General features: G+C 53.2%; 77 protein-coding genes, 5 tRNA genes and 1 pseudogene. 20 read left to right on the forward strand and 63 right to left on the reverse strand.

Going from position 1 to position 84,379, the window contains the following annotated elements:
* Positions 1-219, forward strand: a 219-nt coding sequence (locus FDX24_RS23545) for a hypothetical protein (protein ID WP_212732654.1), incomplete at its 5' end; no start/stop codon positions are given.
* On the opposite strand, the gene hemG is transcribed toward FDX24_RS23545, so the two are convergent.
* Genes hemG through pepQ form a run of 4 tightly spaced genes read right to left on the reverse strand, consistent with a single transcriptional unit; the run spans position 211 to position 4,203 of the window.
* Positions 211-756, reverse strand: coding sequence for a menaquinone-dependent protoporphyrinogen IX dehydrogenase (gene hemG, locus FDX24_RS19560; RefSeq protein WP_137364789.1), 546 nt, complete (start codon positions 754-756; stop codon positions 211-213). The genes FDX24_RS23545 and hemG overlap by 9 nt on opposite strands.
* An 11-nt stretch (positions 757-767) precedes the next feature.
* Entirely contained in the window at positions 768-2,219 is a 1,452-nt protein-coding gene (gene trkH, locus FDX24_RS19565) for a Trk system potassium transporter TrkH (RefSeq protein WP_003017848.1), read from the reverse strand.
* A 38-nt stretch (positions 2,220-2,257) separates the two neighbouring features.
* Positions 2,258-2,872, reverse strand: a complete 615-nt coding sequence (locus FDX24_RS19570) for an IMPACT family protein (protein ID WP_048214101.1) — start codon at positions 2,870-2,872, stop codon at positions 2,258-2,260.
* Positions 2,872-4,203, reverse strand: a complete 1,332-nt coding sequence (gene pepQ / locus FDX24_RS19575; protein WP_115601225.1) for a Xaa-Pro dipeptidase — start codon at positions 4,201-4,203, stop codon at positions 2,872-2,874. The genes FDX24_RS19570 and pepQ overlap by 1 nt, the downstream gene beginning before the upstream one ends.
* A gap of 189 nt (positions 4,204-4,392) precedes the next feature.
* Here pepQ and fadB point away from each other — a divergent pair, with 189 nt between their 5' ends.
* Both fadB and fadA read left to right on the forward strand, forming a co-directional pair.
* Positions 4,393-6,582 (forward strand): fatty acid oxidation complex subunit alpha FadB, encoded by a 2,190-nt coding sequence (gene fadB / locus FDX24_RS19580; protein WP_137364790.1) that lies wholly within the window; start codon positions 4,393-4,395, stop codon positions 6,580-6,582.
* A 9-nt stretch (positions 6,583-6,591) separates the two neighbouring features.
* Positions 6,592-7,755 carry an acetyl-CoA C-acyltransferase FadA gene (gene fadA, locus FDX24_RS19585; RefSeq protein ID WP_061066935.1) on the forward strand — a complete coding sequence of 388 codons (1,164 nt, stop codon included), beginning with the start codon at positions 6,592-6,594 and terminating at the stop codon, positions 7,753-7,755.
* Positions 7,756-7,933: 178 nt separating this feature from the next.
* On the opposite strand, the gene FDX24_RS19590 is transcribed toward fadA, so the two are convergent.
* The 4 genes from FDX24_RS19590 to ubiD all read right to left on the reverse strand — a co-directional run bounded on the left by FDX24_RS19590 (position 7,934) and on the right by ubiD (position 12,301).
* Positions 7,934-8,914, reverse strand: coding sequence for a LacI family DNA-binding transcriptional regulator (locus FDX24_RS19590; RefSeq protein ID WP_115644192.1), 981 nt, complete (start codon positions 8,912-8,914; stop codon positions 7,934-7,936).
* A 7-nt stretch (positions 8,915-8,921) separates the two neighbouring features.
* Positions 8,922-9,836: an ROK family protein gene (locus FDX24_RS19595; protein ID WP_137364791.1), complete on the reverse strand. Its 915-nt coding sequence runs from the start codon at positions 9,834-9,836 to the stop codon at positions 8,922-8,924.
* 229 nt (positions 9,837-10,065) lie between these two features.
* Entirely contained in the window at positions 10,066-10,767 is a 702-nt protein-coding gene (gene fre / locus FDX24_RS19600; protein ID WP_048214095.1) for an NAD(P)H-flavin reductase, read from the reverse strand.
* 40 nt (positions 10,768-10,807) lie between these two features.
* Positions 10,808-12,301, reverse strand: a complete 1,494-nt coding sequence (gene ubiD, locus FDX24_RS19605) for a 4-hydroxy-3-polyprenylbenzoate decarboxylase (RefSeq protein ID WP_040230095.1) — start codon at positions 12,299-12,301, stop codon at positions 10,808-10,810.
* Positions 12,302-12,467: 166 nt separating this feature from the next.
* Here ubiD and rfaH point away from each other — a divergent pair, with 166 nt between their 5' ends.
* Complete coding sequence (gene rfaH, locus FDX24_RS19610) at positions 12,468-12,956, forward strand: transcription/translation regulatory transformer protein RfaH (protein WP_005133248.1); 489 nt, start codon at positions 12,468-12,470, stop codon at positions 12,954-12,956.
* A 10-nt stretch (positions 12,957-12,966) separates the two neighbouring features.
* Here rfaH and tatD read toward each other — a convergent pair whose 3' ends face one another.
* The 9 genes from tatD to udp form a co-directional block, all read right to left on the reverse strand.
* Positions 12,967-13,749, reverse strand: a complete 783-nt coding sequence (gene tatD / locus FDX24_RS19615; RefSeq protein WP_048214093.1) for a 3'-5' ssDNA/RNA exonuclease TatD — start codon at positions 13,747-13,749, stop codon at positions 12,967-12,969.
* 41 nt (positions 13,750-13,790) lie between these two features.
* A complete protein-coding gene (gene tatC, locus FDX24_RS19620; protein WP_048214092.1) occupies positions 13,791-14,582 on the reverse strand; it encodes a Sec-independent protein translocase subunit TatC in 792 nt (263 codons plus the stop codon).
* Between the two features lie 2 nt (positions 14,583-14,584).
* Positions 14,585-15,133 (reverse strand): Sec-independent protein translocase protein TatB, encoded by a 549-nt coding sequence (tatB, locus tag FDX24_RS19625; RefSeq protein WP_137364792.1) that lies wholly within the window; start codon positions 15,131-15,133, stop codon positions 14,585-14,587.
* 3 nt (positions 15,134-15,136) lie between these two features.
* Complete coding sequence (gene tatA / locus FDX24_RS19630) at positions 15,137-15,391, reverse strand: Sec-independent protein translocase subunit TatA (RefSeq protein WP_003017888.1); 255 nt, start codon at positions 15,389-15,391, stop codon at positions 15,137-15,139.
* A gap of 78 nt (positions 15,392-15,469) precedes the next feature.
* On the reverse strand, positions 15,470-17,110 hold the full coding sequence (gene ubiB / locus FDX24_RS19635; protein WP_116361205.1) for a ubiquinone biosynthesis regulatory protein kinase UbiB: 1,641 nt from the start codon (positions 17,108-17,110) through the stop codon (positions 15,470-15,472).
* Positions 17,107-17,712: a ubiquinone biosynthesis protein UbiJ gene (gene ubiJ, locus FDX24_RS19640; protein WP_061066929.1), complete on the reverse strand. Its 606-nt coding sequence runs from the start codon at positions 17,710-17,712 to the stop codon at positions 17,107-17,109. The genes ubiB and ubiJ overlap by 4 nt, the downstream gene beginning before the upstream one ends.
* Positions 17,713-17,725: 13 nt before the next feature.
* Complete coding sequence (ubiE, locus tag FDX24_RS19645; RefSeq protein WP_003017897.1) at positions 17,726-18,481, reverse strand: bifunctional demethylmenaquinone methyltransferase/2-methoxy-6-polyprenyl-1,4-benzoquinol methylase UbiE; 756 nt, start codon at positions 18,479-18,481, stop codon at positions 17,726-17,728.
* 94 nt (positions 18,482-18,575) lie between these two features.
* On the reverse strand, positions 18,576-19,988 hold the full coding sequence (rmuC, locus tag FDX24_RS19650; RefSeq protein ID WP_371414775.1) for a DNA recombination protein RmuC: 1,413 nt from the start codon (positions 19,986-19,988) through the stop codon (positions 18,576-18,578).
* Positions 19,989-20,146: 158 nt separating this feature from the next.
* The gene (udp, locus tag FDX24_RS19655; RefSeq protein ID WP_003017903.1) at positions 20,147-20,908 is read right to left on the reverse strand and encodes a uridine phosphorylase; all 762 of its coding nucleotides are present in this window, start codon (positions 20,906-20,908) and stop codon (positions 20,147-20,149) included.
* 265 nt (positions 20,909-21,173) lie between these two features.
* On the opposite strand from udp, the gene FDX24_RS19660 reads away from it, so the two are divergent.
* Entirely contained in the window at positions 21,174-21,980 is an 807-nt protein-coding gene (locus FDX24_RS19660; protein WP_137364794.1) for a dienelactone hydrolase family protein, read from the forward strand.
* Positions 21,981-22,034: 54 nt separating this feature from the next.
* On the opposite strand, the gene metE is transcribed toward FDX24_RS19660, so the two are convergent.
* Positions 22,035-24,296 (reverse strand): 5-methyltetrahydropteroyltriglutamate--homocysteine S-methyltransferase, encoded by a 2,262-nt coding sequence (gene metE / locus FDX24_RS19665; RefSeq protein ID WP_137364795.1) that lies wholly within the window; start codon positions 24,294-24,296, stop codon positions 22,035-22,037.
* Positions 24,297-24,413: 117 nt separating this feature from the next.
* On the opposite strand from metE, the gene metR reads away from it, so the two are divergent.
* Complete coding sequence (gene metR / locus FDX24_RS19670) at positions 24,414-25,367, forward strand: HTH-type transcriptional regulator MetR (protein ID WP_003841224.1); 954 nt, start codon at positions 24,414-24,416, stop codon at positions 25,365-25,367.
* On the opposite strand, the gene FDX24_RS19675 is transcribed toward metR, so the two are convergent.
* The 3 genes from FDX24_RS19675 to pldB all read right to left on the reverse strand — a co-directional run bounded on the left by FDX24_RS19675 (position 25,255) and on the right by pldB (position 28,062).
* Complete coding sequence (locus FDX24_RS19675) at positions 25,255-26,154, reverse strand: carboxylate/amino acid/amine transporter (RefSeq protein ID WP_003017909.1); 900 nt, start codon at positions 26,152-26,154, stop codon at positions 25,255-25,257. The two genes, metR and FDX24_RS19675, sit on opposite strands and share 113 nt — an antisense overlap.
* A 75-nt stretch (positions 26,155-26,229) precedes the next feature.
* Positions 26,230-27,030 carry a sugar/pyridoxal phosphate phosphatase YigL gene (gene yigL, locus FDX24_RS19680; RefSeq protein WP_048214085.1) on the reverse strand — a complete coding sequence of 267 codons (801 nt, stop codon included), beginning with the start codon at positions 27,028-27,030 and terminating at the stop codon, positions 26,230-26,232.
* 15 nt (positions 27,031-27,045) lie between these two features.
* On the reverse strand, positions 27,046-28,062 hold the full coding sequence (gene pldB, locus FDX24_RS19685) for a lysophospholipase L2 (RefSeq protein WP_137345896.1): 1,017 nt from the start codon (positions 28,060-28,062) through the stop codon (positions 27,046-27,048).
* Positions 28,063-28,172: 110 nt separating this feature from the next.
* On the opposite strand from pldB, the gene rhtB reads away from it, so the two are divergent.
* Positions 28,173-28,793, forward strand: a complete 621-nt coding sequence (gene rhtB / locus FDX24_RS19690; RefSeq protein WP_048214083.1) for a homoserine/homoserine lactone efflux protein — start codon at positions 28,173-28,175, stop codon at positions 28,791-28,793.
* Positions 28,794-28,838: 45 nt separating this feature from the next.
* Here the strand turns inward: rhtB and rhtC are convergent, their stop codons facing one another.
* The 3 genes from rhtC to pldA all read right to left on the reverse strand — a co-directional run bounded on the left by rhtC (position 28,839) and on the right by pldA (position 32,310).
* A complete protein-coding gene (gene rhtC, locus FDX24_RS19695) occupies positions 28,839-29,459 on the reverse strand; it encodes a threonine export protein RhtC (protein WP_003828942.1) in 621 nt (206 codons plus the stop codon).
* Between the two features lie 63 nt (positions 29,460-29,522).
* The gene (recQ, locus tag FDX24_RS19700) at positions 29,523-31,352 is read right to left on the reverse strand and encodes an ATP-dependent DNA helicase RecQ (RefSeq protein WP_137364796.1); all 1,830 of its coding nucleotides are present in this window, start codon (positions 31,350-31,352) and stop codon (positions 29,523-29,525) included.
* An 88-nt stretch (positions 31,353-31,440) separates the two neighbouring features.
* On the reverse strand, positions 31,441-32,310 hold the full coding sequence (gene pldA, locus FDX24_RS19705; protein WP_079939623.1) for a phospholipase A: 870 nt from the start codon (positions 32,308-32,310) through the stop codon (positions 31,441-31,443).
* 289 nt (positions 32,311-32,599) lie between these two features.
* On the opposite strand from pldA, the gene yigI reads away from it, so the two are divergent.
* Both yigI and rarD read left to right on the forward strand, forming a co-directional pair.
* Entirely contained in the window at positions 32,600-33,067 is a 468-nt protein-coding gene (yigI, locus tag FDX24_RS19710) for an acyl-CoA thioesterase YigI (RefSeq protein WP_003017917.1), read from the forward strand.
* Positions 33,068-33,118: 51 nt separating this feature from the next.
* Positions 33,119-34,012, forward strand: a complete 894-nt coding sequence (gene rarD / locus FDX24_RS19715; RefSeq protein WP_101743044.1) for an EamA family transporter RarD — start codon at positions 33,119-33,121, stop codon at positions 34,010-34,012.
* Positions 34,013-34,085: 73 nt separating this feature from the next.
* Here the strand turns inward: rarD and corA are convergent, their stop codons facing one another.
* The 8 genes from corA to FDX24_RS19750 form a co-directional block, all read right to left on the reverse strand.
* Positions 34,086-35,036: a magnesium/cobalt transporter CorA gene (gene corA / locus FDX24_RS19720; RefSeq protein WP_003017920.1), complete on the reverse strand. Its 951-nt coding sequence runs from the start codon at positions 35,034-35,036 to the stop codon at positions 34,086-34,088.
* Between the two features lie 154 nt (positions 35,037-35,190).
* Complete coding sequence (gene ysgD, locus FDX24_RS23550) at positions 35,191-35,247, reverse strand: YsgD/CorL family protein (RefSeq protein WP_212723238.1); 57 nt, start codon at positions 35,245-35,247, stop codon at positions 35,191-35,193.
* 148 nt (positions 35,248-35,395) lie between these two features.
* Positions 35,396-37,558: a DNA helicase II gene (gene uvrD / locus FDX24_RS19725; protein WP_003017922.1), complete on the reverse strand. Its 2,163-nt coding sequence runs from the start codon at positions 37,556-37,558 to the stop codon at positions 35,396-35,398.
* A gap of 188 nt (positions 37,559-37,746) precedes the next feature.
* The gene (yigB, locus tag FDX24_RS19730; RefSeq protein WP_137364797.1) at positions 37,747-38,463 is read right to left on the reverse strand and encodes a 5-amino-6-(5-phospho-D-ribitylamino)uracil phosphatase YigB; all 717 of its coding nucleotides are present in this window, start codon (positions 38,461-38,463) and stop codon (positions 37,747-37,749) included.
* Entirely contained in the window at positions 38,463-39,365 is a 903-nt protein-coding gene (gene xerC / locus FDX24_RS19735; protein WP_137364798.1) for a tyrosine recombinase XerC, read from the reverse strand. The genes yigB and xerC overlap by 1 nt, the downstream gene beginning before the upstream one ends.
* The gene (locus tag FDX24_RS19740; protein WP_048214077.1) at positions 39,362-40,069 is read right to left on the reverse strand and encodes a DUF484 domain-containing protein; all 708 of its coding nucleotides are present in this window, start codon (positions 40,067-40,069) and stop codon (positions 39,362-39,364) included. The genes xerC and FDX24_RS19740 overlap by 4 nt, the downstream gene beginning before the upstream one ends.
* Positions 40,066-40,890 carry a diaminopimelate epimerase gene (dapF, locus tag FDX24_RS19745; RefSeq protein WP_005133314.1) on the reverse strand — a complete coding sequence of 275 codons (825 nt, stop codon included), beginning with the start codon at positions 40,888-40,890 and terminating at the stop codon, positions 40,066-40,068. Before dapF ends, FDX24_RS19740 begins: the two co-directional genes overlap by 4 nt.
* A 36-nt stretch (positions 40,891-40,926) precedes the next feature.
* The gene (locus FDX24_RS19750) at positions 40,927-41,130 is read right to left on the reverse strand and encodes a lipoprotein (RefSeq protein WP_005133315.1); all 204 of its coding nucleotides are present in this window, start codon (positions 41,128-41,130) and stop codon (positions 40,927-40,929) included.
* A 137-nt stretch (positions 41,131-41,267) separates the two neighbouring features.
* Here FDX24_RS19750 and cyaY point away from each other — a divergent pair, with 137 nt between their 5' ends.
* Complete coding sequence (gene cyaY, locus FDX24_RS19755; RefSeq protein ID WP_003828967.1) at positions 41,268-41,588, forward strand: iron donor protein CyaY; 321 nt, start codon at positions 41,268-41,270, stop codon at positions 41,586-41,588.
* Positions 41,589-41,634: 46 nt separating this feature from the next.
* Here cyaY and cyaA read toward each other — a convergent pair whose 3' ends face one another.
* Complete coding sequence (cyaA, locus tag FDX24_RS19760; RefSeq protein WP_048214075.1) at positions 41,635-44,181, reverse strand: class I adenylate cyclase; 2,547 nt, start codon at positions 44,179-44,181, stop codon at positions 41,635-41,637.
* A 389-nt stretch (positions 44,182-44,570) separates the two neighbouring features.
* On the opposite strand from cyaA, the gene hemC reads away from it, so the two are divergent.
* The 4 genes and pseudogenes from hemC to hemY all read left to right on the forward strand — a co-directional run bounded on the left by hemC (position 44,571) and on the right by hemY (position 48,622).
* On the forward strand, positions 44,571-45,512 hold the full coding sequence (hemC, locus tag FDX24_RS19765) for a hydroxymethylbilane synthase (protein WP_137345892.1): 942 nt from the start codon (positions 44,571-44,573) through the stop codon (positions 45,510-45,512).
* The gene (hemD, locus tag FDX24_RS19770; protein WP_048214074.1) at positions 45,509-46,249 is read left to right on the forward strand and encodes a uroporphyrinogen-III synthase; all 741 of its coding nucleotides are present in this window, start codon (positions 45,509-45,511) and stop codon (positions 46,247-46,249) included. Before hemC ends, hemD begins: the two co-directional genes overlap by 4 nt.
* 21 nt (positions 46,250-46,270) lie before the next feature.
* Positions 46,271-47,420: pseudogene (gene hemX / locus FDX24_RS19775) on the forward strand (uroporphyrinogen-III C-methyltransferase).
* 2 nt (positions 47,421-47,422) lie between these two features.
* Positions 47,423-48,622 carry a protoheme IX biogenesis protein HemY gene (hemY, locus tag FDX24_RS19780; protein WP_048214072.1) on the forward strand — a complete coding sequence of 400 codons (1,200 nt, stop codon included), beginning with the start codon at positions 47,423-47,425 and terminating at the stop codon, positions 48,620-48,622.
* Positions 48,623-49,077: 455 nt separating this feature from the next.
* Here the strand turns inward: hemY and FDX24_RS19785 are convergent.
* The 20 genes from FDX24_RS19785 to trxA all read right to left on the reverse strand — a co-directional run bounded on the left by FDX24_RS19785 (position 49,078) and on the right by trxA (position 66,243).
* Positions 49,078-49,154: transfer RNA gene (locus tag FDX24_RS19785), tRNA-Pro, on the reverse strand.
* Positions 49,155-49,195: 41 nt separating this feature from the next.
* Positions 49,196-49,281 (reverse strand) — tRNA-Leu (locus FDX24_RS19790).
* A gap of 20 nt (positions 49,282-49,301) precedes the next feature.
* A tRNA-His gene (locus FDX24_RS19795) sits at positions 49,302-49,377 on the reverse strand.
* Positions 49,378-49,433: 56 nt separating this feature from the next.
* Positions 49,434-49,510, reverse strand: a tRNA-Arg gene (locus tag FDX24_RS19800).
* Between the two features lie 102 nt (positions 49,511-49,612).
* Entirely contained in the window at positions 49,613-50,998 is a 1,386-nt protein-coding gene (locus tag FDX24_RS19805) for an amino acid permease (protein ID WP_048214071.1), read from the reverse strand.
* A gap of 278 nt (positions 50,999-51,276) precedes the next feature.
* Entirely contained in the window at positions 51,277-52,017 is a 741-nt protein-coding gene (wecG, locus tag FDX24_RS19810) for a lipopolysaccharide N-acetylmannosaminouronosyltransferase (protein ID WP_048214070.1), read from the reverse strand.
* Complete coding sequence (wzyE, locus tag FDX24_RS19815) at positions 52,017-53,372, reverse strand: ECA oligosaccharide polymerase (protein WP_048214069.1); 1,356 nt, start codon at positions 53,370-53,372, stop codon at positions 52,017-52,019. The genes wecG and wzyE overlap by 1 nt, the downstream gene beginning before the upstream one ends.
* On the reverse strand, positions 53,369-54,448 hold the full coding sequence (locus FDX24_RS19820) for a TDP-N-acetylfucosamine:lipid II N-acetylfucosaminyltransferase (RefSeq protein ID WP_137364800.1): 1,080 nt from the start codon (positions 54,446-54,448) through the stop codon (positions 53,369-53,371). Before FDX24_RS19820 ends, wzyE begins: the two co-directional genes overlap by 4 nt.
* The gene (gene wzxE / locus FDX24_RS19825; protein ID WP_048214067.1) at positions 54,445-55,695 is read right to left on the reverse strand and encodes a lipid III flippase WzxE; all 1,251 of its coding nucleotides are present in this window, start codon (positions 55,693-55,695) and stop codon (positions 54,445-54,447) included. Before wzxE ends, FDX24_RS19820 begins: the two co-directional genes overlap by 4 nt.
* Position 55,696: 1 nt before the next feature.
* Positions 55,697-56,827 (reverse strand): dTDP-4-amino-4,6-dideoxygalactose transaminase, encoded by a 1,131-nt coding sequence (gene rffA / locus FDX24_RS19830; RefSeq protein WP_137364801.1) that lies wholly within the window; start codon positions 56,825-56,827, stop codon positions 55,697-55,699.
* Between the two features lie 4 nt (positions 56,828-56,831).
* Positions 56,832-57,509 (reverse strand): dTDP-4-amino-4,6-dideoxy-D-galactose acyltransferase, encoded by a 678-nt coding sequence (gene rffC / locus FDX24_RS19835; RefSeq protein ID WP_048214065.1) that lies wholly within the window; start codon positions 57,507-57,509, stop codon positions 56,832-56,834.
* The gene (gene rfbA, locus FDX24_RS19840) at positions 57,487-58,368 is read right to left on the reverse strand and encodes a glucose-1-phosphate thymidylyltransferase RfbA (RefSeq protein ID WP_048214064.1); all 882 of its coding nucleotides are present in this window, start codon (positions 58,366-58,368) and stop codon (positions 57,487-57,489) included. Before rfbA ends, rffC begins: the two co-directional genes overlap by 23 nt.
* A 33-nt stretch (positions 58,369-58,401) precedes the next feature.
* On the reverse strand, positions 58,402-59,469 hold the full coding sequence (gene rffG, locus FDX24_RS19845) for a dTDP-glucose 4,6-dehydratase (protein ID WP_121585250.1): 1,068 nt from the start codon (positions 59,467-59,469) through the stop codon (positions 58,402-58,404).
* The gene (gene wecC / locus FDX24_RS19850) at positions 59,469-60,731 is read right to left on the reverse strand and encodes a UDP-N-acetyl-D-mannosamine dehydrogenase (RefSeq protein ID WP_137364802.1); all 1,263 of its coding nucleotides are present in this window, start codon (positions 60,729-60,731) and stop codon (positions 59,469-59,471) included. The genes rffG and wecC overlap by 1 nt, the downstream gene beginning before the upstream one ends.
* Positions 60,728-61,858, reverse strand: a complete 1,131-nt coding sequence (wecB, locus tag FDX24_RS19855) for a non-hydrolyzing UDP-N-acetylglucosamine 2-epimerase (protein WP_048214061.1) — start codon at positions 61,856-61,858, stop codon at positions 60,728-60,730. The genes wecC and wecB overlap by 4 nt, the downstream gene beginning before the upstream one ends.
* A 55-nt stretch (positions 61,859-61,913) precedes the next feature.
* Positions 61,914-62,960: an ECA polysaccharide chain length modulation protein gene (wzzE, locus tag FDX24_RS19860; protein ID WP_048214060.1), complete on the reverse strand. Its 1,047-nt coding sequence runs from the start codon at positions 62,958-62,960 to the stop codon at positions 61,914-61,916.
* 12 nt (positions 62,961-62,972) lie between these two features.
* Positions 62,973-64,076, reverse strand: a complete 1,104-nt coding sequence (wecA, locus tag FDX24_RS19865) for a UDP-N-acetylglucosamine--undecaprenyl-phosphate N-acetylglucosaminephosphotransferase (protein WP_005133353.1) — start codon at positions 64,074-64,076, stop codon at positions 62,973-62,975.
* A gap of 239 nt (positions 64,077-64,315) precedes the next feature.
* Entirely contained in the window at positions 64,316-65,575 is a 1,260-nt protein-coding gene (gene rho / locus FDX24_RS19875; RefSeq protein WP_002437993.1) for a transcription termination factor Rho, read from the reverse strand.
* A gap of 78 nt (positions 65,576-65,653) precedes the next feature.
* On the reverse strand, positions 65,654-65,737 hold the full coding sequence (locus tag FDX24_RS19880) for a rho operon leader peptide (RefSeq protein ID WP_101743114.1): 84 nt from the start codon (positions 65,735-65,737) through the stop codon (positions 65,654-65,656).
* 176 nt (positions 65,738-65,913) lie between these two features.
* Positions 65,914-66,243, reverse strand: a complete 330-nt coding sequence (gene trxA / locus FDX24_RS19885; RefSeq protein WP_001280776.1) for a thioredoxin TrxA — start codon at positions 66,241-66,243, stop codon at positions 65,914-65,916.
* 239 nt (positions 66,244-66,482) lie between these two features.
* Here trxA and rhlB point away from each other — a divergent pair, with 239 nt between their 5' ends.
* Together rhlB and gppA are read left to right on the forward strand one after the other, a co-directional pair.
* A complete protein-coding gene (gene rhlB, locus FDX24_RS19890; RefSeq protein ID WP_048214059.1) occupies positions 66,483-67,751 on the forward strand; it encodes an ATP-dependent RNA helicase RhlB in 1,269 nt (422 codons plus the stop codon).
* Positions 67,752-67,759: 8 nt separating this feature from the next.
* The gene (gene gppA, locus FDX24_RS19895) at positions 67,760-69,244 is read left to right on the forward strand and encodes a guanosine-5'-triphosphate,3'-diphosphate diphosphatase (RefSeq protein WP_048214058.1); all 1,485 of its coding nucleotides are present in this window, start codon (positions 67,760-67,762) and stop codon (positions 69,242-69,244) included.
* Positions 69,245-69,294: 50 nt separating this feature from the next.
* Here the strand turns inward: gppA and rep are convergent, their stop codons facing one another.
* A complete protein-coding gene (gene rep, locus FDX24_RS19900) occupies positions 69,295-71,316 on the reverse strand; it encodes a DNA helicase Rep (RefSeq protein ID WP_061066911.1) in 2,022 nt (673 codons plus the stop codon).
* An 84-nt stretch (positions 71,317-71,400) separates the two neighbouring features.
* Between rep and ppiC the strand changes: the two genes are divergently transcribed.
* Positions 71,401-71,682, forward strand: coding sequence for a peptidylprolyl isomerase PpiC (gene ppiC / locus FDX24_RS19905; RefSeq protein WP_003017999.1), 282 nt, complete (start codon positions 71,401-71,403; stop codon positions 71,680-71,682).
* A gap of 93 nt (positions 71,683-71,775) precedes the next feature.
* On the opposite strand, the gene ilvC is transcribed toward ppiC, so the two are convergent.
* The gene (gene ilvC, locus FDX24_RS19910) at positions 71,776-73,251 is read right to left on the reverse strand and encodes a ketol-acid reductoisomerase (protein WP_048214056.1); all 1,476 of its coding nucleotides are present in this window, start codon (positions 73,249-73,251) and stop codon (positions 71,776-71,778) included.
* A 156-nt stretch (positions 73,252-73,407) separates the two neighbouring features.
* On the opposite strand from ilvC, the gene ilvY reads away from it, so the two are divergent.
* The gene (gene ilvY / locus FDX24_RS19915; protein WP_048214055.1) at positions 73,408-74,298 is read left to right on the forward strand and encodes an HTH-type transcriptional activator IlvY; all 891 of its coding nucleotides are present in this window, start codon (positions 73,408-73,410) and stop codon (positions 74,296-74,298) included.
* 86 nt (positions 74,299-74,384) lie between these two features.
* Here the strand turns inward: ilvY and ilvA are convergent, their stop codons facing one another.
* The 6 genes from ilvA to ilvL all read right to left on the reverse strand — a co-directional run bounded on the left by ilvA (position 74,385) and on the right by ilvL (position 80,937).
* Positions 74,385-75,929: a threonine ammonia-lyase, biosynthetic gene (ilvA, locus tag FDX24_RS19920; RefSeq protein ID WP_048214102.1), complete on the reverse strand. Its 1,545-nt coding sequence runs from the start codon at positions 75,927-75,929 to the stop codon at positions 74,385-74,387.
* A gap of 5 nt (positions 75,930-75,934) precedes the next feature.
* Positions 75,935-77,785 (reverse strand): dihydroxy-acid dehydratase, encoded by a 1,851-nt coding sequence (gene ilvD, locus FDX24_RS19925; RefSeq protein ID WP_061066909.1) that lies wholly within the window; start codon positions 77,783-77,785, stop codon positions 75,935-75,937.
* A 60-nt stretch (positions 77,786-77,845) separates the two neighbouring features.
* Positions 77,846-78,775, reverse strand: a complete 930-nt coding sequence (locus tag FDX24_RS19930) for a branched-chain amino acid transaminase (protein WP_003018014.1) — start codon at positions 78,773-78,775, stop codon at positions 77,846-77,848.
* A gap of 17 nt (positions 78,776-78,792) precedes the next feature.
* Positions 78,793-79,056 carry an acetolactate synthase 2 small subunit gene (ilvM, locus tag FDX24_RS19935; protein ID WP_003018017.1) on the reverse strand — a complete coding sequence of 88 codons (264 nt, stop codon included), beginning with the start codon at positions 79,054-79,056 and terminating at the stop codon, positions 78,793-78,795.
* Complete coding sequence (ilvG, locus tag FDX24_RS19940) at positions 79,053-80,699, reverse strand: acetolactate synthase 2 catalytic subunit (protein ID WP_048214053.1); 1,647 nt, start codon at positions 80,697-80,699, stop codon at positions 79,053-79,055. The genes ilvM and ilvG overlap by 4 nt, the downstream gene beginning before the upstream one ends.
* 139 nt (positions 80,700-80,838) lie before the next feature.
* Positions 80,839-80,937, reverse strand: coding sequence for an ilv operon leader peptide (gene ilvL / locus FDX24_RS19945; protein WP_001311244.1), 99 nt, complete (start codon positions 80,935-80,937; stop codon positions 80,839-80,841).
* Positions 80,938-81,289: 352 nt separating this feature from the next.
* Between ilvL and FDX24_RS19950 the strand changes: the two genes are divergently transcribed.
* Positions 81,290-82,810 (forward strand): YifB family Mg chelatase-like AAA ATPase, encoded by a 1,521-nt coding sequence (locus FDX24_RS19950; protein WP_137364803.1) that lies wholly within the window; start codon positions 81,290-81,292, stop codon positions 82,808-82,810.
* A gap of 24 nt (positions 82,811-82,834) precedes the next feature.
* On the opposite strand, the gene maoP is transcribed toward FDX24_RS19950, so the two are convergent.
* Positions 82,835-83,173, reverse strand: a complete 339-nt coding sequence (gene maoP, locus FDX24_RS19955; protein ID WP_003018025.1) for a macrodomain Ori organization protein MaoP — start codon at positions 83,171-83,173, stop codon at positions 82,835-82,837.
* Between the two features lie 106 nt (positions 83,174-83,279).
* Between maoP and hdfR the strand changes: the two genes are divergently transcribed.
* Positions 83,280-84,125: an HTH-type transcriptional regulator HdfR gene (hdfR, locus tag FDX24_RS19960; protein WP_101743119.1), complete on the forward strand. Its 846-nt coding sequence runs from the start codon at positions 83,280-83,282 to the stop codon at positions 84,123-84,125.
* 102 nt (positions 84,126-84,227) lie between these two features.
* On the opposite strand, the gene FDX24_RS19965 is transcribed toward hdfR, so the two are convergent.
* Positions 84,228-84,303 (reverse strand) — tRNA-Trp (locus FDX24_RS19965).
* Positions 84,304-84,379 lie beyond the last annotated feature (76 nt).

Here is an 84,379-nt window from a genome sequence, read left to right on the forward strand (position 1 = left end):
GGCGCGGGGTGTGCATATTACGCCATCCCGCCACGAAGTCAAGCATTTAATTTCGCCTTCTTCGCCGGAGTTCTCAGTGGAACCCCGCTGACCCGGCGGCTTGTGTGCCGTTGTTCCGTGTCAGTGGAGGCGCATTATAGGGAGTTATTTCAGGCTGACAAGGGGAAATTTAAAATAATTTTCCAAGTGCGTGTTTTTTATTCTTTGCGTTTATTTTAACAACGTTTTGTTGGTTAATTGGGCAATTTCCCGGGCAAATCCCGCCACCTGTTCCCAGTCGGTATAGATCACTTCTTTCTTCGTATCCGTTTCACCACCTGACATCTTCATAATCAGTTGGATCATGACGCGGTCATACCAGCGATAGCGGGGATACAACAAAGCACCCGCAATGACTGCACTGTGGTCTGGTCGCCACGGTGAACTCATCAGAAACTTACGCGCATAGCTATTAGTTTGCGGTGTGCGTTTCTCCGGTTTACGGGCAACCAGGTTTACAGAGTAAAACGCACTCGGCATCGTATTCAGCTGCGTGGCATGCTTTTTCACAAATTCCTGAAATGCAGAATGGTAATGGCCATAGCGAATTGATGCGCCAATCACCACACTGTCATAATTTTTCCACTCAGGCTCTTCGGTACGATGCAAATTCATGACATCTGCCCAGATACCCAGTTCTTTAAGTTCAGAAGCCAGATACTCAGCGATTTCGCGCGTTTGTCCGTCCCGGGAAGAAAAAAGAATCAGTGTTTTCACGTGTTACTCCATTATTCACGCCAGAAAGTAGGGGTAAAGAGCACCAGCAGAGTAAAGACCTCCAGACGACCAAACAGCATGTTGGCAATCAGGATCCATTTCGCCACCGGGTTCATGCTGGCAAAATTGTCGGCAACAACCCCCAGCCCAGGCCCGAGGTTATTCAGCGTCGCCACAACTGAGGCAAACGCAGAGAAGTCATCCACACCGGTCGCAATAATTGCCAGCATACTGATAATAAAGACCAGCGCATAGGCAGAAAAGAAGCCCCATACCGCTTCAAGGATTCGTTCCGGCAACGCTCGGTTTCCCAACTTAATGCTATAGACCGCATTGGGGTGAACCAGTCGCTTCAGTTCGCGGTTACCCTGTTTGAACAGTAACAAGATACGAATCACCTTCAAGCCACCGCCCGTTGACCCGGCACAGCCACCAATAAACGCAGAACACAGTAGCAGCACCGGCAGGAACAACGGCCAGCGAGCAATACTGTCCGTAGTAAATCCGGCGGTCGTCGCCATCGATACCACCTGGAAAAATGCCTGGTTGATCGTCGTGAGCGCCGACCCATAGGTATTATGTATCCACAACACCAGCGTACAGACGGCCACCAGCGTTAGCTGCACCCCGATAAACATGCGGAATTCCGGATCGCGCCAGTAGACCTTCAGACTACGCCCGCTTAATAAAGAGAAGTGCAGGCCGTAGTTACAACCGGAGATCAGCAGGAAGATAGCAATAATCGTGTTAATCGTGGGGCTGTCGAAATACCCCACACTGGCATCGTGTGTGGAAAAGCCGCCGATAGCAATGGTGGCGAAGCTGTGCCCAATGGCGTCAAAGGCAGGCATGCCGGCAAACCACAGCGCCAGCGCACACGCAACCGTCAATAGCACATAGATGAGCCACAAGGTTTTCGCCGTTTCGGCAATACGTGGGCGCATTTTGTTATCTTTCAGCGGCCCCGGCATTTCTGCACGATAGAGCTGCATGCCACCCACGCCAAGAATAGGCAGGATAGCCACCGCCAGCACGATGATCCCCATCCCGCCGAACCATTGCAGCATCTGGCGATAAAAGAGAATGGCATGCGGCAGTGAATCCAGCCCCACCAGCGTCGTCGCACCTGTGGTGGTTAATCCGGAAAAGGATTCAAAAAAAGCGTCGGTTATTGTGAGGTTAGGACTTTCCGCAAAAATGAACGGCAACGCACCCACGCTCCCCAGCACGGTCCAGAATAAGACGACAATCAGAAACCCTTCACGGGATTTCAGTTCGCCCTTCTCTTTACGGTTTGGCCACCACAGCATGGAGCCGATAGCCAGAGCAACGAAGAAAGTTTGGGTAAATGCACGACCCGCACCATCACGGTAGATAAGTGCTACCAGTCCGGGGATGATCATCGTTCCCGAAAATAAGATGACCAGTAGTCCAACGATTCGGGTGATGGCGCGAAAATGCATCTCTGCCGCTTCCTTAGTTCTTTAAAATGAGGTGGGGATTATTCTGCAATCGATAACAATTGCAATGAACCACGACTAAAATCCGCCAGCTTTGCTGAAAATTCATCCACTTTCGCATAAGGAAGTGCTACCCGAAGCAGAACGAATGCCTGGTAATCACTGAAAACGATTTTACCGTCAAACTGCCCCAACAGTGTTTCAATGCCTGCCAGTTGGCCGTACTCACACTGCAAAGTATATTCGGTTAATGGCGTCTTGCGCTGTGTCGTTAACTGGCGCAGCGCCTGATTCACACCACCACCGTAGGCTTTTACCAACCCCCCCGTACCGAGAAGGATACCGCCGTAGTAGCGCACCACCACCGCAGTAATCTCACCAACGCCGCTCCCCATCAGTTGAGCGAGCATCGGTTTGCCTGCGGTACCCGCCGGTTCGCCATCGTCTGAAAATCCCAGCTGTTGCGAGTCATTGGGCGCACCCGCCACCCACGCCACACAATGATGACGTGCATCCGGGTGTTCCGCTCTGACTGACTCAACAAACGCTTTCGCCGCTTCTACACCGTCCGTATGGGCGAGCAACGTAATGAAGCGGCTTTTTTTGATCTCTTCAACGACGCTAACCGGCGCCGCAGGGATTAACCAACTGTCCATTACGCCAGTTTCAAATCCCGCGTCATGTTTTCAATATTGCTCTCGTGGACCACCACGTTGTCTTCAATACGAATCCCGCCGAACGGCTTCAGGGCTTCGATTTTTTGCCAATTGAAGTGTTTGCTGAATTGCCCTTCACGCCACGGTGCCAACAGCGATTCAATAAAGTAGATGCCCGGTTCGATGGTCAGAACCATGCCCGGTTGCAAAACGCGGGTGCAACGCAGATAAGGATACTTCGACGGCGCGGCAAGGTGTGTGCCCGTATCATCCTGCATAAAGCCAGCAACATCATGCACCTGCAGACCCAGCGGGTGACCAATGCCGTGCGGCATAAACGGCCCGGTAAGATCGTTTTCTACCATCGCCTCTTCACTCATATCGGTGATGATTTGATGCTTACGCAGCAGTTTCGCGATGCGCTGATGGAACTGAATGTGGTAATCCACATAGCTGGTGCCTGCTTTCATCGTGGCAATCAGCGCCAGTTGCTCGTCATTCACATCTTTCACCAGATGCGCATAGTCGCTGTCGCTTTTCGCCGACCAGGTACGCGTCAGGTCTGCCGCATAGCCGTTATATTCCGCACCCGCGTCCAGCAGGAAGCTGCGGATTTCAGACGGAGCCTGATGATCCAGCTTGGTGTAATGCAGAACCGAAGCATGCTCGTTAAGTGCAACGATATTGCTGTACGGCACGTCGGTGTCACGATGACCGGTAGCCGTCAGGTAAGCGAGGTTGATGTCAAACTCGCTCATTCCGGAACGGAACGCTTCTTCCGCGGCACGGTGTCCATTCACCGCCATTTTCTGCGCTTCGCGCATACAGGCCAGTTCGTAATCTGTTTTATAGGCGCGGTAATAGTGCAGGTAGTCGATCACCCCTTTCGGGTTGATGTTGCTGGCCGCGATATCCAGCTGCAGTGCGCGTTCCGGAACCGGACCAATGTAACCGATATTGCCGCGAGCCGCAGGCAGTTGACTACCAATACCATCCGCTTTTGGCAGCGCGATGATCTCAATTTCTTCCGTCCAGAAGGAGGTCGGCAGCGGCTCAACGTTGTGCCAGTAATCGACCGGCAGGTAGAACCACAGTTTCGGCTTGTTCACGCCATCCACCAGCAACCAGCAGTTAGGAACCTGCGTTACAGGCACCCAGGCTTTGAACTGCGGATTAACCTTAAACGGATATGGATGATCGTCGAGAAAGACGTTAATCAGCTCACCTGAGTGAATAAGTAACGCATCCAGCTTGAAGCGCTCCAGCGCATCGCGCGTCCGTTCTTGTAAGGTAACGATATGATTTTTATAGAGTGCGGCCAGTGATTCCATTTTCTATCCTTCTGTTTTTTTGACCTCAAGTCTCCGCATCTTAGCACATCGCTTTGTGAGTGCGTGATTTCTGCCGAGCGTGATCAAATCGTCATTTCTTTAATCATTCATTTGCATTTTATTAACACAAAATACACACTTCGATTCATCTGGTATGACCAGATCACCTTGCGGATTCAGGAGACTGACATGCTTTACAAAGGCGACACCCTGTACCTCGACTGGCTGGAAGATGGCATCGCCGAACTGGTGTTCGATGCCCCTGGTTCGGTCAATAAACTCGACACGGCCACCGTTGCCAGCCTGGGCCATGCGCTTGATGTGCTGGAAAAACAACCGAATTTAAAAGGGCTGCTGCTGCGTTCTAACAAAGCAGCCTTTATTGTTGGTGCCGATATCACCGAATTCCTTTCACTGTTCCTCGTGCCTGAAGAACAGTTAAGCCAGTGGCTGCATTTTGCCAACAGCGTCTTTAACCGCCTCGAAGATCTGCCTGTTCCGACCCTCTCTGCGGTAAACGGTTACGCGCTGGGCGGTGGCTGCGAGTGTGTCCTGGCAACCGATTATCGTCTGGCAACACCAGACCTGCGCATCGGTCTGCCGGAAACCAAACTGGGCATTATGCCGGGCTTTGGCGGCTCCGTGCGTATGCCACGTATGCTGGGTGCGGACAGCGCGCTGGAAATTATTGCGGCAGGTAAAGACGTTGGCGCTGAGCAGGCGCTAAAAATCGGTCTGGTCGATGGCGTGGTGAAGCAAGACAAACTGCTTGATGGCGCGATTGCGGTATTACGTCAGGCGATTAACGGCGACCTTGACTGGAAAGCCAAACGTCAGCCGAAGCTGGAGCCGTTGAAACTCAGCAAAATTGAAGCGGCTATGAGCTTTACCATCGCCAAAGGCATGGTGGCGCAGACGGCAGGTAAGCATTATCCCGCACCGATTACCGCGGTAAAAACCATTGAAGCAGCGGCTCGTTTTGGCCGTGAAGAAGCGCTGAATCTGGAAAATAAGAGCTTTGTGCCACTGGCGCACACCAGTGAAGCCCGCGCGTTGGTTGGTATCTTCCTGAACGATCAGTTCGTGAAAGCCAAAGCCAAAAAACTCACCAAAAATATTGATGCGCCAAAGCAAGCGGCAGTGCTGGGTGCAGGTATTATGGGCGGCGGCATCGCGTATCAGTCAGCCTGGAAAGGCGTGCCGGTTGTGATGAAAGATATCAACGACAAATCATTAACGCTCGGCATGACCGAAGCGGCCAAGCTACTGAACAAACAGCTTGAGCGCGGCAAAATTGACGGTCTGAAAATGGCGGGCGTGATTTCCACTATTCATCCAACCCTCGACTATAGCGGTTTTGAGCGTGTGGATGTGGTGGTTGAAGCGGTCGTAGAAAACCCGAAAGTGAAAAAAGCGGTGCTGGCGGAGACTGAAGACAAAGTTCGCCCGGATACGGTACTGGCGTCGAATACCTCTACCATCCCAATCAATGAGCTGGCCAGCGCGCTCAAGCGCCCGGAAAACTTCTGTGGGATGCACTTCTTTAACCCGGTGCACCGTATGCCGCTGGTTGAGATCATTCGCGGCGAGAAAAGCTCGGATGAAACCATCGCCAAAGTTGTCGCGTGGGCAAGCCAGATGGGCAAAACGCCAATTGTGGTCAACGATTGCCCCGGTTTCTTCGTGAACCGCGTGCTGTTCCCGTATTTTGCCGGTTTCAGCCAGCTGCTGCGCGATGGGGCGGATTTCCGCAAAGTCGACAAAGTCATGGAAAAACAGTTTGGCTGGCCAATGGGCCCGGCTTATCTGCTGGACGTGGTGGGTATTGATACCGCACATCACGCACAGGCGGTAATGTCCGCGGGCTTCCCACAGCGTATGCAGAAAGATTATCGCGATGCGATTGATGCGCTGTTTGATGCCAGCCGTTTCGGGCAGAAAAACGGCCTCGGATTTTGGCGTTATAAAGAAGACAACAAGGGCAAGCCGAAAAAAGAAGAGGATGCCACCGTTGATGATCTGCTGGCAGAAGTCAGCCAGCCGAAACGCGAATTCAGTGATGAAGAGATTATCGCTCGCATGATGATCCCAATGGTCAACGAAGTGGTACGGTGCCTGGAAGAAGGCATTATCGCCAGCCCGGCAGAAGCCGATATGGCACTGGTGTATGGCCTGGGCTTCCCTCCGTTCCACGGCGGCGCGTTCCGCTGGCTGGATACGCTCGGCAGCGCGAAGTATCTCGATATGGCTCAACAGTATCAGCACCTTGGCCCGCTGTATGAAGTTCCGGCCGGTCTGCGTGACAAAGCGCGCCATAACGAACCGTATTATCCCCAGGTTGAGCCTGCCCGCCCGGTTGGCAGCCTGAAAACGGCTTAAGGAGTCACAATGGAACAGGTTGTAATTGTTGATGCGATCCGTACCCCGATGGGCCGTTCAAAAGGGGGCGCGTTTCGTAACGTACGGGCAGAAGATCTCTCCGCACACTTAATGCGTAGCCTGCTGGCGCGTAATCCGGCACTGGAGCCAACCGCGCTGGATGACATTTACTGGGGCTGTGTGCAGCAAACGCTGGAGCAGGGTTTCAACATCGCCCGTAACGCCGCGCTGCTGGCAGAAATTCCGCACTCCGTTCCGGCGGTCACCGTCAACCGCCTGTGCGGTTCCTCGATGCAGGCGCTGCACGACGCGGCACGTATGATCATGACCGGCGATGCTCAGGCGTGCCTGATTGGTGGCGTGGAGCATATGGGCCATGTACCAATGAGCCACGGCGTTGATTTCCATCCAGGCATGAGCCGCAACGTAGCAAAAGCGGCGGGGATGATGGGGCTGACGGCAGAAATGCTCTCGCGTATGCACGGCATCAGCCGTGAAATGCAGGATGCTTTCGCCGCACGTTCACATGCTCGCGCCTGGGCTGCAACACAGTCTGGCGCATTTAAAAACGAAATCATCCCGACCGGCGGTCATGATGCCGACGGCGTGCTGAAACAGTTTAACTATGATGAGGTTATTCGTCCGGAAACCACTGTCGAAGCGCTATCCACCCTGCGCCCGGCGTTCGATCCGGTGAGCGGAACGGTCACTGCCGGTACCTCCTCCGCGCTCTCCGACGGAGCAGCGGCAATGCTGGTCATGAGTGAAAGTCGCGCCCGTGAGCTGGGTCTGACGCCGCGTGCCCGTATTCGTTCGATGGCTGTTGTTGGCTGCGACCCGTCAATCATGGGTTACGGTCCGGTTCCGGCCTCAAAACTGGCGCTGAAAAAAGCGGGACTCTCCACCAGCGACATCGGCTTGTTTGAGATGAACGAAGCCTTTGCCGCCCAGATCCTGCCGTGCATTAAAGATCTGGGGCTGATGGAGCAGATCGACGAGAAGATCAACCTCAACGGCGGCGCGATCGCCCTGGGCCACCCACTGGGTTGCTCCGGGGCGCGTATCAGCACCACCCTGCTCAACCTGATGGAACGCAAAGACGTGCAGTTTGGTCTGGCAACGATGTGTATCGGGTTAGGTCAGGGCATCGCGACGGTATTTGAGCGAGTTTAATCAAAGATAAATTCCCCTAAATAATTCTCGCTGCATCGCGGCGGCAACTGAGCGAATCCCCGGGAGCATAGATAACTATGTGACCGGGGTGAGCAAAGGCAGCCAACAAAGAGGCAGAGTGAATTATGACGGGGAAAGGTTTAGTTGCCGTTCTTCCCGCCTGTCAGGGGCGGGTTTTTTATTTACCTGAACTACCACGCACCACTAATTGCACCGGCAACAGCAGATTCTCTTCCAGTTTCTCTTCCAGCAATAAACGCAGCGCTTCACGCCCCAGTTGCTTTTTATCAACCGCAATAGTGGTCAGCGGCGGATGTGACCAGGCCGCAGCATCGATATCATCAAACCCCACCAGCGCGAGATCTTCCGGGATACGTATATCCTGCTGCGCACACACCCGCTGAACAACCATCGCCGCCGCGTCGTTATAGGCAAAAATGGCATCAGGCGGCTCCGGCAGCCTGAAAAGCTCATTAACCGCTTCCACCAGGGATTGCTCGGTATCCAGCAGCGGTGGCGCAACGGCGTCGTATTCTGGCGGCATCAGCAAACGGGCCTCATACAATGCCTGACGGTAGCCCTTCTCGCGCTGACGGATGCTGTAGTGCGCAAGCGAACTGGCAAGAAAAGCGATACGGCTGCGCCCCTGTTCGATCAAGTGTTTTGTCGCCAGATAGCCGCCCTGGGTATTGTCCGGATTGACGCATGGCAAACCTGGAGCCCACAGATCCACCAGCACCAACGGCAATTTCATCTGTTGCAGCAAGCCAAGTAATTCAGGCTCAAAAAAACCGGCGCAGATCAGCGCATCCGGCTGGTGCAGCATCACCTGCTCACTCACTGCATCACCTGGGCCTATAGAGAGAAAACTCAGCGCAATACCCTGATCCCGGCAGGCATCATCGATACCCAGCAGCAGCTGCGAGTAAAACGGCAATGCCCGGCTGATATTGTGCTGGCGGTGCAGCAAAAACAGGACTCGCTTGAGCTTGTCACTGCGCAGGCGGGAAAAATCATAACCCTGCTGTTGCGCCACAGAAATAATGCGCAGCCGGGTATCTTCACGTAGCCCTGGCTGCCCTTTTAGTGCACGGGATACAGCGCCAACTGAAACGCCGCAGGCTTCGGCAATATCTCTGATTCGTACAGGTTTCGTCATTTCACTCTCATTGATTTACGCTGGCCTTTTGTGCTCCCAGCCAGGCCGCGCCGCGTACGCCGCTGCTGTCACCGTGTCGGGCCTGAACGATCGGCGTACGGCACTGTTTACCAAATACGTACTGCGCCACTCGCGCCTGCAAGCCTGAGTACAGTAAAGTGATATTGGATACCCCACCGCCCAGCACGATAACATCGGGATCGAGCGTATTCACCACCCCCGCCAACGCACGCGCCAGCTGATCGCAATAGCGTTCCCATAACAAACAGGCATCTGCATCACCCGATTCTACCCGCTGCATAATTTGTGGCACACCCGCATGTTGCGCGGTGTGATTCATATACTGACGCTCCAGGCCGCTGCCGGAAATAAAGCTCTCAATACAGTTCACCTGTCCGCAATAGCATGTCACTTCAGCCCCGTCCCGAGATTCGTGGTAGCGCGGCAATGCATTATGTCCCCACTCTCCTGCACAGGCGTTAGGTCCAGAGATCAAACGGTTATCGATGCATAGTCCACCACCGCATCCGGTACCGAGGATAACGCCAAATACGACACGATAGCCCCGTCCGCTACCGTCCATCGCTTCCGACAGTGTGAAGCAGTTGGCGTCATTAGTTACGGGCACTGGCATTCCTAATGCACGCTCAAGATCTTGCGAAAAAGCCTGCTGATTCAGCACCAGGATATTGGAATTCTTAATCAAACCTTCGCTATCCACCGCGCCGGGCACCCCGATACCCACCGATAAAGGCTGATTAACGGCCTGTCTCGCCTTAGCAATCATCTCGGTCACAGCCTGGAAAAAATCACCGTAACTCTGCTTTGGTGTCGCACTTCGCTCGCAGAAAACAATTTCACCTGCGTTATCAATCACCACCGCTTCAATTTTAGTCCCGCCGATATCCAGTCCGAGCCTCATGGTTTTCCCTCGCTGACGTCCCGCAATGTGATGCGATACAGCTTGCCCATTTTGTTTACTAAACAAAATGAGACCCGTCACAAAAACTCAGTTTTATGATTAATAGATAGAAAAAACATGTTTACTAAAAAATGTGCTGAAAAAGAGAAACAACAAGACCGGGTTTGCACCCAGTTAGAAGAAGTAAGGTTGGTAATGGATGCGCCGGAAGGGATCCGGCGCACAGCGCTTAAATGAACGCGAAAGCGTCGCCAAACAGGCGATCTTCACGCGCACTACGTTCATTGCAGAACAGGTCGCGCGCGATTTTAGCCATCTCGAAACGCCCGGCGATATAAATATCATGTTCCGCCAGAGTGCCGTAATCCTGTAATACTGCCGTTAATACGGTTCCCGTACGACCACGCCAGCCGTCTTCAGGCTGCTCTACCACCGGCTCAACGCGCAGGTTCGGGTGATTCACCGACAATGCTTCCAGCTCTGAGAGATCGTAGAGATGCTTCTCTTCGCGCCCGCCCCAGTAAATAGTGATATCGCGGTTTGGATTGCGCGCCAGCGCGGTAAGCAGAATAGAACGCACGTAAGAGAACCCTGTACCTCCGGCAATCAGGATCAGCGGACGATTCTCATCATCCCTCAGCCAGGCTTCACCGTGTGGGATATCGACCTTAATTTCCCGATCTTTCAGAATTCGGTCCATAACAGCCATGGCATAAAGATTTAGCTCAGAAGCACCCACGTGCAGCTCAATGAACCCATGCTCATCCGGCGTAGATGCCATGGAGAACGGGCGTTTATCACGTTCGTCCATCACGACCATTAAATACTGACCTGCACGAAAGGAAAACGCCGCGTCCGGCACTAAACGTACGCGATATACGGTGTCAGTGATAGCTTCTACCGAGGTCACTTTACAGCTTAAGGTTGTCATGCGCTCTCTCTGTCGGATCAATAGGCAAAACGATCGCGCCTCAGGCGCTTTTGCCGTCATTAAAGATGGCTAATTCATCCCAAATTGCGTCAATACGCGCAGTCACTTCAGGATCTTTTTTAATCGGGCGTCCCCACTCTCGTTGGGTTTCACCCGGCCATTTATTTGTGGCATCCAGCCCCATTTTTGAACCAAGGCCGGAAACCGGCGAGGCAAAATCCAGGTAATCAATCGGCGTATTCTCTACCAGTACCGTATCCCGGGCCGGGTCCATACGGGTAGTAATTGCCCAAATCACATCGTTCCAGTCACGTGCGTTGACATCATCATCGCAGACAATAACAAATTTGGTGTACATAAACTGACGCAAAAATGACCAAACGCCCATCATGACGCGTTTGGCATGACCCGCGTACTGTTTTTTCATCGTCACCACGGCCAGTCGATAAGAACAACCTTCCGGCGGCAGATAAAAGTCGACGATTTCCGGGAACTGCTTTTGCAGAATAGGAACAAAGACCTCATTCAGCGCCACACCGAGAACCGCTGGCTCATCTGGTGGACGTCCGGTATAGGTGGAGTGATAAATCGCATCTTCACGCTGGGTAATGTGGGTGACGGTGAAAACCGGGAAGCTATCCACTTCATTGTAATAACCCGTATGATCGCCATACGGTCCTTCCGGTGCCAGTTCACCCGGCTCGATATAACCTTCCAGCACGATTTCAGCGCTGGCGGGTACTTCGAGATCGTTGGAGATGCATTTGACGACTTCGGTCTTGGTGCCACGCAGCAGCCCGGCGAAGGCGTACTCTGATAATGTATCAGGTACAGGGGTCACCGCGCCCAGAATGGTCGCCGGGTCTGCCCCTAACGCAACGGAGACTGGGAAACGCTCACCAGGGTGTGCAGCGCACCACTCCTGATAATCCAGCGCGCCGCCACGATGTGAAAGCCAACGCATAATGAGCTTATTTTTGCCAATCAACTGTTGGCGATAAATACCCAGATTCTGTCGCTCTTTATGCGGACCACGCGTGACGGTGAGTCCCCATGTAATCAGTGGCGCTGCATCTTCCGGCCAGCAGGTCATAATCGGAATGCGGTTTAAATCAACGTCATCGCCTGAAGAAATTTTTTGCTGACAAGGCGCACCGCGTAGCCGTTTGGTCGGCATGTTCAGCACCTGCTTGAACTGTGGCAGCTTATCAAACAGATCGCGGAATCCTTTCGGCGGCTCCGGCTCTTTCAAAAACGCCAACAGCTTACCAACTTCCCGTAGTGCTGAGACATCTTCTTGCCCCATCCCCATGGCGACACGCTTCGGCGTGCCAAACAGATTGCACAGCACCGGCATTGAATAGCCTTTTGGATTCTCAAACAGCAGCGCAGGCCCACCGGCACGCAAGGTGCGATCGGCAATTTCAGTGATCTCCAGATGGGGATCCACTGGAAGCGTAATGCGTTTGAGCTCGCCCTGCTGTTCAAGCTGCGTCAGGAAGTCGCGTAAATCGTGATATTTCATGGCGTCCATTATGGCCTCTGTGTAAGCGCCTCATTATACGGCGTTCATCATTGTGATGCTGTATTTTTGTTAAATTAGCGTGAACTCTGGCAACCAACACCGATGAGGCTTGAAAGATGAAGTGTATAATGACTTTTGCTATGCTTGCGCTCAGAACAAGCGGATAAGAGTTATTATGCAAGCCTGGTATTTACTGTACTGCAAACGCGGGCAACTTCAACGTGCCCAGGAACACCTGGAAAGACAAGCAGTAAACTGTTTGACGCCAATGATCACCCTGGAAAAAATGGTGCGTGGTAAACGTACCACAGTCAGTGAGCCACTTTTCCCTAATTACATGTTTGTCGAGTTCGATCCGGAAGTGATCCACACCACGACCATCAATGCGACACGTGGCGTTAGCCATTTTGTACGTTTTGGAGCGACACCAGCCACCGTCCCCTCTCCCGTCATTCACCAGCTTTCTATCTACAAGCCCGAAGGAATTGTTGACCCGGAAACGCCGCATCCTGGAGACTGCGTCATTATCACTGAAGGGGCATTTGAAGGGTTGAAGGCGATTTTCACCGAACCCGACGGCGAAGCACGTTCCATGCTCCTGCTTAACCTGTTGAATAAAGAGGTTAAGCAGAGCGTGAAAAACACCGGCTTTCGAAAAATATAAACAGACTGACTCAGAAGGTCACTTCGAATAACGTTCTGACGTTGGCATCAATCGCCGTTGATAGCCACTGAGGATCTTCCCCGCGCCAGTGCGCAATACGCTCAAGAATATGCGGCAGGTGTGCAGGTTCATTGCGTCGGGAAGTCGGCTTCGGGGCCAGATCGCGTGGGAGTAAATAGGGCGCGTCTGTTTCTATCAGCAGCCTTTCCACCGGGATAAACGGCAGTAGCTCCCGTAGTTCCATACCCCGACGCTCATCGCAGACCCATCCGGTAATCCCGATATAAAGTCCTCTGTCCACGCAATCCTGCATCTCCCGGCGCGAACCAGTGAAACAGTGCAGCACTGCGCCGGGGAGGCTGTCCAGCCAGGGTTCCAGCAGCGTCAAAAAACGTTCGTGGGCATCCCGACAATGCATGAAAACAGGCATCTGCAATTCAGCGGCAATACGCAATTGCGCCTCAAAAGCCCGTTCCTGTTCCTGCGCAGTGGAGTAATTACGATTGAAATCCAGGCCACACTCACCAATGGCGACCACTTCGGACTGGTTCGCCAGTGCAATAATTTCCGCCTCTGTTGAGGATTGCCATTGGCTACTGTCATGCGGGTGGACGCCAGCTGTGGACCAGCAATGTGGATAATGCTGTGCCAACTTTAGCGCCTGCTGGCTTTCATGCAGGTTTGTTCCGGTCAGAAGCATGCCGTTTACACCCGCAGCAAAGGCGCGCGCCACAACCTCATCCCTGTCTTTCGCAAATTGTGAACTGGTTAGATTAACGCCAATATCAAACATGCTTCCTCCCATATGACAACCGCCCTTACGGGCGGCTGAATTTACTCTTCGGTTTTCTCGGTGGCTTCGGCTTCTTTCGCATTCTCAGCCTCGTTGTCTTCGTCTCGCGTACGTCGCTTGCCGACATAAAAACGAGAGAAGAAAACACCCACCTCGAACAGGCAGTACATCGGTATCGCCAACAGCGTTTGCGAGAAGACATCTGGTGGAGTCAGTAACATCCCCACGACAAATGCCCCGACAACTACGTAAGGACGTTTCTTACGTAAGTCCTCAGGTGTCGTAATGCCCATCCAGCACAACAATACAATGGCGACAGGAACCTCAAAAGAGACACCAAACGCCATAAACAGCGCCATGACAAAGCTGAGATAACTGGCAATGTCTGTCGAAACCTGCACGCCTTGCGGAGCTGTGTTGGCAAGGAAGCCAAACGCCAACGGGAAGACGACAAAATAGGCGAATGCCATCCCGATATAGAACAACAGCGAACTTGAGACCAGCAGCGGGACGACAAGGCGACGTTCATGCTTATACAAAGCAGGCGCAATAAATGCCCATACCTGGTACAGGATCACTGGTGCCGACAGGATCAGCGACACCATAAAGGTTAGCTTTATCGGGGTAAAGAACGGTGAAGCCACATCGGTGGCGATCATCGTTGCGCCCTGCGGCATTTGCTTAATCAGCGGTGCCGCAACCATATGGTAAATGTCGTTGGCAAAATAAACCAACGCCAGAAAGATCACCATAACCGCAATAATGCAGTTCAGGAGTCGCTTACGCAGCTCAATAAGATGCGTGATGAGCGGTTGAGTATCTTCTACAGACATGTTTACGGTTTATCACTCGACGAGGGTGAGGATTCGACAGCAGGTGCAGCAGGTTTCTTTTCCGCGTCCATCGACGTAACGGAAACAGTGTCCTTCAACTCCGGCGTGTCAGCACCCGTGGATTCCGGTTTTTGCTCCGGCGAACTGGCCTGTGCTTCAGCAGTAGCAGGGGTAACCCCCTCGTGCTGCGCTTCACTTCCTTTCACTACAGGGTTATGGATAGTGTGCGCTTCATCGCTCGCTTTCTCAGGCTCGTGCACGCTGTAAGAACGCTTCATCGACTCAGCCGCTTCACGCAGCTCATCCATCGATGCTTTCAGCTCCGGCGTCAAATTTGTCAGGCTCGCTTTCTCTACTTTCTTCAGGCTGTCCTGAAACTCCTGAAGCTTAAGCTCCTGGGTCAGTTCATTCTGCACAGTAGTTGCAAGAGAGCGCAGCGCACGGACCCAGCCCGCGACCGTTTTTACTGCCACTGGCAATCGTTGTGGCCCCAGTACGATGAGGCCGATAACGAACACCAATAACAGTTCGCTAAAACCGATATCAAACACGGATTATACCTGCTCTTTATCTTGGCTTTTGGCGTCTTCTTTCTTCACTTCACCCTGCTTATCGGTGATGGATTTAGCGGTAAAATCAGCGTCCTGGCTGGTTTTATCCTGCTTAGGTTCATCATCACCCATCGCTTTCTTGAAGCCTTTAATAGACGCGCCAAGGTCGGAACCGATGGAGCCGAGTTTCTTGGTGCCAAATAGCAGTACAACGATGACGGCAATGATCAACAACTGCCAAATACTGATACCACCCATACATGTTCCTCTGTCATAGATGATGAATTAATAAGGCCGTAGTATACGTTACACGACCTGCCTTGGGCGATGAAAAAATCAGCGCATTTTGCGCCAGCCGATCAGCCAGGCGATAACACCACCCGCGATTAACCAGCCCGGCATAAGCCCCCACTCAGGGCGGCTTACCAGCAGGAATGTCCCACTTAACAGCAACGTTGCGCCAATACCCAATAAATAACGGGATTGTCCCTGACGTACGTGATTCGCATGAAGCTCGCGCGCAATCTTATCAACACTGTGCTGTAAATATTTGCCCTGGCGCAAACTGTCATACACCAGTTCAGGTATTTCTGGCATTTTTTCGACCCAGAACGGTGCTTTTTCTTTAAATGCCCTGACAAGCGCCGGAATACCGACCTGATCTTTAATCCAGGATTCAAGGAAAGGTTTGGCCGTTTTCCACAGATCCAACTGAGGATAGAGCTGTCGGCCAACACCCTCAACGTACAACAGCGTCTTCTGTAACAGCACCAGTTGAGGCTGGACTTCCATATTAAATCGACGTGCCGTATTGAACAGATTCAACAGCACGTGACCAAAGGAGATCTCTGCTAGCGGCTTTTCGAAGATCGGCTCACACACGGTACGAATGGCGAATTCGAACTCTTCAACGTTGGTATCCGGTGGAACCCATCCAGAATCCACGTGCAGTTCAGCAACTTTGCGGTAGTCGCGATTAAAAAACGCAATAAAGTTTTCAGCCAGATAGCGCTTATCTTCTTTGTTTAAAGAGCCCACAATCCCACAATCAATACCGATGTATTTCGGGTTTTCAGGGTGCTCATAACTGACAAAAATGTTCCCAGGGTGCATATCTGCATGGAAAAAGCTGTCGCGGAATACCTGAGTAAAGAAGACCTGAACACCACGCTCGGCCAACAGTTTCATATTGGTGCCGTTCTTCTCAAGCGTGGTGACATCTGAAACCGGGATACCGTAAATGCGCTCCATCACCATCATGTTCTGACTGCAATAGTCGGAATACACTTCCGGGATGTACAGCATCGGGCTATCTTCAAAATTACGTCGTAGCTGAATGGCGTTCGCCGATTCGCGCAGCAGATTTAGCTCATCAATCAACGTTTTTTCATATTCACGGACGACTTCTGTTGGTCGCAGGCGACGCCCATCTGGCAGCAGACGAGGAACCCAACGAGCCAGGCGGTAGATCAGTTTTAAATCCGCTTTGATGACCGGCAGTATGTCCGGGCGAATAACTTTGATCACCACCTCTTTGCCATTCGACTTCAGTCGCGCGGTATGAACCTGAGCAATAGACGCAGATGCCAGTGGTGTTATCTCAAAATCATCAAACCACGCTTCAACAGGTAGCCCACCCATTGCTTCTTCAATTTGTTCTTTTGCCCGTTGTCCATCGAATGGAGCAACCCGATCCTGCAACAGGGCCAACTGATCGGCGATGTGCGGCGGAAACAGATCTCGACGGGTGGAGAGCATTTGACCAAATTTGATCCATACCGGCCCCAATTCCTGCAAAGCCAGTCTCAGCCTTTCACCCAGCGGCTTATCTTTATGTCGGTTTGGCATCCAAAACAATGTGTAACGCCACAGACGGAGCGGCAGCGTAATACGCATTTTAGGGATGAGTTCATCAAGACCGTAGCTTAAAAAAGTGCGAATGATGAAATAAAGGCGCCGTACTTCTCCTGGCGTCATTTGGCCTCCAGTTTTTCCAGCCGTCTGGCCAGAGATTCGACCGCGCGCTCAACCGCTGCCGTTTCTTCCGCAAACCATGCAACTTCAAGCAGGCCAGGGGCCATACGCCACTCTTCGGTGATCGCTTCAGCAACATAACGTTGCTGACGTTGAATGCCATGACGCAGGAACTTCGCGCCACCGCGCAGGACTTTGCTAACACCTTCCGCGACGATATCACCGGTATAAGGAGCTAATAGCTCTGCAGGGTCGAATTCCGCCAGGTCAGCCAGAGCCACAAAGTTCTGCACGACCTGAATATCGCCCTGGACCTCCAGCTCACCGCTGCGAATAAGCGTGGTGAGCTGCTGCCGATCGCGTAGTTTCGGTAACACGCTGGCATGTGTAATCACGGTGCAATCGGCTTCGCCTTCCCATGCCCCCAGCACATCGACCTGGCGCTCACTGAATACCAGGACTAACGACGTCGAAAATCCTTTCAGGTCAAAACGCAGCACCTTACTCTGCAAACGCGTTCGGGCCGATTTCAGCGCAGGAGAACGGTACAGAAAGGTGTTGAGCAGATTTTCAACGCCTGCGGTCACTAAGGGTTTTAAAGGCATCCCCAATCTCCTGTCAGAACTTGTAACCACGATGCAGCGCAACGACACCTGCTGTCAGGTTGTAGTAATCAACGCTTTCGAACCCGGCATCTTGCATCATTGCTTTTAAGGTGTCCTGATCGGGATGCATGCGGATGGATTCCGCCAGATAGCGATAACTGTCTGCATCGCTTGCTACCATGGAGCCAATGCGCGGCAGAACGTGGAAAGAGTATGCGTCGTAGGCTTTGCTCAGCGGTTCGATAATCGGCTTGGAGAATTCCAGCACCAGTAGACGTCCGCCCGGCTTCAACACGCGATACATAGAGCGTAATGCTTTGTCTTTATCCGTAACGTTGCGCAGACCGAAAGAGATGGTGATGCAGTCAAACGTGTTGTCAGGGAAAGGTAGTGCTTCCGCATTCGCCTGAACGTATTCAACATTACCCACCACACCAATATTGCGCAGCTTTTCGCGACCCATTTTGAGCATTGAGTCATTGATATCCGCCAGCACAACTTTGCCGGTTTCGCCTACCATGCGAGAGAATTTCGCCGTCAGATCGCCGGTACCGCCTGCTAAATCGAGAACAGTTTGCCCGCGACGCACGCCACTGCAGTCAATGGTGAAGCGCTTCCACAAACGATGAATGCCGAATGACATTAAGTCATTCATAACGTCATATTTAGAGGCCACAGAATGAAAAACGTGGGCCACCATGTCAGCTTTCTGCTCTTTAGCGACGGTCTGAAAGCCAAAGTGCGTCGTTTCTTGTGAATTATCCACCATCTCAGTGCCTGCTCATTCAAAAAATGTTCGAGAAGTGTAACAGATTGGGCCAATTTGCCCTACCCTTCTGCCGGGTTCAACTACCCCAAATGGACTAGTTTGATTGCTGATTTACCGCTTCACCATCGGGGTAAGACGCATCTTGTTGCGTCTCAGGGACCGAGCGCAAACGGTACTCTTCATCCTGGGTAGTGGCTTGTTCAGCCAGCTCAGGATTAATCTCGCGCTTAATTTCCACCCCTAAACTGCGAAACGCTTCTGCCTGCGACAGGACGTTTCCACGACCGGAAGAGAGTTTTTTCATCGCCTGTCGGTAATTATCCTGGGCTTTATCCAGGCTTTGGCCGATTGCCGACATATCATCCACAAACAATCGCATCTTGTCATAAAGTTTACTGGCCCGATCGGCAATTTGTTGCGCATTACGACTCTGATGCTCGTAGCGCCACAGATTGGCAATCGTACGCAATGCCACCAACAGCGTAGTGGGACTGACCAGCATAATGTTATTTCTAAGCGCTTCGGTAATCAGTTCGGGCTGCCTGTCGAGCGCCAGTAAAAAAGCAGGCTCAACGGGGATAAACATCAGCACATAGTCAAGCGTACGCAGCCCCGGAAGCTGTTGATAATCTTTGCGCCCCAGCAGACGAATATGGTTTCGCACGGAGGCGATATGCTCCTGCAACGCACTCTCACGGGTGAATTCATCTTCAGCGTTAAAATAGCGTTCATAGGCAACCAGCGTCATTTTCGCGTCGATCACCACATCTTTGCCCTGTGGTAATCGGACAATAACGTCCGGTTGCATCCGCGAGCGCACATCATTCTCGATGCTAACCTGGGTTTCGTATTCATAGCCTTCGCGCAGACCGGAAGCCTCAAGCACCCGCGTGAGTACGACCTCTCCCCAGTTTCCCTGCGTTTTGTTATCGCCTTTTAATGCCCGCGTCAGGTTTACCGCTTCCTGTGCCATCTGCGCGTTCAGTTGCTGGAGATTACGAATTTCGTGCGCCAGAGTATGACGTTCCTGTGCCTCTTTACCGAAGCTGTCCTGAACCTGGCGGCGAAAACCGTCCAGTTGTTCGCGAAGCGGTGCCAGCAGGCTGTTCAGGCTTTGGCGATTTTGCTCATCTACGCGGCGATTGCTGTGCTCGAAAATACGGTTCGCCAGATTCTCAAACTGTTCGCTCAGGCGCTGTTCGCTGTTGATCATCTGACGAATTTTATCTTCCGCATGCTGCTGCGTCGCTTCCAGCCGGGTAGTGACTTCACGGAGATCGGCCTCCAGTGAGGTATTGATACTGTGCAGGCTGCGGAGTTCGTTATTCAGCAGTTCGCACTCATCACGCCAGTGGGCTTCCTGTGAGAGTTGTTGCCGGGCGGCGCTTAGCGCGATATCCAGTTCTCGTCGTTCTTCGATGAGATCGGCACGGATCCTGTCGGCGTGCGCTTTTGTCGCCAGCCAACCCACCAGCAGCCCTGCAGCTAATGCCAGCACGGCACTCATCAAAATTGGAATATCCACAACACCCCCTTACAGCAACGACTTACCCGCACAAAATAGAATTGTGCTGTATAAACGTCCAGTTTAAAAGGTATTTCCTGCGAGGTACTACGCAAAATAAAAAGGCCGAACGAGTCGGCCTTTTTGAATAGACGGGAGAATTACAGTAAACGACGTGCGGCTTCTACCACGATTTTCACCGCGTGACTTTCCGTTTGTTTCATCGTTTCCGCATTAGGGATCTCTTGCTGAGTACGGTTCACGATAACACCCGCGACCATACCGGCACGCAGACCCTGGCTTGCACACATGGTCAGCAGCGTGGCAGATTCCATTTCGTAGTTCATAACGCCCATAGACTGCCACTCTTCCATTGAGCCTTTGAAACGGCTCACGACGCGACCAGAGAAGGTGTCGTAACGCTCCTGGCCCGGGTAGAAGGTATCAGAAGACGCGGTAACGCCAACGTGGGTAGTAGCGCCGATAGATTTCGCCGCTTCCACCAGCGCGGTGGTGCACTCGAAGTCTGCAACAGCCGGGAACTCCATTGGCGCGAAGTGCAGGCTTGCGCCGTCCAGACGGACAGACGCCGTGGTGACCAGTACGTCACCTACGTTGATATGCGGCTGGATAGCGCCAGTCGTACCGATACGCAGGAAGGTACGAATGCCCAGCTGTGCCAGTTCTTCTACGGCGATAGAGGTTGACGGGCCGCCGATACCGGTAGAGCAAACGATCACGGCTTTACCATCCAGCTCAGCACGCCAGGTGGTGAACTCGCGATGAGATGCCAGCTTAACCGGCTTATCCATCAGCGCGGCGATCTTTTCCACACGCTCCGGGTCGCCAGGGACGATAGCAAGCGTAGCCCCTTGTAAATCGCTCTTAGTGAGGCCGAGATGAAAAACATCAGACTTAGACATAAAAACTCCTCTGTGAATCGGTTTTGTCAGAAGAAGCAAAAACACACTTTACCGAAGGCATGAACATATTTTCGTGACAGTCATCACTCTGATGTAAATCAATTGCATTCAATTACCATCAAATAGTGATGCATATCACATAAACGATGCGATGTAAGGAAGCCCTGCACAAAAGATAGCCCGTTTAAGGCAATGTGGTTCGTTGCATGTGTCTATAGTTAACAATGCGCTTTTTGGCTGAATATTTAAGGGTACGGAGAATACCATGACAACACGACAATCTGGCTTTGCACCTGCTGTATCTCCACCGACGTCTACCACGGTTCACACTCCGGATAACGCGATTATCGCCGGTGTAACGTCCATACCTTCACAAGGCGATGATATGCCTGCGTATTACGCACGGCCGCAACAGACCGATGGTCCGCTGCCCGTCATCATTGTCGTGCAGGAGATTTTTGGTATTCATGAGCACATTCGTGATGTTTGCCGTCGACTGGCGCTGGAAGGATATCTGGCTATCGCACCCGAACTCTATTTTCGCGAAGGCGATCCCAATGACTTTGCCGATATCCCGACGCTTCTAAGCGGCCTCGTCGCCAAAGTGCCTGACTCTCAGGTACTGGCCGATTTGGATCACGTCGCCAGTTGGGCCTCCCGCAACGGGGGAGATGCGCACCAACTGATGATCTCCGGATTTTGCTGGGGCGGGCGCATTACCTGGCTGTATGCCGCACACAATCCACAGCTAAAAGCGGCGGTGGCGTGGTACGGCAAACTGGTGGGCGATAAAACGCTGAACTCCCCCAAACATCCCGTTGATATCGCAACCGATCTTAACGCCCCCGTTTTGGGACTTTATGGCGGCCAGGATACCAGCATTCCGCAAGATACCGTTGAAACAATGCGTCAGGCGCTGCGCGCCGCCAATGCGAAAGCGGAAATCGTGGTCTATCCCGATGCCGGGCATGCGTTTAACGCCGATTATCGCCCGAGCTATCACGAAGAGTCCGCGAAAGACGGCTGGCAGAGAATGCTGGAGTGGTTCGCGCAATACGGTGGGAAGAAATAATTCCCGCCAGGCAAACCAATAAACAAAACGGAGGCATCAGCCTCCGTTTTGTTTTTACGCCTGACGCAGATTCTGCGCCGCTTTAACCATGTTTGCCAGCGCGGCGCGGGTTTCCGGCCAACCGCGCGTTTTCAGACCGCAGTCCGGGTTCACCCACAGACGTTCAGCCGGAATACGCTGCTCGGCTTTCTTCAGCAGAGCTTCAATCCACTCCACGCTCGGGACGTTCGGCGAGTGAATGTCGTAGACGCCCGGCCCGATTTCGTTCGGATAGTCGAACTCTTCGAACGACTCCAGTAACTCCATGTCGGAACGCGAGGTTTCAATAGTGATCACGTCCGCGTCCAGCGCCGCAATGGAGTCCATGATGTCGTTGAACTCGCAGTAACACATGTGGGTGTGGATCTGGGTTTCATCCTTCGCCACCGCCGCGTTAATGCGGAAGGCTTCCACGCCCCATTCCAGATACGCCGCCCAGTCGCTGCGACGCAGCGGCAGACCTTCGCGCAATGCCGGTTCGTCAATCTGAATGATGCCGATCCCCGCCGCTTCCAGATCAGCTACCTCGTCACGCAGCGCCAGCGCAATCTGCTTCGCGATGGTTTCACGCATCACGTCTTCACGCGGGAATGACCAGCAGAGAATGGTCACCGGTCCGGTCAGCATGCCTTTTACCGGTTTGTCGGTCAGCGACTGGGCATACTTCGCCCACTCAACGGTAATCGCTTCCGGACGGCTGACGTCGCCAATAACAACCGGTGGCTTCACGCAGCGAGAACCGTAGCTCTGCACCCAACCGTTCTGGGTAAAGACGAAGCCGTCCAGATGCTCACCAAAGTATTCCACCATGTCGTTACGCTCGGCTTCACCGTGTACCAGCACGTCGAGACCCAGACGCTCCTGTTCAACAATCGCCTGTTTGATATGTTCCGCGATACCGGTGCGGTAGTTACCGGCATCGAGGTTGCCTTTTTTGAAATCCAGACGCAGGCCGCGAATTTCCGTGGTTTGCGGGAATGAACCGATAGTGGTGGTCGGCCATGCCGGCAGATTAAAGCGGGCACGCTGCGCCTCGGCACGAACCGGATAGGCGTTGGCGCGCTGGCTGTCCTGAGCGGTGATCGCCGCCAGGCGTTTTTCCACTGCGGCGTTATGGACACGGGTAGAGTGACGACGAGCCTGAATCGGTGCGCTCCACTCGACAATTGCCGCCGTATCACCGCTGTTCAACGCATCACGCAACAGCGCCAGCTCGCCGCATTTTTGCAGGGCGAAGGCAAACCAGCTCTTCACCTCTGCATCAAGGCGGGCTTCCACGCTGAGATCGATGGGGCTGTGCAGCAGGGAGCAGGAAGAAGCCACCCACAGGTCACGTTTCCCGACGATATCTTTAATTTGTGCGTATTTTTCGCTGAGGTCGGCGCGCCAGACGTTACGTCCGTTCACCAGGCCCGCTGACAGCAGCCAGTCGGCAGGCAGACGTTTGTGCAACTCGGCGACATCATCTTTACCGTGCACGAAGTCAACGTGCAGCCCCTGCACCGGCAGCGCGGTAATGGTATCCAGGTTTGGCGTTACGCCTTCGAAGTAGGTGGTCAGCAGCAGTTTCACCTGGCCCTGCAGGGCGTCATAAGCCGGTTTAAAGGCATCCAGCCACGCTTGCGGCAGCTCCAGCACCAGAGCGGGTTCGTCAATCTGCACCCACTCAATACCCCGTTTTGCCAGCTCCGCCAGCACCTGCTGGTAAACCGGCAGAATGTCGTTCAACAGACTCAGGCGGTCAAACTGTTCGCCCTTCACTTTCCCCAGCCACAGGTAAGTTACCGGCCCCAGCAGCACAGGTTTCACCTTGTGCCCGAGTGCCAGCGCTTCGTCTACTTCATCCAGCAGTTGCGTCCAGGTCAGTTTGAACTGCTGGCCTTTGGTGAACTCCGGTACCATGTAGTGATAGTTAGTGTTAAACCATTTGGTCATTTCTGCCGCCGCCGCCGGCTCACCGGTCGGTGCGCGGCCACGGCCAATGCGGAATAAGGTATCGATATCAACCGAGCCGTCTTTATTCTGATGACGCGCCGGAACGTTGCCGAGCAGCAGGCTGGTGGTCAGCACGTGATCGTACCAGGCAAAATCACCTACCGGCAGCAGGTCAACACCCGCCTGCTTCTGCTGATCCCAGTGGCGGGCACGCAGCTCGCGGCCAACAGTCAGCAAATCTTCACGGGAAGAATTTCCCGCCCAGTAACTTTCTTGCGCTTTCTTCAACTCGCGACGCAGGCCAACGCGAGGGAAACCGAGGGTGTGATTAAGTATTGTCATTACATGCCTCTTATTTAATTTGCAGGTTTTAGCCGTCCAGATGTTTACACCGCTATATTTCGCAAGTACTGTATATTCCTCAAGCGCAATTTGTTCATGTCGAAGTGAAGGACTTTCATGATCGAGATTAAACACCTGAAAACGCTCCAGGCGTTGCGGAATAGTGGTTCGCTGGCAGCCGCCGCGGCGACGTTGCATCAGACCCAATCCGCTCTTTCTCACCAGTTCAGCGATCTGGAGCAGCGCCTTGGCTTTCGACTTTTTATCCGTAAAAGCCAGCCTCTGCGCTTTACGCCGCAGGGAGAAATCCTGCTGCAGTTAGCCAATCAGGTGTTGCCGCAAATTGGTCGTGCGCTGCAGGCCTGCAACGAACCACAGCAAACCCGGCTGCGAATCGCGATTGAATGCCACAGCTGTATCCAGTGGCTGACGCCCGCGCTGGAGAATTTTCGTGCCAACTGGCCGCAGGTGGAGATGGACTTTAAATCCGGCGTGACGTTCGATCCGCAACCAGCGCTACAGCAGGATGAGCTGGATCTGGTGTTAACCTCCGACATTCTGCCGCGCAGCGGACTGCACTATTCGCCGATGTTCGATTTTGAAGTCCGCCTGGTACTGGCGCCGGATCACCCGTTAGCCAGCAAAACGCAAATCACGCCGGAAGATTTAGCCAGCGAGACGCTGCTTATTTACCCGGTGCAACGGAGTCGACTGGATGTCTGGCGACATTTCCTGCAGCCCGCAGGCGTTAGCCCGTCGCTGAAGAGCGTGGATAATACCCTGCTGCTGATTCAGATGGTTGCAGCCAGAATGGGCATCGCGGCGTTACCGCATTGGGTGGTGGAGAGTTTTGAACGCCAGGGCCTGGTAGTGACCAAAACCCTGGGCGATGGATTGTGGAGCCGACTGTACGCCGCCGTGCGTGATGGCGAGCAGCGCCAGCCGGTCACAGAAGCGTTTATTCGCTCAGCGCGGAATCACGCCTGCGATCATCTGCCGTTTGTGCGGAGTGCGGAACGACCCACTTTCGATGTACCCACAGTGAGGCCACTATCACAGCCGCGCCAATGATGAAGCTAGGCCAGTGAGGCTGTTGATGCCAGATGGCCAGGTTGACCAACAGCCCGGCCGGCACATGCATATTGTTCATGATGCCCAACGTACCGGCATCCACCTGGGTCGCACCGTAGTTCCACATAAAGTAACCAATACCGGATGCCGCCACACCAAGAAAGACCAGAATTCCCCACTGTAGCGTGGTTGCAGGCATTTTCTGCGCATTGCCCAGCATGAACCAGGCGACGACCGCCACCATAAAGGCGCCCATGTAAAACCAGGCAAAGGCGTTGTGCTGCGGCATTGGCCGCGTTTCCATCAGACGTTTATAGCCCACCATACCAATAGCAAAGCTGATATTGGACAACTGCACCAGCAGCAGACCGGTCCAGAAGTGGCTGGTTACCTGATCGTAACGAATAATCCCCGCGCCAATCACCGCCAGTAACGCACTGAAAGCGTAGCTCCAACGCAAACGGCGCCCGCTCATCAGGTCATAAATCAGCGTGATGTAGAGCGGCGTCAGCACGGTGAAAAGCAACAGCTCTGAAACCGTCAGATACAGGTAGGCGTGAAAACTCAGCATATACATAATGCCAAGCTGCATGGCCCCCACCAGCATATACAGCGCGATTGTTTTTACGCTGTGCCCACGGGTGCGTAAAAACGGCAGGAACACCAGCGCCGCGAGTCCAACACGCACCAGCACCGCAAAATAGCTATCGACATGACCGGCAAGGTACTCGCCAAACAGGCTGAAGGAAAAGGCCCACAAAATAGTGGTAATGATGAGTAGCGCCACAATGGATGTCTCTTAGAACAGGGAACATCCATTGTAGCGGAGAGTTTAGTTGACAACTGGTCAACTAAAGAACAATCACTTTAAAAAGAGATCGCGCAGGTAGTGCGGCACGGCATCGTCGGCGTTGAGTCCGATGACTTCCAGTTCTGGGTGCAGATCTTTCAGGCGCTGGTGGGCATTGCCCATGATGCAGCCTTTGCCCGCCATGGAGAGCATTTCCGCGTCGTTCATCCCGTCGCCAAAAGCGATACAGTCTTTCAGGCTATAGCCCATCGCTTTCGCCACAGCTTCCAGTGCATGACCTTTCGACACGCCGCCCGCCATGACTTCCAGACAGGTAAGCGTAGAGAAGCTGACATTGACGCGATCGCCCCAGCGAGCGTTAATCGCCTGTTCCAGCGGCAGCAACCTTTCGTGAGAATCGGTGGTGAAAAACACTTTGCTGACGCCATCCGGCTCCAGCAGCGCAGGTTCAAACAGTGAATAATTGAATACCGCCTCTTTAAAGAAACGCATTTCTTCCGGGCGGTGGCGGTTCATGAACCACTCATCATCACGATAAACGTTGGTCACGATGTCCGGGTTTGCATTCACTACGCCAAACAGGTCGCTGGCAATGTCGCGATCCAGGTTATGGGAAAACACCAGATTCCCGTCAGAATCATGCACGCGCGCGCCGTTGGACGTGATCATGTAGGTTTTAATGCCGAGGTTATCGCGAATTTGCCCCACATCAACATGATGACGACCGGTGGCAAACACGAAGTGAACACCGCGAGCCGTCAGTAGTTTTAGCGTCTCTTTGGCATAAGGGGACAAAGTATGGTCGGGAGAAAGCAGCGTACCGTCTAAATCAGACGCAACAACCTGATACATAAGAAAATTAAACCTCTAGGAAAAGCGAGTTCCGCTGGATGAGTTATGCCTGTTGAAAAAATCAACAATAGCGTTAAGCGCGACTGAGCGCATTGCGTCCTTTTCGAAAAGGATCTCATGGTACGCGCCTTTTATGACAAGCGGCTGACCTCCTTCTACCGGATGGCCTGCTGCAGCGCGGAGTTCACAAAAACGATCGTGCATGCGGTTATCCACTACACGCTCTTCTTCGGCCTGAATCAGCAGCGTCGGCGTCGCGTCGTCTCCCGCGCCAGCCAGAACCTGTTCGCCCGCCTGAATGCCTTCACGCACCCAGTGATAGGTAGGGCCACCCACACGTAACCGCGGATCATCTGCGTAGAAGCGTAGGTTACGCCGATAGCGCTGTCGACTATGGGTGAGCGCATTCATACCGAATGGCAGCGCCCGCCAGCGACCGGTTCCCATCGCATAGCCTTCACGGATGCGCGGATGCCCTTCAGCCCAGTCAAGAATGTGGCGCACCATCCAGTCGGGAAAGCGCATCACAATACCAAACATTGGCGCGCAAAGCGCGATGGCATCACACTGATTCGGGTGGCGCTGCAGGAACAATGTGGCAATCGCTCCGCCCATAGAATGCGCCAGTATATAGCGTTTTCTCCACGGACCGGGTAGCACTTCCTGCTGCCAGAAGGCGGTTAAATCGTCAACATAGTCATTAAAGTTATCGACATGCCCGCGATGCGGATCCGAAAGCATTCGCCCGGAACGCCCCTGACCACGGTGATCGATAATGAGCACGTCAAAACCAGAATGAAACAGGTCATACGCCAGTTCAGCGTATTTCACGTAGCTTTCAATGCGTCCAGGACAGACGACGATGACGCGATCGTTTTTTTCTGCATGAAAACGCACAAAATGTACGGGGATATTATCCACACCCGTAAATTCCGCTTCTTCCCGCTGACGCCAGAAATCTGTCAGTGGCCCCATGGAAAAAGCAGCAAACGCGTTTTCTCTTGTTTCCCAGTCTTTTTGCTGCTGAAACATCGGGTATCCAGCCTCGCTGACCAAGTAAAATCGTTTTTTTCGCCGTCGCTGACACAACCTAACGGCAGTAGCGTATTGTGGCATAAAAATAGACAATCCGGGAGTTTCTCATGACCTTTGAATGGTGGTTCGCCTACCTGCTGACCTCTATTATTTTGAGCTTGTCTCCAGGCTCTGGCGCAATCAACACTATGACCACCGCCATCAGCCATGGTTATCGCGGTGCCAGCGCGTCGATTGCGGGTTTACAGACCGGGCTGGGCATTCATATCATTTTGGTAGGTGTGGGGCTGGGAACGCTATTTTCACGTTCGGTGATCGCGTTTGAGGTGCTGAAGTGGGCGGGAGCGGCCTATCTGATTTGGCTGGGTATTCAACAATGGCGCGCGGCGGGTGCTATCGATCTGAACACCATGGCGAATACACAATCGCGTAGCCGCCTGTTCAAACGTGCGGTCTTTGTGAATCTGACCAACCCCAAAAGCATTGTTTTTCTTGCCGCTCTGTTCCCGCAGTTTATCCTGCCGCAGGAACCGCAACTGATGCAGTACGTAGTGCTTGGCGTCACGACCATTGTGGTCGATATCATTGTGATGATCGGTTACGCGACGCTGGCCACGCGCATTGCTGGCTGGATTAAAGGGCCAAAGCAAATGAAGGCGCTGAACAAAGTGTTTGGTTCACTGTTTATGCTGATAGGCGCCCTGCTGGCATCGGCAAGGCATGCCTGATAACAGTGCCGGATAGCGTTAGCGCTTATCCGGCCTGAAGGAAGCTTAGCGCGAAATAATCAGGTGGATACCGAAGCCCGCAAACAGCGCGCCAGCAAAACCGTCAATCCACTTCGCCAGGCGCTGATAGCCACGACGCATTTTCGGCAGCGCAAACAGGCTGGCGACCACGGTAAACCACGCCAGCGTTTCCACGATGATCAGGGCAAAAATTCCCCAACGCGCGCCCGTTCCCACGTTGTCGCCAACAAATAACGAGAAGACGGAGCCAAAATAGATAATGGCTTTAGGGTTCGCCAGATTGGTCAGCAGACCTTTCAAAAAGCTGCGTCCGCTCTGCGCTAACTCAACCTGCGGAGTGGGAGCTGCAACATCCTGTTTTTTAAACGCGCCGCGCAGCATCTGATAACCCATCCAGCACAGATACAGCCCCCCACCTACCATAATAATGGTGTGCAGCCAGGCCATTTTTTCGATAATCAGATGCAGGCCGAGCAGTGCCACGCCAGCCCAGACCATGACGCCACAGGTAATACCCAGCACGCCCATCATCGCTTCTTTGCGCGAACGGCTAACCGCAGTTTGAGAAACAAAAAAGAAATCGGGACCGGGACTCATCAGCGCAACGATGTGCACCAACGCAACGGTGAAAAATAGCGTTAACATAAAAATGACTCGCGGGGGAATAGTTCAGTGAGTCATCATCCTGGCACTTTTTTGCCCGGCTGACTACTCTTCGTCGTCACCATCAACGTGTGCGCGAATAAGCGCCATAAACTCTTTACCGAAACGCTCAAGTTTACGCATCCCCACACCGTTAACGCTTAGCATTTCACTCGGTGAAACTGGCATCTGCTCCGCCATTTCAATCAGCGTGGCGTCGTTGAACACCACGTACGGCGGGATGTTCTCTTCATCGGCAATGGCTTTACGCAGCTTACGCAGTTTGGCGAACAGTTTGCGGTCATAGTTGCCGCCGAAGGATTTCTGCATCGCACGTGGTTTCAGCGCCACAATACGCGGCACGGCAAGCTGTAGTGGAACGTCACCGCGCAGTACCGGACGCGCGGCTTCGGTTAACTGTAATGCCGAGTGATGGGCAATATTCTGCGTCACCAGACCAAGATGAATAAGCTGGCGAATAACGCTGACCCAGTGTTCATGGCTTTGCTCGCGACCAATGCCATAGACCGGCAGTTTGTCATGAGCCAGTTCGCGAATACGCTGATTATTCGCTCCGCGCAGCACTTCCACGACGTACCCCATGCCGAAGCGTTGGTTAACACGGTAAATCGTCGACAGCGCTTTGCGCGCATCCATGAGTCCGTCGTACTGTTTTGGCGGTTCGAGGCAGATGTCGCAGTTACCGCAAGGCTCCTGACGCCCTTCGCCAAAATAATTCAGCAGCACCAGGCGACGACAGGTTTGCGCCTCGGCAAACGCCCCCATCGCATTGAGCTTATGGCGCTCGATATCCAGCAGTTGCCCAGCGGGTTTCTCTTCGAGGCAACGGCGTAGCCATGCCATATCAGCCGGATCGTAAAACAGCATTGCTTCCGCAGGCAGGCCGTCACGCCCGGCGCGGCCGGTTTCCTGGTAATAGGACTCGATGTTGCGCGGAATATCAAAATGCACCACGAAGCGTACGTTGGGTTTGTTGATCCCCATACCGAACGCCACGGTCGCCACCACGATTTGCAGGTCGTCGCGCTGGAATTTCTCCTGCACGTCAGCGCGTACGGTATTTTCCAGCCCGGCATGATAAGCCCCGGCACTGATGCCCCGGCTTTGCAGACGCACGGCGGTGTCTTCTACTTTAGCGCGACTGTTACAGTAGATAATGCCAGACTTACCGCGCTGCTCTTGCACGTAGCGCATCAGCTGATCGAGCGGCTTAAACTTCTCCATCAGCATGTAGCGAATATTTGGGCGGTCAAAGCTGCTGATCTGAATTAACGGGTCGTTGAGCCCCAGCAGACGCACAATGTCCAGCCGGGTTGTCTCATCCGCAGTCGCGGTCAGCGCCACAAACGGCAGGGTTGGGAAACGCTGACGTAACTGGCCCAGCGCCGCGTATTCCGGGCGGAAATCATGTCCCCATTGCGAAATACAGTGCGCTTCATCTACCGCCAGCAGCACCGGGTTCCAGTGCGCCAGGTTTTCAAGGAAGTTATCCAGCATCAGGCGCTCAGGCGCAATGTACAGTAAGCGAATCTGTCCTGTACGACAGCCTGCCATCACCTCAAGCTGCTGCTCGCGACTTTGAGTGGAGTTAAGGCATGCTGCGGCCACGCCGTTGGCCAGCAGCTGATCGACCTGATCTTTCATCAGAGAAATCAGCGGAGAAACAACAACGGTGAGCCCATTGAGCAATAATGCGGGAATCTGATAGCACAGGGATTTACCGCCACCGGTCGGCATAACGACCAGGCAGTCGCGACCAGAAAGCACGGTATCAATGATTTCTTCCTGACCAGGGCGAAACTGTTGGTAGCCAAAGGTTTCCTGCAAAACCTGTTTAGCGCCCATTTCCAGATTCAACACTTCCGCCTGCGCCACATTAACCCCATTAGCCTGAAATAAAAACAGGCGCTATTTTCAGCGCCTGAGAGAGAAACTGCAATGATTAAAATACTCTCAATACCTGTCAGAAGATATCGTTGAGCATCACGCCCACACCAACACGGGTCTGATTGAAGTTATAGTCAATCAACGATTCGCCGTAACCACTGTAGACCTGAGTGTATAGACGCACATGCTTCGTGATGGGGTAACTGGCTCCCAGCTCTGCGCCACCGTAGCCGGTATTCCAGTTGTACTGGCCTTTCACACTGATGACCGCGTCACCCAGGTGATAACCCATTTTCAGCTGATAGTAGCCCATATATTTTGTGATATCCGGGTTATCGTCAGTGCTGCCGATGACGTACCACGGCTTAACTTCCACCAGCCAGTTACCATTTTCAGCCATCAGACGAGTATAAAGACGGTTCCAGCTACGTGAAGTGGGATCGGAGCGGCCGTTGGAGTCATGGTTATAACCCATTTCGACATCACGAAGCGTCCAACCGGCAAAGCGATAGTCGGTGGCGAAACCGAGGAACAATTGCGGTTCGTAGTTGGTTTCGCGAAACGGTGAAGACTCTTCACTGTTAGAAAGCTGCCACCAGGATTTCTGGGTATAGGAACCACCGAGTACCGAATTCGGGCCTAATATCCCGCGCCAGAGCGGAAACGCCAGGCTTAGCTGAAATTTAACCTCATCTTTGCGCGCATTTTCGGACCAGCTATAGCTGCTGATCGCCTCTTTGTTCATGTCGCTGGTATTGGTGTAGATGAGATAGTTGGTGTCATAGGGGTACAGCGTGAAAGGATTATCGTGTTCTTGCAGCATATTGGCGATAATACTGCCTCTCACTGCTGGTGCATCATGAATCTCTTTCACTGTCGCTTCCTGCGCATACGCGGTCAACGGCAGCATGACTGCTGGTAGTAACCATCCCAGAATCGCCCGCATCAGTACTGTTCTCCTGAACCAAAATATTGATGAATTGTATAATTTTCTGACAAGTATTCTATACCCTAAATAATTCAAATTGCAGGAAGGCGGCAAGTCTGTAAACCCCAGGAGCTTACTAAAGTAAGTGACTGGGGTGAGCAGACGCTGCCAACGCACATGCAACTTGAAGTATGACGGGTATACATACTTAGCGAGTTCCTCGTTAATCATCCCGTCCTAAAGTAGAAAACAACAAATAATAATCATAATATCAACATTTCATTAACCATTGAGATGTAGGGATCGTATGTCTGCCGTACTTACTGCTGAGGAAGCGCTGAAGTTAGTGGGTGAAATGTTTGTCTATCATATGCCGTTTAACCGGGCGCTGGGACTGGAGCTTGAACGCTATGAGAAAGAATTTGCTCAATTAGCCTTTAATAACCAACCGATGATGGTCGGCAACTGGGCGCAAAGCATTTTGCATGGCGGCGTGATCGCCTCGGCGCTGGACGTCGCCGCCGGACTGGTGTGCGTTGGCAGTACGCTAACTCGCCATGAAACGATCAGCGAAGACGAACTGCGTCAGCGGATGTCACGCATGGGCACCATCGATTTGCGCGTTGATTACCTGCGTCCGGGCAGAGGAAATCGCTTTACCGCCACCAGCAGCCTGCTGCGGGCGGGTAATAAAGTCGCCGTGGCACGCGTGGAACTGCATAACGAAGAACAGCTTTATATTGCCAGCGCAACCGCCACTTATATGGTGGGGTAAGCAGCCAAAAAAAGGTAAACTGCTGTTACATTTCTGCAATGAGTTTTCCCGATGGATGCTAAACAAACGCGGCAGGGCGTGTTACTCGCTCTTGCTGCTTATTTTATTTGGGGTATCGCTCCTGCCTACTTCAAGCTGATTTACTATGTCCCGGCAGATGAGATCCTGACGCACCGCGTCATCTGGTCATTTTTCTTTATGGTGGTACTGATGAGCATCAGCCGCCAGTGGTCGGGTGTCAAAACGCTGCTTCAAACGCCAAAGAAGATCTTCCTGCTGGCGCTCTCGGCGGTGCTCATCGGTGGAAACTGGTTGCTGTTCATTTGGGCAGTCAATAATCACCATATGCTGGAAGCCAGCCTCGGCTATTTTATTAACCCACTGGTGAATATTGTGCTGGGAATGCTTTTCCTCGGCGAACGCTTTCGTCGCATGCAGTGGCTGGCGGTACTATTAGCCGCCTGCGGCGTGCTGGTACAGCTGTGGACCTTTGGATCGCTGCCAATCATCGCGCTGGGACTGGCGTTCAGCTTTGCTTTCTATGGTCTGGTGCGCAAGAAGATTGCGGTCGAAGCACAAACCGGCATGCTGATCGAAACCCTGTGGCTTTTACCCGTTGCAGCCATCTATCTGTTTGGTATTGCGGACAGCCCAACCAGCCATATGGGGCAAAACCCGATGTCGCTCAATCTGCTGCTGATTGCTGCGGGTGTCGTGACCACCATTCCGCTGCTGTGCTTTACCGGCGCGGCAACCCGCCTGCGTCTGTCGACGCTAGGTTTCTTCCAGTATATCGGACCTACGCTGATGTTCCTGCTGGCCGTCACCTTCTACGGTGAAGTCCCAGGAACGGATAAAATGGTCACATTTGCGTTTATCTGGGTCGCGCTGGCGATTTTCGTGATGGATGCGATTTATACGCAACGACGGGTACGTCGGAGCTAGGGCATTGCCGGATGGCGCTTCGCTTATCCGGCCTACAAAAGCACATCGCCGTAGGCCGGATAAGTCACCGCTATTACAGCCAGTTCTTGCGCTTAAAGTACAGATACGGCGCCAGACCGGCGAGCATCATAAAGACAATCGCCCCAGGATAACCGAAGCTCCAGTGCAGTTCCGGCATGAATTCAAAGTTCATCCCGTAGCTTGAAGCCACCAGCGTCGGCGGCAGGAATACCACAGAAACCACCGAGAAGATCTTGATGATGCGGTTCTGCTCAATGTTGATAAAACCCATCGCCGCCTGCATCAGGAAGTTAACCTTCTGGAACAGCGATTCATTGTGCGGCAGCAGAGATTCGATATCGCGCAGGATCTCACGCGCCTGCTCCAGCTGACTGCCCGGCAACCGCGCTTTACGCACCAGGAAATTCAGTGCGCGCTGGGTATCCATCAGACACAAGCGTACCTTCCAGCCGATATCTTCCAGTTCCGCCAGCGTCGACAGCGCTTCGTCATATTCATCGCCCTGACGCCCTTCCATGATCACACGGCTGAGTTTTTCCAGGTCGCTGTAAATGTTTTCGATCTCATCCGCCAGCTGTTCAATTTTGGTTTCGAACAGGTCGAGCAACAGCTCGTAGGCGTTGCCATCCACCATCGCCTGGTTACGCGCACGCATGCGGTACAGGCGAAAGGCCGGCAATTCGCGCTCACGCAGAGTAAACAGGCGACCTTCGCGAATAGTAAATGCGACGGTTGAGTTACCCGCGTGATCGTCGGCGTCTTCATAAAAGAAGAAGGAGTGAATGTGCAGACCGTCTTCGTCTTCAAAAAAACGCGCGGATGCTTCGATGTCTTCCAGTTCAGGGCGCGTAGCCAGATTCTGGCCCAAGTCCTTTTGCACACGGTTTCGTTCTTCGTCATCCGGCTCGACTAAATCGACCCAAACCGAACTGGCCAGGTGCTCGATCTCGTCTGCCTCAAGGCGAGTTAAACGATTGTTTTCCAGTTGAAATGCGCTCAGCATGACCGGGACTCCCAATGCAAAAAATTATCGGACAGTTCGGAGGGCACACAGAAACAAATTGGGTTTCAGACCATTAAACAGCCTGACTCAGCGCGACGGGAAAAAACAGAAGGTCGCTGACAACCGCGAAGGCTATCAGCAAAAAGGGATAGCCTTAGGAGTTGATCCTGGATGACAGGATAATGAGCCAGTATCTACTGGGTGTGTCCAAGGCGAATGTCCTCTTAGCGTAATCGTGCGCGCATGTTACGCCAGCAAAATTTTGACGTCAACACGCAACGAAACGCTAGCCTGGATAAATTACCTGCTCATCAGTAAGGCTAGCAGATCGTTACAAAATAATGATATTTTTCTGAAAGTTATACCGTTTCCAGTCGGGCATAGGCCGCCACCAGCCATTTAATTCCCTGCCCCTGGAACGCGACCTGCAAACGACTGTGCTCGCCGCTGCCTTCCAGATTGACAATGGTGCCCTCGCCAAACTTGGCATGGCGTACGCGCTGGCCAAGCTTGTAGCCGGTATCGTTTTCCGCCATTGGCGTGCCCATCCGCTGATGGCTCACCGGACGGCTGACCGTGGCGCGCAGACGTACCTCTTCAACACACGCTTCCGGTAGTTCACCAATAAAGCGCGACGGGCGATGGTAAACCTCTTTGCCGTACAGACGACGCGTTTCGGCGTAGGTCAGCGTCAGCTTTTGCATCGCGCGGGTTACGCCGACGTAGGCCAGGCGGCGTTCCTCTTCGAGACGTCCGCCTTCGTCCAGCGACATCTGGCTGGGGAACATGCCTTCTTCCATGCCGACGATAAACACCTGCGGGAACTCCAGACCTTTCGCCGAGTGCAGGGTCATCAGCTGAACCGCATCCTGCCAGGTATCCGCCTGCCCTTCGCCCGCTTCCAGCGCGGCGTGAGACAGGAACGCCTGCAGCGGCATTAAGTCTTCGTCTTCTTCGTTGTAGCTGAACTGGCGCGTTGCCGTCACCAGTTCGTCTAAGTTTTCGATACGCGTCTGGCCCTTCTCACCTTTTTCCTGCTCGTACATCATGCGCAGCCCGGAGTCTTTAATCACCCGGTCAGTTTGCACGTGCAGCGGCATATCGGCGGTCTCCTGGGCCAGTGCGTCAATCAGCTCCATAAAACGCTGTAAGGCGCTGGCAGCGCGCCCCGCGAGGGCTTTTTCCTGCAACAGCTCACGACAAGCCTGCCACAACGTTAGCTGGCGGTCACGGGAGGTCTGACGCACGACATCTAAAGTACGATCGCCAATCCCGCGCGTCGGCGTATTTACTACGCGCTCAAACGCCGCGTCATCATTACGATTAGCGATCAGGCGCAGGTAAGAGAGCGCATCTTTGATTTCCTGGCGTTCGAAGAAGCGCATCCCGCCATAAATCCGATACGGCATGCTGGCCTGTAACAACGCCTCTTCCAGTACGCGCGACTGGGCGTTGCTGCGATAAAGAATAGCGCATTGCTCCAGCGCACCGCCGTTGTCCTGCCAGGTCTTGATGCGGTTAACGACAAAGCGCGCTTCATCGAGCTCGTTGAACGCGCAGTACAGCGAGATCGGTTCACCGTCGACGCCGTCGGTCCACAGCTTTTTACCCAGACGTCCGTTGTTGTTCTCAATCAGGGCGTTAGCTGCGCTGAGGATATTGTTGGTCGAGCGGTAATTCTGCTCCAGGCGAATAGTTTCTGCGCCCGGGAAATCGGTGAGGAAGCGCTGGATGTTTTCCACCTGCGCCCCGCGCCAGCCGTAGATCGACTGGTCGTCATCACCCACGATCATCACTTTACCGGTATCGCCCGCCAGCAGGCGGATCCAGGCGTATTGAATGTTGTTGGTATCCTGGAATTCGTCCACCAGGATATTGGTAAAGCGTTCGCGATAGTGCTGCAGGATATGCGGTTTGTTGAGCCACAGTTCATGGGCGCGCAGCAGCAGCTCGGCGAAATCCACCAACCCGGCGCGATCACACGCTTCCTGATAGGCTTGATAAACCTTCTGCCAGGTTTGTTCAACCGGGTTACCGTAGCTTTGCAGGTGGTGCGGACGCAGCCCTTCGTCTTTCTGGCTATTGATAAACCACATCGCCTGACGCGGCGGCCACTGCTTCTCATCCAGGTTCATCGCCTTGATCAGGCGCTTGAGCAGACGCAACTGGTCTTCGCTGTCGAGGATCTGGAAATCCTGCGGCAGGTTGGCATCCATATGGTGCGCGCGCAGCAGACGGTGCGCCAGACCGTGGAACGTACCCACCCACATACCGCCCTGGCTGGTTCCCATGATCTGACCAATACGGTGGCGCATTTCCGCCGCCGCTTTGTTGGTAAAGGTTACCGCCATAATCGAGTACGGCGAGTTGTTCTCTACCGTCAGTAACCAGGCGATACGGTGCACAAGCACGCGCGTTTTACCACTCCCCGCGCCTGCCAGAACCAACATGTTGCTGCGTGGCGCGGCCACAGCCTGGCGCTGTTCGTCATTGAGGCTATCGAGCAGGTAAGAAACGTCCATTGGCACCGCCGGAATCAACAGGGCCAGTAATACACTAAGCAATTCGAGTTGCAGGAAGGCGGCAAGGGAGTTCATCCCCCGGAGCGTACTTCAGTACGTGACGGGGGTGAACGAGTGCAGCCAACGCATCTGCAACTTGAAGTGCGACGTGTATGGGCCCCTGGGAATTTATACAGAGTTGTTGGTGATTATATCAGCGAGGTCAGAGATGCCAACTGTGAAATTTCGATATGCGGCAGCAAACGACTGTCTGCGGTGTGCATCAGGTCGGCATTTTCCGGTTTGATCCAGCAGGCCTGCATACCACAACGGATGGCGCCCGCGACGTCTGTCGTCAGGTCATCACCCACATGCAGGATCTCACCCACAGGCATGTTCAGTTTTTCCGCCGCCAGCGTGTACATGTCGCTGAACGGTTTTGATCGTCCGTCGGGACCGGCGCGCAGCACAAACTCAAAGTAATCACCCAGGCCAAACAGTTCCGGCTGCGCGTTACCGTTGGTGATCGCCACCAGCGGCCATTTGCGGGCCAGCGCCTTCAGCGTGTCATGCGTCGTCTGCGGGACTTCAATGCGGCTACGCCATTTGGCAAAATTCATCATTGCCGCATTCGCCCCCATTCTGGCTTCTGCCGCCGACAAACCCGCCTCCAGCATAGCGCGCTCTACGGCACGGTGACGCCATTGGGTAACATCGTGGTAGATTTCCGGATCGGCGTCGCGAACGGCCTGACGCAAGCGCTGGAGGTCGCTATTTTGCAGCGAATTCAACGCCGGATGGTAATTCTGTACAAACGCGAGCGCTTCCTGCTCGGTGCGTGTGATAACGGGACGGTTATCGTAAAGGGTGTCATCAAGGTCAAAGGTGAGCGCAGAAATGCGCCCCAAAGGCCGGTAAAAACGCATTATTTCCCCCGTTTGGCGCGCGGATGCGCCGCATCGTACACTGAAGCCAGGTGTTGAAAATCAAGATGGGTATAGATTTGGGTTGTGGAGAGATTGGCATGACCCAATAACTCCTGCACTCCGCGCAGATCGCCGCTCGACTCCAGCATATGCGTCGCAAAGGAGTGGCGTAGTTTGTGGGGATGTACGTGGCTGTTCAGCCCCTGCTTGATACCCCATTCAGCAAAGCGTTTCTGCACGTTCCGCGCAGAGATGCGTTTGCCCAGTTTTGACACAAATAGCGCATCGTCATCGCAACCAAAGAGTCCGCGCAGATCCAGCCAGTGCTCAATCCACGCCACCGCATTGCGGCCAATCGGCAGGCGGCGCTCTTTACTGCCCTTGCCCATCACCCACACTTCGCCGGTGTCGAGATCGAGATGTTTAATATCCAGCCCAACCAGTTCAGATAAACGCAGCCCGGCACCGTACATCACTTCCAGCATCGCACGGTCGCGCACGGCGAGGGGATCGTTGAGATCGATATCCAGCAGGCGATTAACGTCGTCGACGTCGATATTTTTGGGTAAATGGCGCGGCGCTTTGGGTGCGGAAACGCTTTTTGCCGGATTGGCGTTCAGCTCGCCCTGACTGACCATCCAGTCGAAGAAACTGCGCAGTGCAGACAGGCGCAAAGCCAGACTCGCCGGTCCCAGCCCTTTACGGCGGCTGCGCACGGCAAAACTACGAACCATGAGCGCATCACACTGCTGCCAGCTTTGCAGACCGGTTTCACCGGCTAACGCGATGATGGCATCAAGCTGACGCTGATAATTAAGCAATGTGATCGGGCTAAGCTGGCGCTCAACGCCCAGATAGCGCAAAAAGCGCGCCACATCCTGAGAAAGGGGTGAATCGGTCATACGCGTTCAATCCAGCGCTCCAGCAGCTCCGGCAACATCAGCGAGATTTCCTGCAGCAATTGCGTGCCTTGCCCCTGCTGGTAATGATTAACATCACGACTGCTAAACAGCATCACGCCAAGGGATCCATCCTGCCCGAGCATCGACATCGCGACTGAGCCTATGGCTTTCGCCTCCGGCATCATCACCAGCAATTCCGGACCATTAAGCGGCCCAAGATAGTGCTGCGACTGACCCAAACGCTGGATACGCAACGGTTCAAAAGCCTGACGGCTTAATGCCAGATGGGTGAATTTTGAGGGCGCGCCAAGTCGCCAGCGATCCGGGAACAAACGAATCGTCGCTCCCGCCAGCCCTAACTCACGCGCCCAGCGATGAAATCGCATCAGCATGTCGTCGAGACTGTTCGCGGACACCAGTCGTCCTTGCAGATTTAACAGTCGATAGAACAGGCTTTCGTTGGCATTCGCTTGTTCCATCAACAGCGCCATGTTCTCTTCCAGCACGTTGATATGATTGCGTGCCCGAGCCATATGCCATTCAACTAAAGAGACCGTGCCCCGCACCGGGTGCGGGACGCGCATCGCTTCAACCGCTTGAGCATTACGGATAAAAAACTCAGGATTACGTTGCAGATAATCGACGACCGCCCGGTCGTCCAGTTCCATGAGCGTTTCCTGTAGTTCTTCCCCTGGTTGCTTCATAAGTGAATAAATCCGTCGTAGACATGTGCCGCCGGGCCAGTCATATATAACGGATGACCCGGACCTTTCCAGGCGATATCAAGTCGACCGCCCGGTAATTCCACCCTCACTTCATCTGCCAGCAGACCCTGCTGAATACCAACCGCAACAGCGGCGCACGCCCCGCTGCCGCAGGCCTGCGTTTCACCCGCCCCGCGCTCATAAACACGCAGTCGAATATGCTCACGCTTGACCACTTGCATGAAGCCGATATTGGCGCGTTCAGGGAAGCGCTCGTGACTTTCCAGAACCGGTCCCAGTGTTTCTACCGTGGCCGTATCAACATCATCAACCTGAATCACGCAGTGCGGATTCCCCATTGAAACCACGCCGCACAATACTGTCTGCTCGGCCACTCGCATAATATAGGTCTTCTCTGCTTTATTGGCACGAAAAGGGACCTGCGAGGGTTCAAAGTTGGGTTCACCCATGTTGACCCGCACCAGCTCATCATCCGTTACGCTTAATACCATCCGGCCATTCGCGGTACTGACGCGAATATCGCGCTTATTGGTCAGCCCTTTCAGGCGAACAAAGCGGGCAAAACAGCGGGCGCCATTGCCACACTGTGACACTTCACTGCCGTCGGCATTAAAAATACGGTAGTGGAAATCCAGCTCCGGATCGTATGGAGGCTCAACCACCAGCAGTTGATCAAATCCAACGCCGAGATGTCTGTCGGCCAGGCGGCGGATCAGCTCGGGTGAGAAAAAGACATTCTGCGTTACCGCGTCGACGACCATAAAATCGTTGCCAAGGCCATGCATTTTAGAGAATTGCATTGTTTACTCCGTTCACGCGGGTACAGAAACTTACCGTCAGTAATTCACCTGAGAAGGTCCATCACTGATTCCACGATCGTTTTTATCTGGCGTCGTAGATTGTGCTGGTGACTGAATGCTCTTCGTCGGAGGCGGCGCGTTTTTGTCTGCTGGCGGGAAATAGAGAGGTCCCTTCAGACCACAGCCCGTCAGGCTGAACAGTGTAAAAAGTACAGCGAGTGCCTGAAACACGTTTTTCATTATGGATTGCCTGTAAGTTCATGCTTTCTGTTTTCTATCATCGCAGGAGAAGGCGTAAAAGCAAGAGTTTGGCTAAAAACTGCAACGTGATTTATTCCGCGTTATACTGCGACCATCACGAAAAACAGGATAAAAAAATGAACGACAGTGAATTTCATCGCCTTGCCGACACCCTGTGGATGACCATTGAAGAACGCCTGGACGACTGGGACGGCGACAGCGATATCGATTGTGAAATCAACGGCGGCGTGCTGACCATCAGCTTCGAAAACGGCAGTAAAATTATCATTAACCGTCAGGAGCCGCTGCACCAGGTGTGGCTGGCGACCAAACAGGGCGGCTACCACTTTGATCTGAAAGGCGACGAGTGGATCTGCGATCGCAGCGGCGAAACGTTCTGGGATCTGCTGGAACAGGCGGCAACGCAGCAGGCAGGTGAAGAGGTGAGCTTCCGCTAAGTGTGATTGCCGGATAAGGTGTTTACACCGGCATCCGGCATCATGTTCACGAAAAATACTGCTGCAACAGCGGCGTGTCGTTATCCTGACTGGTTTGCGGGACTGGACTAATCGGCTGGGTGCGGAACGGGATCACCTGCGCGCGCCCGTCAGTTTTCACAATCTGATAAAACTGCGGCAGGTTAAAGTTGATAAAACTGGAGCCGTAAGTGAACCGATCGTGCGACGATGAATAGAAACGGCTGACGTCGCGTACCAGTTCCTCTTTGCTACCTTCGCAGTGGTGATACACCTCGACCCGGTTACTCTCGTCCAGAATGTAGATGTTAAAGCCCTGCTCATCACCCGTTTCTTCGAAAAAGAACTGAATGATCCCTTCACTGGCAAATCCGTCCACCACCGACGGGAGTTTCACATGGTTGGTTTCAACCTGGACGGAAAGCCCGTGCAGTTTGTTATGTGAAATCGCGCCATAGAATTCAATCGCGTTTTCCAGCTTCTGTACCGAGACGTTCAGACGTTCGAAGAACAGTCCCCATGTCTGGCCGGAAACACGCAGTGCTTTAAAGCGTCCGGTTTCCTGGCGCGTACTGGACAGGCGTAATTCGATGCACTCAGACACCAGTTGCTGTACGCGAGTACGAATTAAACCGCGCAGATGCTGGCTATAGCAGAAGACCTCGACGCTATCCGGCGGTGCGGCATCCTGATGCATTTTGCCCAGAATCGTTTTTAACGCTTCAATCATCGCCTGCTCGCCGTTGAAGTGCAGGGTTCGCACTTCATTCCACGAGTTGCGATACAGCAGGTCTACGCTACCCACCAGACAATTTTGCTCTTCGCCAAAGCTGAAGACATCCAGCTTACGGAAATCAAAATGCACCACCTGATTGCGAAACGCCGCCGTCGGGTCATATTCGAGGTTAACGATAATCGCCAGGTGGCGAATTTCGCACGGGCTATAGAGCGCTTTCGGCGTTGGCGCAGGCAGTCGCAGCGGGAAGTGGTGCGACACATCAGCGACCATCTCCTGCAGCTTCGGCAAGTCGACAATACCGTTACCCTTAATAAACAAATGCGTACGCGAGGTCAGCAGACCGTTAAACCACGCCCACGCTACCAGCTTATTGAGGTAGCGGTTATATTCCAGCGGCTGATGGCTGATGATCGAATCCATGTTAGGCGCGCGGTTGTAGAGATACCAACCCGAACGGTTAGCGCGACCTGGCGGCACGTGGATAAAGGTCAGATTGGGTTCTGAGAGATCCGGTGAGATCTGCGGGTTCACCAGCGTCACTTTGCCGGGCAAGGCTTCAAATGCGGCATACAGCTTACGGGTCAGCACGCCAATATCCTGCGGACTGGCGCTGACGCTAAGATTGTTACGGCGCGCAAAGCGGATCAAATTACGATAGCTCTGCATCATTGCGTCGAGCAGTTCGTTGTGCGCTTCGCGTACCTGGTCAATTTTCCAGTTAGCGCGATTATCCAGCATGGTCAGACGGGCTTCATCCCAACCCCACTCTGTCACTAACTGACTTAATACTTCACGACGCCAGCCCACGCAGGCGCGTTCACGGCTCAGTTTCTCACAGACTTTTAAGTAGAAACATCGACGCACTAAATCCAGACGCGTCGGGTCTTCGATCGCCGTGAGGTATTCGGTCACGCGCTCCAGCATCATGCAGTATGGGTCGAGACCAAAAGAGACAATCTCGCCGTCGTGCAGGCGCTGTTTAATGTCTTTCGCCAACAGGCGTGGATTGGGGTATTCCCAGGAATAGGCTTCCAGCAGCAGCGTTTTCAGCACCGCTTTGTACGGGGAGTCGATACTCTTGTACAACTGCCAGAGGCTGGCGCCAAAATACTCTTCGGCAGAGAGCGAACTGAGCCCGCCGAGATCCAACCATTCGTTTGGCGTTAGCACCCCTTGTGCGTAGAGCGTCATGACGTAATCGTCGTAATGCTCTTCTTCGTCGCCCGGCACCATATTCCACAGAATACGTTTACCCGCGAGGCGCACAGCGGTGCGATAGAATTCATCAAGCAGCAGAATATGCTGCGTCGAGCCACAGTCCTCACCACCCAGACTGCCGCTTTCATTGTGACGGAAACGGTTTTCGTCAATCAGGAAGAAACTGACTTCCACGCCCAGCGACGCGGCCCAACTTTCCAGCAGGCTACATTTACGCTGCAGCAACTGGCGCTCTTCGCTATCCAGCCAGGATTGATGGCAGACCCAGATATCAAGGTCAGACGAACAGCTCTGCCCTACCGAAGAGGTACTGCCCATCGAGTAAACGCCGGTGATCGGCAGTTCGCCCTTTGGGGGATCCTGCGGCGACATACCGCGGTACAGTTCCAGCTCATTCAGGTAGTGGCGTTGGGTTTCATCAGGCGTGTAAAAGCATATGCCTTTGGGAACGTTACCATCGAGGTAACCCGGCATCAGTGGGTGGTGGTAGTGCAATAATGTCGGCAGCAGACTGTATACCTGCTGGAAGGCAGGTCCCATGGCAGCAAGCGCGCGATCCACACGCAGTTGATTTATGGCATCCAGTCTCTGTTTCAGAGTCTCAATATAGAGGTACAAGACGTATCGCCTGATGTTGCATCCGTCATGGTGTCGATAGCGGCGGCGCAAACGCTCACCACCCTCGTTATCAATCCGGATAAACCGTATGTCAAAAATAACCGTTACCTTTTTCACCTGCACTTTTATTAGTTACAGATGAAAAAATGGTCTAAAACGTGATCAATTTAACACCTTGCTCATTGACCGTAAAGAAAGATGCGCTACTTACAAGTGTAGCACCGTTCGTTACGTGTAAATTCCTTCATACGGTCGGGAGGTTTCTCGTCATTAATCACTGCCAGTGATGATGCAGCGCCTTTTCCTCTCACTTACGTTTGAGCGTAACGCTGACATCCCTTTGATAAGGATGTTAGGATGGTCAATGATTGATAATGACGGTAACAAGCATGTTAGACAATGTTTTGAGAATTGCCACACGCCAAAGCCCCCTTGCGCTCTGGCAGGCACATTATGTCAAAGACGCCTTAATGGCAAACCACCCCGGTCTGATCGTGGAACTGGTTCCCATGGTGACCCGTGGCGACGTGATTCTGGATACCCCACTGGCAAAAGTCGGGGGTAAAGGTTTGTTTGTTAAAGAGCTGGAAGTCGCACTACTGGAAAAACGCGCCGATATCGCCGTGCACTCCATGAAGGATGTGCCGGTTGAATTCCCTGACGGTCTTGGACTGGTCACCATTTGCGAGCGTGAAGATCCGCGTGATGCTTTTGTCTCCAATAAGTACAACACGCTGGATGAACTCCCGGCAGGTAGCATCGTTGGAACGTCCAGCTTACGTCGCCAGTGCCAGTTGGCGAAGCGTCGTCCGGACCTCATCATCCGTTCGTTGCGCGGCAACGTAGGCACTCGCCTGAGCAAACTGGATAACGGCGACTACGACGCGATTATTCTGGCGGTCGCCGGATTAAAACGCTTAGGACTGGAGTCGCGAATCCGTACTGCTCTGCCGCCAGAAGTCTCCCTGCCTGCGGTCGGACAAGGCGCAGTTGGCATAGAATGTCGACTGGATGACATGCGCACTCAGGCGCTGTTAGCGCCGCTCAACCATGAAGAAACTGCGCTACGCGTCAAAGCCGAACGTGCCATGAACACCCGCCTGGAAGGGGGATGTCAGGTGCCCATCGGCAGTTATGCCGAACTCATCAACGGTGAGATTTGGCTACGAGCGCTGGTTGGCGCGCCTGACGGTTCGCAGATGGTATGCGGAGAACGTCGCGGCGCCGCGCAGGATGCGGAAAAAATGGGTATATCTCTGGCAGAAGAACTGCTGGAAAACGGTGCTCGCGCCATTCTGGCTGAAGTTTATAACGGAGATGCCCCCGCATGAGTATTCTGGTCACCCGCCCGTCTCCCGCTGGGGAAGAGTTAGTGAGCCGTCTGCGCACACTGGGGCAGGTGGCCTGGAGCTTTCCGCTTATTGAGTTCGCGCCGGGCCGGGAACTGCCAACGCTTGCCCCCCGTCTTTCGGCGCTCACCGAAAACGATCTGGTCTTCGCACTCTCGCAGCACGCCGTCACCTTTGCCGATGCCGAGCTTCAGCGGCAAGGGGTAAGTTGGTCCACTCTCCCGCACTATTTTGCCATCGGCCGTACAACGGCGCTGGCGTTACACACCGTGAGCGGATGCAATATTCACTACCCTCTGGATCGGGAAATCAGCGAAGTCTTGCTACAATTACCTGAATTACAAAATATTGCGGGAAAACGCGCACTGATATTACGCGGCAACGGTGGCCGCGAGCTAATAGGTGAAACCCTGACAGCACGCGGAGCTGATGTCGATTTTTGTGAATGTTATCAACGCAGTGCAAAACATTACGATGGCGCAGAGGAAGCGATGCGCTGGCAATCTCGCGGCGTGACCACGCTGGTTGTCACCAGCGGAGAGATGCTACAACAGCTCTGGTCGCTCATTCCGCAATGGTATCGTGAGCACTGGTTACTACGCTGTCGGCTGCTGGTCGTCAGTGAGCGTCTGGCGCACCTCGCCCGGGAACTGGGCTGGCAAGATATTAAGGTCGCTGATAACGCTGACAACGATGCGCTGCTACGCGCATTACAATAACTCTCATAATGGGATGCCATAATGACGGAACAAGAAAAAACCTCCGCCGTGGTTGAAGAGACCAGGGAGGCCGTGGAAACCACATCACAGCCAGTCAATACTGAAAAAAAGAGTAAGAACAGCACGGCGCTGATTCTGAGCGCGGTGGCGATTGCTATTGCGCTGGCGGCAGGTGTGGGGCTGTATGGCTGGGGAAAACAGCAGGCCACTACGCAGACAGCAACCAGTGATGCGCTGGCAAACCAGCTCATGGCGCTGCAAAAAGCGCAAGAAACCCAAAAGACCGAGCTGGAAGGCATTATTAAGCAGCAGGCAACACAGCTGGATGAAGCCAATCGCCAGCAGACTGCGCTGGCCAAACAGCTTGATGAGGTTCAGCAAAAAATCGCCACTATCTCCGGAAGCGATGCCAAAACATGGCTACTGGCGCAGGCCGATTTTCTGGTGAAACTGGCGGGGCGTAAATTATGGAGCGATCAGGACGTTACCACCGCCGCAGCGTTGCTGAAAAGCGCCGACGCCAGCCTGGCTGACATGAATGACCCCAGTTTAATTGCCGCTCGTCGCGCGATTACCGACGATATCGCCAGCCTCTCTGCGGTAACTCAGGTCGACTATGATGGCATTATCCTCAAGGTAAACCAGCTCGCTAACCAAATTGATAACCTGCGTCTGGCTGATAACGATACCGATGATTCACCGATGGATTCTGACAGCAGCGAGCTTTCCAGTTCCATTAGCGAATGGCGCGTCAATCTGCAAAAAAGCTGGCAGAACTTTATGGACAGTTTTATCACCATTCGCCGTCGTGATGAAACCGCCGTCCCGCTACTGGCGCCAAACCAGGATGTTTACTTACGTGAGAACATCCGTTCACGCCTGCTAGTGGCGGTACCGCCAGGCGCTGGAAAATGTCTCCACGTGGGTTCGCGCCTATTACGACACTGACGATGCGGCGACAAAAGCGTTCCTTGAAGAGGTCGATCAACTGAGCCAGCAAAGCATCAGCATGGACGTACCGGAAACACTTCAGAGCCAGGTTATTCTTGAGAAGCTAATGCAGACTCGCGTGCGTAATTTGCTGGCCCAGCCATCCACATCACCGGCTGAAGCCGCACCTGCACCAGCACCTCAGGCAGATGCTCCGGCAGCCGCGCCGCAAGGAGAATAATGATGCTAAAAGTATTGTTGCTCTTTGTGCTGTTGATCGCCGGGATCGTCGTCGGTCCGATGATAGCCGGTCATCAGGGCTACGTGCTGATCCAGACGGATAACTACAACATCGAAACCAGCGTGACGGGTCTGGTGATCATTCTGATCGTCGCGATGGTCATTCTTTTTGCGATTGAGTGGCTGCTGCGCCGTATATTCCGTACTGGTGCGCATACCCGCGGCTGGTTCGTGGGGCGTAAACGCCGTCGTGCGCGTAAACAGACCGAGCAGGCGCTGCTTAAACTGGCAGAAGGCGACTATCAGCAGGTTGAAAAGCTGATGTCAAAAAATGCCGATCACGCAGAACAGCCGGTGGTGAATTACCTGTTGGCGGCAGAAGCGGCTCAGCAGCGTGGTGATGAAGCTCGCGCTAATCAACACCTTGAACGCGCAGCCGAACTCGCCGGAAATGATACGATCCCAGTCGAAATCGCCCGTGTTCGTTTGCAGCTGGCGCGTAATGAAAACCATGCCGCACGCCACAGCGTAGACAAACTGCTGGAAGTGACGCCACGTCATCCGGAAGTCTTGCGCCTGGCTGAACAGGCTTATATTCGCACCGGCGCATGGAGTTCTTTGCTGGATATCATTCCATCAATGGCGAAAGCGCATGTGGGTGATGAAGAACACCGTGCGATGCTGGAACAGCAGGCATGGGTGGGTCTGATGGATCAGGTTCGCGCCGATCAGGGCAGCGAGGGATTACGCGCATGGTGGAAAAACCAGAGCCGTAAGACTCGTCATCAGGTTGCCCTGCAGGTGGCGATGGCAGAACATCTGATTGAGTGTGACGATCACGATACGGCACAGCAAATCATCATCGATGGTCTGAAACGTCAGTATGACGACCGCCTGGTGCTGCCGATCCCACGTCTGAAAACCAACAACCCGGAACAGATAGAAAAAGTACTGCGCCAGCAAATTAAAGTGGTGGGCGACCGCCCACTGCTGTGGAGTACGCTTGGTCAGTCATTGATGAAGCACGGTGAATGGCAGGAAGCTACGCTCGCCTTCCGTGCCGCGCTTAAACAACGCCCGGATGCATACGACTACGCCTGGCTTGCCGACGCACTGGACAGGCTGCATCAGCCGGAAGAAGCCGCCACCCTGCGCCGTGATGGCCTGATGTTGACACTGCAGAACAACAATCCCCCGCAGTAACTCCTGAATGCCCGGTGACGCTTTCGCTTACCGGGCCTACATATTTTTCAATCGTATACGCAAAATCATTCGAGAAGCAGCTCGAAGGATTTTGTTTATGCATAAAAAAACGCCCGCTCGGTAAGGAGCAGGCGTTAAACAGGTCTGTATGACAACATAAATGGGTGCTTCACTCAACGTTATGTCCATGGTGTTTGATGAAGCTAAAGCGACATCTGTCAGTGGACGATAAGCACCGTAAACGGCTCTGCATCATTCCTGAGTTTATGAGGCCTGATGGCGAACATAAGAGATGGAATGAGCATCTACACGCATATTATTACACAGCGTATGCGGTGATTGCACTGTAAAAACCAGGGATTGCGGCTTTTTAGGACTTCATGACATTTGGGGGAGAAGAGGTACAAAAGCGAAGAACAGAAAACAAAAAACCCCGCCGAAGCGGGGTTCAAAATTGGTCGGCGAGAGAGGATTCGAACCTCCGACCCACTGGTCCCAAACCAGTTGCGCTACCAAGCTGCGCTACTCGCCGTTTTACTGCTTTTTGAATTTTTAGTTCAATTCTTTAAGTCGTGGTGCGAGGGGGGGGACTCGAACCCCCACATCCTAAGGACACTAACACCTGAAGCTAGCGCGTCTACCAATTCCGCCACCTTCGCATTTCACAACTTTAAATTAATGGGGTGGCTAATGGGATTCGAACCCACGACAACTGGAATCACAATCCAGGGCTCTACCAACTGAGCTATAGCCACCACTGCAAATCTTTTACGCGGTATTAAAACCACCGCAGCTCCGGCACCTTACTAAATGGTGCGCCCGACAGGATTCGAACCTGAGACCTCTGCCTCCGGAGGGCAGCGCTCTATCCAGCTGAGCTACGGGCGCTTAGCGCCGTTGCGGGGCTGGATATTACGGAGGTCTCGGTCTGCTGTCTAGTGCTTTTTTAAAATAAATTATCGTTTGGTCACGCTTTGTGCGTTTTGTCGCTTATTCCTGCAATTTTTGGGCTGTGCCATGACGATTCAGGCCAAAAACCTTATAAATGAGCGTCACCGCCAGTAAGAAGCCAATGCCAACAAACAGCGACATTCGGGTATCTTCATTAAAGTACATGCCGATTAATACGCAAATCAGGAACGCCATCGTCAAATAATTCGCCCACGGGAACAAAATCGAGCGGAAAGGATGACTGGCGATCGCCGCCTTATGGGCCTGACGGAAACGCAGTTGGCTTATCAGGATCACAAACCATGGCACCATCCCCGGCAGTACGCTGGCGCTATAAACATAAACGAATACACGCTGCGGGTTGGGAATAATGTAGTTCAGGCACGAACCAATCAGCAGGATGGCGATAGAAATGGCCACGCCGGCAACCGGTACGCCATGACGCGAAACTTTTCCAACAGCGGCGGGTAGTTGGCGATTCTTTGCCAGCGCATAGAGCATACGGCCACAGCTGTACATCCCGCTGTTACAGCCAGATAGCGCCGCCGTCAGGACCACAAAGTTGATAATCCCAGCGGCCGCTGTAATACCAATCCTGGCAAAAGTGAGAACGAACGGGCTGCCGTTACTGCCAATCTCATTCCACGGGAAGATAGTGACGATAACAAAAATCGCCCCCACGTAGAAAATCAGGATACGCCACAGCACTTTACCTACCGCGCTACGCAGTGTGACCTGTGGATTTTTCGCTTCACCAGCCGTGATGCCGATCAGCTCCACGCCCTGATAGGAAGCAACAACAATACACAATGCTGTCAGGAACCCTTTCCAGCCCCCCGCGAAGAAACCGCCATGCTCGGTCAAATTGCCAAAGCCGATCGCCTGACCACCGTTACCAAAGCCGAAGAAAATAACCCCTACGCCAATGACAATCATCACAATGATGGTGGTCACTTTGATCATGGCAAACCAGAATTCGATTTCACCATACAAGCGAACTGCTGCCAGGTTTGCTAACGCAACCAGTCCAACAGCAATCAGTGCGGGTATCCATTGCGCCATTTCCGGGAACCAGAACTGGACGTACACCCCAATGGCGGTAATCTCCGAGATCCCCACCGCCATCCACATAAACCAGTATGACCATGCGGTAAGATAGCCAAAGAAGGGGCTCATGTAGCGGTGAGCGTAAACGGCGAATGAGCCGGTGACCGGCTCCAGGAACAACATCTCCCCCATGGAACGCATGATGAAGAAGACGAACAACCCAGCGACGATATACGCCAGAAGAACCGACGGTCCCGCCCATTTCAGGGTACTGGCAGCCCCCATAAACAGTCCGACGCCAATGGTGCCCCCAAGGGCAATTAATTCGATGTGACGAGCCTCCAGCCCACGCTGTAGCTCAGGTTTGTTCTCGGCCATAGATCCTCTTGTTGTGTTTGCATCGTTTCCGGTATTACCGGTTATCGTTATGGGTACATCGTTTTTTGCCATAACAGGCCATTCAGCACCGACCACTTTACGGTTGGCGCCAAAAACACCACGGCACTGCAATGATTGTTGCGAATGGTTTCTTAAAATCGCCTAAATGGCAATTAAAGCATTCAAAAAATAAATAGATTGTGCGAGAAAGCAGCGATTATGTTGTGAATAAGTAGCGCGTTTAGCATAACGCGCTACTGAACAACGCAGAGGTGATGTCAGAGATTGCCGGTATAGTGCCAGCGGAGATAACGTAATAAACGAAGTTGGCGGGTGATGCGACTTGGTTGCAGCAGCAAGCGATACAGCCACTCCAATCCCAGGCTCTGCCAGAATTTGGGCGCGCGCTTTACGTGCCCGGTGAACACATCGTAGGTGCCGCCCACGCCCATATACAGCGCATGCGGATGGACCTGGCGACAGTCGCGCATAAAAATTTCTTGTTTCGGCGAACCCATCGCCACGGTAACAAGTTGTGCGCCGCTGGCATGAATACGCTCAAACAGCGCCTGACGCTGATCGGCGGTAAAATAGCCGTCCTGACTACCAACAATATTGACGTGCCATTGTGCGCGCAGTTTTGCCTCTGTTTGTGCCAGAACATCAGGCTTACCGCCCACCAGGAATACGGGCGTTCCTTCCTTCCCGGCGCGAGCCATCAGCGCTTCCCAGAGATCGGCCCCCGCCACACGTGATACCTGCGCCTGCGGGAATTTTTTACACACGGAACGCACCACGCTGATCCCATCCGCATATTTAAACTCAGCGGCCTCGATCAACGTCCGAACCTCTGGGTTATCCTCCGCTGTCAGCATTTTTTCAGCGTTAATTGCTACCAGCGTCCCCTGCCTGAGACGTCCCCCGGCAAACAGGTAATTCAGCGCATGTTGCATATCGCGCCAGCCAATCAGTTCTAATCCGCGCAGTGAATACAGCGGCGCAGTTGTGTTATCTGTCATTACGATCCTTCAACCTGTGTCCGGGGCACCGACTTTATTCGTTTATGGATGAGTCCCGCACTATCAAACAGCCAGTACAACAATTTTGCCACCAACAGACAGACGCCGAAAATCACGAGGAAAAAAACCACTCGCGAGACAAACGAATCTAACCCTTCACGTGCCAAAACGATCATATTAAAAATGGCACCGAAACAGAAACTGTGCAAAATCGCCGACTTATAGCGATTAGTTTCCCGGTTGCCTAATTCATACAACCAGTCGAACCATTTAATAATTAGGCCGACGACAATCGCGCCTAACGGTATAAACAGCGCCCCGCCCATCACCACCAGCGAACCAATTAACGTCGGCGAAATCGCCAGCCCCGAGTGGTTATTCAACACTTCCCAGGTAAAGTAGTTCGCTGAGTTGAGAACAATGCCAGGTCGTCCCGGCCACAGCCAGGAAGGGATAAAGACGTAGAAGTCACGAACAATCGGTGCCAGTCCCTGAAACTCAATATTGTGGTAATTTTGCAGCAATAGCGCCAGATTCTCCCACGGCGAGAAGGTATCGCGCGTGAGGTACAGGAAAGTATAGAACGCCTCATCACCGCTGACGTTCATCCCGTAGCGCTTCAGCGCCAGCCAGAACATCCCGACAATACCCAGGACGCCCGCCGCGGCCAGCATCCACAGCGAAATCCAGCCGCGAATAATGCCGATAAACAGGAAAATGGCAAACGCGATAATAATATTGGCGCGGGTTCCGCCAACAATCATGTACGTCAGCAACCCAAATGCAACGGTACTCACCAGGAAGAACAACCACGCTTTGCTGTCCTGACGCAGGAAGTAGACCACCAGCATCGCCGGAATGAAGAAGTAGAAGAAGCGTTTCAGAGCCACCCCGGAGACTTCACTGGAGAAAATCTGGCTATAGGATTGCAACCTGAACAGCAGGAAACCGTTGTGCATAAAGAAAATGCCCACGCTCACCAGCGCAATCGCCATCAGGATAATCCAGGTCAAATGTGCTTCAACGCGATTGATGGTAAACAGCGGTTTGCGCGTTCTCTCCGGGCTCCGTTTCCGCAGGCGTGTTTTATAGGTCACATAGTACACTGCGTAGAAGCAGGCAGCGGACAGCAACGCCTGCAGCAAAATTTCCGGCGGGGCCACCGCCACATCAAAGCGAAATACCAGCACGCTGGTCAACGGAAAACCAAAGAAAAACGTCAATAAGAACAGCAATGAGAAGAAGACATTGAAGTTAAACCGCACGCGTCGGAATTCAAACCAGGTCAGCGTGGCGATAAACAAAGTCGAGAGCAGCCACACCACCAGCAGACCGCTGAATTGCATCAGACTCATACGGTTTCTCCTGAGGCAATGCGCAGCGCGTTATGCCACGGTTGCAGATAATTCGGGCTAAAGAAAGTAATTGCACTTTTATCAACCGATGCCAGTTGGCGCTGCGCCTCGCGTACGATACCTTCATTGAGTACATCTGTCGTAAACAGAACCGGGATGTTTTGCTCTGCCATATCCTGCCAGAATGGGTTTTCACGATTGAGCACGCACGGGATCCCCGCCTGAATCAGCAGACACAATGTACCAATCCCCTGCTGACGGGCAAAAATAAAGTAACCCAGATCGCACTGACGCAGTAGCGCCAGATAGGCATCAAACTCCAGCTTTTCACTGAGAATTTGCAGGTTATCGGCGCTAAATAACGCCAGACCCGCCTGGCGCACTTCTTCAATATAGCCTGCATTATTTGCCGGGTAACCCATTGGCACAATCACGTTCACCGTGTCGCCGAACTGCTGATGGACAGCACGCAGCGCGGCAATATGCTCATTACTGCGATCGCCAGAGTTTCCGACCAGGATCGTCATTTTCCCGCGTCGCTGGCGCTCATTGCTCATATTGTTCAGCGACGGATCCATACGGGTTGGGAAATAGAGCAATTCCCCGCGAATACGCGGATGCAGCTCAGCGAAATAGCTCAGATCGCCTCGCGTGGCAAAGACACAACCCACGCGGTTTTGTGCCATTCGGCGAATCGGGTAAAACAGACGGAATTTCAGCCCACTGGAGACTTCATACAGATCGGCACCCCAAATATGCCAGTAAAACTGCTCAGGCTTAATCCCCCCGCTCAGCAATGCCAGCCACAGACTAGTATTGAACTGCCCATGAAAGAAGAAACGCTGCTGGCGATACGTCTTAGCTTTGGCGATAACGGCCTCTGCCAGCGCCTTTTTTCCACCGTAGAAACTCAGTGATAACGCCGGGTAGCTCTCGCTAAATCCCGTATCCTGACCGGCAACCATAAACACGCGCGCGTGCTCACTTGTTGCAGCCAACGCGTCGTTGAAGAACCGCAGCACGGTTTGGTTATGGTGAGGGATATCCGATCCCAGAACGTGAATCAGTACAGTCATACCCGCCTACGCCAGAGTAAAAACACGCCACAACAAAGAGAAAAATAGACGATGTACGTTGCCATATAGGCCTGTGCCGCGCCCAGAGCACCGTGCGCGGGGATCAACCAGTGGGCAAATGCCGTCAACAAAATGAACTGGCTAATTTCGGCCAGAATATAAAACCGCAGCGAGGCCTTCGCGATCACCAGATAGCCAAATACGTAGGCACCCACTTTCAGTACATCCCCCACCAGTTGCCAGGCAAACAAATCACGCATGGCGGTGAATTTAGCGGAGAAAAGCAGCCAGATAGCAAAATCACGTAACAGCCAGACGGTAAAACTCGCGGCGGCAACTGCCGGTAATACAAATTTCAGCGATTTGATAACTTCACGCGTGATGTCGCGCTTTTCAGTCAGGCGAGACAGTGTTGGCAGCAGATACACACTGAATGAAGCGGTAATAAATTGCAGGTACGCATCAGAGATACTGCTCACCCCCTGCCAAATCCCCACGTCATCCCAGCTGTATTGCACCGCCAATAGGTTTCGCATCATCACATACGCCACGGGCAGCGTCACAGAGGTAATGAGCGCCATCAACGTAAACTTGCTTAGCTGCCCTGCCAGACCGTTATCCCACGAGGGCTTCAGGTAATGCAGAGGAATAGTGCCACGCTTAATCAGCATGATGGCTGCAGGGATAACCACCAGCGCTGGCACCAGCGCCAGCCCCAGCAAAGCACCTTCGTATCCGCCCAACCGATAGCAGCCGTAGTAGGCCACGACGCCGACCAGGCTGCCAATAATCAGCGATAGCGCATTACCTGCGGCATCTCGGAATCCTTTCATCAACGCCAGCAACAGGTTTGCCCAGGCAATCCCCATCTGTACCAGCGCAACCAGGCGTACCAGCCCCTGAAAATGCGTATGACCAAACAATCCCTGACTGATAGGCGCTGCTGCCAGCAAAAAAATCGCCGCCATCAGCGTAGAGAATCCCAACACCATTGCGGATGATGTCCCCACCACCTTACGCAACCGCGCCGGGTCATCATGGTGCTGCGCAACGTATTTCGTGACGCCGTTGAAAATCCCAGCGCCCGCCAACACGCCAAGCACGGTGACCATCTGACGGAAGTTTCCCGCCTGGCCCACACCCGCAGGGCCGAAAGAGACCGCCAGCAGTTTTACCACCAACAAACCCGCACCAATTTTTACCAGCGTACTGGTAGCCGTCCACAAGGACGCTTTAGCCAGCGACATATCAGGAGAAGTAGTTGAGTAAGGTCGTAATTACTGTGCGCTGGTTCACCAGCGACAGGTTATAAAACAGCGGCAGACGCAGCAGGCGTTCACTCTCTTTGGTGGTGTAACGATCGACTCCGGAAAACACGCCGAATTTATCGCCAGCCGGACAATCATGCAGCGGAATATAATGGAATACCGCCATAATTTCGGCTTCTTTCAGGAAGTTAATCAACGCCGTGCGATCGTCAATATCGCGCAGCTTGATATAAAACATATGGGCGTTCTGCGCACAACCTTCCGGGATGGCGGGTAAATAAATACGCCCGGCACGCGCCAGCGGTTCGAGGGCATCATAATAATTCTGCCACAGCACCAGGCGCTGATGATTAATACGCTCTGCCGCTTCCAGTTGCGCCCACAGATAGGCAGCCTGGAGATCGGACATCAAATAGCTGGAGCCAATATCACGCCAGGTATATTTATCAACCTGACCGCGGAAAAATTGACTGCGATTCGTCCCCTTTTCACGGATGATTTCTGCACGTTCAACTAATTTACGGTCGTTGATCAGCGTCGCCCCGCCTTCACCGCCTGCGGTATAGTTTTTGGTTTCATGGAAGCTAAAGCAGCCAATATGCCCAATGGTCCCCAGCGCACGGCCTTTGTAGGTCGACATTACGCCCTGAGCAGCATCTTCTACCACGAACAGGTTGTATTGTGACGCCAACGCCATAATGGTATCCATTTCACAGGCAACCCCGGCGTAGTGCACCGGCACAATAGCGCGGGTTTTCTCGGTGATCGCCGCTTCAATCAGCGTTTCATCAATGTTCATGGTATCCGGGCGGATATCGACAAAGACGATTTTTGCGCCACGCAGCACGAATGCGTTCGCGGTAGATACAAATGTGTAGCTGGGCATGATGACTTCATCGCCGGGCTGGATGTCCAGCAATAATGCCGCCATCTCCAGTGATGCGGTACAGGAAGGCGTCAGCAGCACCTTCTCACTGCCAAAATGCTGCTCCAGCCATTGCTGGCAACGGCGGGTAAAACCACCATCGCCACACAGCTTGCCGCTGCTCATCGCTGACTGCATGTATTCAAGCTCGGTTCCCACCACCGGCGGTGCGTTAAATGGAATCATTTTGTCACCTGTATAACCAGTACGCGGTGCTTTCCACATTTGCACCGCTCTGTATATAACGTTTAAGCGCGGCGGTGTTGCCCATCTGGGTCGCCACCCGCAATGTTGTTTTACCGCGAGCCTGTGCCCAGCAAAGCGCAGCCTGCATGAGTTCGGCACCCGCACCACGACCAGCCAGTAAGCCAATACGTGCATCAGTATCATTGACGTCACGTAGTGAGACATAACCGCGAATCCCACCTGTCTGTGTACGAAAAATGAGGCACTGATGATCGAACGTGCCCAGCACAGCGTTTTCTATCCACTGTGCATAAAAACGCGCACTGGCCTCCACGGGATACCACGGTGCGCGGAAACGACTTTGGGCGAACGCCTCTCCTGCCAGTCGACGCAGCAGCGGAATATCCGCAGCTTGCGCCACCTGTGCACCGGGATTTTCACGGGCGCACGTTACCGGCAGAACAAAGTCCATCTCACCTTCGACCAGTGAAAAGCCCAACTGCTGTAAAGCATCTAATTCATACGTATTTGCAGCAGGAATTTTTGCCTGCACCCGTTCCCAGCGCTGTAAAACTTCTGCTGTCAGGATCGGTGCGTGCGGGTCAAACCGTACAATGGCGCTATTCACGCCAAAGAACGTATTTTCCCAATCCAGAGACTCAATACTGGCGCGGACGGGCACGGAGCAGCTCCAGCAAATATTGGCCGTAGCCTGTTTTAGCCAGAGAGCTGGCGGCACGTCTAACACCTTCATCATCCAGCCAGCCATTACGCCATGCTATCTCTTCCAGGCAGGCGATTTTAAAGCCCTGACGTTTCTCCACCGTCTGCACAAACGTGCTCGCTTCAATCAGACTGTCGTGCGTACCGGTATCCAGCCAGGCAAAGCCACGGCCAAGCAATTCAACGGTCAGATTGCCATCGTCAAGGTACATCTGGTTAATGGAGGTAATTTCCAGTTCCCCACGCTCAGAAGGTTTCACGCGCTTTGCGTATTCCACTACCTTACTGTCGTAGAAATAGAGTCCTGTCACCGCCCAGTTTGATTTTGGTTCTTTCGGCTTCTCTTCCAGCGAGACTGCGCGAAAATTGTCATCAAACTCAACCACACCGAAACGCTCAGGATCCATCACCTGATAGCCAAATACCGTCGCACCTTGTGTTCTGGCAGCGACGTGGCGTAGTTTTGGACTAAATCCCTGACCAAAGAAGATATTGTCCCCAAGCACCAGACATGATGGTTCGCCGTTAAGGAACGTTTCACCAATAATGAATGCCTGTGCTAAACCATCCGGGCTGGGCTGCTCTGCATAATGCAATTCAATACCGAACTCAGAGCCATCTCCCAGCAAACGCTGGAAATACCCTTTATCTTCCGGTGTGGTAATAATGAGGATCTCGCGAATTCCCGCCAGCATCAGTACCGATAGCGGGTAATAGATCATGGGCTTATCGTAAATAGGCAATAGCTGCTTCGATACGCCGCGCGTAATGGGGTACAGGCGAGTGCCTGAGCCACCTGCCAGAATGATACCTTTCATATGATCCCTCCTCCGGGCGCCAAAACCAGGCTGTTAGCCCTTCAGGCCCAAACGCTCACCCTGGTAGCTGCCATCCTGCACGGGTTTCCACCAGGCCTCATTTGCCAGATACCATTGCACGGTTTTACGCATGCCACTTTCAAACGTTTCCTGCGGCACCCAGCCAAGTTCACGCGCAATTTTCGACGCATCAATGGCATAGCGCAGATCATGGCCTGGGCGATCTTCAACATAAGTGATCAATTCTTGATACCGCATAACACCTTTTGGTTTTTGCGGTGCCAGTTCTTCCAACAAGCTGCAAATCGTTTCGACCACGTCCAGGTTTTTACGCTCGTTATGACCACCAATATTATAGGTCTCGCCAACCGCGCCTGTAGTCGCGACGCAATAGAGCGCCCGGGCATGATCTTCCACATACAGCCAGTCACGAATCTGCTGTCCGTTGCCGTACACCGGCAGAGGTTTTCCCGCCAGTGCATTGAGAATCATCAGCGGGATCAGTTTTTCCGGGAAATGGTAGGGCCCATAATTGTTGGAGCAGTTAGTCATTAACGTTGGCAGCCCGTACGTACGTAGCCAGGCACGTACCAGATGATCGCTGCTGGCCTTTGACGCGGAATAAGGACTACTCGGTGCATACGGCGTCGTTTCGGTAAAGAAATCATCCGTAGAATGCAGGTCGCCGTACACCTCGTCGGTTGATATATGGTGGAAACGAAACGCCTGCTTTTTATCATCGGCTAACACATTCCAGTATGCGCGAGCGGCTTCCAGCAACGTGTAGGTTCCGACAATATTGGTTTCAATAAATGCGGCGGGGCCATCGATAGAACGATCAACATGACTTTCTGCCGCCAGGTGCATCACGCAATCCGGCTGATACTGTTGAAACACGTTGTCGAGCGCCAGGCGATCGCAGATATCAACTTGTTCAAAGGCAAAACGGGCATTCTGTGCAACCGGCGCCAGCGACATCAGGTTTCCGGCATAGGTTAACTTATCAACCACTACCACGGCATCCCGAGTCTCATTAATGATGTGACGCACAACCGCTGAGCCAATAAATCCTGCACCACCGGTAACCAGAATTCGTTTCATTAGCGCCAGACTCCTTTGGTATCAACCACGTATTGCTGGTGAACCGCATCGCCTTTAATCGCTTTAAATTCATTATGGTCAACCAGCATCACCAGCACATCGGCGCTTGCCAGCGCATCGTCCAGTTTCGCCAGTTGGCACAGGCCATCCAGTTTTTTCGGCAACTGATGGATATTCGGTTCAACCACCAGCGTCTCGCCGCTGTGCCAGCGTGCGATACTTTGCGCCACCCCCATTGCCGGGCTTTCACGTAAATCATCAATATTCGGTTTGAACGCCAGACCAAAACAGGCAATTTTTACGTCGCTGGTACGTTTATTGGTCTCCGTCAGACAATCCGCTACAGCGGCTTTTACCCGATCGACAACCCAATGAGGCTTACTATCATTTACCTCGCGCGCGGTGCGGATCAATCTCGCCTGCTGCGGGTTCTGCGCCACAATAAACCACGGGTCGACCGCGATACAGTGCCCGCCAACACCAGGTCCAGGCTGCAAAATGTTAACCCGCGGGTGACGGTTCGCCAGACGGATCAGTTCCCAGACGTTAATCCCCTGATCGGCGCAAATCAGCGACAGTTCATTAGCAAAGGCGATATTGACATCGCGGAAGCTGTTTTCGGTCAACTTGCACATTTCTGCAGTGCGGGCGTTAGTCACCACACATTCACCTTCGAGGAAGATGTTGTACAGTTCGCTGGCGCGCATAGAACAAACGGGGGTCATTCCGCCAATCACACGGTCATTTTTAATCAGTTCAACCATTACCTGGCCTGGCAGCACGCGCTCCGGACAATAAGCAATGTTCACGTCAGCCTGTTCCCCCGCCTGCTGCGGGAAAGTCAGATCAGGGCGCATTTCTGCAAGCCATGCTGCCATCTGCTCCGTTGCCCCGACGGGTGACGTCGATTCAAGGATCACCAACGCCCCTTTTTTCAGCACCGGCGCAAGCGACTTCGCTGCGGCTTCAACATAGACCATATCGGGTTCATGCTCCCCCTTGAAGGGGGTCGGCACAGCAATCAGATAAGCGTCTGCTTCAACAGGTGTCGTAACCGCACGCAGAAAGCCATTTTCGACTGCTGTTTTCACCACAGCACCCAAATCAGGTTCAACGATGTGGATTTCACCGCGGTTAATGGTATCCACCGCATGTTGATTTACATCTACGCCAATAACATGTTTTTGACGGGAAGCAAAAGCGGCCGCCGTCGGCAGTCCGATATAACCCAGCCCAATGACAGAAATGGTCGTAAAACTCATAGCGATATCCGATTATTTTTTAACGCGTGTAAAATGCGGCCACACGCCTGCCCATCACCATACGGATTATGGGCGCGGCTCATGGTCTGATATTCATTTTCGTCATGCAGCAAGCGCGTGACTTCTGCCACAATACGCTGAGGGTCAGTCCCAACCAGACGTACTGTGCCTGCGGTAATGGCTTCTGGCCGCTCCGTTGTTTCTCGCATCACCAACACAGGTTTGCCCAGAGAAGGGGCTTCCTCCTGAATCCCGCCGGAATCGGTAAGGATAAGCCAGGCATGATTCATCAGCCAGACGAATGGCAGATAGTCCTGTGGCTCAATCAGAATCACGTTCTCAACATGACCCAAAATACGATTTACCGGCTCGCTAACGTTGGGGTTCAGGTGTACGGGATAGACAATCTGTACATTCTGATTAGCCGCGGCAATTTCCGCCAGTGCATGGCAGATTTGCTCAAAGCCGCGACCAAAGCTTTCCCGACGATGACCGGTTACCAGGATCATCTTCTTATCCGCATCCAGGAAAGGATAGCGCTCAGCCAGTTCAGCGCGCAGTGCTTCATTTCCGAGTACACGATCGCGAACCCAGATCAACGCATCAATAACCGTGTTCCCCGTGACAAAAATACGGTCATCCGGAATGGTTTCACGCAACAGGTTTTGGCGTGAATTTTCAGTTGGGGAAAAGTGATACATTGCCAGGCGCCCGGTCAGTGTACGGTTTGCCTCTTCCGGCCAGGGAGAATAGAGATCGCCAGTTCGCAACCCAGCCTCAACATGCCCCACCGGAATACGCTGATAAAACGCGGCCAGGCTGGTCGCAAGGGTTGTTGTTGTATCACCGTGGACTAGCACCACATCAGGTTTGAACTCAGCGAGGATTGGCTTTAATCCTTCCAGAATTCGACAGGTAATTTCTGTCAGTCCCTGACCTGGCTGCATAATATTGAGATCGTAGTCAGGTACGATGGAAAAGAGGTGCAATACCTGATCGAGCATCTCCCGATGCTGTGCAGTGACGCAAACTTTCGCGTCGAAATCAGGATCTTTAGCCAGCGCATGAACCAGAGGAGCCATCTTAATGGCCTCCGGTCGCGTACCAAATACAGTCAGTACTTTCACATCGATTCTCTTCGGATTGGCAGTGAGAGCCCAGCCCCTCACTGCAACGGTATTGCTAAATCGAACGGCGACGGGTTAACGCGACACCAGCACCGATCAGGGCCCCAACGATGCCCCACATAATCATCAGGAAGGCACGACGTGGGCTATCACGTTTTACCGGTTCTTCCGGCGTCCGCAAATAACGATAGGTCTGAAAACGCGGATCCAGGGTCGGTCCTACGTTCAGCGTGTTCAGCATGGCTCTGTTTTGAAAATAGTCCATATCAAAATCTGGGCCAACAGATTGCAGGTTTTCGAGTCGCGCCTGCAGCATAGGGCGTCCGAGTAAAAACAACTCAGAATCAGGCAACTCTTCAGCAGGGACATCAGTAGAAGTACGCGAAATATTATGCTGCTCAGCAATTTTGAGCGCTTGTTCAATGTTATGAACACGGCGAGAGAAAATCGATTTTGCTACCTCTTCCTGCCGTTTGACCTGCGCTTTCATTTGCACCGTCCGCGCAGCCCATGCGCCTTTCAGCTCATCGTTCAGATGACGTGCTGCACGCTGGCTGGCAAAGGCCACGTACTGGCGCAGAAGATTGTTGGCATCAGGTGCCGTTTCCGCAATAAGCTTCACGCTGTCATTGGTGTTCCGCAACGCATCACCAGGCATAAACTGAATGTTGTTGATCAGTTCATCCAGCAGCGCGGCATCGGCTTTACTGTTTCCGACCATACGCTGCTTGTAATAATCAGTCTGCTGCCAGAATTCACGGCGCGTATCCCAGGAGGCAAGCTGCATGATAAATTCTTTATAGGCTTCATCCATCACCGACGGCTGGTCCGTTGATGCGAGGCTGGCCTTAATATCCAGGTTGCGCAGGAACTGTTGTTGAGAGTAATAGCCCCCCAACATATTCACCGTAGGCTTGTCTGAAATAGCCGTTGCGCTCCACTCCTGACGGGCGAAAAAAGTATAGGCGAGAGCAACAAGTGCAAATGCGAGCGCCATACCGACAATCCACACCTTCCCTGCCCATAAGGTACGAAACAACCCACGGATATCCAGTTCATTTTCAGCGCTCATGGCGTCTTCCCCCGGTAATGGTTGTGTCATCGCATCCTCAATTCACTTGGTTAAGTTTGGTTTGCCTTCACGAATTCTTCTCAGTCTGCGCTTCACTCGCTTGATAAATCTCGCCACTTTCCAGGCACGCTTGATACAGTATCCGTAGAGGCCAAATGCCATTAAAAACAGCACCAGCATGGCCCATTCCGGAACCAAACGGAAATATTCAGCCAGCACACCGATCGATGCCAGCACGGCCGCCGCCAGCGTAATCAGAACAAATGCCTGGCGGGAAGTAAACCCTGCCCGCATCACCAAATGATGAATGTGCTGGCGATCGGCTGAGAACGGGCTCATGCCCTTACGCAAACGGCGGTACATGATCGCCACCATATCCATTAACGGGATGGCGATAATCCACAGTGCGGTAACTGGGCTTATAGGATGTGTTTTGCCCTGCGTGGTTTCCAGCAGGATCCAGATGATGGTAAAACCAATCAGCGTACTGCCAGCATCACCCATGAAGACTTTATAACGGCGCCCAAGAACGCCCAGGTTCAGCAGAATATAAGGCAGAATGGCGGCGATCATCGCAAAACACCATACGGCCAGACTCGTCTGCCCATCGAACCACAGGATAAACCCCATCGCCGCGAATGAAACGCTGGACAGCCCACCTAACAGGCCGTCAATACCGTCCACCATATTGAAAGCATTAATTGCCGCCCAGACGGCAAACAGCGTCAGTAAATAGCCAAACGGGCCAAGAATCATCTCCCAGGGGCCAAAAATATACCCAAGGCTAAGAAGATAGAGTTTGCCAACCGACATCATGATAATGCCGATCGCGGCCTGGATAGTTGCGCGGATTTTTACACTGATATCAAAACGATCGTCCAGCGCGCCAACCAAAACCAGCACGCCGGCACAGGCCAGATAGAGAGAAGCATGCGGGATGTAATAATCAGCAATCACAAACGTAAAGCAAATACCTGCGTAAGCCGAAATCCCCCCAACCAGCGGGATCAATCCTTGATGCCGTTTGCGAAAGTTGGGTTTATCCACTAAACCAATCTTTTTTGCGACCTTACGCGCAAAGAAAAGAAACAGTGTTGTGAATAAAAAAATACTGATGAGATCAGTGCTTACTGTCAGTAAATTCACAATGCATGCTCTCAGAGAAAATTAATAGCAGAAGTATAACCACGAAGACCTTTATTCAGAAGGGAAACCCGTCTCCATATCCGATGGTTCTGTATAATTATCAACCACAAGATACAAATTACGAATCTTTTTCAACCTGGCGGTATGTCATACCGTATTATTGTTATTGTGTCGTTAAGATTACAGGCATAAAAGCAAAACGCCACGTAAAAACGTGGCGTTTTCGGATGATGCCTGAATTATGAGCGCTTCATCATATCGAAGAAGTCATCATTGGTCTTCGTCATCGCCAGCTTGTTAATGAGGAACTCCATTGCATCAATTTCACCCATCGGATGGATGATTTTGCGCAGGATCCACATTTTCTGCAGCTCTTCCTGGGTGGTAAGCAGCTCTTCTTTACGGGTACCGGAACGATTGTAGTCGATAGCCGGGAAGACGCGTTTTTCAGCGATCTTACGAGAGAGATGCAGTTCCATGTTGCCGGTACCTTTAAACTCTTCGTAGATAACTTCATCCATTTTAGAGCCGGTATCGATAAGCGCAGTCGCGATGATGGTCAGGCTGCCGCCCTCTTCCACGTTACGTGCCGCACCGAAGAAACGCTTCGGACGGTGCAGGGCGTTGGCATCAACACCACCGGTCAGGACTTTACCGGAAGCCGGGACCACGGTGTTGTACGCACGCGCCAGACGCGTGATGGAGTCGAGCAGGATGATAACGTCTTTCTTATGTTCAACCAGACGTTTCGCCTTCTCGATTACCATTTCCGCAACCTGAACGTGGCGAGATGCGGGTTCATCAAAGGTAGAAGCCACAACTTCACCTTTAACCAGACGCTGCATCTCGGTCACTTCTTCCGGACGTTCGTCAATCAGCAGCACCATCAGCACACAGTCCGGGTGGTTGTAGGCAATGCTCTGCGCAATGTTCTGCAGCAGCATGGTTTTACCCGCTTTCGGCGGTGCCACAATCAGACCACGTTGGCCACGACCGATCGGCGATGCCAGATCCAGTACGCGCGCCGTTAAGTCCTCGGTAGAACCATTACCACGCTCCATACGCAGACGGGAGTTTGCGTGCAGCGGCGTTAAGTTTTCGAAGAGGATCTTGTTACGGGCGTTTTCCGGTTTGTCGTAGTTAACTTCGTTAACTTTCAACAGCGCAAAATAGCGTTCACCTTCTTTTGGCGGGCGAATCTTACCAGAAATGGTATCACCAGTGCGGAGGTTGAAACGGCGGATTTGGCTTGGAGAAACGTAGATGTCATCAGGACCGGCGAGGTAGGAGCTGTCTGCAGAGCGGAGGAAACCAAATCCATCCTGCAATATCTCCAGCACACCGTCACCAAAGATATCTTCGCCACTCTTTGCGTGCTGCTTCAGGATGGCAAAAATAATGTCCTGCTTGCGCATACGAGCCAGGTTTTCAAGGCCCATATTTTCGCCGAGAGTGATCAGCTCAGAAACCGGCGTATTCTTTAATTCGGTAAGATTCATAATGGTGTGAGTTCTTAAACTTGGGGTAAATCTCGAACTTAATGTTGTGAATGGTATGGCAGGGTCATCCATGCCTGTTTACGGCCATCGACTCATGTCTGTTCGCTGTCTGGTCACAGGAAAGTACGCAGAACTGAAACGACAAGACGGATTGAGTGACAAGGCCCTGAATCTGTCTACTTCTCGCACGAGAAACAACGGGAAGTATTGGATAAAGCTAGATTCAAACTTAATAAGGTATGTTTAATACGAAGTCAACACTAACTTAGCACGACTCAAGTCGGGCGTCCAGTCATCCGAATCATTTCGAAGTATGGCCGCCCGATCATGATACTTCCTTACGCTAAGTTAGCGTCGAGGAACTCTTTCAACTGACCTTTGGACAGCGCGCCAACTTTAGTCGCCGCAACTTCGCCGTTTTTAAACAGCAGAAGGGTCGGGATGCCACGAATACCATACTTCGGCGCGGTGCCTGGGTTTTGGTCAATGTTCAGTTTAGCAACCGTCAATTTGCCCTGATATTCGTCAGCGATTTCATCCAGAATCGGAGCGATCATTTTGCACGGACCGCACCACTCTGCCCAGAAATCAACGAGGATAGCTCCGTCCGCTTTGAGTACATCCGTGTCAAAACTGTCGTCAGTCAGGTGAATAATTTTATCGCTCATAATAACTCCACAGGAATAAGCCTGGTGTGTTGGTGTTTACACATCATCCTTCAAGCCGCCTTTTTGTTGGCTGTGCGCTGCGTCCTGGTCACGTACTCAATACGCGTCTTTGGACCCATTCACTTGCCATCTCGACGCATCATGAATGAATTGTGTACAGTATTAACCAACTAAAGGTTGACTTTATTTCACCGGATACGCTTTCGTAAAGCAATAGTAAGCTGATATTCTACCACACTATGAGCAAAACACATTTAACAGAACAGAAGTTTTCCGACTTCGCCCTGCACCCGAAGGTGATAGAAGCCCTTGAAAATAAAGGGTTTCATAACTGCACGCCCATTCAGGCTCTCGCGCTGCCGCTTACGCTGGCAGGCCGTGATGTTGCAGGGCAGGCGCAAACCGGTACCGGAAAAACGATGGCGTTCCTGACGTCAACGTTTCATTATCTTCTCTCTCATCCCGCGATTGACGATCGCAAGGTGAACCAACCGCGTGCGTTAATTATGGCGCCAACGCGTGAGTTAGCCGTGCAGATCCACGCCGACGCCGAGCCGCTGGCACAGACCACCGGTCTGAAATTAGGCCTGGCTTATGGCGGCGACGGTTACGACAAACAGCTGAAAGTGCTGGAAAGCGGCGTCGATATTCTTATCGGCACGACCGGTCGTCTTATCGACTACGCAAAACAGAACCATATCAACCTGGGCGCGATTCAGGTCGTGGTGCTGGATGAAGCCGATCGTATGTACGATCTGGGCTTTATTAAAGATATCCGTTGGCTGTTCCGTCGTATGCCGCCAACCACCCAACGTCTGAACATGCTGTTTTCTGCAACCCTCTCTTATCGCGTTCGCGAACTGGCGTTTGAACAAATGAATAACGCCGAGTACGTTGAAGTCGAACCGGAACAGAAGACGGGCCACCGTATTAAAGAAGAACTCTTCTATCCTTCCAACGAAGAGAAAATGCGTTTGCTGCAAACGCTGATTGAAGAAGAGTGGCCAGATCGCGCCATTGTTTTTGCTAACACCAAACATCGCTGTGAAGAGATCTGGGGCAGTCTTGCCGCTGACGGACATCGCGTAGGCTTGCTTACCGGTGACGTGGCGCAGAAAAAACGCCTGCGTATCCTTGATGAGTTCACCCGTGGCGATCTCGATATTCTCGTCGCAACCGATGTCGCGGCGCGTGGCCTGCACATCCCAGCCGTAACGCACGTGTTTAACTATGACCTGCCGGATGACTGTGAAGATTACGTCCACCGTATTGGTCGTACAGGTCGTGCAGGCGCAAGTGGTCATTCTATTAGCCTGGCTTGTGAAGAGTACGCGCTGAATTTACCTGCAATCGAGACCTACATTGGCCACTCGATTCCGGTCAGCAAGTACAACCCGGACGCGCTAATGACTGACCTGCCAAAGCCGCTGCGCATGACGCGCCCACGCCCAGGCAATGGCCCGCGTCGTACCGGTGGTGCTCCGCGTAATCGTCGTCGTTCAGGTTAACGTAAGATATGCTCACAACCACTTCGCTGTACGCCGCAATCGATTTAGGCTCGAATAGTTTTCATATGCTGGTTGTACGCGAAGTGGCGGGAAGCATCCAGACGCTCACGCGTATTAAACGCAAGGTGCGTCTGGCCGCTGGACTCAACAGCGACAACATTCTCTCCGCTGAAGCCATGGAACGCGGCTGGCAATGCCTGCGCTTGTTTGCTGAACGTCTGCAGGATATCCCGCAACCGCAAATCCGCGTGGTCGCCACGGCAACATTGCGCATCGCGGTAAACGCCGATGTCTTTATCGCCAAAGCGCAAGAGATCCTCGGCTGCCCTGTCCAGGTCATCAGTGGTGAAGAAGAAGCACGACTGATTTATCAGGGTGTTGCCCACACCACTGGCGGTGCCGATCAGCGTCTGGTCGTTGATATTGGCGGAGCCAGTACGGAACTGGTTACCGGCTCCGGCGCCCAAACAACCTCTCTGTTCAGCCTGTCAATGGGCTGCGTTACCTGGCTCGAACGGTACTTCACCGATCGTAATCTGGCGCAGGAAAATTTTGACGAAGCCGAGAAAGCGGCGCGTGAGGTTCTGCGCCCGGTCGCCGACAAACTGCGTTTTCATGGCTGGAAAGTTTGCGTTGGTGCCTCCGGTACCGTCCAGGCGTTGCAGGAAATCATGATGGCGCAGGGTATGGATGAGCGCATTACGCTGGCCAAACTTCAGCAGCTTAAGCAGCGCGCTATCCACTGCGGTCGTCTGGAAGAGTTGGAAATCGAAGGGTTAACGCTGGAACGCGCACTGGTGTTCCCCAGCGGGCTGGCAATCCTGATCGCGATTTTCACTGAGTTGAATATTCAATGCATGACCCTGGCCGGCGGCGCACTGCGTGAAGGTCTGGTTTACGGTATGCTGCACCTGCCTGTCGATCAGGATATTCGCAGCCGTACGCTGCGTAATATTCAGCGTCGCTTTATGGTTGACACCGATCAGGCGAACCGCGTCGCACAGTTGGCTGTACATTTATTCGATCAGGTGAAAGATGAGTGGCATCTTGAGGCCATTAGCCGTGAACTGCTGCAAAGTGCCTGTCAGCTGCATGAAATAGGGCTGAGCGTGGAATATAAGCAGGCACCGCTGCATGCCGCCTGGCTGGTGCGTAATCTCGATCTTCCGGGCTTCACTCCCGCGCAGAAAAAGCTGTTAGCCACGCTGTTATTAAATCAGACCAACCCAGTCGATCTCTCTTCGCTCCACCAGCAAAACGCCGTGCCGCCGCGCATCGCGGAGCACCTTTGCCGTTTGCTACGCCTGGCGATCATCTTCGCAAGCCGCCGCCGTGACGATTTAGTGCCACATATCACCCTGCAAGCTCAGGATGAAGATCTGACGCTAACGTTGCCGGAAAGCTGGCTGGAACATCATCCATTAGGTAAAGAGTTGATCGATCAGGAAATCCAGTGGCAAAGCTATGTCCACTGGCCGCTGGAAGTGCGTTAGATGCTGGCTGCCGGATGGCGCTCACGCTTATCCGGCCTACCAAATAAATATTACTTCTCTTTGGCTTTCGCCATCATTGCCCGGATATTCGCGATGCTGGCCTGCCCCTTTTGCATCCGCTCCTCAGCGCTCACCACTTTACGCTCCTGTTCCCAGATAACGTCATCCTGTGGCAGTTCCAGCAGGAAGCGGCTTGGCTCCGGACGCACCAGTTCACCGTACTGACGGCGTTCTTTGCACAACGTGAAGATAAGCTCTTTCTGTGCACGGGTAATGCCGACGTAGGCCAGACGACGCTCTTCATCAATGTTGTCTTCATCGATGCTGCTCTGATGAGGTAAGAAGCCCTCTTCCATTCCCACCATAAACACATAGGGGAACTCCAGCCCTTTTGAGGCATGTAACGTCATCAACTGCACCTGGTCCAGCTCTTCTTCACTCTCTCCACGCTCCATCATGTCGCGCAGGGTAAAGCGGGTAACGACCTGGGTCAGGGTCATTGGCTCTTCCAGCTCACTGCCTTCCAGCATCTCCGTCATCCAACTGAACAGCGTATTGACGTTTTTCATACGCATTTCAGCCGCTTTCGGGCTCGGCGAGGTTTCATACAGCCATGATTCGTAATCAATGCCATGGATCAGGTCACGCACGGCAGCAATCGGTTCACGCTCCGCGAGGCGCTGGATTTCCCCCAGCCAGTGCGTAAAGCGGGTTAGAGAATCATAACCGCGGCCGGTCAGCGTCTGGCTTAGACCCATATCAAAGCTGGCAGTAAACAAGCTTTTATTACGCGTCATCGCCCACTCACCCAACTTTTGCAGTGTCGCCGGGCCGATCTCACGCTTCGGCGTATTGACGATACGCAAAAACGCGCTGTCGTCATCCGGGTTGCTCAGCACACGCAGGTAGGCGAGCAGATCTTTGATTTCCGGACGCGAGAAAAACGATGTCCCCCCGGAAATTTTGTACGGGATGCGGTTTTGCATCAGGAATTTTTCGAACACCCGTGACTGGTGGTTGCCGCGATACAGGATCGCATAGTCCTTATACTGCGTCTTATTCACAAAGTGATGAGCAATCAACTCCCCGGTCACGCGTTCCGCTTCATGCTCTTCGTTGTTGGCACTCAGTACTTTCAGCTCAGGTCCGTAGCCCAGCTCAGAGAACAACCGCTTTTCAAATACGTGCGGATTGTTAGCAATGAGAATATTTGCGGCCTTGAGGATACGTCCGGAAGAGCGATAGTTCTGCTCCAGCTTAACCACCTGCAGCGCCGGAAAATCTTTGCTCAGCAGTACCAGGTTCTGCGGACGCGCGCCGCGCCAGGAGTAAATAGACTGATCGTCATCACCCACCACGGTAAAGCGCGCACGTTGCCCCACCAGCAGCTTCACCAGCTCGTACTGGCTGGTGTTGGTATCCTGGTATTCATCCACCAGTAGGTAGCGGATTTTGTTCTGCCAGCGCTCGCGCACCTCTTCATTACGCTGAAGCAGCAACGTCGGCAGTAGGATCAGATCGTCAAAGTCCAGCACGTTACACGCCTTCATATGCGCGTCGTACAGGCCATAGCAGTGCGCGAAAATACGATCGCGTTCGCCTTTAGCGCTGGCTGCTGCCTGCACCGGGGTCATCAGATCGTTTTTCCAGTTGGAGATCGTTGAGATCAGCTGTTGAAGGATAAGTTTATCGTCTTCAATTAGCCCTTCGGTCAGTTCCTTAAGCAGAGCCACCTGATCGGTATCGTCAAACAGCGAGAAGTTCGACTTCATCCCCAACGCCGCAAATTCACGCTTGATGATATCCAACCCCAACGTGTGGAACGTGGAGATCATCAATCCACGCGCCTCTTTACGACCCAGCGTCTGCGCCACACGCTCTTTCATTTCACGCGCGGCCTTATTGGTAAAAGTCACCGCCGCAATATGGCGTGCCTGATAACCACATTCACGGATCAGATGCGCAATTTTATTGGTGATAACGCGCGTCTTTCCGGAACCCGCCCCCGCCAGCACCAGGCAAGGTCCTGTGACAAATTCGACGGCTTGTTGTTGTCCGGGATTCAAACGCATAAAGATCACTCAATGAAAGTCAGGAGGGGAAATTTAGAGCATGGTAGTATAGCCAGCCTCAACTACCCCACTCAAGGCACGATCATGGCAAAAACAGCAGCAGCAGTGCATATCCTTGTTAAAGAAGAGAAACTGGCTTTGGATCTTCTGGAACAAATTAAAAACGGTGCCGACTTTGGCAAGCTGGCGAAGAAACACTCAATCTGCCCATCAGGCAAACGCGGCGGTGATTTAGGCGAATTCCGCCAGGGCCAGATGGTTCCGGCGTTCGACAAAGTGGTCTTCTCTTGCCCGGTGCTGGAGCCAACTGGCCCGCTGCACACGCAGTTCGGTTACCACATCATTAAAGTGCTGTACCGTAACTAATAAAAAAGCCGGGTGGCGGCTGTCGCCTTACCCGGCCTACATTCTCGGCTAAATTGTCGGTCGGGTAAGCGCTAGCGCCACCCGACAATCAATTTAACCCGCTACCGCAATACGCTTCATATCCGTCATATAACCACGCAGTTTCTTACCAACCTGCTCGATAGCGTGGCCGCGAATCGCTTCGTTCACATCACGCAGCTGCGCGTTGTCTACCGCACCTTCGGCAATCGCTTTGCCCAGATCGCCGGTCTGCAGAGTGGTCATGAACTCTTTCAGCAGCGGTACGCAAGCGTAAGAGAACAGGTAGTTACCGTATTCTGCGGTATCGGAGATAACCACGTTCATTTCGTACAGACGCTTACGCGCGATGGTGTTCGCGATCAGCGGCAGTTCGTGCAGTGATTCGTAGTAAGCAGACTCTTCGATGATGCCAGAATCAACCATGGTTTCGAACGCCAGCTCAACGCCCGCTTTCACCATCGCGATCATCAGTACGCCTTTATCGAAGTACTCCTGCTCGCCGATTTTACCTTCAAACTGCGGTGCGGTTTCGAACGCGGTTTTACCGGTCTCTTCACGCCAGGTCAGCAGTTTCTTATCGTCGTTGGCCCAGTCAGCCATCATGCCGGAGGAGAATTCACCGGAGATGATGTCGTCCATGTGTTTCTGGAACAGCGGTGCCATGATCTCTTTCAGCTGTTCGGACAGCGCATAAGCGCGCAGTTTTGCCGGGTTAGACAGACGGTCCATCATCAGCGTGATACCGCCCTGCTTCAGCGCTTCGGTGATGGTTTCCCAGCCGAACTGAATCAGTTTTTCCGCATAAGCCGGGTCAGTACCTTCTTCCACCAGCTTGTCGAAGCACAGCAGAGAGCCCGCCTGCAGCATACCGCACAGAATAGTCTGCTCGCCCATCAGGTCAGATTTCACTTCCGCCACGAAGGAAGACTCCAGCACGCCCGCACGGTGACCGCCGGTTGCCGCAGCCCAGGCTTTAGCGATCGCCATGCCTTCGCCTTTCGGGTCGTTTTCCGGGTGGACGGCGATCAGCGTCGGTACGCCGAAACCACGTTTGTACTCTTCACGCACTTCGGTACCCGGGCACTTCGGTGCCACCATCACAACGGTGATGTCTTTACGGATCTGCTCGCCCACTTCGACGATATTGAAACCGTGGGAGTAACCCAGCGCCGCGCCGTCTTTCATCAGCGGCTGTACGGAACGCACAACGTCGGAGTGCTGTTTGTCTGGCGTCAGGTTAACCACCAGGTCAGCCTGCGGGATCAGTTCTTCGTAGGTACCTACTTTGAAGCCGTTTTCGGTCGCTTTACGCCACGAAGCACGTTTCTCAGCGATCGCTTCTTTGCGCAGTGCGTAGGAAATATCCAGACCGGAGTCACGCATGTTCAGGCCCTGGTTCAGACCCTGAGCGCCACAGCCGACGATGACCACTTTTTTACCCTGAAGGTAGCTTGCGCCGTCGGCGAATTCTTCGCGGCCCATGAAGCGACATTTGCCCAGCTGAGCCAGCTGCTGACGCAGATTCAGTGTATTAAAGTAGTTAGCCATGATGGTGTACTCCGTGATGTTGTGTTGTGGTGCTTATTATTCGGTTCGCTTTTGCGAGAATGAACCCACTATATGACAGGAAATTTATTGCGGAAATTGATATATTCACAACGTCACATTGCAATATCTGCAACGTCAAAATAAAGAGGTTCGCCGGTGGATTTACGCGATCTGAAAATGTTCCTGCATCTGGCGGAAAGCCGCCATTTTGGCCGCAGCGCGCGGGCGATGCACGTCAGCCCCTCCACGCTCTCCCGGCAAATTCAGCGTCTTGAAGAAGACCTCGGCCAGCCGCTGTTTGTCCGCGATAACCGCACGGTGACGCTCACCGAAGCCGGTGAGGAGCTGCGCGTGTTTGCCCAGCAGACGCTGCTGCAGTATCAGCAATTACGCCATACCATTGATCAACAAGGACCGTCGTTGTCCGGTGAACTGCATATCTTCTGCTCAGTGACTGCCGCCTACAGCCATTTACCACCGATCCTCGACCGCTTCCGCGCCGAGCATCCGTCGGTGGAAATCAAGCTCACCACCGGTGACGCGGCTGATGCAATGGAAAAAGTCGTCACCGGCGAGGCCGATCTGGCAATTGCCGGTAAGCCCGAGACACTGCCCGGCGCGGTGGCATTTTCCATGCTGGAGAATCTGGCTGTGGTATTGATAGCGCCAGCACTGCCCTGCCCGGTGCGCAACCAGATTTCGGTGGATGAGCCAGACTGGTCAACGGTGCCGTTTATCATGGCCGACCAGGGGCCGGTGCGCCGCCGCATTGAGCTGTGGTTCCGGCGCAATAAAATCAGCAACCCGTCGATTTACGCCACCGTGGGCGGCCACGAGGCGATGGTGTCGATGGTGGCGCTGGGCTGCGGCGTAGCATTGTTGCCAGAAGTGGTGCTGGAGAATAGCCCGGAGCCGGTACGTAACCGCGTGATGATTCTGGAACGTAGCGACGAAAAAACACCGTTCGAGCTGGGCGTATGCGCACAAAAAAAGCGGCTGCATGAGCCGCTTATTGATGCTTTCTGGAAGATATTGCCAAATCACTAGCCGCCGAACGGCGGCGCAAGCACCTTAACCGGCAGAGAGTCAGGGCGCAGGCCTGACAGGCGCAGTGCCGTCAGGCTCCCCAAACATTACCCTGCGAGAAAAAAACGAAACGCCGGGTTATGTGTTTCATCATGACAGTCATAGCCCAGTTCATTTAGTCGCGTTTCGAAATCAGGTTCATGTTCACCCAGTTCAAATGCTGCCAGAACACGGCCGTAGTCAGTTCCATGACTGCGATAGTGGAACAATGAAATATTCCAGTGCGTCCCCAGAGTATGCAGAAACTTCAGCAGCGCCCCCGGCGATTCCGGGAATTCGAAGCTGAACAGTCGCTCCTGCAAGGGTTTTGACGGACGTCCACCGACCATATAGCGCACGTGCAGCTTCGCCATTTCGTCGTCGGACAGATCCACCACACTGTAGCCGCCGTCACTAAGCAACTGGAGGATTTCTTTACGTTCTTCCAGACCACGGCTCAGGCGTACGCCGACAAAAATGCAGGCATCTTTGGCATCAGCAAAACGGTAGTTAAACTCAGTAACCGAGCGCCCACCCAGCAGTTGGCAAAATTTCAGGAAGCTGCCCTTCTCTTCCGGGATGGTCACCGCCAGCAGCGCTTCGCGCTGTTCCCCCAATTCACAGCGTTCAGACACGTAGCGCAGGCCATGGAAGTTAACGTTCGCACCGGACAGCACATGTGCAAGTCGTTCACCGCGAATATTGTGCTGGGCGATGTATTTTTTCATTCCCGCCAGCGCCAGCGCGCCCGATGGCTCAGCCACGGCTCGCACATCTTCAAACAGGTCTTTCATCGCTGCGCAAATAGCATCGCTATCAACGGTGATAATGTCGTCGAGGTATTCCTGGCACAGACGGAAGGTTTCATCACCAATGCGTTTGACCGCCACGCCTTCAGCAAAAAGACCGACGCGCGGGAGATCAACCGGATGACCGGCATCCAGCGCCGCTTTCAGGCAGGCGGAATCTTCAGCTTCAACGGCGATCACTTTGATCTGCGGCATCAGCTGTTTGATCAACACCGCCACGCCCGCCGCCAGACCGCCGCCGCCCACCGGGACAAAAACACGGTCAAGGTGAGCATCCTGCTGCAGTAACTCCAGCGCCAGCGTACCCTGCCCGGCAATCACCATCGGATGATCGAACGGCGGAACCCAGGTAAAACCCTGCTGCTGCGATAGCTCAATCGCTTTGGCTTTGGCTTCATCAAAATTCGCGCCATGCAGCAGCACTTCTCCGCCGAAGCCGCGAACGGCATCGACTTTGATATCGGCAGTAGCCGTTGGCATGACAATCAGCGCCTTCACGCCTAGTCGCGCAGAAGAGAACGCGACACCCTGAGCATGATTACCCGCCGATGCGGTGATGACCCCATGCGCTTTTTGCTCTTCGGTCAGGCCCGCCATCATGGCGTAGGCACCGCGTAGCTTGAAGCTGTGAACGGGTTGACGGTCTTCGCGCTTGACCAGAATAACGTTATCGAGGCGCGAAGAGAGCTTTTCCATTTTCTGTAGCGGCGTTACCTGTGCCGCTTCGTATACCGGCGCACGCAGTACCGCTCTGAGATACTCGGCGCCCTCAGGAGCACCAGATAGAGGTTGTGAATCCGCCATGGTCATTATCCCCCGAGTTTCGACTTATCGCGCACCGCGCCTTTGTCGGCGCTGGTTGCCAGACTGGCGTAGGCGCGCAGCGCAAAGGAGACCTGACGCTGACGATCTTTAGGCGTCCAGGCTTTGTCACCGCGTGCTTCCTGTGCTTCGCGGCGTGCCGCGATTTCCGCATCGCTCAACTGCAGTTGAATACCACGATTCGGGATATCGATAGCAATCATATCGCCGTCTTCGATAATCGCGATATTACCGCCGCTGGCCGCTTCCGGGGAAACGTGGCCGATAGACAGGCCGGATGTGCCGCCGGAGAAACGGCCATCTGTTATCAGCGCACAGGCCTTGCCGAGCCCCATCGATTTCAGGAAGGTGGTTGGGTAGAGCATTTCCTGCATGCCTGGCCCGCCTTTCGGCCCTTCGTAGCGAATGACAACCACGTCGCCAGCCACCACTTTACCGCCGAGGATTGCTTCAACCGCATCGTCCTGGCTTTCATACACTTTCGCCGGGCCGGTAAATTTCAGGATGCTGTCATCCACACCTGCGGTTTTCACGATACAGCCGTTTTCCGCGAAGTTACCGTACAGGACTGCCAGACCGCCATCTTTGCTGTAAGCATGTTCCAGCGAACGGATACAGCCTTCGGCGCGATCGTCATCCAGCGTATCCCAACGGCAGTCCTGCGAGAACGCCTGAGTGGTACGGATGCCCGCCGGGCCAGCGCGGAACATCTTTTTCACCGCGTCATTCTGGGTAACGGTGATATCGTACTGTTCCAGCGTCTGCGGCAGGGTCAGACCGAGCACGTTTTTCACGTCACGGTTCAACAGGCCGGCGCGGTCCAGTTCGCCGAGGATCCCCAGCACACCACCAGCGCGGTGCACATCTTCCATATGGTATTTCTGGGTGCTTGGCGCCACTTTACACAGCTGCGGAACCTTGCGGGACAGCTTGTCGATATCACTCATGGTGAAGTCGATTTCCGCTTCCTGCGCCGCCGCCAGCAGGTGCAGAACGGTGTTGGTGGAGCCACCCATGGCGATATCCAGCGTCATGGCATTCTCAAACGCCGCCTTGCTGGCAATGTTGCGCGGCAGCGCAGAAGCATCATCCTGCTCATAGTAGCGTTTAGTCAGCTCAACGATGCGTTTACCCGCGTTAAGGAACAGCGTTTTACGGTCGGCGTGAGTCGCCAGCAGCGAACCATTACCCGGCTGCGATAAACCCAGCGCTTCGGTCAGACAGTTCATGGAGTTTGCGGTGAACATCCCGGAGCATGAGCCGCAGGTCGGACAGGCAGAACGTTCAACCTGTTCGCTTTGTGAGTCAGAGACTTTCGGGTCCGCGCCCTGAATCATTGCATCAACCAGATCGAGCTTGATGATTTGGTCAGAGAGCTTGGTTTTCCCGGCTTCCATCGGGCCACCAGAAACAAAGATCACCGGAATGTTCAGACGCAGGGAGGCCATTAACATCCCCGGGGTGATTTTGTCGCAGTTGGAGATGCAGACCATCGCATCGGCGCAGTGGGCGTTAACCATGTACTCAACGGAGTCAGCGATCAGCTCGCGTGACGGCAGTGAATACAGCATGCCCCCGTGGCCCATGGCGATACCATCATCCACAGCAATGGTGTTGAACTCTTTCGCTACGCCGCCAGAGGCTTCGATTTGTTCGGCAACCAGCTTACCGAGATCGCGCAGATGGACATGGCCCGGCACAAACTGGGTAAAAGAGTTCACCACAGCGATAATAGGTTTACCGAAGTCATCATCGGTCATCCCGGTGGCGCGCCACAGTGCGCGGGCACCCGCCATATTACGGCCGTGGGTGGTGGTAGCAGAACGATACTTAGGCATGCTTGATTAACTCCCGTCTGTCTAATAATTGGGACGGTGCGTGCCGTCCCAAATTTATGTTTATTGATTAACCTGATCTAACCAGCCGTATTTATCTTCCGTTTCACCGGTGAAGAGGCCAAAGAAGGCCTGCTGGATGCGTTTGGTGACAGGGCCGCAGCGGCCTTCGCCCACCTGAATACCATCGACGCTGCGTACGGGCGTGATTTCGGCCGCAGTACCGGACATAAACACTTCGTCGGCCAGGTACAGCGATTCACGGGACAGCACCTGCTCACGCACTTCGATATCGAGATCTTTCGCCAGCTTAATGATTGCGTCACGGGTGATACCTGGCAGCGCGGAGGAGGTAAACGGCGGGGTAAACAGAATGCCGTCTTTTACTTCAAACAGGTTTTCACCCGCGCCTTCAGAGATGTAACCATTCACATCCAGAGCAATACCTTCCTGGTAACCATGACGACGCGCTTCGCTACCCACCAGCAGCGAAGACAGATAGTTACCACCAGCCTTAGCAGCGGTAGGGATAGTGTTTGGCGCAACGCGGTTCCAGGAAGAAACCATCGCGTCGATCCCCTGCTCCAGCGCTTCAGCACCGAGGTAAGCCCCCCACGGGAACGCGGCGATAATCACGTCGGTGGTGTAACCCGCTGGCGGGTTAACGCCCATCCCCACGTCGCCAACAAACACCAGCGGACGGATATAGGCGCTGGTCAGATTGTTTTTACGAATCACCTCACGGCAAGCTTCCATCAGCTCATCAACGCTCTGAGAAACCGGAAAACGATAGATCTTGGCTGAATCACGCAGACGCTGCATATGTTCGCGATGACGGAACACCACCGGCCCTTTGTGAGAATCGTAGCAACGGATGCCTTCAAATACAGAAGTACCGTAGTGCAGCGCGTGGGACATCACGTGAACCTTCGCGTCTTCCCAACGAATCATCTCGCCATTAGACCAAATGTAATCAGCTTTTTTCGTCGTCATTTTTCTTCCTTTTGCGCTCAGGCGCGGATTTGTTGTGATGTGGTTGTGCTCTGGCAGATGGCAACATGTGCAACGTCCACCAGTTTACTTAACTGACTAAACAGTAAGTCGACCGACCGGGGGCTGGCAACGGTCAATTCGATATTTATATTCTGCGCATCGCTGGCGGCTTCCATATTCATGGAGCACACCTGAAAACCACGATGGCGTACCACGCGTAAAACACGTTCTAACGTTTCCGGATTGAAACGAGCCTCAACGGCGACCTGATGTTGCATCATGATAATTTCTCCAGCATTTCTGAGTTACTGGCACCTGGCGGTACCAGAGGCCAGACATTCTCAAGTTCGTCGATTGAGACATGAAGCAGGTATGGCCCCTCGCTGTTCAGCATGGTGTCGAGTGCCGCTTCAACCTGGTCTTTACGGGTGATGTGCTGACCAGGTATGCCGAAGGCGCTGGCCAACATGAGGAAATCGGGGTTATCGGTAAGGGTGGTTTCGCTATAACGTTCCTGGAAAAACAACTGCTGCCATTGTCGCACCATGCCTAACCGCTGGTTGTCGAGTAAAACTATCTTCAGCGGCAACTGCTTGCGTTTTACGGTGCCGAGTTCCTGTACATTCATCATGAAGGAACCGTCACCGGAGATACAGATTACCGTATCGTTCGGGCGAGCAACCTGTGCGCCAACCGCGGCAGGTAAACCAAAGCCCATCGTACCCAAGCCGCTCGAGGTGATGAAATTTTCCGGGCGGGTATAGGTCATATGCTGTGCAGACCACATCTGATGCTGGCCAACATCCGTCGTAACAACGCTATCCGCTGGTTTACGGTCCGACAGTTGTTTTAACAACAACGGTGCATAGATGGCCTCACCCGGATGGTCGTAGCGCCAGGTATGCTCTGCTCGCAGTTCTGCACTGTGCTGACGCCATTCGTCAATCTTCAACGTCTGCTGTAATGCCGGCAGCAGCGAATTTAAATCGCCCTGCAGGGCCACATGCGCCTGGCGCAGTTTGTTCATTTCTGCCGGGTCGATATCCATGTGGATCACGCTGGCGTTCGGTGCGAAAGTATTCAGCTTACCAGTCACCCGGTCATCAAAACGCGCGCCAACTGCAATCAGTAAATCACACTCTTGCACCGCGAAATTTGCCGCTTTAGTACCGTGCATACCCAACATGCCCAAATAGTATGGGTAGTCAGCATCTACTGCGCCCAGACCTTTCAGCGTGCAAGCGACAGGCATTTGAGTAAGCGCAATAAACTCACGCAGGGCCGGAACCGCCTGTGCCATACCTACGCCGCCACCAACGTACAGAATGGGTTTCTGCGCCTGCGCCAGCATGTTACGCGCCTGCTCAACGTCAGCATGCGGAAAAGCCTCAACGTTTTCGACGGTCGTAAAATACGGCTCCAGCGTACCGCTGGCTAATTGGATATCTTTCGGGATATCCACCAGAACCGGACCCGGGCGACCGGAATTCGCCACGGCGAAGGCCTCAGCCATGATGCGCGGCAGCTCTTCCAGTGACTGCACCAGGAAGCTGTGTTTGGTGCAGGACAGCGACATACCAAGCACGTCCACTTCCTGGAACGCATCCGTTCCGATGAAAGGTGATGCCACCTGGCCGGTGATCGCGACCACTGGAACAGAATCTAACAACGCATCGGCAAGTCCGGTGATCAGGTTGGTAGCACCAGGGCCGGAAGTGGCGATACAAACACCGGTTTTACCCGTTGCACGGGCATAACCAATCGCCGCCATCGCCGCACCCTGCTCGTGTCGGCACAACAGGTGCTCTACGCCGCCGTCATACAATGCATCGTAAACCGGCATAATTGCGCCACCGGGATAACCAAAGACGGTTTGAACCCCTTGTGCACGCAACGCATGTACCACCCACTGTGCCCCATTCATAGTTACATCCCCGCCGTAAATCTTGAGAAACAGAATTTTATGCTGTCGTTCACTTTCTGCTCCTCGTTTAAGTTTTTAAGGTCAAAAAAAACCCCCGGACCTTTCGGTGCGGGGGTCTTAGTTCGTTAAGGCTTGTTTTCTAAGCCTTTCCTCGTCCAAGTGCAGCCCCGCACGGTGGGATAATAATCACCACCACGCTAATCACGACCAGGCTAATCACTCGTAGAAGGGCTGTCATTTTTGTATTTTCTTGCATCTTGTTCGAAGGAATACCTAAAGAGTTACCATAGAATTTGCGAATAGCACAAGATATTTTTGTTTTCATTTTTCTGACGCCGTTAACGGTTTAGATAAATATCGTTGTTTTTTATACAAAAAATATAAAATGAAAATATTTCACGTTTCAGCGCATCAGCACCACCTGCGATCTCTTTCCTCGGCACACTTATACGCATTTGCGAGCGAGATTCCAGACATGGGGCAAGCAATTCCTGATTACACAAAAACACAGGAATAAGCGTCTAAAAACATCAATTATGCAGAATCTTGCTGATATCTATTGCGACATAATATTCCCATCAGGAGGGGTTATGTCACTATCGATTGTTCACACACGCGCCGCCCTCGGCGTGAATGCACCAGCCATTACCATCGAGGTACATATTAGTAATGGCCTGCCTGGTTTAACCATGGTGGGGTTACCTGAAACGACAGTGAAAGAGGCTCGCGATCGGGTACGCAGTGCAATTATTAATAGCGGGTATGAATTCCCGACCAGGAAGATAACCATCAACCTGGCTCCGGCTGACCTCCCCAAAGAAGGGGGGCGATATGATTTACCTATCGCTGTTGCGCTTCTGGTCGCTTCTGAGCAGCTTACACCCCATAATCTCGATACCTATGAGCTGGTAGGCGAATTAGCGCTTACAGGCGCTTTACGCGGCGTTCCAGGCGCTATATCAAGCGCAACCGAAGCGATTCGTGCAGGCCGGCGAATCATTGTCGCTAAAGAGAATGCCGCAGAGGTTGGTCTAATACACGGCGAAGGGTGCCTGATTGCCGATCACCTGCAGGCGGTATGCGCATTCCTGGAAGGAAAGCATGATTTAGACAAACCGCAATCTGCAGACTTTACCGCCGAACCTTCACCAGAGGATCTCAGCGATGTTATCGGTCAGGAACAGGGTAAACGAGGGCTGGAGATCACCGCCGCTGGTGGTCACAACCTCCTGTTTATCGGCCCGCCTGGTACGGGCAAGACCATGCTGGCCAGCCGTCTCAGAGGGCTGCTTCCTCCACTTAGCAACGATGAGGCGCTGGAAAGTGCAGCGATCCTCAGTCTGGTTAATTCCGATACGATACAAAAACAGTGGAAGCAACGCCCTTTTCGTTCTCCCCATCATAGTGCTTCATTAACCGCAATGGTCGGTGGAGGCTCTATTCCTGCGCCAGGCGAGATCTCCCTGGCACATAACGGTATATTATTTCTGGATGAATTACCTGAGTTTGAGCGACGCACGCTGGATGCACTGCGCGAACCCATTGAGTCCGGGCAGATCCATCTATCCCGCACCAGAGCAAAAATAACCTATCCCGCGCGCTTTCAACTCATTGCTGCAATGAATCCAAGCCCGACAGGCCATTATCAGGGGAATCATAACCGCTGTACCCCAGAACAGACGCTGCGCTACCTCAATCGGCTGTCAGGGCCTTTTCTTGACCGCTTTGACCTCTCCCTCGAAATTCCCTTACCGCCACCCGGCATACTCAGCCAGAGCGTAGTGAAAGGTGAAGATAGCGCAACGGTGAAGCAACGCGTCATCGCCGCACGAGAGCGTCAGTATCGGCGGCAAAATAAGTTAAATGCGTATCTGGACAGCCAGGATATCCATAAATACTGTGTACTGCGCAGTGATGATGCGCACTGGCTTGAGGACTCGTTAGCTCGTCTTGGATTGTCCATCCGCGCCTGGCTACGCCTGATAAAAGTCGCACGTACCATTGCGGATATTGAACAGTGCGACCATATCACCCGCCAGCACTTGCAGGAGGCCGTTGCTTATCGGGCGATAGACAGGTTATTAATTCACCTGCAGAAATTACTGGCATAAAAAAAGGGCTTACGCCCTTTTTTATTAATCATCAGATTCGGTGTAGTCTTCTGCACCTTCCACCTGAGGTTTCCCGCCAGACAGCGTGTGGAAGCGTTTTGGACGCTTAATGCGCGTCATGTATTTAGACCACACGCGTTCAGCTTCGGTAACTGGCTCACGTTCACCACGGCATACCGCAACAAACAATTTTTCTTCTTCAGTTACTGGCTCACGTTTACCCAGATCCAGCTCGTTGAAGGCATAGCCATGACGCTCAAGCAGCTGTGCCTCTTTAATGGTGAAATCACCATGACGGGAGAATCCGCGGGGGTAATATTTATTGTCGAAATATCGATTAGTCGTCGTAAAGCTTTCCGCCATCCTGCACGCTCCTAATTCTTTGGCCGAGCTATTTATGGCGCGGAGTATTAGTTACGCTTGACAGAGCGTCAAACAAAAGATTTAAATCATCACGACAAATAATTTTATGGAGCGCGTTGTGGATACGGAATTGTTAAAAACTTTCCTGGAAGTTAGCCGGACACGCCACTTTGGTCGGGCAGCTGAAGCGCTCTACCTGACCCAGTCGGCGGTGAGTTTTCGGATCAGACAACTGGAAAATCAACTGGGTGTGAACCTGTTCACCCGACACAGAAACAATATTCGTTTGACCGCTGCAGGTGAAAAATTATTGCCTTACGCTGAAACGCTGATGAATACATGGCAAGCAGCACGTAAGGAGGTCGCGAATACCTCACGGCACAACGAGTTTTCGATCGGTGCCAGTGCATCCCTTTGGGAATGCATGCTCAATGACTGGTTACGGCGTTTATACCAATCTCAGGAGCCACAATCCAGCCTGCAGTTTGAAGCGAGGATCGCTCAGCGCCAGTCGTTAGTAAAGCAGCTCCATGAACGACAGCTTGATCTACTGATTACTACCGAAACGCCAAAAATGGACGAATTTAGCAGCCAACTGTTGGGATATTTCACGCTGGCGCTCTATTGTAGCTCTCCATCGCAAACCAAAGATGAACTGAATTACCTACGCCTGGAATGGGGACCGGATTTTCAGCAGCACGAAGCGGGATTGATTGCTGGAGATGAAGTGCCGGTACTTACCACCAGTTCTGCAGAACTGGCAAGACAGCAACTTTCTGTAATTAAAGGGTTTAGTTGGCTTCCCGTCAGTTGGGCCAGAACCAAAAGCGATCTTCATACAGTTACTGACAGTGCGACTCTTTCACGTCCGTTATATGCGGTTTGGCTGCAAAATAGCGACAAACATGCACTTATTCGCGATCTGCTGAAAACAAATATTTTGGAAGATTAATGAAAACGCTGGCAAGGATGCCGGGAAAAAATGAACTGGAAGATCCAGAATATGATGTTCAGGTAAAAAAAAATCCTTAGCAAGGATGCTAAGGATTGTTTCTGGCAGGGGCGGAGAGACTCGAACTCGCGACACCCGGTTTTGGAGACCGGTGCTCTACCAACTGAGCTACGCCCCTAAATTTTCTTATCATTAAGCCTGCTTAGTAGCAGGCTTAATTTTCTAATAAGTGGCGGAACGGACGGGACTCGAAC

It is taken from the genome of Citrobacter sp. wls716, from assembly GCF_005280975.1.
Classification (GTDB): Bacteria; Pseudomonadota; Gammaproteobacteria; order Enterobacterales; family Enterobacteriaceae; genus Citrobacter; species Citrobacter youngae.

Coding starts and splice junctions, on each gene's coding strand:
- trkH (WP_003017848.1), bottom strand. CDS start 2,219: ATGCATTTTCGCGCCATCACCCGAATCGTTGGACTACTGGTCATCTTA.
- FDX24_RS19570 (WP_048214101.1), bottom strand. CDS start 2,872: ATGGACAGTTGGTTAATCCCTGCGGCGCCGGTTAGCGTCGTTGAAGAG.
- pepQ (WP_115601225.1), bottom strand. CDS start 4,203: ATGGAATCACTGGCCGCACTCTATAAAAATCATATCGTTACCTTACAA.
- fadB (WP_137364790.1), top strand. CDS start 4,393: ATGCTTTACAAAGGCGACACCCTGTACCTCGACTGGCTGGAAGATGGC.
- fadA (WP_061066935.1), top strand. CDS start 6,592: ATGGAACAGGTTGTAATTGTTGATGCGATCCGTACCCCGATGGGCCGT.
- FDX24_RS19590 (WP_115644192.1), bottom strand. CDS start 8,914: ATGACGAAACCTGTACGAATCAGAGATATTGCCGAAGCCTGCGGCGTT.
- FDX24_RS19595 (WP_137364791.1), bottom strand. CDS start 9,836: ATGAGGCTCGGACTGGATATCGGCGGGACTAAAATTGAAGCGGTGGTG.
- fre (WP_048214095.1), bottom strand. CDS start 10,767: ATGACAACCTTAAGCTGTAAAGTGACCTCGGTAGAAGCTATCACTGAC.
- ubiD (WP_040230095.1), bottom strand. CDS start 12,301: ATGGACGCCATGAAATATCACGATTTACGCGACTTCCTGACGCAGCTT.
- rfaH (WP_005133248.1), top strand. CDS start 12,468: ATGCAAGCCTGGTATTTACTGTACTGCAAACGCGGGCAACTTCAACGT.
- tatD (WP_048214093.1), bottom strand. CDS start 13,749: ATGTTTGATATTGGCGTTAATCTAACCAGTTCACAATTTGCGAAAGAC.
- tatC (WP_048214092.1), bottom strand. CDS start 14,582: ATGTCTGTAGAAGATACTCAACCGCTCATCACGCATCTTATTGAGCTG.
- tatA (WP_003017888.1), bottom strand. CDS start 15,391: ATGGGTGGTATCAGTATTTGGCAGTTGTTGATCATTGCCGTCATCGTT.
- ubiB (WP_116361205.1), bottom strand. CDS start 17,110: ATGACGCCAGGAGAAGTACGGCGCCTTTATTTCATCATTCGCACTTTT.
- ubiJ (WP_061066929.1), bottom strand. CDS start 17,712: ATGCCTTTAAAACCCTTAGTGACCGCAGGCGTTGAAAATCTGCTCAAC.
- ubiE (WP_003017897.1), bottom strand. CDS start 18,481: ATGGTGGATAATTCACAAGAAACGACGCACTTTGGCTTTCAGACCGTC.
- rmuC (WP_371414775.1), bottom strand. CDS start 19,988: ATGAGTGCCGTGCTGGCATTAGCTGCAGGGCTGCTGGTGGGTTGGCTG.
- udp (WP_003017903.1), bottom strand. CDS start 20,908: ATGTCTAAGTCTGATGTTTTTCATCTCGGCCTCACTAAGAGCGATTTA.
- FDX24_RS19660 (WP_137364794.1), top strand. CDS start 21,174: ATGACAACACGACAATCTGGCTTTGCACCTGCTGTATCTCCACCGACG.
- metE (WP_137364795.1), bottom strand. CDS start 24,296: ATGACAATACTTAATCACACCCTCGGTTTCCCTCGCGTTGGCCTGCGT.
- metR (WP_003841224.1), top strand. CDS start 24,414: ATGATCGAGATTAAACACCTGAAAACGCTCCAGGCGTTGCGGAATAGT.
- yigL (WP_048214085.1), bottom strand. CDS start 27,030: ATGTATCAGGTTGTTGCGTCTGATTTAGACGGTACGCTGCTTTCTCCC.
- pldB (WP_137345896.1), bottom strand. CDS start 28,062: ATGTTTCAGCAGCAAAAAGACTGGGAAACAAGAGAAAACGCGTTTGCT.
- rhtB (WP_048214083.1), top strand. CDS start 28,173: ATGACCTTTGAATGGTGGTTCGCCTACCTGCTGACCTCTATTATTTTG.
- rhtC (WP_003828942.1), bottom strand. CDS start 29,459: ATGTTAACGCTATTTTTCACCGTTGCGTTGGTGCACATCGTTGCGCTG.
- pldA (WP_079939623.1), bottom strand. CDS start 32,310: ATGCGGGCGATTCTGGGATGGTTACTACCAGCAGTCATGCTGCCGTTG.
- yigI (WP_003017917.1), top strand. CDS start 32,600: ATGTCTGCCGTACTTACTGCTGAGGAAGCGCTGAAGTTAGTGGGTGAA.
- rarD (WP_101743044.1), top strand. CDS start 33,119: ATGGATGCTAAACAAACGCGGCAGGGCGTGTTACTCGCTCTTGCTGCT.
- corA (WP_003017920.1), bottom strand. CDS start 35,036: ATGCTGAGCGCATTTCAACTGGAAAACAATCGTTTAACTCGCCTTGAG.
- uvrD (WP_003017922.1), bottom strand. CDS start 37,558: ATGGACGTTTCTTACCTGCTCGATAGCCTCAATGACGAACAGCGCCAG.
- yigB (WP_137364797.1), bottom strand. CDS start 38,463: ATGCGTTTTTACCGGCCTTTGGGGCGCATTTCTGCGCTCACCTTTGAC.
- xerC (WP_137364798.1), bottom strand. CDS start 39,365: ATGACCGATTCACCCCTTTCTCAGGATGTGGCGCGCTTTTTGCGCTAT.
- FDX24_RS19740 (WP_048214077.1), bottom strand. CDS start 40,069: ATGAAGCAACCAGGGGAAGAACTACAGGAAACGCTCATGGAACTGGAC.
- dapF (WP_005133314.1), bottom strand. CDS start 40,890: ATGCAATTCTCTAAAATGCATGGCCTTGGCAACGATTTTATGGTCGTC.
- FDX24_RS19750 (WP_005133315.1), bottom strand. CDS start 41,130: ATGAAAAACGTGTTTCAGGCACTCGCTGTACTTTTTACACTGTTCAGC.
- cyaY (WP_003828967.1), top strand. CDS start 41,268: ATGAACGACAGTGAATTTCATCGCCTTGCCGACACCCTGTGGATGACC.
- hemC (WP_137345892.1), top strand. CDS start 44,571: ATGTTAGACAATGTTTTGAGAATTGCCACACGCCAAAGCCCCCTTGCG.
- hemD (WP_048214074.1), top strand. CDS start 45,509: ATGAGTATTCTGGTCACCCGCCCGTCTCCCGCTGGGGAAGAGTTAGTG.
- hemY (WP_048214072.1), top strand. CDS start 47,423: ATGCTAAAAGTATTGTTGCTCTTTGTGCTGTTGATCGCCGGGATCGTC.
- FDX24_RS19805 (WP_048214071.1), bottom strand. CDS start 50,998: ATGGCCGAGAACAAACCTGAGCTACAGCGTGGGCTGGAGGCTCGTCAC.
- wecG (WP_048214070.1), bottom strand. CDS start 52,017: ATGACAGATAACACAACTGCGCCGCTGTATTCACTGCGCGGATTAGAA.
- wzyE (WP_048214069.1), bottom strand. CDS start 53,372: ATGAGTCTGATGCAATTCAGCGGTCTGCTGGTGGTGTGGCTGCTCTCG.
- FDX24_RS19820 (WP_137364800.1), bottom strand. CDS start 54,448: ATGACTGTACTGATTCACGTTCTGGGATCGGATATCCCTCACCATAAC.
- wzxE (WP_048214067.1), bottom strand. CDS start 55,695: ATGTCGCTGGCTAAAGCGTCCTTGTGGACGGCTACCAGTACGCTGGTA.
- rffA (WP_137364801.1), bottom strand. CDS start 56,827: ATGATTCCATTTAACGCACCGCCGGTGGTGGGAACCGAGCTTGAATAC.
- rfbA (WP_048214064.1), bottom strand. CDS start 58,368: ATGAAAGGTATCATTCTGGCAGGTGGCTCAGGCACTCGCCTGTACCCC.
- rffG (WP_121585250.1), bottom strand. CDS start 59,469: ATGAAACGAATTCTGGTTACCGGTGGTGCAGGATTTATTGGCTCAGCG.
- wecC (WP_137364802.1), bottom strand. CDS start 60,731: ATGAGTTTTACGACCATTTCTGTCATTGGGCTGGGTTATATCGGACTG.
- wzzE (WP_048214060.1), bottom strand. CDS start 62,960: ATGACACAACCATTACCGGGGGAAGACGCCATGAGCGCTGAAAATGAA.
- rho (WP_002437993.1), bottom strand. CDS start 65,575: ATGAATCTTACCGAATTAAAGAATACGCCGGTTTCTGAGCTGATCACT.
- trxA (WP_001280776.1), bottom strand. CDS start 66,243: ATGAGCGATAAAATTATTCACCTGACTGACGACAGTTTTGACACGGAT.
- rhlB (WP_048214059.1), top strand. CDS start 66,483: ATGAGCAAAACACATTTAACAGAACAGAAGTTTTCCGACTTCGCCCTG.
- gppA (WP_048214058.1), top strand. CDS start 67,760: ATGCTCACAACCACTTCGCTGTACGCCGCAATCGATTTAGGCTCGAAT.
- rep (WP_061066911.1), bottom strand. CDS start 71,316: ATGCGTTTGAATCCCGGACAACAACAAGCCGTCGAATTTGTCACAGGA.
- ppiC (WP_003017999.1), top strand. CDS start 71,401: ATGGCAAAAACAGCAGCAGCAGTGCATATCCTTGTTAAAGAAGAGAAA.
- ilvC (WP_048214056.1), bottom strand. CDS start 73,251: ATGGCTAACTACTTTAATACACTGAATCTGCGTCAGCAGCTGGCTCAG.
- ilvA (WP_048214102.1), bottom strand. CDS start 75,929: ATGGCGGATTCACAACCTCTATCTGGTGCTCCTGAGGGCGCCGAGTAT.
- ilvD (WP_061066909.1), bottom strand. CDS start 77,785: ATGCCTAAGTATCGTTCTGCTACCACCACCCACGGCCGTAATATGGCG.
- FDX24_RS19930 (WP_003018014.1), bottom strand. CDS start 78,775: ATGACGACGAAAAAAGCTGATTACATTTGGTCTAATGGCGAGATGATT.
- ilvM (WP_003018017.1), bottom strand. CDS start 79,056: ATGATGCAACATCAGGTCGCCGTTGAGGCTCGTTTCAATCCGGAAACG.
- ilvG (WP_048214053.1), bottom strand. CDS start 80,699: ATGAATGGGGCACAGTGGGTGGTACATGCGTTGCGTGCACAAGGGGTT.
- ilvL (WP_001311244.1), bottom strand. CDS start 80,937: ATGACAGCCCTTCTACGAGTGATTAGCCTGGTCGTGATTAGCGTGGTG.
- FDX24_RS19950 (WP_137364803.1), top strand. CDS start 81,290: ATGTCACTATCGATTGTTCACACACGCGCCGCCCTCGGCGTGAATGCA.
- maoP (WP_003018025.1), bottom strand. CDS start 83,173: ATGGCGGAAAGCTTTACGACGACTAATCGATATTTCGACAATAAATAT.
- hdfR (WP_101743119.1), top strand. CDS start 83,280: ATGGAGCGCGTTGTGGATACGGAATTGTTAAAAACTTTCCTGGAAGTT.